This is a genomic window from Maribacter zhoushanensis, assembly GCF_029350975.1.
GTDB classification, from domain to species: domain Bacteria; phylum Bacteroidota; class Bacteroidia; order Flavobacteriales; family Flavobacteriaceae; genus Maribacter; species Maribacter zhoushanensis.
On record NZ_JARKMR010000003.1, the window covers coordinates 624,553 to 712,671 of the forward strand.

An 88,119-nucleotide genomic window follows, 5' to 3' on the forward strand; every position below is an offset into this window, starting at 1 on the left:
AAGAAAGCAACGAATAGGTACGATACAAAAACGAAATGAAAGCATCGTTTTGAGTGTTGAGAATATAGTTTTTGATAAGGAAGAACTCTACTTTGTTATCCAGATTGAGAATAAATCGAGTTTGGATTACGACTTAAATTTCTTAAATCTCTCGCTAGAAACAAGACAAAAAGGCAAAAGAAAATCGTTACAAAAGCTGCTTCAAGAACCCATTTTTAAGCACAACGTACCGTCCAGAATAGCTGAGGGCGAAGTTGTAAAATTAGTTTATGTAATGCCTAAATTTTCAATAATTAATGACCGTAGATTAGTGGTTGAGCTGAATGAGAAAAATGGGGAAAGGGATTTAAAATTGAAGGTATCGCATAAGTATATCAATAACCCAAATTAAAATTGTTATGAAAAAAATCGTCATTTGCTCGCTTGTACTGTTGTTCCTTTCTTGTTCAGAAAGCACAACAAAATCCCCTTCTGAAACTGCCAAGGCAGTTGCGGGAAGTTTTTTTTCAAAAGATGAATCAGCTTTAAAAAAACATACTACTACAGAAGGCTATGCCAGTTTGATTACTGTACAGAATATGATACCGGATTCTGATAAAAACATCGAAGTGGAAATTTTAGATGAAGCTGTTGATGGCGAAATTGCCTGGATAAAATACAGCAGCACCTACGATGGGAAAACTGGAATTTTCAAGTTGGTTAAAGAAAACGGTCAATGGAAAGTTACCAGTAAAAGACCGAGGGAAAAAGGGCCTTTTTAAGCTATGGATAATGAACAGGTCCATAACAATAATATCCCTGATACCGCGTTTATAGTGCTGGATATTTTCAAGAGTATTATAAAAGGTAAAATTGAAGCCTATACCGCTTTTGGTCATAACCAATCAGACTTAATTGAACTCAACGATATTTTGAAAATTAATATCAAAGATATGGTCATCTCATCTAAACAAATTTCGGATGAAATCAGCGATGAGGATGTTGTGGAATTTGTATCCTATTACAATCGGTTAGTCCATGAATGATGGTGTAAACTGAACTCTGTCTAAAATAGATTTTATCGTTAATTTTATCTAGAAGAGATTACTTCACTATTTGCACCTTTTATGTAATAGTCCTCTATGCAAAAACTTTTTATTAAAAGTGCTATTTGTAAATAGTTACTAAATAATGTTGAGAAAGGTCCATTTAAACGGTCGTTATAAGTAGACTAAATCTGCAATTTTGAAAGTCTAAATAAAGGTGGGTTTAAACGTACTAGTTAAATTCTGTGGAAATACCCTTATTTGAACTTTAGAAATTAAATGCAGTCCCGTACAACTTTCTTTTTTTAGGAACTCATAGCATAGTAAAGCTTTGCAACACAGTTGCATGAATTTCTTGTTATCTTTGGAAAGTGAAATCAATCGCAATCATATTATCGCTATATTTTTTGGCACTCAATTTCATTCCGTGTAATGATGGGAAGATGTCAAGTGATGATGCGGAAATCGAAAATGTAATCGCGATGGATGGAAATCATGACCATGGCGCAACCGACCTGTGTTCCCCATTTTGCAATTGCCATTGCTGCCATATCCATACCATCGAATCCAACATTATTTCGTTCGAACCCTTGATTCTTATGAATTTCAAGGAAAAATTTGCGCATTTCGATAGCTTCGGCAATGACATTTCACACTCTCTTTTCCAGCCTCCAAAGGCATAGTCAGTTTTACACTAGGATAACTATATCCGATTTTGACCGAGAAAGGTCACACTCCGCTGCGGACAATTGCAATTTTTTGGCATAATTCCGTGATGTTTAACTGTATTAAATTCTTTCTATGCTTAATAAAATTATTAGGTATTCCATAACCCATAAGCTGGTTATTGGTTTACTCACTCTAGCCTTGATTATCACGGGTGCTTATTCATTGCAACAGCTTCCTGTAGATGCCGTTCCGGATATTACCAATAATCAAGTACAGGTCATTACGACCTCGCCAACACTTGCAGCCCAAGAGGTTGAGCGATTAATCACTTTTCCCATTGAACTCACAATGGCAACCATTCCCCAAATCGATGAAATTCGTTCTTTTTCACGTTTTGGATTATCGGTTGTAACCATTGTTTTTGAGGAGAATGTAGATGTGTATTGGGCAAGACAACAGGTAAACGAACGTCTGGCGGATGCTCAATCCCAAATTCCAGAGGGCATCGGTAAGCCAGGAATCGCACCATTGACTACGGGACTTGGTGAAATTTATCAATATGTCATTGCTACAAAGCCTGGTTATGAGGACAAATACACAGCAACAGAGCTTAGGACGATACAAGATTGGGTCATTAAACGCCAGCTATTGGGAACTAAAGGCGTTGCAGACGTCAGTAGTTTTGGTGGCTATCTAAAACAATATGAAATTACAGTTCGTCCAGAACGCTTGAACGGTATGGGTGTTTCCATTTCCGACCTTTTCAGCGCACTCGAAAATAACAATCAAAATACTGGCGGTGCTTATATTGAAAAAAATGACAAAGCACTTTTTATTAGAAGCGAAGGCCTTGTTGGTTCGATAGAAGATATCAAGAATATTCTTGTAAAGCAGACAGAAAGTGGCATTCCTATTTTGATAAGTGATGTTGCAACAGTTCAAACAGGAAAGGCGATTCGTTATGGCGCAACAACCCGAAATGGCGAAGGCGAAGTGGTTAGTGCGATTGTTATGATGTTGAAAGGCGCTAACTCCGCCAAAGTAATAAAGGATGTAAAAGATAGAATTGAAACCATTAGCAAAACCTTGCCCGAAGGTGTGGTTATCGAACCCTTTCTGGATAGAACTAAATTGGTGGACAATGCCATTGGTACAGTTACCACCAATCTTGTGGAAGGTGCGCTTATCGTGATTTTCATTTTACTTTTATTGTTGGGCAATTGGCGTGCTGGTTTGATTACAGCATCCGTTATTCCTCTCGCTTTACTATTTGCGTTTAGTATGATGCATATTTTTGGTGTTTCGGCAAACCTGATGAGTTTGGGAGCAGTTGATTTTGGTTTAATTGTGGATGGTGCGGTCATTATTGTGGAAGCGACCCTATTCCATTTAGGGGCGTTAAAAATTTCCAGAAAATTGACGCAGGCTGAAATGGATGAAGAAGTGTATCAATCTGCAAGTAAAATTCGAAATTCAGCAGCTTTCGGAGAAATCATCATCCTAATTGTATATCTACCTATTTTAGCCTTGGTGGGAACGGAAGGCAAAATGTTCGGACCGATGGCGCAAACGGTAAGTTTCGCTATTTTGGGAGCATTCTTATTGTCGCTGACTTACATTCCAATGATGTCGGCATTGGTCTTGAGCAAAAAAACAGAACACAAGCGGAATATTTCCGATAAAATAATGGACTTCTTTTATTGCATTTACGAACCAATCATACATTGGGCAATGCGTACAAGAATTATTGTAGTTGGTAGTACCATTGCACTTTTCGTCACCGCTTTTTTAGTGTTCCAAGGCTTGGGTGGCGAATTTATTCCAACACTTGAAGAAGGCGATTTTGCGGTAGAAACACGAGTTATTACGGGAAGTTCCCTTTCAAATACAATAAAAGCGACTACCAAAGCTGAAAAAATCCTCTTGGATAATTTTCCAGAGGTGGAACAAGTCGTATCTAAAATTGGTTCGGGAGAAATCCCAACAGATCCGATGCCGATTGAGGCTGCCGATTTAATGATAATTCTTAAAGATAAATCAGAATGGGTTTCGGCATCCAACAGGGAAGATTTGGCAAATAAAATGGCTGAAGCACTTGAAGTTATTCCTGGTGTTACCTTTGGTTTTCAACAACCGATTCAAATGCGTTTTAATGAGTTGATGACAGGTGTGCGTCAAGATGTCGCCATCAAGATTTATGGCGAAGATTTAAATCAACTTTCTACCTATGCAAGCCAAATCGGAAAATTGGCAGGAACGGTGGAAGGTGCTGTGGATGTCTATACGGAGGAGGTCACGGGAGTGCCACAAATAGTCATCAACTACAATCGTGGACAACTTGCAAAATACGGATTGGATATAAAATCGGTAAACAATACGATTCAAGCTGCATTCGCTGGAGCTTCCACAGGCTTGGTGTATGAAGGCGAAAAGCAGTTTGACTTGGTAGTACGTTTGGAAAATAAAAACAGAACAGACCTTCACGATGTCCAGAATCTGTATCTCAATGGTGCCAATGGCCAACAGATTCCCTTGCAACAGGTAGCAAATGTTTCCATAAAAGATGGACCTTACCAAATTCAACGAGATGATACACGACGACGAATAATCGTAGCCTTCAATGTGCGTAATCGGGATGTGGAAAGCGTTGTTGATGAAATAAGTTCAAAAATCGATTCACAAATCAATCTGAAACCAGGCTATACTATTTCGTATGGAGGGCAGTTTGAAAATCTTGTGGAAGCACGAGAACGTTTGGCAATTGCAGTTCCACTCGCATTGTTGCTCATTTTTATTCTGTTATACTTTACGTTTGGGTCAATCAAACAAGGTGTGCTCATTTTTACGGCAATTCCATTATCAGCCATTGGGGGTGTGTTTGCACTTTGGCTTCGAGATATGCCATTTAGTATTTCTGCAGGAGTTGGATTTATTGCTTTGTTTGGTGTAGCGGTCCTAAATGGTATCGTTTTAATTGCGGAATTTAACCGACTTAAAAAAGACGGAATTTCAGATATTTTCCAACGCATCTATCAAGGCACAAAGACCCGTTTACGTCCTGTAATTTTGACCGCTTCCGTAGCCTCTCTAGGGTTTTTGCCAATGGCAATTTCCCAAACTTCTGGCGCAGAAGTACAGCGACCTTTGGCAACCGTAGTGATTGGTGGTTTGATTACAGCAACCTTTTTAACGCTCGTGGTATTGCCAATCCTCTATTATTATTCTGAAAAAAAATTAAAGATGAAACCTAATAAGACAGCTCTTGTTATGCTGATGGCATTATTCGGAAGTGCCTTTTCCATAAATGCGCAGACAACTTCTCAAGTAAAAGTCTATCAAAATATTGATAAAGTAATTGAAACAGCATTAAAAAACAATCCCAATATCAAGGTGTCACGTTTGCAGACAGAACAGCAGCAGGCATTGAAAGGCAGTAGTTTCGATTTACCTAAAACTGATTTTGGTTTGGAATATGGACAAATCAATAGCATTGCAGATAATGATACACGTTTTAGCGTTAGTCAAAAGTTTGCGTTCCCAACACTTTATGGAAGCCAAAATAAATTGGTAAAAACCAAAATTGAGGCAAGCGAACTGAATGAAGCGGTTCTAAAAAATGATTTGATTACCCAAGTTAAATCCACGTATTACGAATTGTGGTATATCAAGAGCAAACAAATGGTACTGCAAAAACAGGACAGCATTTATGAACGGTTTGCCTACGCCGCGAACTTGCGTTATAAAACAGGCGAAAGCAATGCATTGGAGCAGGCAACAGCCAATGTGGAACTGGCAGATATTCAGATTATGATTTTGGATAACGCTTCTGTCCTTAAAAACCATCAACTACAATTGCAAAATCTGATGAATACAGATAGTTTGGTTGATATCAATGTAGGAAATTTAGAAGTAAAAACTGAAATGTTACCCCAGTTGAAGGATTCCACAGCAATCTCAAATAATCCAACGCTAGCTTTTTACCAAAAGCAAATCGAACTTGCCGAAAATGAAAAATCCGTGGCTGTTTCAAAACTATTACCAGATATCACATTGGGTTATTTCAATCAATCCTTTATAGGCAATGGCGAAACCGCAAACGGAACACCAACAGTATTCGATTCTGGAGATAGATTTACAGGTGTGCAATTGGGTTTGAGTATCCCAATTTGGTTAAAACCACACACAGCGAAAATCAAAGCTGCCAAAATCCAAAAAATGGAGAACGAAGCACAATTGGAAGCTATAAAAAACAGAGCGCAGACCCAGTTTGATACCTTATGGGAAACGCTTCAAACGGAGCAAACAAATCTGGAATCGTACAAAAACAATGCTTTGCCGCAAGCAGAATTGCTGTTGAAAAATTCCCAACGTGGATTTCAGGAAGGGGAAGTTGGGTATATCGAATACATCCAAGGGCTTAACAGGGCAATGACTATTCAAGTGAAATATTTGGATTTTGTAAACCAGTACAATCAAACACTCATAAAAATCGAAGAACTCATCGCTAATAATCAATAAAATGAAGAATATATATATAACAATCTTTTTTATCGTCGCTTTAATGTCAACAGGTTGTAAGGATAATGCACAACCAATGGTTGAAGATGACCACAAAGGAGAAGAAAATCAAGTTGAACTCACCGATGCGCAAATGGAACAGACCAACATTGTCATTGGTAAGGTTGAAAAACGAAAAATAGGACACGAAATCTCGGTAAACGGAATGATTGATGTGCCACCACAAGGCAATATTTCAGTTACAGTACTGTACGGGGGATTTTTGAAATATACCGAAATGCTTCCTGGTAGCAGAATTAAAAAGGGTCAGGTAATAGCAAGTGTGGAAAATCCAGAATTTATCGAGTTCCAAAGGGAATATTTGGAAGCTCTGGCAAATAATGATTATCTCAAAGCAGATTTTGACCGTCAGCAAACCTTGAACGATGAAAATGTAACATCAACAAAAGTATTCCAAAAGGCGAAAAGCATGTATTTGACCAATCAGGCAAACATCAAGTCGCTTGAAAGTAAACTTCGATTGATAGGTATAAACCCAACAAGTGTAAATAATGGTAATCTATCAACTGTCGTGAATGTGTATTCGCCCATAAATGGTGTGGTTCGGGATGTTTATATCAACACAGGAAAATATTTCAATCCCCAAGATGTAATAATGGATATTACCGATGCAACAGATTTACATGTAGAACTTAAGGTATATGAAGATGATATTCCCTTGATTCGTAATGGGCAACGCATTCGCTTTAGACTGGCAAATGCACCGGAAGAATGGATGGAAGCCGAAGTATTTCTCATTGGAAACAACGTGCGTGACGATAGGTCTATTACGATTCACGGTCATTTAAAGGAAAAAAATGAAGACTTATTGCCAGGAATGTTCGTCAATGCAGCTATTGAAGTGGAAGCGCAGGAACGATATGCCGTTCCAGAAGAAGCCATAGTTCGATTTGAAGCAAAACAGTATATTTTTAAATCCCTCGGAAAACGGAGAGAAGATGAAAACCCGATGAATGATTTTGAAATGCTCGAAATCACAAAAGGTAACGAGGAAGAAGGTTTTGTTGCGTTCGAATTTGTCGATGAAACGCAGGACATTACTTCTATGGAAATTGTTTTAAAGGATTCTTTTACCCTTTTGGCAAAAGCAAAGAATAGCGAAGAAGAAGGCGGTCACGGCCATTAATAATAAAGCATGAAGGAAATAGAAAAAACATTGGAAAATAAAAATGTGCGTCCTACGGCAATGCGCATCTTGATCTATAAATATATGGCCGAAAAGGAAATTGCGGTCGCCCTTACGGATATTGAGAACGCTTTCGCGAAATCTGACAGGACTACGTTATACCGAACGCTGAAAACCTTTGAGGAAAAAGGAATCGTACACCAGATAGACGATGGCACTAGCACAACCAAGTATGCCTTATGTGAGCCCGGTTGTAACTGTGAGATTGAACAGGATTTACACCTTCATTTTCATTGCAGCAACTGCAATGAGACGGTCTGTCTGACTGAACATAAGATTCCACATATCAACCTCCCGGACGGTTACGTTGCCGAAGACGCAAATTTGGTTTTGAAGGGAATCTGTGACAAATGCAGCAGGCAATAAATGCACTTCTGTTGCATCAAAATAATTAGGAAATTGCACTCATGAAAAAGAAAAAAGTAAACTTACGGGATTTAGACCCAAAGGAACACCAAGGCGGGCACAATCACGATGACGGACACAATCACGGCAGTCCAGAAGAAGCCTCCAATTTCAGAACTTATTTACCAGCGATTTTTAGCTTTGTAATGTTGATAGCAGGAATCGCCATTGATTATTTCGATGCTTTTCCATTTTTTAAGGGTTGGATTCGTGTTGTCTGGTATACGGTAGCCTATATTCCAGTTGGATTTCCAGTCATAAAAGAAGGATGGAACAGTATCAAGAATGGCGATTTCTTTACAGAATTTTTTCTAATGTCCATTGCAACCTTGGGCGCATTTGCCATAGGCGAATATCCCGAGGGTGTTGCGGTAATGCTTTTCTATGCCGTTGGAGAACTGTTTCAGAATGCTGCCGTTAACCGTGCTAAAAGAAATATAAAAGCATTATTGGACGTGCGCCCTAATGAAGCCTTGGTAAACCGTGATGGCGATTTCATTTCGGTCAATCCCGAGACTGTTCAGATAGGCGAAAAGATTCAGGTGCGTGTGGGCGAAAAAGTACCACTCGATGGTATTCTGCTTTCTGATAAAGGTTCATTTAATACCGCAGCTTTAACAGGCGAAAGCAAACCCGATACTATCGCCAAAGGAGATAGTGTTTTTGCCGGAAGCATAAATCTCGATGGTGTAATCGAAATCGAGACCACAAAAGAGTTTAAAGATAGTTCCATTGCACGAATTCTTGATATGGTACAGAATGCGACTGCAAGAAAATCAAAGACGGAATTATTTATAAGGAAGTTCGCAAGGATTTATACGCCTATCGTTGTTTTTCTCGCTATCGGTCTGACATTCTTGCCTTACTTTTTCGTGGATGATTATGTGTTTCGTGATTGGCTGTACAGAGCTTTAATATTTCTCGTGATTTCGTGTCCTTGTGCATTGGTCATCTCGATTCCTCTCGGCTATTTCGGTGGTCTGGGTGCAGCCTCGCACAACGGTATACTATTTAAAGGAGCTTCATTTTTGGATGCAATGACCAAAGTGACTACTGTGGTAATGGACAAAACGGGAACCGTGACCAAAGGTGTTTTCAAGATTAAGGAAGTAATAAACAGTTCCAATTTCTCGGAAGCGGTATTTATGAAATACTTGATGGCAATGGAAGAACAATCTACCCATCCTATTGCAAAAGCAATTCTGGAATATAAAGCTGAAGGTGCAGATTTAGATGCCACGAATGTTTCTGAGGTTGCTGGAAAAGGCTTATTGGGAACGGTTAATGGTAAGACTGTTCTGGTAGGGAATAAGGCTTTGATGACCTCAAATAACATCGAAGCTCCATCTGCAACCAATGACATTGTGGAATCCATCGTCATGGTCGCCATTGATGGAAAATTTGCGGGCTATGTGACCATTGCCGATGAACTAAAGGAAGATGCGCACCAAGCCATAAAGCAAATTAGGGATTCTGGGATTTCCAAAATCATTATGCTTTCGGGCGATAAGGATTCCATAACTCAACAGGTCGCAAAAGAATTAGGCATAGATTGGGCTAAGGGCGGTCTATTACCGGAAGATAAATTGAACGAAGTCGAAAAGCTCAAAGCACAACCAGATACGAAGGTTGCCTTCATAGGCGACGGTATCAACGATGCACCGGTATTGGCAGCAAGTGATGTAGGTATCGCGATGGGCGGTTTGGGTAGCGATGTTGCCATTGAAACGGCGGATGTTATTATCCAGACGGACCAACCTTCAAAAATCGCAAGAGCAATTAAAATTGGGCGTTCTACCCGAAAAATTGTTTGGCAAAATATTGGTTTGGCATTTGGTGTAAAGATTATAGTTCTTATTCTTGGTGCTGGTGGACTTGCCACAATGTGGGAAGCCGTTTTTGCGGATGTGGGGGTGGCGTTGCTAGCTATATTGAATGCGGTGCGATTGCAGAAGATGAAGTGGAGTTAGTAAAGAAATAAAATACATAGATTTTAGTTCTTTAAAACGGCCGTTTTACGAAATGACATTGAAAATGTTGCTAACATATTCGCTTCCAGTTCAATTTGTCGTTCTTTTTAGTAGTTCCTGTAATTCACCTTTTACGGAACTAAAAAAGTATAATTAAATGATTGTTTAAATGTACTCTTAACATTATACTTGTTGTGCTTCGTTTCGTTATTGCAGTCAAACTCATTAAAGTATGCTTCAAAAATGCCACATTCTTTACAAAATCCGCTTTTTGCTAAGAGTACAAAGAACGTCGGAGCTTTAACTCACATACAGTCACTTTTCAAATATCGAACGCGCTTCATCATAAACCCGTTCAAAATTAGCTGCTAAATCAGCCTGTGCAAACTGTTTCGATTCCTTTGGTAATTCTCTTTGAATATCATCCAATTTAAATTGAATTTTCTTATCCTTTCCATCCGCGTAAGTAATAAATTCGCCTTGTTTCAACCTGAAGAAAACATCAGCTCTAATCTTTGGAATTTCCTTTTCGCCCGTAGTAATACGCGTATCAAAATCAAGGTTATGTCCTCGACTGATACTCTTGGTTGGGTCTTTAATAATTTCAAAAAAGCGTTCGTAATATTTGGCGGTGTCCGGGTCATTGACCTTACCGAAGAATTGATAGGATAAATTGCTCAAAATCGCTTTACTTGCTTTATCGCCATACATCATATCATTCTGAATTTTGTCTTGCATCACATAAATAGTTGAGATGTTATAACTACGTAATGTTGCCGGAATACGGTGCATATTCAACAGTCGTATGGTTGGCGCTTCTTCCATTAATAGAAATGATGGTTTTGAATTCCGAACGCTCATTTGCTTGGTAATAGTATGAATGATGGTAGCGATGACGGGCGAATAGGAGGTTTCAAATTTTGGGTTGTTCACTATTGAAATTACTGATGGATTTTCTTCGCTATTTATATCGAGTGGCACTTCATCTGCGGACAATGCCATAAAAATACGTTGGGTACTAATTCGTTTGAGCGCATTGGCCAAGGTGCTTTTTACACCAGCAGTCTGTCTTTCAGAATCCTTGCCACTAATAAAAGCATCTGCCATCGCCCTTGAGGTGGTGTTGGTTTCCAGAAACTGGATTAGGCTTTTTGTATCAAGAAACTGGTAAACTGCTATCAAATGTGGTAGCGTACAGTATTTAGGGTAGTCGGTTTTCAATTTCCAAATTAACCCACCAATCAAACCTTCCGCAGCATCATTGAAAAATTTTGTTGTTCCCGTAGTTCCGCTTTCCCTTTGCTCTAATAGGTTTTCGATTAAGACCCTTGAAACCTCATTAACGCTTTCCTCGTTCTCTAAATAACGTGGCGCAATAGGATTTACCATATGGATGATTTTATCAAAGGAAATGACCTTAAACGGGATATCACTATCCTTAAAAAGTGGATATGCCATTTCGGTCAATTCAAAATCTTTGTAATCGTGAATGATTCCGCAAAAGCCTTCTTTTTGGAAGTGTTTAAGAAATCCGTAAACGACACTTTCGGTTTTTCCGCTTCCAGCGGATCCGATGACGGATGCGCCACGTTTAATATTATCCAATTTAAAATTCCCTTTGCTCGTAGCAAAGTTGACTTGGTATTTACTATCGCCATTTTGCGAATTTTCAGTTTTATGCAGAAAAACGTATAGTCCTGTATTAATTAATAGTATCGGACAAACTAGATACAACAAAATGAATGTTAATTCATTTCCAGCAGCAACATAGAATACGAAAAATGACAGTATTGCGATATTCAAAAGAAACGCAAACTTACTTACCCGAAACATCGCATAGAAAACAGTACTGGTAAAACCAATAATTGAAAGTGTCGTTATGATATTATCTATCTGCATACTACTTATATTCCGATGGAACTTGATTTAATTGCTATTTCTGCACCACGTCTTAACCGTTTGAAAACCCGAAGCGCAATTTGTGCTTGGCTTAAAGGAATACTAGGTATTACTGGCAAGCCTGTTTTTGTAATCATTTTAAAAGCCAATGCCTTTTCGTTAGCTGGTAGTTTCATCAAGGCAGCAAAATAGAGGTTAGGGTTTTTAACAAAATCTTTTCTTGCTTTATAGGTCTCGGCAAAATTGCGTTTATATCCAAAAGTTTTGTCAAACGTCTTTTCCGCTTTAACGAAAAAGGCATCCCTATCAAAACCTCGCTTTACCTTTTTGCCGTGCATCTCTACTTCAGAAGCTTTGTGTTTACTACCAGGCGAAAGACTTACCGAATTGGAAGCATCCTTTCTGCTTACGATAATATGGATATGACTTTGGTTTCCATCTTTTGACATTCCTTGGACAATGCGTTTTCCATTTTGTTGATGCGGTGCTTGGCGTTCCAGTTTGGCAATTTCCCTGTTCATCTTTTTAATATTCCCTTTTGCTCGTCCATCTTGAATATTTCGGATTTCTGTTTTTAGCTGAAGTATTTCTGTCGCGAAAGGTTGGTTCTCTTTTACCTGAATATCTGTGCCTTTAAAGGTTCGTTGATGTTCAATTTTCGCATAGTATTTTATGTCATCAATAGTTATAGGTCGCCCATTAATTTCACGGTTGAAACTGGCAACATAATCCTTCATCAGCTCACGCGTGTAGGTTTTTAAATCTTGGCTATTGTTCTTTAGTTTTCGTAATTCATACTTTGAAGGACTGACCGTAATCGAATAAAACTTGGGTTCTTTCTTTTTTAATTTTGCGGTATTTCCATCAATTTCTTTGACCACTTCTTCAGCGGAAATTTCATCGCCATATAGGTTAAAAAAGTGTTCTACATCTTGTTGTTCCAAACCTTGATTTTCTTTCTCTAAATAGCCTACAAAATCCGCTGAACCCTGACTATAAGTGCCGCCTAATTTTTGAGGTGTTATTGTGATGTACATAGCTCAAAAATTTAAAGTTGATTACTTGGGTTTTTCTTTTGACGAAAGCGTACTTCCTTTTTCTCTTTGGCATATTTCTTTTCCACAATCAGAGGCTTTTCATTTGGTTCTTCTGTCTGAAAAAGAGATTGAATCATCGCTACCGTAGGTTTGGTTTGTGTCTTTTCCACATCCCTCATTATGGCAATTACAGCATTGATTCTTTTAAGCAATTTGGCTTCGATGGTTCGCCCTGTTGGTCCTAATTTTTCCTTTGGCGATATTTCGTTATAGAAGAAAAAATCGAGCATCGTGGACATTGCCTCGGTGTGCGATTTGAAGTAAGTGCGTGAGAAAGTTTGGAAACGTTTTGCAGTTTCCTTTTTGAATCTAATTCCAATAAATGAGTCCATATTTCGCCGATTTGTCGCAAAATCTTCCCTAAAAATGGGCGTTTACAGCCCGTTTGTCGCAAATCTCTGATTTTCAGGAAATTAAAATATCTTCAAATCGCTGGCAATCAGCTATTTGAAAACGAAAAGGAATCCGAAACATCGCGCAGCGTGTTACCCTCTTGCTATTCCTTTTCGTCACGCGCAAGCGTGACAAAAATCCATACAATCCGGCTAAAAAGCCGATTGCCATTTTCAGGGAAAATGATTTTCCGATATGTTATTTTTCGATGTGTACGGTTATCGGCGAAAGTCGAAAAGTGGATAACCCTACTTAAATTTGAATGCTGAATTTCAGCGAAATAAAGATACGTTTTTTTCTTGACTATATATTAATTGCATAGAAAAACACCTCTAAAATTTTAGAGGTGTTCGTTGCTCTATATAATAGTGCTAAATATTGAAAACGAAATTATAGGTGTATAAGTTTTTAATCATTTCCTCGTCAATCAAGTTTTCATAATCTGCACCAGTTTCTTCCACATATTTTTTTATGGATTCCCCATAAAGATGTGTTACGTGCTCTCTCGAAACCTGTAAAAGTTCCTCTTGTTTTTCCTCGCTCAAATCCTGAAATTTTATGTAAATCATAGCTTCAAAATTCTAATATTCGCTTGGTAACATCAGCGTATCATTTACAAAAAATAAACGCAGTTCATCGAGTGGAAAATCGGTTGCTTTGTACCCTTGCTTTTCCAAAACATTGTCATTGCCATCGCTGTAAATTATCTCGGCTTCATATCCCGAATAATCTTGTTTTTCTTCGGGCAATCTTTTAAAATCGATTGTGATAAATTCGCTTCGGTTCATCAGACTTTTTGCAATTACGGACGTGTCCGTAATGAGCCAAAAACAATCTGCCACGTTAGCAAGGTATTTTAGACCGTCTGTAAAACGTGTTTTTAATAATGGGATTTGATAGAACATTTCCGTTCCTTGAAAATGTTGCAATCCTTCTTTGATTTCGTTAACTTGTGCTTTCATTGTACATATTATTTAAAGTGTGAATAATGAAAAAGAGGGCGCATCTTTCGACGGTTACGCCCTCTTTCATTTTAAGATTTACTTGTCGTCTTTGCTTCCAAGTAATAGAATTTCATCGGCTACAACTTCCGTAACATAGCGTTGTTCGTTATCATCACTTGTATAACTTCGGGTTTTAAGTTTTCCCGATATTCCAACTTCTTTGCCTTTAACAACATACTTCTCTACAATTTCGGCAGTCTTGCCCCAAGCAACTACCGTATGCCAATTAGTGTCAGTTTGTTTTTCGCCTTTGGCATCTTTGTAATACTCATTTGTGGCGAGTGAAAAACGGGCTACTTTCTTTCCGCTTTCAAGGTTCGTAATAGTTGGTTCTTGTCCAACGTTTCCAATTAACTGTACGTGATTTTTAATAGTACTCATAATAAAAAGATTTGTGTCTGCTTTGTTACAGACTGGTTTATATTTCCCCTATTTGATTTAAACTGAATTAAGTTTTAAGGGGTGTTTGTTCTTTTCTTCTGTGCACCGCACAATGGATAGAGTGGGTTTTGTCCAGACTTTTCGGGAACAAATCAGGTGTGTTTGCGACGTAGTAAAATCCTTGGATTTTCAAGGAAGTAGAAACCTTATTTTTCACTAAAACTTGTATAGTCTTGACAAGTTCCATAAGGGCATTAGCAATTCTTTTAAGCGCAGTTGCGTTTGAGCGTACCGACAGTTAAGCGAGATAAGCAGCTGTGATTAAATTAGAATTGGTTATGTCGTGCCTGTTTTTCGACGCCCCGAAAAACAACAAAGGCTTTATCCATTATAAACCCCTTAAAATGTGTAAGGCAGCGGTTCGGTTTTTAAGGATTTTCGAGTGAAGGCTCAAGAAGACTTCGCCGAAAATCCTGTTAAGAAAATCGAGTCGATGGCTTTCCGATGTTTTGTTGGACTTACCTATTTTTTCTAACGAAATGAAGTGTCCCAAACCAGCGTAGCGGTTCGGGTTAACGTAATGAAGGAAGCAAAACAATAGGTGTGTCCAAGACATTTGTAGAGAAGCTCTTTTCACGGAATGAAGTTTTTTAAGGAATGTAGGGGAATGTGCTGAACGGATTGTGAAAACGAATTAACCTCTTTAGCAGAATTTAAAGCGGACTAAATTTCAAATATGTAGATTGGGAATGAAGCGTTTCCTGCTTTTGGGCGGGATTAGCGTAGTGGAAATCGGAATCTTTGGGATTGTGTCTAAGACCTTTAATGAAGCGCTTTTCCCGAAATAAAGCTCTTCGCGGAATGTTGGGGTATGTGCTGACGGATAATATTTAAGATTTTTTAAAGTAATTGATTAATAAGAAAGACTACAATTTCAATGAATTAGAATCTATCTTTGGTGGCATAAAATACATAAAGACCAACATTATTATAAAGTAAAGAACCGCAAATATAGTATAGGTATGGTCACCCGCATCTGGTGAAATCGGCAACAAAACAAGAGACATATTTAACATCGATTGTATTACCAGTACACATATTCCACTTCTGGTTTTTGAATATACAATAGCACACATACCAGCAGCTCCCATCATATTTAAAAACAACGGCCATACAGGAAGGTCTTCAATTACACCAACATTTATATAAACGGAAGGTAGCCACCATAAAGACCATACAAAGCCGATAACCTGAGTTGCGTAAAATGGTTTAGTAATTTTCGAAAGTTCACGAAATGCATAACCAATCCATACCACTTCACCTAGAAATGCCCAAGACAAAAGAAACAAAGTGAATTTTAAGGTAGGTATATAAATTTCGAAATCAAGAATGGACATATCTCCATTATAAAAAGCTACAATTACTAAAGTTATTAAACCTATGGTAAATGCGAACAGTAAGCTAAATACATACCACTTTGGGTGTACTTTCCAAACTAGCATAGGTCTAAATAAATTCTTTATGCCTTCATTACCTTTTGTAATTTTTACAATAAATAACAACAAAAACATTAAAGCGTAAAAGCGACCATTGGTGTACGGGAAAAATTCTATTACGCCTTTGCTTTTAGCAAAAGTTATTACAAAATTCAGCATTGGTGCAAGTGTTAAAAACACCCATATTTCGTACCTCTTTAAAAAGTCTATCATTTTTGTGGTCATCAGTAAATTTCTAGTTATGGTTTGGTGTTATTTTGATTTAATCTCTTTGTAAAAAAATCGTTTGCCAAGATAGTCTTGTCATTTTTTTATACAAGACCTTTTGGTTATTCGAAATGTTATGTTGGATTAAACGTCAATTTCTATGTAATTATTAATGAATAACATTCATTTATTTATTGCTCCAAAAACCCCAAAATAATCTTCATGCATCTTGCCTGGTGCCTTAGACTCGTGCCATAAATTAAAACCTGCATTTTTAAAAAGGCGTGCATAATCATGAGAAAATGATCGCTCAACACCATAAGGTTGAGAATTTGGATTCTTGCTAAAGTCAATATTTGCTCCAATGGGCTCAATTGCAATAAATATTGAAGTCCCTAATTTGTTTAGGTAAGAAAAGAACTCTTGCAATCGTTGTTCTGAAAAATATTCTAGGACACCACCTGAAGTAAAGATTATCATATTATTGGTTCCGTTTTCTTTAATCCAATCAAATCCATCTGCGGCTACAAATTCGATTTTAATATTCTCAACATACTGTTTTTTATTAAATTTAATTTGCTCAACACTTAAATCAATACCTATAAATCTTTCAATTTGTAAAAATTCAGCGCTCAAGTAATCTAAAACATCCCCATTGCCTGTTCCAATCTCGACAATGGTGTGAAATTCATGTGATGTATCTTTTAAAATATTCTGAAGCTTTTCAAATACTGGTAAACAATTAGGAAGAAAAAAATCTTTCAATACATTCTCTTTATCTGAAAAATATTTTCTACCTGTCTCTTTCCAAAAATTTTCATGATAATCTGCCAGCATATCGAAGTCTTGGTTTTTTTCGGCATTTTTTAAAAGTGCCGAACGCATGAATCGCTCACTTAAACTGAGTTCATTTTTGACATTAAAACTGATGCCTTTTTTTATTAATATTTCAACTTTTTGGGGTTGTAACTTAATCAAAATTGCTCCAATGAATTCTTTAATTATTTTTTTCATTTGCTAGTGTGCTATAACATTTATTTCTTTAATTCTATAGTTTGGTTCTTTTTATATCCTAGAAAAATTTATCTTTCCTAAGGTTTTAGCTTAAACTATTTTAATCTGGACTATTTGAAAAATTTGTGTTCTATTCTTTGACAGTTTACTTAGTTATGTTAATGATACTTCCACAAGTCAACATTTCATCTCCATAATATGGATTTCGAATATCCTTATCTTTACTTAGCCAAAAAGCACCTTTATTTTTATTTGCCATAGGACATTTTTGCAAATATAGTATGGGATCAACATTCTCAATATTCATAGCAATGGGCACTAAATTTTCATTCAGAATTACAAAATGGTCACGTTGATTTTCCAGATTATCATTTTCTACAATGGCGTCAAACATTTTAATAGTTTTATTTAAGTGTGCTTGCTCCATCTTTCCTAAACCACTAATATCTATAGATTTTAAGGCCTTGGATGTCTCTTTTGCAAAAGCTGCAACTTGGTTAGCATCGTTTGAGACAAATGCATCTTTCATTTGAAGATAGGATGTGAGCACTTTTTCAAAGTCCTTCTGAAAACTTGATGGTAAGTCTATTATCATTTGAGACAATGACATATCCGATGTTTCCTTTTTGCTCTTGTTCATCATCGATTTTTTCCCTTGTAATTGTGCGGCGGCATCTACTGAGAATGTTCCATTTGTCACGATTTCATCGCCATTTTCAAGCCCTTCTTTTACCCTAAAATTTTCTCCATTACGATTCGCAATCACAATTTCACGCATTTCAAAAATTGGTTCGTTAGGATTGGTCTTTATATACACCAATGAGCGTTCTCCTGTCCACATCACTGCACTTGCAGGAACGGTAATTAAATCGTCATTCATTTTGGATTCTCCTTTGAGTTTGCCCGTGACAAACATTCCTGGCTTAAATAGGGCATCTATATTTTTAAGTGTTGCTCTTACGGTAACAGTACGCGTTGCGTTGTTCAGCATAGGGTCAATAAAAGAAATCGTGGCGTCAAATTCTTTATTGGCATAGGCATTGGTTACTATCATCATTTTCTGACCTACTTTTAGATTAGAGATTTGACTTTCGTAGGCATCAAATTCTGCCCAAACTGAATTCAAATTACTCACTTTTAAAATTGGTTGACCTTGTTTTACATAGTCTCCTTCTCTTGCCGCAACTTCTGAGACAGTTCCTGAAACAGTAGCATAAATGGGGAAATTATCACGAACCTTCCCAGAAGTTTCAATAGCATTAATTTGACTTTCTGAAAGCTTCCAGAGTTTCAACTTGTTTCGCACAGCTTTATACAAAGCAGGTTGCGATTCTTTTAAAGCAGTCGTAGTTAAAAGCTCTTGTTGTGCCGCTACTAAATTAGGCGCATAAATAGTAGCCAGTAATTGACCACGATTTACTTTTTGACCTTCATAGCTTACATTCAATTTTTCCAGACGACCATCAAAATAGCTTGCTTGTACAGCGTTATTTTCTTCGTTTGTAGCAATCTTTCCTGAGAGTGAGATCATTCCGTCTTCATCAGAAGGTGCACCACTACCTACAACTGTAGTTTGAATATTGGCCAGCGCCATTGCGTTATCTGTCATTTTTATCTCATTCAAAGCGAGACCTTCAGCACCAGACTCAGCAGGTATCAAGTCCATCCCGCATATAGGACAGTCGCCTGCTTCTGGTTGCATAATCTGTGGGTGCATTGAGCAAGTCCACATTTGGTTTGCCGTATCGCTAGAGTGGTTGTGGGAATCTGACATATTAGACGAATCCTTGCTTGCGTCAACATCAATCTCAGAATTTCCGAAAATGAGCCAGCCTGCAAATAATCCCACTATTACTGCGACTGTTATATATAATATGTTTTTGTTCATAATAAAAATTGTTTAATGTGTAGCACGATGTGTGTTAGGGATTGTAGCGGCATCCTTTTTTTGCTATTTCTGCAAACAAAAGATATAGCGAAAAGACTGCTCGAACGCTCTATTTCTGATTTTGCAATCGGTCAATCATTTGTTTCATTTCTTCTATCTCCTTCTTTTGAGCTTTAATGATATCATTGGCTAATTTTTTCACTTCAGGGTCTTGAATATTTGCACGCTCACTGGTTAATATTGCTATCGAGTGGTGCGGTATCATAGCTTTCATCCAGAGTACATCGCCCACAGTTGATTTTTGGTCACGTACCAGTCCTAGCGCACCAACAAATAGAACAATACTTCCTAAAACTATGGCAACATTTTTCTTTTTATTTTGATACATATTTCGCATTGCCACAAACATTATTATGGCCATCGCTGCAATACCTAAACAGCTCATATAAAACCTTGTGAGGCTAAAATATACGTGTTCGATTGCATAGGTGTTTAGATACATCGTGATGTACATTGCTATAAAGGATGCCACGAGCATACCAACAAATTTTGAGTAATTTCCTTTTTTCATTTCTCCGTGATTGTTCTCTTTTGAATTCATTTCTAATGGCTTTTAGTTTTTAATTAATTGATTTTGTTTTAAGTCTGAGTGCATTTACAATGACCGAAACCGAACTGAAACTCATTGCCAACGCGGCAATCATTGGCGATAAGAGTATTCCAAAAAATGGGAATAAAACTCCCGCTGCAATGGGTACACCGAGGGTATTGTATATCAAGGCAAAAAATAAATTTTGCTGGATATTCCGCATTACTTTATGACTTAAATTCTTTGCTTTTACGATGCCGTGTAAATCGCCTTTTACTAATGTTATCATTGCACTTTCAATAGCGACATCCGTTCCTGTTCCCATTGCAATACCTACATCACTTTTGGCTAATGCTGGTGCATCGTTTATACCGTCGCCAGCCATCGCCACTACTTTGCCTTGTTCTTGTAACTTTTTAACCTCGTCCAGTTTGTTTTCTGGTAACATTCCCGCTTTGAAGTCGGCGAGATTAAGTTCGTTGGCTACTGCCTGGGCGGTGTCGTGATTATCTCCTGTGAGCATTATTACTTCGATGCCTTTGTCTTGCAATTCTTTGATTGCCTTGGCACTCGTTTCTTTTATTTTATCGCCTATGACCACATAGCCTGAAACTTCGCCATCAATGGATAAGTAAGAAACGGTCTTTCCCTGTTTCTGAAAGGATTGTGCTTCGGTTTCCATTTCAGATGATAGCGTAGCATTTGCGTACTCCATCATTTTGACATTGCCTAAATCGAGCTTCTTGCCATCAACTGTTCCTTCTACGCCTTTTCCTGTTACTGCGCTAAAGTTTTCGGTTTTGGATATTTCGGTTTTCTGTTCCTTTCCATATTTCACGGTAGCTTCGGCAAGTGGATGCTCGCTGGAACTGTTTAGGGATGCGATAAAATGTAGAATCTCGCTTTCGCGAAAGTAGTCTCCAAAAATACCTATTTTCTCAACCGTTGGTTTTCCTTCCGTTATGGTTCCTGTTTTATCCACGATGAGCGTGTCCACCTTATCCATTTTTTCAAGAGCTTCGGCATTTTTGATGAGTACTCCATTTTGAGCACCTTTACCCACGCCCACCATCACAGACATAGGTGTAGCCAATCCCAATGCACAGGGACAAGCGATAATCAATACCGCAATAGCATTGACTAAGGCATAAACATACGCTGGTTCTGGACCCCAAATCGCCCAAACTGCAAATGTGATTAGTGAAATTATGACCACTACAGGTACAAAATATCCTGAAACGGTATCCGCCAACTTCTGAATAGGTGCGCGACTGCGACTGGCATCGTTAACCATATGTATAATTTGGGAAAGCAGCGTTTCGCTTCCTACTTTTTCGGCTTCCATTAAGAAAGACTGATTACCGTTAATTGTACCACTACTTACTTTATCATCTGTAGTTTTATTTACTGGAATAGGTTCTCCCGAAATCATCGATTCATCTACAGTAGTTTCGCCTTCTGTAATCTTGCCATCTACTGGTATTTTATCTCCTGGTTTTACTCGAAGTATGTCGCCTTTTTCTATCTGGTCGATACTGACTTCTTCCTCACTACCATCTACAACACGTATGGCTTTGTTAGGAGCAAGCTTTAATAATTCTTTTACTGCGGAGTTTGTTTTACTATGCGCTCGCGCTTCTAATACCTGACCCATTAATACTAACGTAAGTATCACGGTTGCTGCCTCAAAATAAACGTGAACAGCTCCTGATTCGGTTTTAAACTGTTCAGGGAAAAAGTCTGGAAACAACATTCCAAACACACTAAATAGCCACGCCACACCAGCACCTATTCCTATTAACGTAAACATATTGAGATTCCAAGTTTTGATGCTTCGGTAGGCACGCTCAAAGAACATCCACGTGGCATAAAACACTACAGGAATTGACAGCCCAAACTGAATCCAGTTCCACCATTTTTGCTCCATTACATCGTACAATGGATTGCTGGGAATCATCTCGCTCATTGCGATTATAAAAATGGGCAACGTGAACCCAACAGCTATCCAGAATTTTTTCAATAGCTTTTTATAGGTCTTTTCTTCTGCTGAACTATCTGCTTCCATCGGTACTAAATCCATTCCGCAAATAGGGCAAGCTCCAGCTTCATCTTTTACGATTTCTGGATGCATAGGGCACGTCCATTGTTCTGTAGTGGTTGCGGAAAGGTTGACTTCTTCCACCAAATCCATACCGCAGACTGGGCAATCGCCAGGCTCGTCATAGGTTTTATCGCCCTCGCAATGCATCGGGCAGTAGAAAGTGCCAGTTCCATTCCTTTTTTGTTTCGGCTTTTTCTTTTCTGCTGAAACATCCTTATGATGATGCTCGCCAAGGTTGTGGATGGAATAACGCCCACCATCATCTTTCAAGCTTTTCTGAAAAGTTTCCAGAGAAATATGAGAACTCATTTCAATTGTTGCTTCCTGCTTTTCTAAATCAACCGATGCGTTTGTCACACTATCAACTTTAGATAAAGTTTGCTCTACGTGATTTCGACAACCGTTGCAGGTCATTCCTTGTATGTGATAGGTGTGTTTCATAGTATATTATTTTAATTGCAAGAAAAGCGCATCCAATAAGATGATGAGAAGTACTCCATATAGAATGTAGTTCAACCGTCTGCTAAGTGCGTTTGATGAATTATTATTTCCTGTTTTACAGCATTGTTTCATAATATTTCTTTTGCCTAAAAAAAGAGAATGGGTTTATTAAACCAACCAATGAAAAAAGTGTCCCTTTCTCTTATTAGGACTTTAATTTGTGCCTGAAAAGGAAAAGTTCCATAATCAATATTAAAAAAACATCCTTTCCTAATCAGGGCTTTATTTTAAACTATCCTTCAACTTTGTAATGAAAGCTATGACGACCTTTTTATCGTTTTCTGATAGTATAGCATCCTTGTGAATAAGTGTGTAACTATCCATAGGCATCTCGCCACTTTCTATCTGTTTAATGATAGACCGTAACTTACTTTTCTTTCTCCTATCAGAATAATCGCTCCACTCATTAAAATTCAATTCTTCTTTTCCTTCTTTAATATGGTCTTCTAAAAACCAAGCTGCTGGCTGAACTTTGCTATACCAAGGATATACAGTATTATTACTGTGACAATCATAGCAAGACACCTTAAGCTGATTCTCGATTTTAGACGGTACTTTGTTAACCAACATAAAATCAGTTGTAGGTGTGGTATAGCTTTCATTCCTATCCGTTGGAAAGAATTGTATCACTACGAATGAGATTAACGCTATCCAAGCTATTGCCTTAAAAACCTTCATTTAGTTGATTTCTCGCTGTACTTTACCACACTTCAACATTTGACTACCGTAATATGGATTTCTGACTTCTTCCTTAGTGCTCAACCAAGCTGTTCCACCATCGTACATTGGGCAAAATTGCTCGTACAACTTTGTCGCAGTTCCTGTTATGGAAACCATAACTGTAATGTCCTTGCTCAAAATTTTAAAATGTTCACGTTGGTGTTTGATATCGCTTTCAGAAATATGCTCTGCGTGTTCTGTTGCATCTTCAATAATGTCTGTTAATTCCTTTTGTTGACTTTCAGAATATGTTGACTTGTCAAGATTGCCAAGTGATTTAGCAAGTGTTCCACCGAGCATCTTAGCCTTGTCATTTTCATCTCCTACTAGCGCATCTTTAAGATTAAAATAATCTTTTAAAATAGCTTCTGCCATTGCGTTTTGAGAATTATTCATTGCCATATTTTTTGAGCTATCCATATTTTCTTGCATTACTTCATTGCTAGCAGACGAAGGTGCTTCATTCTTATTAGCATCTTTACAAGACACGGTTAAAATCATTGTAGCGACTAAGGCTACTGTTCTAATACTTCTTTTAATTGTTTTCATTTTTATTTGTTTTATTGTTAATATTATTTACTTAAAATCTTACTGATAATCCTCCACCGGCACCAAAACGGTTATCGTAACTCGCCATAAGAGAAAAGTTTCTTGATAGCATATATTCAGCTCCTGCACTCCATACTGTTTCTGAAGTAAAGTCTTTATTCATAGGTAGGTCATCTACGAAACCTAAATCTATTTGGTATTCATAATAACCGAATACAGACAGTTTTGGGAAAATCATTATACTGCGACCTACACCAATTCTTGGTCTTAATTTATTATCAACACGCACATCTAAATTGAATAAGTAGGGCGTTAAATAGCGAACACCAACAACTGCCGTTGTGCTAAACTCATTTAAGCTATCACGTGTTGAATTCTCAATGTTTACACCACCAAAAACTCGTAAATAATCGTGTAGATACCGTTCATACGTGAATTCTCCTTCCAGATTTTCATTCCATCCATATTCAAAAGAAGCATTAAATTGATTTCTAATATTAGAGGTCATCAAATTAAAACCAGTAGTATGCGACGCTGCATCTACCAGTCCCCAAGAATACCATTTGTTGGTTTCTTCAATAATTTTAGAAGCTGGAAATTCATCCATTCTTGGGTCTCGTGGCGTATCATAAGACACTACTCTTGCCATACCACCCATCATATGATATAAAATGTGGCAATGGAAAAACCAGTCTCCAGCCTCATCGCCATTATTTCCATAAAACTCGATAGTCATTTCTTCCATTGGGGGCACATTTACCGTGTGCTTTAATGGCGAGTACTCTCCATTTTCATTAAGTACTCTAAAGAAGTGACCGTGTAAGTGCATTGGGTGGTGCATCATCGTCAGGTTATTGAATGTAATGCGCGTTACCTCCTTATTATTTATTTTGATATTATCAGCCTCAGATAGTGGTACACCATTCATACTCCAGATGTAACGATTCATATTACCAGTAAGATTTAGTAATATTTCCTTAACGGGAACATCTTTGTCGTATGTTGTTTTGCTGGGCGACTTCAAATATTCATAATTGTATTCGGCAAATAGATCCATTCCCTCCATCTTCATTCCTGGCATAGAATTCTCTTTCTTCATATTCATTCCAGACATTGTTTTGTCTTTCTTCATATCCATTCCTGCCATATTAGAATGGTCCATCTTACCCATTTCTGTAGTATCTTTTGGCTTATTCATATCCATTCCAGACATTTTTGAATGATCCATCTTCATACCTTTCATTTTAGAATGATTCATTTTCATCTCTCCATCCATTTTCATTCCTTCCATTTTATCCATCTGCATCCCGTATTCCTCTTTCATCTCAAAACGCTCATCCTTACCTGGCTGAAATTTTAAGGCGTGTGCACCCATTTTCATATCCATTTTAGCCATTTTCTGCATCATCCCGATTTTATCTGGTCGAGCAACATCCATTGCAGGTAAAATTGTACCATTACCTATAAAAGCAGAGGCTGTACCAGAACCATCTTGTGCAGTAATTCTAAATTCCATCTTACCTTCTTTTGGTACCGTGACAATAAAATCATACGTTTCGGCTACTCCTATAAAAGTTTTATTTCTTTCGACAGGAACCACATCTAATCCATCTGAAGAAACCAGTACAGGTATCTCTCCTCCAAACGTCATCCAAAAAGAGGTAGAAGCTCCTCCATTAATCATTCGCAGTCTTATTTTCTCACCAGCTTTAAATTCTGGATAGTCAATGCTTTCTTCTCCATTAATTAAAAATGCAGGATAATATACATCTGCTATATCTGCACCTTCCATACGTTGCCTCCAAAAATTGAGTTGTGCTCCAAAAGCGCCACGCGCAATTACTTGATTTAAAGGTGTAGCTGTTCCTTTTTTAATACTGTACCATTCATTCCCACGCTTTAAATTACGCAGAACGTTCATCGGCTTTTCATTCGTCCAGTCAGATAAGACCAACACCAATTCTTTGTCATAATCCAACACTTTTTCTTTAGGCTGAATAACAATGGAACCGTATACGCCGCTTTGTTCTTGTAACATTGTATGGGAATGGTACCAATAGGTTCCAGATTGTTTGATAGGAAATTCGTATTTCTGTGTATGTCCTGGTTCTATAGGTGGTGTATTTAAGTACGGTACACCATCGTAAAAGTTAGGAAGTAAAAGTCCGTGCCAATGCACTGAGGTTTCTACACTCATTTCATTTTTTACATATATTATTGCATATTCACCTTCTGTAAACTTTAAAGTTGGACCGGGAATTGTCCCGTTAACGGTCATTCCTACAACATCTTTGCCTGCTTTATTCACAGTAGCCTCACGCAAGGTAATAGTGTGTTCTCTTACTGGAAGGTTATCTATATTTCCTTGTGTGTCTTGTGCATAAACACCTGTAGTTAACCCAATTAGAAACAACAAAATTATTTTAGTTTTCATTTTAGCTTTTATTTTGTAGACACGAAATTACTCTTGATTTAAAGCTTTTTGTATCACAATTATGGTTCTTATCTACCTAATTTGGTCTAAGGCGTTTCTTATGCTTTTTTGACTATTCTTATATTCCGTTAAACTCATACCAGTTTCATTCTTAAATAGCCTACTTAAATGATTGACATTGCTATAATCAAGTAGTTGTGAAATTTCTGTAAAGTTGTTTTCTTGTAATTGTATCAACTCTTTTACTTTTTCTATTTTTAACTTGATAAAGTATTTTTCTATAGTTATACTTTCATTAAATGAAAAAATCTTACTGATTTTTGAGTACTCGATACTCATCGTGCTTTCTAAATATTTAGAGAGAGTTTTTTCCAATTGTAAAGGCAGTTTTTGCAGTAACTTGATGAGTTCAATTTTAATTTGTTCTACTAGTTGCTGGTCTTGAGCAAGTAGAATTTCAAAACCATTATTTTCTAAAATCGTTTTTATATTATTAAAATCATCTTTAAATCTCTCTTCATAGATTATAGAGCCTAATTGAATATGCTTTAATTGAATACCTAATATTTCAACATCCCTCTGAATTGCTTTAATACAGCGATTACACACCATATTTTTTATGAATAATTTCTTTTCCATCGGTTAGTTAATTAGGTAATTAATCAATGCAGATTGTATGTAATACATTTGTATGGATTCCACCTGATTCAACTCAAATTTGAGTTGAAGCTCCTGTATATCCAGTACATCGTTAAAATCGATAGTGCCTGTTTCATAGTTTTTAATAAGAATTTGCTCAGCATCTTTAGCTTGCTTTAAATTTTTAGCTTGTGTATTGTATGCTATTCTGGATTGATTACGTTGCGATTGCGCTTTCGCGAAAGCGGATTCTAAAACATTCAATCGATTCTCTTTTTGAGCGTTGATTTCTAACTGTTTCAATTCGTTTTGCTTGCTTCTAGAATCGTACTGCTTATTGAAAATGGGGATAGAGACCGAAACCATCGGCATTAAAATATCCTTCCCATTATCACTAAAATTCATATCGGGACGCTCAGAAACTGGCAAATAATCCAATCCAAAACCAATCATAGGATTGCTTTCGGCTTGATTCAACAGTTCTGATTGTTTTATGGATTCATAGAGTTTGTCATATTTAAGCAACTCTGGATTAAGTGATAGGTTATTTTCATCGTAAAAGATGTCTTCGCTGGGCAACATCAATGCTTCGAGAATGGTTACACCTGTATTTCCATCTCGATTCAGCAACTTGTTGAAGGAAGTTTGCTCTCCCAAATAGGTTTCCTCTAGCACCTCTTTTTGTTGCTGCAATTCGTTTTGTCTAATCTGCAATCGCAACACATCTACCGCTGAAGCTTTGCCAACTTCTACGGAAGTAAGTGCCAATTTTTCATAGGTCTTAAGTAGCTCTATATTCTCGTCAAGCACTTTTTGTTTTGTCTTAATTGTGTATAAGCTGTAATATGACTGAGAGACGGAAAGTGCTAGTTTACGCTTTGCGATTACGATTTCTACATATTCGGCATTAGCTATTGAACTCGCGTAATTTTCTCTAGCTGTGATAGTACCAAACCAAGGCAGCATTTGTTTTGCTGAAAAACGTGCCCGTTGAGCTCCCGTTCTAGTTTCTGGCTCACTTACAAAATAGCCAGCGCTAAATTCCGTATTCGGAATCCAATTAGCTTCGTTCACTTTTTCTTCAGCTATGTTATGGCGAAGATTGTATGCTTGTATCTCTGGACTATTACTTTCAGCTTCCTGTATAAAAGACTGTAATTCTTGAGCATTAACAAATGCAGTAAGAAAGAATAAGCAAATAACTAGATTTAACTGTTTCATTTGTATACTTTTTTAAGTTCATACTCTTTTTTCCAGCTATACAGAACAGGAACCAAAAAATAGGAAGTTATATCTATGATCATTCCTCCAAATATGGGAATGGCCATCGGTATCATAATATCACTTCCCTTTCCTGTAGATGTTAATACAGGCAGTAGTGCCAATATGGTAGTTACAGTAGTCATTAAACAAGGTCTTATTCGCTTGCCTGCAGCTTCTAAAGTTGCTTGTCTAATCCCTTTTTTATCAGTAGGGTTTTCTCTATCAAATGTTTGGGTCAGGTAGGTGGCCATAACAACACCGTCGTCAGTAGCTATACCGAACAGTGCAATAAAACCAACCCAGACAGCTACACTTAGGTTAATGGTTTTCATATTAAAAAGTGTCCGTAGATTTTCTCCGAATAAACTAAAATTGAAAAACCAATCTTGACCATATAACCAGATCATAATAAAGCCACCAGCAAATGCAACCGAGATTCCTGTAAATACCATTAATGATGTGGCTACCGATTTAAACTGAAAATATAATATCAAGAAAATAATTAACAGCGCCATAGGCACTACGATTGAAAGTGTTTTCTCTGCCCTTAGCTGATTCTCATAGGTTCCGGTAAAGCGATAACTGACACCCTGCGGAACTATTAAACTACCATTTTCGATTTTTTGTTCAATTCGAGCTTGTGCACTTTCTACAACATTAACTTCAGCGAAACCATCTAATTTATCAAACAATACATAACCTATTAAAAAGGTGTCCTCACTTTTAATAACCTGTGGTCCTTGTTCATATTTTATATCTACAAGATCACCAAGTGGCACTTGTGTACCGTTTTTAATGGGAACATAGATATTTTTCAAATCTTCTGGGTTTGACCTTAATTCTCTTGGGTAACGAACTCTTACTCCATATCGTTCCCTTCCTTCTACCGTTTGCGTAAGAGACATACCGCCAACCGCTACTTGTAATACCTCTTGAACGTCCATTATGGTTAATCCGTAACGGGCTAATTGCTTCCTCTTAATGTCAATTAGTAAATAGGGCTTACCAACGATGCGATCTGCAAAAACAGCTTGTTTCTTTACACCATTCACCTCCTTTAAAATGGTTTCCAATTGCAAACCGAAATCTTCGATAGTTTTTAAATCGGGACCTTTTACCTTAATACCCATTGGAGCTCGCATACCGGTCTGTAACATTACAAGTCTAGTTTCAATAGGCTGTAATTTTGGGGCAGATGTTACACCTGGAAATTTGGTTACCTTAACTATCTCATTCCAAATATCATCTGGACTGTTTATTTCTGGTCGCCAATTTCGGTAATATTCTCCGTCATCATCAGCAATTAAATCTCTGTTAGTAGCTGTAGTTTTTAGTTTTGAAGCTTCATAAATTGCATCATCATTTATGTCATTGTTCGGGTTGATGATATACTTGTCATTATTAAGGACAAACAATCCGTCATCGTTAACCTTGTAACGTTGCCTTAATCCATTACTATTTCTCATATATTCAGACTTATACTGAATCATGTTTTCGTACATAGATAAAGGAGCTGGGTCAAGCGCAGATTCTGTTCTACCAGATTTGCCAACCACAGTCTCTATTTCTGGAATACTGGCAACAGCCATATCTAGTTGTTGCAAAACACGTTTATTTTCTTCAACACCAGCATGCGGTAAAGAAGTAGGCATCAAAAGAAAAGAGCCTTCATTAAGAGCAGGCATAAATTCTTTGCCAGTATTTCTCATAATGAGAACCCCCAGTATTAAAATCACTGTTGGTATCGTTAAGAAAAGAAGTCGATTCTCTAAAGCCCAGCGAAGAATTTGGTCATAATACTTTTTAAAAACGGTAAATACTCCCAATAGACCGAAACAAATAATAGAAACAAAAATCAAATTCATGATAATGCTACGATCAAACCCAAGTGGTCTCCAGTATTCTGCAAGTAAGATTACAATCGCTAACGTTGATAGTACGATGTTTGTCAAATTCTCTTGTTTCGATGATATAAAAGACCTGATCTTTAAAAAAGCCACAGCACCAAAAGCAATTAACAATAAGCCCAACCAATAGCCATAAAAAATGGCGATACAACCTAGAATTATTAACAACCCATTAATAACGAATTTTGTTGCTGTTTTTAAACTTCGCTTTCTAAAAAGAAATGCGGCGATTGGTGGTATCAAGAAAAGTGCAATTACCAAAGATGCCGTTAATGCCATTGTTTTGGTAAATGCTAGCGGACGAAAAAGTTTACCTTCTGCACCTATCATTGTAAATACGGGTAAAAAACTAATAATCGTTGTTAGAACAGCTGTTAATATTGCCCCTGATACTTCTGCCGTTGCGTTATATATAATTTCATTGGTTGTATACTCTACACCATTTGCTTGAAAGCGCAGTTTCTCATCTTCTAAATGCCGAATCATATTCTCAGCGAGTATTACCCCGACATCTACCATAGTACCTATAGCGATCGCAATTCCAGATAAAGCAACGATATTTGCGTCTACATTAAACAATTTCATGGCAATGAAGACCATCAATACTGCAACCGGTAATAAACCCGAAATAAGTATAGATGCACGTAGATTGAACACCATAACTATAATTACAAGCATAGTAATAAGAATTTCTAGCGTAAGTGCTTCGTTTAACGTATGTAAGGTTTCTTGAATAAGCTCTGTACGATCATAAAAGGGGACAATTGTTAACTGAGATGTTCTCCCATCTTTCAATACTTTTGAGGGTAAACCTGATGAAATTTCTACAATCTGTTCTTTTACATTGTTAATTACCTCTAATGGATTGGCACCATATCTAGCAACCACAACGCCACCTACAACTTCAGCTCCTTCTTTATCTAGAATACCTCTTCTCGTTTGGGGGCCTAAATGTACATTCGCAATATCCTTGATATGAATTGAGGTAAAGTTTTTTGAAGTAACCACAGCATCTTCTAGGTCAGAAATAGATTTCACATAACCTAAGCCACGAACTAAATATTCCGCTTGATTCATTTCTAAAGTCTGTACACCAATATCTTGATTAGACCTTTTAACCGCCTTAACGACATCACTTAATCCAATACCATATTGACGCATTTTTTCAGGCTCAATATCAATTTGGTATTCTTGCACATAACCACCAATTGATGCAACCTCAGAAACACCACCTGCAGAAGCCAAGCCATACTTAACATAATAATCTTGAATGCTTCGTAGTTCTTGTAAATCCCATCCACCTGTTACATTACCATCCTTATCTCGACCTTCTAAAGTGTACCAATAAATTTGTCCTAATCCTGTAGCATCAGGTCCTAATGTGGGGTTGACACCATCGGGAAGCAAACCATTTGGTAAAGAATTTATTTTCTCAAGAATTCGGCTTCTAGTCCAGTAAAATTCAACATCCTCCTCAAAAATGATGTAAATACTAGAAAAGCCGAACATAGATGAACTACGAATAGTTTTAACTCCAGGTATTCCCAAAAGAGTGGTTGTTAAAGGGTACGTAATTTGGTCTTCTATATCTTGAGGAGACCTACCAACCCATTTGCTAAATACTATTTGTTGATTTTCTCCTATATCTGGTATTGCATCTACGGCAACAGGATTTGATGGTAGAATTCCGGTATTCCAATTAAATGGAGTGCTTATAATTCCCCAGCTTACAAACAGGGATAACAATAGAGCTGCAACGAGCTTATTCTCGATAAGAAATTTGATAGCTTTATTAAGCATATACTTTGATTATTAAACATTTACGAATGATTTGAAATCCTGAAACACAGAAATACAAATACAACAAATTGAGCCCTAGTCGATAGTTATCGAAGGGCGAATCACGAATGTTTAATAAATCAAATTAAGAAGGTCTGGTGCAAGACTTGCACATCCCGTATGACAAATGGTGGTGGATAATCTTTATAAGGAACCTCCTCTGATGCCGTTCCTTCAAAAAGATTGATGTAAGAGTAAAGGAATGATGCAACAAAAATCTGTTGCTCAAATGTGAGTGTGCTGAAATTATTTTTTAAATCTTCTTGTCCCTCGATGATGATTTGTTCATCTGAGCAACAGGATTTATTTTTCATTTCTGGATTTTCACAAGTTGATACAACTTGCTCTTTTTTCATTCCACAAGTTTCCACATTATGCAAGAAAGAATAATCGACCATAGTATCTCCACAGTAATGCAAATCAATGGTAAATGACATCGTAGAGAATAACACTACGAACGCCATCAAGATTGACATTATTTTTTGAGATACTTTTTTCATTAGCACAAATATATAAAAATTTAAAATTTTTATTGAGTTTAACAATAATTTAATTTGTAATGGTTTGAACCAAGTAAGCTGAAAATCGGGGACTTACAATTTAAAATCTTTGGGAGTAGTACTCAAATAATTGCTATTGACTGTTTTTAATGTCAAATAATGATAATTTTTATTTTGATTAGCAAAACAAAGAAATGTTGTACCTATGTTGTACCCAAGCATAAAAAAAGCCTCTCAATTTCTTGAAAGGCTTGATTTTATTAGTAGCGGGGACTGGACTCGAACCAGCGACCTTCGGGTTATGAGCCCGACGAGCTACCTACTGCTCTACCCCGCGATATGGGTTTTTATCTCACTTGTTTTGCAACTTCAGGTCATTAAGCTGACGAGATAAAGGTGTGCTACTATTCGTAGCGGGGTGCAAATATACAATACATTTTCTCTATATTCCAAACTTATTTAAAGAATATTTTTTGAGAGCATTATCTTTTAAAAAACATTAAATCCATAACTTCGGTTTTTTACAAATTTATGGATACAATTAACGACTTTATAGCAAGTGCGCTACCGTATACAGAGTGGCCTATGTTTCTTTTATTAATTGGTGGCGGACTCTTTTTGGTTTTTTATTCCAAATTAATGCCTTATCGTTTCTTTGGTCATGCAATCGCAATTACTGCTGGTAAATATGATAATAAAGATTCCAAGGGTGATGTTAGTTCTTTTCAAGCCTTGTCAGCTGCGGTTGCTGCAACAGTTGGTTTAGGAAATATATCAGGAGTTGCTATTGCAATACATGACGGTGGTCCAGGGGTGGTTTTTTGGATCTGGATGACCGCATTGATTGGTATGTGCATTAAGTTTTACTCTTGTAGTTTGGCAATAATGTATCGTGGTACAGATTCTGATGGCAAGTTGCAAGGTGGTCCTATGTACTATATCACAAAAGGTTTGGGTGAAAAGGCTAAACCGCTAGCAATATTTTTTGCAGTATGTGGTCTATTCGGTTTTTTAGGGGTCTTTACTGCTAACCAGTTTACCGAGACTTTTATGAGCGTTGTTGATCCTGGAGCAACAATAATAGAGATGAGTGATGAGAATTGGAAATGGACCATAGGTCTTATACTGGCTGTGATTACTTCATTTGTGATTTTCGGTGGATTAACAAAAATTGCAAAAGTAGCTTCTGCCATAGTCCCGTTCATGGTAGCGGTATATCTAATAGCGGTTATTGCTGTAATGGCTATGAATTCCGGTCAAATATTGCCTGCTTTGAAAATGATATTCACTGAAGCTTGGAATTTTAAATCTTTAGCTACAGGCGGATTTTGGGGATTGGTAATTATTGGTGTTCGTAGGGCTATGTTTTCTAATGAAGCCGGCTTGGGTAGTGCACCTATGTATCATGGTCAGTCTAAAAATGACGAGCCAATTCGTGAAGGCTTGGTGGCTATGTTAGGTCCGTTTATAGATACTATTTTAGTGTGTACGTTTACCGCTATTGTTATTATTCTTAGCGGTGCATATTTAGAAGATTCTAGTGGTATAGTAATGACCTTGTCTGCATTTGAAAAAACCTTGTTCGGTTGGGGAGATGTTTTGTTGATGGTTATCGTGACTGCCTTTGCATTGTCTACTTTATTTACTTATTCATATTACGGAGTTAAGTCATTGTCTTTCCTAACCAATGCAAAAATCGGGAAGTTTTACAACTGGTATTTTGTAATTATGATTGTCTTTGCTGCAGTGGCATCACTAGAGCTGGTGAAGAATTTAATCGATTTGTCTTATGCTCTTATGGTGATACCCAATATGATTGCCGTACTTTTGTTGGCTCCAAAGGTAAATGTAGAATTGAAGAAATATATTTTAAAGTATAAAGATGGCAAATCATAAGGCAGGCTTCGTAAATATTATAGGTAATCCTAATGTTGGTAAATCAACGTTGATGAATGCTTTTGTGGGTGAAAAATTATCCATTATAACATCAAAAGCACAAACAACAAGGCACCGTATTTTAGGTATTGTAAATGGCGATGATTTTCAAGTGATCCTGTCAGATACCCCTGGTATAATTAAACCGGCATATCAACTACAGAGTAGTATGATGGATTTTGTAAAATCTGCTTTTGAAGATGCCGATGTACTTTTGTACATGGTAGAAATAGGGGAGAAGGCGTTAAAGGATGAAGCTTTCTTTGAGAAAATAAAGAATAGTAAAATTCCGGTACTTTTGTTATTGAATAAAGTAGACACGGCTACACAAGAATTATTAGAAGAGCAGGTTCAATACTGGCAAGAAATGTTACCAAGTGTAGAGTTGCATCCAATTTCTGCATTATCCAATTTTAATGTAAAAGGCGTATTTGAACGTATTATAGAGTTGTTGCCTAAATCGCCGGCGTATTATCCAAAAGACCAATTAACTGATAAACCAGAGCGTTTCTTTGTAAATGAGACTATTCGTGAGAAAATTCTTTTGAACTATAAAAAGGAGATTCCTTATGCGGTTGAAATAGAAACAGAAGAGTTTTTTGAAGATGAAGATATTATTAGAATGCGTGCTGTTATTATGGTAGAGCGCGATTCTCAAAAAGGTATTATCATTGGTCATAAAGGTTCGGCTTTGAAAAAAGTAGGAGTGGAGGCTAGAAAAGACTTGGAGAAATTCTTTGGTAAGCAAGTCCATATTGAGCTGTACGTTAAAGTGAATAAAAACTGGCGTAGTAATGCTCGTCAATTAAAGCGTTTTGGGTATAATAAGTAAACTCTTTTCAATTTTTATATATAGATAAGGTAATCAGGCAACTATTGTTTGGATTATACTACCTTTGCGGCAAATTTAAGCTATGGGTGCTATTGTTGCCATTGTAGGGAGACCTAATGTAGGAAAATCAACATTTTTTAATAGATTAATTCAAAGACGCGAGGCTATTGTTGATGCCGTTAGCGGTGTTACTCGTGATCGCCATTATGGTAAGAGTGATTGGAACGGAAAAGAGTTTTCAATTATTGATACGGGCGGATACGTTGTAGGTAGTGACGATGTTTTTGAAAAGGAAATTGATAGGCAGGTAGAACTAGCTATTGAAGAAGCTGATGCTATTATATTTATGGTAGATGTGGAGACCGGAGTAACCGGTATGGATGAAGATGTTGCCAAACTTCTAAGACGCGTTAAAAAACCTGTTTTTTTAGCGGTAAATAAAGTGGATAACGCCAAGAGGGCAGAAGACGCCGTTGAGTTTTATTCTTTGGGTCTAGGTGAGTATTTTACCTTATCGAGTATAAATGGTGGTGGATCAGGAGAGTTGCTAGATGCTTTGGTAGAAAAATTGCCAGATGTAGTAGAAGAAGAAAGTGATTTGCCAAGATTTGCTGTTGTCGGCAGACCTAATGCAGGTAAGTCTTCATTTATCAATGCGCTTATTGGAGAGGATAGGTATATAGTAACTGATATAGCAGGTACTACAAGAGATAGTATTGATACCAAATATAATAGATTCGGGTTTGAATTTAATCTAGTAGATACCGCTGGTATACGTCGTAAGGCGAAAGTGAAAGAAGATTTAGAATTTTATTCTGTAATGCGTTCTGTAAGGGCGATTGAACATTGCGATGTTTGTATTTTAATGTTAGACGCTACTAGAGGATTTGATGGTCAGGTAGAAAATATTTTCTGGCTAGCTCAACGTAATCATAAGGGCATAGTAATTCTTGTAAATAAGTGGGATTTAGTCGAGGATAAAGAGACCAATACAATAAAACACTATACAGATAAAATTAAAAAAGCTATTGAGCCATTTACAGATGTGCCTATTCTTTTTGTTTCTGTATTGACAAAGCAACGTATTTTTAAGGCAATAGAGACTGCAGTTGAGGTGTATAATAATCGTAACAAGAAGATTATTACACGTAAGTTCAATGAAACGATGTTGCCAATAATTGAGAACTATCCGCCACCGGCATATAAAGGTAAATTTGTTAAGATTAAATTCTGTACGCAATTACCTACTCCGTATCCGCAGTTTGCATTTTTCTGTAACCTTCCGCAATATGTTAGGGAACCTTACAAGCGTTATCTAGAAAATAAAATAAGAGAAGAGTATGATTTCTCTGGAGTGCCTATTACGGTATTTATGAGGAAGAAGTAAGATAATTTAGAGTTGAAGAATAGATTCTAAGTTTCACTGAGTAAAAAAAAAGATCTAATAATTCTGCGTAGCAGAATTATTAGATCTTTTTGATTAAACAACTAGAATATAATAAGCTTCTCTTGGTAAAGGATAGAAAGTGGTGAAATGGTGAAAGGACCAAGAGTAACAAGCAATAACCCGCCCCTAGCCCCTCCCTAGAGGGGAATAGTAACCATTTTAGATAAACCTAACTAAGTAGAATTGTTCTAACGAAACTCTCAGTTACTAACAAAATCCGGAATCAAAAACGTAGTTCTCCCCTCTTGGGAGGGGATAAAGGGGTGGGTAATATTATGTGTATGATTGCTGTATAATTACATACAATAGACTCAAGCCTAATTGATGCTAGAAAGCTAATAGAGGTAAACAGACTTTAATCTCCCTGGATATTGAAAGTGAAATAAGAAGTTTAAAATAAGCTACCAACCTCCAGAAGCGCCGCCGCCGCCAAAGCCGCCGCCGCCGAAACCTCCTCCGAATCCGCCACCGCCAAAGCTTCCGCCTCCACCGCTACCGAATCCGCCACTAGAACCGCTAGAGCGACCCATGTTGCTGAGAATAATCATATCCCACGGACTCAATCCTCCGCGTCTTCTGCCACCGTTGTTGTCGTTGTCATCATTTTTACGGCTCCAAAGGATAAAAAGAATTACCACAAATATGATAAATGGTAATAGGGATGAAAATGGAGTTCCTCCATTATCACCAAAAGTTCTGTCTTCTTGAAATTCTCCATTTAATACTTGAAAAATTACATCAGACCCTTTATTTAGTCCGCCATAATAATCACCTACTCTAAATTCAGGCAAAATTACATTTTCAATAATTCGTTTAGAAAGGGCGTCTGTTAGTGAGCCCTCAATACCGTAGCCTGTGCTAATGGCTACTTTTCTGTCATTCTCGGCAAGTATTATAAGTATACCATTATCTTTTCCTTCTTGTCCAATACCCCATTTCTGACCCCAGTTTGCACCAAGATAATTAATGTTCTCACCATTGGTACTTGCAATAATAGTAACTACGATCTGGGTAGAGGTGCTGTCTGAGTAACGAACTAATTTTTGGCTAAGAGCTACCTTTTGCTGATCGGTCAAAAGATTGGTGTAATCGTAAACACTAGTTTGTAAAGCCGGTTTTTCGGGTATCTCAAATTGGCTCCATGACGGAGTGCACCAAAGAAAAAGAATTACAAGGCTAACCTTTAGATATCTCATTGCTTAATTCATTGGTGTCATCTGATTGCCAAGGAAAATGACTTCTTAGTTCTTCACCAGCTTTTAAAACTCCGGCAACTAGTCCGTCTTTAAAAGCCCCCTTTTCAAAATGTGTTTGAATACTATTTTTAGTAGTTTGCCAAAAATCCTTTGGCACAACATTGTCTATACCTTTATCGCCACAAATAACAAACTTCTTGTCGGTTACGGCTACGTAGATCAATACTCCGTTTTCTTGCTTGGTGTTATCCATTTTTAATAGATGGAAAACCTCTTTAGCGCGCTCGTAATGATCTTTTCGGGTGTGCCCCTCAATATGTACCCTAATTTCGCCAGAAGTGTTCTTTTCAGCTTTAAGAATAGCTTCTACTACCTCTTGCTCTTCTGTAGCCGATAAGAAATTTTCTACTCTAGACATAGGATGTTATTCGAAATCAAAATCTACATCAGGTGCATTTTCAGAACCGGCATCTGCTTTGTAATAGGCTAGCTCACTAAAATTTAAAATACCTGCCAAAATAGAATTCGGGAATTTTTTAATGTGTAGGTTGTAAGGTTCAACAGTTGCGTTGAATCTATCCCTGGCTACGTTAATTCTATTTTCGGTACCTTCTAATTGTGATTGAAGTTCTAGAAAGTTTTGGTTTGCTTTTAGGTCAGGATAGCGTTCTACCGTTACCAATAATTTACTTAACGCACCACTTAGCCCGCTTTGTGCTTGGTTGAATTGCGCTAATTGCTCTGGTGTAATGTTGGTAGGGTCAATATTGACTGAAGTTGCTTTTGCTCTTGCTTCAATAACATCTGTCAAAGTACCTCTTTCAAAATCTGCGGCGCCTTGTACTGTTTTTACAAGATTACCGATTAAATCGTTTCTACGTTGATAGGCGCTTTCTACATTGGCCCATGTTTTGGTAGATGTCTCTTTTAATGCCACGGCAGTATTGTTGAAGCCTACGCCCCATTGATATAATCCAAATGCTATGACAGCGATAACGATTAATGCAATTAGTCCTTTTTTCATAATGGTTGTGTTATAATTGGTCTTTAATTTTATTTAATTCAGCTTTAACACGTTCTAGTTTTTGAATGATATCAAAGTTAGAAAGTGTTTTCTGCTTTTCTTCTTTAAGGTGAATTTTGGCGCCATCAAGAGTAAAGCCTCTTTCTTTTACCAAATGATATATTAATTGAAGATTTTTAATGTCTTGGGGAGTAAATTTTCTATTTCCCTTTGCATTTTTTTTAGGTTGGAGCACATCGAACTCTTTCTCCCAAAAACGAATTAGTGAAGCGTTTACGCCAAAAGCACGGGCAACTTCACCAATGCCATAATATCTTTTTTCAGGAAGGTCTATCTGCATTAATCTAATGATTGATTTTCTTGATTAGCGAATTTCAACATATTCTCGAATTCTTCTGGTGATAAACTACCATAATAGAAATTCATAGGGTTGATTCTGTCATTGTCTTTCCATACTTCATAATGTAAGTGTGGCGCTTCTGATCTACCTGTGCTTCCTACAAAACCAATAAGATCACCTCTTTTTACTTTTTGACCTTTTTTGACATTGTATCGACTTAGGTGGGCATAAAGACTTAAATACCCATATCCGTGATCAATACGAATATGTTTTCCGTATCCAGATGAATTGTTATCCGCTCTTATGATTTTACCATCACCTGCGGCATATATAGGCGTGCCCTTTGGAGCGGTAAAATCCATTCCATAATGCATTTTTCTAGCCTTGGTAAAAGGATCGGACCTCCACCCATAACCAGATGCCATACGTTTTAAATCCTCGTTATTTATAGGCTGTATTGCAGGTATCGACATTAGTAATTTTTCTTTTTCTTCTGCCAGTTTCGTAATCTCATCTAGTGATTTAGATTGAATGGCCATCTGTTTTTTAATGATGTCAAGTCTCTTTGTAGTAGAAACGATCATTTCAGAATTATTGAAACCTTCTAAAGATTTATATCGGTTTATACCACCAAAACCTGCTTTACGCTGTTCGTCTGGTATAGGGTTGGCTTCAAAATATAAACGGTATATGTTATTGTCTCGATCTTCAATATTCCCTAAAACTTCTTCGATTTGTTCCATCTTCTTGTTCAATAACTCATACTGAAGCTCGTAATTTTTTACTTCACGAGATAGGGAAAGTTCTCTTGGTGTATTGACTAAATTGGTGTTTAGAAGAAGAATTAACGCTAAAAAACCAAAAAGGCATGACCCCAAAATAAAGAAGGCTATATTTCTATAACGTTTAGATTTTTCGGGTTCTATTTTACGGTACGACAGCGTGTCTGGGTCGTAATAGTATTTTACCTTAGACATGAATGTTATTTATCCTATTTTTGTTTTTTCAATTATTAGGGAACAAACAAATATAAAGATAGTTTTATATAAACCGTTAAAATTTGTAAAAGCTTAGCATTTTAGATGAATTCCAAAGAGACAAGAACGCAATTTCTGAATTTTTTCAAAGGTAAAGAACACAAAATAGTGCCTTCTGCGCCAATGGTCATAAAAGATGACCCAACCCTGCTTTTTACAAATGCGGGTATGAACCAGTTTAAAGAATACTTTTTGGGCATCAGTCAGCCAAAGAGCTCTAGAGTGGTAGATACCCAAAAATGTTTACGTGTAAGCGGTAAGCATAATGATTTAGAGGAAGTAGGTAAAGATACCTACCACCATACCATGTTTGAGATGTTGGGTAATTGGAGTTTTGGTGATTATTTTAAAGAAGAAGCTATTACTTGGGCTTGGGAGTTATTGACAGAGGTGCTTAAAATTGACAAAGACAGTTTATATGTATCTGTTTTTGAGGGGAGTGATGATGCGGATCAATTAAAATTAGATACCGAAGCCTTCGATTTATGGAAGGGTATTGTGCCTGAAGATAGAATTATCATGGGCAATAAGAAGGATAATTTTTGGGAAATGGGCGATCAAGGTCCTTGCGGTCCATGTTCAGAAATTCATGTAGATATTCGTTCTAAAGAAGAAAAGGCAAAAGTTTCTGGAGCAAGTTTGGTAAACCAAGATCATCCGCAGGTAGTGGAGATTTGGAATCTTGTTTTTATGCAATATAACCGTAAGGCAGATGGTTCGTTAGAAAATTTACCGGCAAAGCACGTAGACACCGGTATGGGTTTTGAGCGCTTGTGTATGGTGTTGCAGGGAGTGCAAAGTAATTACGATACTGATATTTTTACACCTCTAATTAGAGAAATAGAAACGATTACAGATTCTGACTATGGTAAGAATGAAGAAATTGACATAGCCATTCGCGTAATCAGTGATCATATACGTGCCGTAGCATTTTCAATTGCAGATGGTCAATTGCCAAGTAACACAGGTGCAGGTTATGTTATAAGAAGAATTTTAAGAAGATCGGTACGTTACGGTTTCACCTTTTTAAATACCAAAGAACCTTTTATGTACCGTTTGGTAAATGTGTTGACGGATTCTTTAGGCGATGCATACCCAGAATTAAAGGAGCAGAAACAATTAATTGAAAATGTTATTAAAGAAGAGGAACATTCTTTTTTAAAGACATTAGATCAAGGGTTGTTGCTTTTAGATACGATTATAAAAAATACAAACGGCAAAACGGTCGATGGCGGAAAAGCTTTTGAATTGTATGATACCTTTGGCTTTCCAATAGATTTAACTGCTTTGATCCTTAGTGAAAAAGGATATGAATTAGATGAAGCAGGCTTTGATGCGGCTATGCAGCAGCAAAAAAACAGATCAAAATCTGCCTCATCTATATCTAAAGAAGATTGGGAAATTTTGCAGGATGATAACGAACAGGAGTTTGTTGGTTATGATATGTTAGATGTAGAGGTGAAAATTACCAAATACCGTAAAGTAGTTTCTAAAAAAGATGGAACCCAGTTTCAGTTGGTGTTCAATCTAACTCCGTTTTACGCAGAAGGTGGTGGTCAAGTAGGTGATAAAGGATATTTAGAAGATACTCATGGTGATGTAGTATATATTACAGATACCAAGAAAGAGAATAATGAAATCATACATTTTGCTAAAAATTTACCAAAGCATTTAGGGGAGAGTTTTAAAGCGGTAGTAGATAAAAAGCAACGTAGTAGAACAGAGGCAAACCACACGGCAACGCATTTGTTGCATCAGGCGCTGAGAGAAGTATTAGGTAAGCATGTAGAACAAAAAGGTTCTTCTGTACATTCTAAGTATTTGAGATTTGATTTTTCTCACTTCTCTAAAATGACTCCAGAAGAATTACAAGAAGTGGAGAATTTTGTAAACGCTCGTATAGACGGACATCTAAAACTTCAAGAAGAAAGAAATGTACCTATGAAAACGGCAATTGCTGATGGAGCAATGGCATTGTTTGGAGAAAAATATGGTGATGCTGTAAGGACAATTCGTTTTGGTCAATCCATAGAATTGTGTGGTGGTACCCATGTAAAGAATACAGGTGATATTTGGCAGTTTAAAATAAAGTCTGAAGGTGCTGTAGCTGCAGGAATTAGAAGAATAGAAGCAATTACAGGTGATGCAGTTAAAGATTTACATGTAGATAATGATAAATTATTATCGAAAATAAAAGGAGTATTGGGTAATACTCAAGATCCTGTAAAATCAGTTTCAAGTCTTCAAGAAGAAAATAGCAGTCTTAAAAAGCAAGTAGCCGAACTGTTGAAAGATAAAGCGAAAAACTTAAAAGGAGATTTGCTATCAGAGCTTAAAGAAGTAAACGGAGTACAGTTTTTAGCAAAGAAAATTGATTTAGACGCAGCCGGTATAAAGGACTTAAGTTTTGAAATGGGCAGTAATAAGGATAATTTGTTTTTGTTGTTCGGTACTGAGCAAAATGGTAAAGCATTGTTGTCATGTTATATTTCTAAGGAATTGGTTGCATCTAAAGAATTAAATGCAGGCACAATTGTTCGTGAGCTTGGTAAGTATATTCAAGGTGGCGGCGGTGGTCAGCCTTTCTTTGCAACTGCAGGAGGTAAAAATCCTGGTGGTATTGATGAGGCATTGGCAAAGGCTGAGGGTTATTTGGGATAAGGTTAGATCTGCTTAAAAGGTTATTGTGAAATAATAGTTTTATGAAAAGATATATCGTTTTATTATTTATTATTTCGTCTTGTAATTTTTCAAGTAAAAAGGAAGATGTTGTTAAGGATGATACGGAAGTAGAGGAAAAAGTCTTGTCAGGTATAGATTCTATGCATATTAGAGAGTATGTAGAAAAATCTTTTCAGAGTCCTATGCATTCGTTAGAGCATCAGCAGTATTTAGATTCAGCACTCACAATTGTACCAGAGAGCGCTTGGCTTTGGCAGCAAAAAGCTATGCCGTTATATAAAGCTAGAAAATACCAGTTAGGCAAACCATTTTTAGATAAAGCTGTTGAGTACGCGCCAGAAAAGTATTTGGATTATAGCGGATTTGTGAGATGTATTTTCTCAAAAGATTACATAAAATCCATATCTGAATTTATGAGAGCCAAAAAAGAATTTGGTGATGGTTATGTTATGGATCATACTTATAACTTTTACATTGGTCTAGATTATCTTCAATTGAACAAATTCTCTAAAGCAAAAGAGTTTTTGCTGTTAAGTAAAGAACAACAGTTTAGAGATTTCCCCAATGATCCTCCGCAAGAAGCTTGTCATTATTTAGACTGGTATTATTTGGGTATTGCAGATTTTGAATTGGGTAATTATGAAGAGGCAATTGCCTCTTTTGATATGTCTTTAAAAGTATATGATAATTTTGCGGATGCTCTTTATTTTAGAGGTAGAAGTATGACCAAATTAGGTGATGAAGAAGGTGCTGAATGGGAGAAAAAAGCATTTGAAAATGGAGATAATACTATAAATGAAGATAATGTCATTTATGAGATTTATCCTTATCAATTGTTTCATAAGTTAAATGCGAGTGAACGACCACAATGAATTTATTGACTCAAATACCTTTATATAAAGCTGAAAATACAATTGATTATTCAAGTCAGTTATTACTTATAGGCTCTTGCTTTTCCGAGAATATGGGAGCAAAATTAGCGTATTATAAATTTCAATCATTACAGAATCCTTTCGGTATTTTGTTTCATCCATTGGCTATAGAAAATTTAATTCAAAAGGCGGTCAATCAAGAGTTATTTACAGAAGAAGATGTTTTTAGCGCGAATGAGCAATGGCATAGTTTTAATGCACATTCCAGTTTAAGTAATCCATCCAAAGAGCAAATAATTACAGATTTAAATACGGCTGTAGCTACTACTTCGATTCAGCTACAAACGGCAACTCATATTGTAATTACTTTAGGCACGGCGTGGGTATACCGAAAGACTTCTAGCAATCAAGTAGTCGCAAATTGCCATAAAATTCCACAATCTAATTTTACAAAAGAGTTATTAAGGGTTGAAGAAGTTACAGAAAGTTTAAGAAGAATTACCGCTTTGGTACAATCAGTAAATCCTTCAGCTCAATTTATTTTAACTGTTTCTCCTGTTCGGCATTTAAAAGACGGGTTTGTAGAAAATCAATTAAGCAAATCGCACTTGATTTCTGCGATTCATAATGTGTTGGCAGAGCGTATCTCCTATTTTCCTAGTTATGAATTAATGATGGATGAGCTACGAGATTATCGCTTTTATGCTAAGGATATGATTCACCCAAATGAGGTGGCGATAGATTATATCTGGGAGAAGTTTGTTGAGGTGTGGATAGATGAAGCCACTTCTGTAACTATGAAAAAGGTTGGTGAGGTACAGAGAGGTCTGCGGCATAAGGCTTTTAATCCTGAAGGAGAAGCGCATCAAAAATTTTTAACATCGCTGGCACATAAAATTGCGTATATAAAGAAAGACTATCCGTTTATGGATTTTAATACTGTAAATACATGAAGAAATTTATAGCTGGCGTTTTAATCACTTTGGCAATTGTTTTCATTGTTCGTTCTTGTAATGAGGGTAAAGAAGATAAATCTATTCTAGAAGAAAATTCTATGCTCATTCAGCAAGAAATTACCAATGTTTCTAAGTTGGTGGTAACAGAGGGTCATTTTTCTGAGGTGTATAATTATAAAGATTCGAAGGAGCTTTTTGGTCCGTTATTACGTGCGGAGAAAAAGGCTTTGGTGGTGGTAAATGCAGATGTTACCGTTGCTTATGATTTAAGTAAGATTGATTTTGAGGTTGATGAAGCAGCCAAAACGGTAAAAATCAATAGCATACCAGAAGCAGAAATTAACCTGAATCCAGATTTTGAATATTACGACGTCACCGCAGATTATTTAAACCAGTTTGATGCGGCTGATTATAATAAAATCAAAAAAACGGTAAAAGCTTCTTTAATGAAAAAGGTAGAAGCTTCAGCTTTACGTACCAATTCAGAAAACAGACTTATTAGCGAATTACAAAAGTTCTATATTCTAACCAATTCTATGGGATGGCGATTAACATATAAAGAGCAAACCATAGAATCATTAGAAGGGTTGCAAGCCATTAAGCCAGAGATTTTGCCGTAGCTAATTCTAGTCCGTCATCAATTAATTGTCCTAATTCAGGTTGGTCTAGCTTAATGTTTTCAAGATGTATTTTAATATTTTTCGCTAATATTTTTTCATTACTTAAAATTGCCAGTTCATATATTTCAATAGGCAATAACCAGTCTTTTGGATATTTTTCTTGTATGGTCTCAAAAACCTTTGTTCTAGAGATAATGGTGTTGTTGCCCTCTCTAAAATCTCTAATAAGCTTGTAATATGATTCTAATTCTGAATATGAACTGTCATACTTGTTATGGTTTCCAGTACTCAGCGAATGATCTAACAGGTCAAAACTTTTCAAATCTGCAGGACCATGGTAGGCAGAAACAATTTCTTCGCCAATAGCCATGTTGTAGAGTTCATCATTAGACTCAAAAAGTATATTTCCTTTGTGCGTTACTTTACAATTCTCAAAAGTGATTAGAATAATGCGACCCTTAAGATTTCGTGTACCTGTTACTATTTTACCGGTTACATTAATGCCACCGGTAAAATCAAGCGAAACTATTTCACCTTCATAAATCTTATACGCTTTAAGATCACGAGGGCTCATATCTTCAATGGGGATATTGATTCCTTTTAGCCTGCCAATAGGAGAGCCAAAACCCGTTTCATGCTGATTGATGTCTTGCCCAACCAATTCTTTTTCTCTGTATGCCAAGGCAGATTTGCCTTTCGTTTGAAAGTAAATAGGTTTACCATCATGAGAAATCAATGATTCAAAATTACCGGACACTTGTAGTCCTGTACTTAGCTCTATGGTACCTAGCTCTTTAGAGTCTATAAGTTTTTGTAAACCTGATAATCCTCCTCTTCTCAATGCCATGGTATTGGCAAAATCTTCAAGTACCTGACTTAAGAAAGCAAAATCTGGGGTAACGAAGAGTTGGGGTTGTTTTTTGGTAATATCAAAAGATGTCTTAGCCGCTTCAATAGAATAAGGAAGTTTTTTAACATTGTCTGTCATGCACCACTGACTTTCACCTATAGAAGATAATAGTCCAGCCCCATAAATTTTAGGATCTTCAAGGGTGCCTATAAGTCCGTATTCAACCGTCCACCAATGCAAATTTCTTATAAGAGCCATCTCGCTAGGTTCGCCCATGTTGTCTTGAAGAAATTCTATATGCTTCTCGGCTTTTTCAATTTCATCTATTGGCGTTCCTTTAGCTTCTTTGATAATGGACAAATGCCGAACAGCTTCATAAAGCTCAAAATCTTTGGCACTAGATATCGCTTTACAGCCAATTTCTCCAAAACGTCTTAAATATGCAGCATATTCAGGGTTGGCAATAATAGGCGCATGACCGGCACCTTCATGTATAATGTCTGGGGCAGGGGTGTAGGCAATGTTTTCTAATTGGCGTATGTCTGAAGCAATTACAAGTACGTTGTACGCCTGAAATTCCATAAAAGCAGCAGGAGGAATAAATCCATCAACCGCAACAGCAGCCCATCCTAAATCCTTAAGAATACGGTTCATTCCGTACATGTTGGGAATGTTTTCAATAGAAATTCCGGTTTTACGTAATCCTTCTAAATATGATTTATGAGCCACTTTACTTAAATAGTCAACATTTTTGCGCATTACATAACGCCATACCGCTTGGTTAATAGGTGTGTAGTCCTCATAATTTTGAGGTTTAATGTACTGTCTTAAATGTTTTGGAAGCTTATCTAAAATAGGATTGCTTTCATATTCAGAAGTTTTCATACCATTGATTTTCTGTGACACACTCACATTATTTCTACTAAATATATAATTTACAGACCAATTAATTGTTAATTTTAATTAAATTAGGAAATAAGACTTTTAAGTAATTATATTTCGGGAATTAGTACTTTTTAAGTGCAGATGGGGATTGTAAAACAGGAAAAAGTTATGATGGAAAAATTAGATGATATAGATAGGGCGATATTAAGAATATTACAGAAAGATGCTAAAACGGTAGCCAAGTCTATTGCAGAACAATTGGGCTTGACCAAAACGCCCGTTTATGAACGTATTAAAAGATTGGAGCAAGAAGGGTTTATCAAGAACTATGTAGCCATCTTAAATAAAGATAAAATTGAAGAAAGTATAACCGTTTTCAGTTTTGTTTCATTAGAAGCGCAAAAAGGAGCAATGATGGATGATTTCTTTGAGCAGGTTATGAAATACCCAGAGGTGGTAGAATGTTTTGTAGTGGGTGGTGAATTTGATTTCCTATTAAAAGTAGTGGTCAAAAATTTAGACGCCTATTATAATTTTGCAAAATTTAAGATTGCATCATTGCCCAGTATAGGTGGTGTTAAAAGCGCTTTTGTTTTAAATGAAGTAAAGAATGATACTCACTTTCCGTTACTATAAATAAAAATGGGCTTGTAGATGATTACATCTGCAAGCCCATTTTTAAATTGTATAGCTATTATTTCATTGCAACGGCATTAGGAGGGTATTGCTCTAAAATTTGAGAAACAAATTCTCTAATGCGCTCTTCCTTTTTGGCGATGTTTTTGGTGTTGGAAAGTGTACCTACACCTTTACCTTGCCACACCAATTCGCTAGTTTTATTATCTATGAGGTCAATATATAAAGAACCTTGGGTGCTTGCACTAACACTTGTACCGCCCCAGCCAAAACCAGGTCCCCATGCCCATGGGTTATAACCCCATCCCCAGGCACCACCCCAGCCATAGTTGTTATTGTATACGTCAACCCTTTCTTGTTCTTTGGTGAAAATACTGACTAAGATGTCTGGTGCTTCAGACTTTACAAAGCCTCTTGAGCTCATTTCAGTTTCAATGGCTCGAAGAATACGCTTCTTGTCTAAATCTGATATTTGAGCTTTGTCTATGCCTGTTTTATAGAAAGCATAAGATTTATATCCGTTAAAATCTGCTTTTTGATCATAATCAGAAAGTACACTGACCGATGAACAAGAAGTAATAAAAACTAAAAGAAGCAGAGGTAAGCCAAGTAATTTGATGTTTTTCATAACGTTATATGTTTTAAGTACTTATTTTTTTTCTAAAAAGAATAATCACAAATACCATGCCGAGCTATGTTAAAATTTTACTGTGTATTTGTTTTAGGATCATACCCGTACGGGCAATGTCTACAACCACTTTCACAGCAATATCCCCGTTTTAAGTGGTATTGTTTGGTAAAAACTCTAAATCCGTTTTCAGACCAATAAAAATCACCTTCTTCAATAGGGATTATTTCTTTCATGTAATCAATACCTTTTAATAGTATAAAGTTACTTCTTTCTGTTGATAACCTAAAAGCAATATGTTTTGAAGTTAGCAATTAAAGCGCTTAAGCCATAATTTGACCATTAATCGGTTTTGTTGGCAACAAAAACCGGTAATTTTCTTACAGTCTATTTTTGGCTTTATATTTGTTGTAATAGTATCAAATTAAATCTATGATATTGGTTTTTAGACATTTCTTCTATAAAAATTATGTAGGTCTTTCACTATGGCCTTTCATATTTTTAAAAAATGGAAGTTTAAAAAATGATGATGTTCTTATAAACCATGAGAAAATTCACTTGCGTCAGCAACAAGAATTATTGATTCTACCTTTTTATATTTTATATCTAACAGAATGGGTAATTAGAGCCATTTGCTATTTAGATACCTACAAAGCTTATCAAAATCTCAGTTTTGAGCGCGAGGCTTATGTGAATGAAAATGATATGGATTATCTGTCCAATCGAAAAACATTTAGCTTTATTAAATATCTTTGGCGATAAATTCGCCCTACTTGCAAAGCACTAATCAATTTATTGAACATCCTTTATTAGCAGAAAAGCAGGTAACTCTTGTTATTAAGCGCGAAGATTTATTACATCCGTTTATTTCTGGAAACAAGTATAGAAAACTTAAGTACAATTTATTGGCTGCCCAGGCAGAAAACCAGCATACCATTTTAACTTTTGGCGGAGCATATTCTAACCACATAGCCGCAACTGCCTATGCGGCGAAAGAACAAGGGTTAAAATCAATAGGGGTTATACGTGGAGAAGAACTTGAATCTTCATGGAAAATTAATGCCACTTTAAAGAAGGCTTATGATGATGGTATGCGTTTTAAATTTATAAGCAGAAGCGATTATAGAGAAAAAGAATCTGACGTATTTATTGATGATTTACGAAATGAAATTGGACAATTTTATTTGGTGCCAGAGGGAGGAACAAATGATTTAGCCATAAAAGGGTGCGAAGAAATTATTACCCAGAAAGATGAAGAATTTGATTTCTTATGCAGCAGTGTGGGTACCGGAGGTACGGTATCAGGGTTAATAAATTCCTCTTTTTCACATCAAAAAGTACTAGGTTTTTCAGCGTTAAAAGGTGGGTTTTTAAATGATGAAATAGAAAAATTGGTAGACAACAAACGGTGGCAATTGATGACCGATTATCATTTTGGTGGCTATGCAAAAACATCAGAAGAGCTAATTCATTTTATTAATACATTCAAAGAAATTACGTCAATTCCATTAGATCCTATTTATACAGGAAAAATGATTTTTGGGTTGTTCAATATGATTAAGCATGATACTTTTGCGGTAGGAACCAAAATTATTGCAATACATACGGGTGGTTTACAAGGTATTGCTGGCATGAATAGTGTACTGAAAAAGAAAAATTTACCTTTGTTAAATATATGAAAAAGATAATTTTGTTGGTTTTATTGATTGGAATAGGGGTGTCATCTTGTAAATCCAAGAAAAGATACTCAGATCAATTACGTACCAAAAACGTACTTAACGAACGTAGAAAATCAACATCGGATATTTCTAAAAAGGAAGAAAATGCAAATCTACCTGCAGAGCCATCTAAATTTGTACGGTTTAACATAGATTCTCCATCTGAATACATAACTACATTTGCAGAGACCGCTCAACTAGAGATGATAGGCTACGGTATACCTGCGAGTATAACCTTGGCACAAGGTCTTTTAGAGAGTGGTAACGGAAAAGGTGAATTGGCTATGAAAACCAACAATCATTTTGGTATTAAATGCCATAAAGGTTGGGAGGGTGATTATGACTTTCATGACGATGATGAAAAGGGAGAGTGTTTTAGAAAATATAACCACCCCATGTATTCTTTTAGGGATCATAGTATTTTCTTGACCACTAGATCTAGATATGCTTTTCTTTTCAATTTAAAACATACCGATTATAAAGGGTGGGCAAGAGGCTTAAGAAAGGCGGGTTATGCTACTGATCCAAAATACCCGCAAAAATTAATCTATTTGATAGAGAAATATGATTTGCACAAGTATGACAAACAGTCTAAAAAAGTCAAATATAAAACTACAACTGTAGCTACGAATGATGCAAGCAATATACATACGGTGCAAAAAGGAGATACTTTGTATTCTTTATCTAGAAAGTACTACATGAGTGTCGATGAATTAATGGAGTTGAATAATTTACGCAGTGCAGACTTATCTATTGGACAGCCAATTAAAGTCAAATAATAAAAATTTATTAAGAGTATGATCTATCAAAGAAGTAGCGCCCTGTTCGCAGAGGCGAAAAAATATATACCTGGCGGAGTAAATTCACCTGTAAGAGCATTTAAAGCAGTTGGCGGCGATCCAATTTTTGTAAAGAAAGCTAAAGGTGCTTATCTGTATGATGAAGATGGGAATAAATTAATTGATTATATCGCATCTTGGGGGCCGTTAATATTAGGTCACGCACATGAGCCTGTAATTAATGCAGTGGTAGAGAAGGCACAGAACGGTACTTCGTTTGGTATGCCTACGGAAATTGAAACAGAGCTCGCGAAATTGGCTATTTCTATGGTGCCTAATATGGACAAAATTAGGTTTGTGAACAGCGGAACAGAAGCTTGTATGAGTGCCGTACGTTTGGCAAGGGGATTTACAGGTAAAGATAAAATCATAAAATTCGCGGGATGCTACCATGGTCATTCAGATTCGTTTTTGATTCAAGCAGGTAGTGGTGCAGTTACTTTTGGTAGCCCTAACAGCCCAGGTGTTACTCAGGGTACGGCAAAAGATACTTTGTTGGCAGATTACAATGATTTAGCCGGAGTAAAAGAATTGGTACAAGCCAATAAAGGGGAGTTGGCAGCGATTATTATTGAGCCAATTGCCGGTAATATGGGATGCATAGTGCCTACTGATGAATTTATGAAGGGTCTTCGTGAGCTGTGTACTCAAGAAGGAATTCTATTGATTTTCGATGAGGTAATGACCGGATTTCGTTTGGCAAAAGGCGGAGCCCAAGAAGTATTGAACATAAAGGCTGATATTGTTACTTATGGTAAAGTTATTGGTGGTGGTTTACCAGTAGGTGCTTTTGCTGCTAGAAATGAGATAATGGACTTTCTTGCTCCTGATGGTCCCGTTTATCAAGCAGGAACTTTAAGTGGAAATCCGTTAGCTATGAGTGCAGGTTTGGCTATGTTGACCGAATTGAACAATAACCCTGAAGTATTTAAAAGCTTAGCCGAAAAAGCGGAATATTTACATAAAGGTATAGCCGAAGTATTGACGAAGAAAAAAGTAGCACATCAAATCAACCGTTACGGCAGTATGATTTCAGTACATTTTACCGATGAGCCTGTAGTTGATTTTGCTTCTTCTGCAAAAGGTAACAATGAAACCTTCAAGAAATACTTTCATGGTATGCTAGAAAGAGGCGTTTATTTGCCACCTAGTGCTTTTGAAAGTTACTTCTTAAACGATGCCTTAAGTTATGATGATTTAGATGCGACTATAAATGCTTTGAAAGAAATAGAATTGTAGCGTTTAGATACTAACGCTATTTATATTACATAAAAAAGCCCTCAATTGAGGGCTTTTTTTATTTGAGTTAGTTAAAATACTATTTGAAATTATACTGAATACCTAGCTGAACAGCATTAGAGAAAAACTGATCAATTGTGTAATATGAGTAATTTAAATTAATTGTAGTGAAGTTTTTAATTCTATATGATAGTTCACCTTCATAGCGTTGAAAACTATCTTCATCTTGCTCTGCAAAAAGGGAGAAATCACTTTTTAGATTAAAAGCAGAATCTTCATTACCTAGTTGAAATTGTAAACCACCACCGGCAAAAAGTCTATCTTTTGTCAACCAATAAGGAAAACCGTTTCGTCTATCTTCGGAACCTACGCCATAAGCACCTTCAATTAAAGGACCTAATTTAAATTTATCTAGGTTTAATACATTGTATTCTACACGCGTACCACCAATAGCATAGTATTGGCTATCAGTGTAGTAATCTGCTTTTACATAAAATTCATGATTCAAGTTGGAAGAATATTCAAATTCTTGAGCAGCTTTTACCTGTATGTCATAAATATTTAAGTCATATCCAGGTCCTGTTGTAACAGGGTGAGCTTTTATGCCTAAAGAAGATTTACTATTATCGCCCATAAAATCTATACCAGATGTAAAATGGAAGAATACTTTATTGAAGTTGTCAAGTTCAACTCTTGCACCAACATAAAAGGGATTTTTTTGGTTAGATTCCTTTTTATAAAGATATTCTACACCTAATAAATCTCTACCAATATCATTAGGTACTATAGTATCCTTTAAAACCGAATATGCTGTACCTTGAACAATAGAGAACTGATGAAAATCTAGCTCTTTATTATAAAAACCAAAGTGAAAAGCATTGTTGAAAAGAGTAGGGTTGAATTCATCTGCAATGGCAGATGAAGTAAGCCCTATGGAATGTCCTTTCTCTTTTCGTGATTCAATTTCTGATTTTTTAACAATAGCGTCATCCATTAAAGTTTTAAACTTACTTATATACAAAGATTGTTTTTCTTCAGAAGTTGCCTTTACCTCGTTGTTAAAAGCAATTTTAAAATCTGGGTCAATTTTAGATGGAGGTATTTTCATGGCAATTTCACCAGCACCATTTACATCCCCTTTTAATAATAACTTTACCATGTGGTTCATGGTATTATAATCTCTAGGGTTATTGTCAATGTGGTTTGCGTACACTTTAGTTAAATACCTGCCATTGGCAAATTCTAAATTCCAATCTAATAATTTTGCTACAGGTACAGTATTTGTACAGGTGCTCCAATCTAAAGCTTTTTGGTATTGGGTGTAGTCTGCGAATAAAAATGCTATGTTTTTAGATAATCTGATTAGATCAGGTCTGCATGTTTCAATATCTCTTAATTCTTCAACTGCCTTGTCTTGATCATTGATTAATAGGTATCTTATATAGTACTCAAAATCTGTAAATTTTTTACTTTCTATAGTTCTAGTTTTTTCTTTCCATTCTTTAACTATTTCTGGAGAAATATTACCACATTTTTGCCATTGCTCCGCTCTTTCAAAGTTTAGTTTATCTGCATATACTTGGCTAATAGACGTAGCTAAATCTCTATTAAAGATACTGCAAGGCTCAATATCATCTAGCTTCTTTATTAGGTCTTCATTATTAGAATTCACTAAAAATTTATAATAGTTCAACTTATTTTCTGTAGTCGGTTCTATAGTTTGCAATACTTCTAAGACTTGTTCTACAATTTCTGTGTTATCTTCAGTATTAAAGTTCTCGTAGTATTCTTTTAAAATAGTTACATCATTTTGACCCCATTCCATTTGCCTTTCCATCCACATTTTTTTAATTGTGGGGGAAGGATAATTACTGACTGTGCTAATATCCCTAGAGAAATCTGCATAAGAACTAGATGGATTTTTTAAGTATAGACTGTTTAGTTGAGACCAAAGCTCATCGGTTTTACCTTGAGCTTCCATACCTTCTGCATAGCTAACTATCTGTTGGGTATTAATGAACTTATTATCCTTAAATAATTTCTCCATTAAGTTTGTAGCTTCTTCCGTTTTTTCCTCAACAATTAATCTGTCTATTTTTTGCTTTAACGGTACCATAGTTTGCTTACTCTGGTTATAGGATTTGTAATCACTTTTTGTGTTGGTAATCAATGATGAGGTAGTGCCTATTAAAGTATTAATTTCTGGTCGAATATCTGGTACGCTGATATTAGGAGACTTTGTTTGAATACTGTACAGAAAACCGTTCAATAATGGAACCGAAGAAAATTCTGCCTGATCAAAAGAAAGTGCTTCATGTACCTTTACATTATTACGTTCTTCAACATACATTAACCAATAAGATTCTTTTTTCTCATCAGAATTTAAAGAGCTAGAGACTTCATATTGCCCTTCATAACTTAAGTGACGAATACTTTGATAACGCCAATCCATAGCTGCCTCTGTAGATTGTTTGGCAGTCAAAAACTTCATGTAAGGGTGTCGTTTCTTATAATCGACAATATGCTTTTTTAATTCACCTATTGCATTTGTTGTGCTACCGATCTCTAAAATATCTTTAGTATTTAAAACATGAGACCAAATACCCGTATATAGATAGGTAGATTCTATTGCCCATTGTTCTTTTTCTGAAATGGAATATCCACTACTTAGACGTGGGTAATCAAAAAATCTATTGTTTAACGGATCTGGATCAAATTCTCTATTACCACCTTCATACACATCGCCTAAGAAAGAAGTATGTAAAAAACTTAAGCTGGGAAATCCTTTTTTAAGTGATATTAGACCTAGACTATCTATTTGATTATCTGGTGCAACATAAGAGCTAGGTAGTGTTTTTGAAACATTGTCTTCCCATTTTTCTCTAGATGCTTTGGCATTATCTAAAATAAGATCGGTGTCTTTCCATAATTTTTTAGAAAGAGGAAGATCGTTATAACCGCGAAAACCAAGCTCATGACCTCTATTGGTAAATTCGTTGGTAATCCACTTATTGGTGCCATTTTCATTTGTGCCATCTAATAAACCTGTTTGGTCCCAACTTTTAAAATTTGCATCGCCTGTATTTTTTTCATTGGCATTAAATGTTACATAAGCAGAGTACTTAATATCCTCTTCTTGGGCAAAAGCCTTCATTTTTGGCCACCAGTCTGCCTTTAGCATCTCAGATTTACTAATACCGTTTTGTATGTTGATTGCTTTTCCATTCTCATCATACATTGAACTTGGAAAATCATCAAGAAATAATGTTCCAATATTTGCAATAGGATAAGGAATACCTTCTAGACCTAATAAACTAGCGGAAAATAGAAGGCCTCTCATTTCTTTTTTAAGAATTTGAGATGAGTTGTATAGAATCACTTTTCCATTACCTATTCTATTTTCTATTAAAACAGGATAATCTTCGTTGTTATAGGCGGCTACTAAAACATTTACGCTACTTGAAAAATTTGCGCCGTTAAAACCCAAATGCACCGTTTCATTGTCAAAACCACGACCTTGCATACCTGGAAAAAGAGCTTTGTTGAAGAACAGACCAGATGCCTCTTTATTTGTGCTCCAATCGGCATCGGGTGTCATTCCAAAAAAATAGGACATGCGTTCGTCTTTATTAGCTTTGGTAACCAATAGCGTACCCCCTTTAGAAACAAATTTTAAAAGGCTGTCTACGGCTATGGTGCTTAAGCCTGCAGTTTCATGTACCGTTACAACCCTTGTTGTAGATGAGATATTGAGCTTCTCGTTAAATTGATTTACCCATAAAGTTTTGTGCGCTATTTTAGAATAATCAAAAGCCTTTGCTAGATTCTCGGTTTCAATAATAGCGCTATAATTGGTAGGCTCTATTAAAAACTGAACAAGAGGTTCTTCTGTGCTCTTTTCAGGAATATTAAATTTGTTGTTAGACTTATAAAGTTCTTGCTGACAACCGGTCATAAGACTTAAGGCTATTAGTAGCGATAGATAACCTAATTTTTTTACTGTCATGGCTTAGTATCTTGAAATTCAAAAGAGAGACCATTGGTTAAAATTAAGTTGATCTCTAATTTGAACTAACTAAGTACCTTAATTAAAGAACTATCATAAAATTTATTGGTTAAGTATTCAAATTCATCCATGAATGAATCATTTGTGGGCTTAATACTGTATTTTATTAGGGTTGGTGTAAAAAGAAGAACTCGATTAAATGCAAAAAAGACCTGCTAAAAGCAAGTCTTTTTTTTTGTTCATTGTAACGTAATAATTACTTTCTGGAAGAACGTTTTTCTTTTTTGTCGCCACGATTTTTTCCTTTACCACGCATCTTTTTTCTGCTATCCATCTTTACCCACTTCTCATATTGATCTGTATTAAGAATAGACTTCATTTCTGCTTTACGTGCAATTTGATGGTCTAATCGCTCATTTTGCATCGCATATTTTTCATCTGCGGTCAAAACCTTTTTACCATCTTCCTTATTGGCTTTTCTCTCTGCCATCTTTTCTTTTCTTGCAGTAGCGTCTTCTGTAAGAATGGTTTTTATTTTCGCTTGTTGAGATTCGTTTAAATCTAATACCAAAGTCATTTTCTTAGTTTGCAAAGTAGCAATTTGTTCAGGAGTTAAATCCTTCATATTACCTCTTTCACCTTTCATGCTATGATTCTGTGCCGTTGCCGATATTCCTGCCATAATTAAAATGGCCATTATTAATTTTTTCATGTTTACTGTTTTATGTATTTGTTTCTTTGACATGAATTTTTCTATTTGGTTTAATGCTGAACCTCATTTTAGTAAAAGTTTAACGGCTTGATAAAGTGTATTATACAAAAAAAGCGCGGCTGTAGGTAGCCGCGCTTTTAAGTAGGTAAATGTTCTTGATATTTTAATTCGCTGGTGCTCTTCCCTCCATTGTTTTGTAAGGGTTGATAACGATGTCAGCTTCTTGATCGTACGTGTTAGTTACAATTTCTTCTTGTACATTATCATTTGTATTTTGATGATAAACAACAGATGCACAAATGAAACAAGCTAGGTAAATAAGACTTTTAACTTTATTGGTCATGATTTGGGGGTTTTAAATTCATTGCTAATCTAAAAAAGAATAACGTACGAAAAAGCCCATTGTTGTGTAATGGGCTTTTTTTGATGTCTAGAATATTTAAAATGTGGTCAATACAATTCATTCATCGATGATATTGGTTGTTCATCGATATGGGTTCAGAATTGGTATTTCATCGACCTTTTATTTAGGGTCTAAAATGACGTTAATACGCTCAGAAACATCGTCGTAATGATATTTTGTCATCGTATCAGAGGTTCTATTACGTGCATTTCTAATATCTCGTTTTAAAATGTTCAGTTCAGCTCTTGCAATCGTTCTAATGTCAGATTGGCTAGTGTTGACAACTGTTGATTTTCTGTAGCCACCAAAATTAGAACCTTTAGCTTGATTTTCTGCTGTCAGTAAATATTCTAAACGGTCAATATGTGCTTTTTGTAAGTTTCTTCTGTAAGTATCAACAGACTTTCCGTTTTTAACTTCAGACCAAATACCTTTTCTCAATTCACTCATCATTTGTGCAAGAGAATAAGCTTCAGACTTATCTATAGTTTCGTTTTCTATTAATCGTGCCATTTTACCTAAGCTTAGTACATTGTTTAATGTACGTACTTGCATAGAGCGCATTTGTTCTAAAAAACCAGAGTATTCAGTTCGTTCTAAAATATCTTGGTCAAGCATCCACATTGGGGTATTGAATAGTTGCTCTTGAAGAAACGCCATTGCTCTTTGTTGTTTCTCTTTTGGTACAGCTGTATAAACGGCACCTTCTTGGTCGTATGTCTTATGGTTTTCATAGACTCCGCCAATGTTATTAGAAACATGTCCCATGTATCTATTGAATTGAGAGAATATTTGCCCGTATAGTTTGTCAAGGTCTTCATATGTTTTACCATCTTCTGCTGTCCACTCAATTAATTTTGGAACAATCCTTTTAAGATTGGCAATACCATAGGCACTAGCTTTCATGGCATCATCACCTAAATCTTCAGTTTGTGAGCTTGGATCAACGATATCACCTACCTGTTGGTGACCAAAACGATATAGCGGATCACCTGCATGTGCTAAGATCCATTTATCCAATGTAGATTTTTCTTCTTCTGCAGTAGTGTCTAAAATAGGCTTGTATCCCCATTTAATAGCATATTTATCATAAACACCGATATCTGGCATTAAAGCGACACCTTCATCGCCTGGCTGAGCAATGTAATTAAAACGCGCATAATCCATAATAGATGGTGCAGTGCCAAATTTTTTGGTAAACGTCTTAGAACGTAGGGAATCTACAGGATATGCAACACTACTACCCATGTTGTGAGGTAAACCTAAGGTGTGCCCAACTTCATGAGACGATACAAAACGAATTAAGCGACCCATTACATCATCATCAAAAGAAACGCCCCTGGCAGCAGGATTAATGGCTGCTGTTTGTACAAAGTACCAGTTTCTCAATAAGGTCATTACATTATGGTACCAGTTAATATCAGATTCTAATATTTCACCACTACGGGGGTCGCTAACATGAGGTCCGTTTGCATTTGGTATTGGTGATGCTAGGTAACGTACAACGGAATAACGAATATCTTCAGGAGACCATTCTGGATCTTCCTCCGCTGTTGGCGGCTCTTTGGCAATAATTGCATTTTTAAAACCTGCAGCTTCAAAAGCAACTTGCCAATCTTCTATACCTTGTTTAATGAATGGTATCCATTTTTTAGGAGTAGCTCTGTCAACATAATAGATAATTTGCTTTTTAGGTTCTACAAGCTCACCTTTCTTATATTTTTCAAGATCTTCATCTTTTACTTCTAAACGCCATCTGTCAAGAAATTTAACGGTCTTACTTTCTTGGGCTTCTAAACCATAATCTACCTGACCTCTAGAGAACCAGCCTACGCGCTCGTCAAAATATCTGCGTTTCATTTGTTCTTCAGGTAGTAATACCATTGAGTTATTTATCTCAACTGAAATAGAACCAAGGGTTTGGTTGCTAGGTGCAGCACTTGCTAAATAGGTCTTTACATGACGTACTTCAACATTTAACGGGTAGCTTTTAATAGATTCAATATAGCCTCTGCCTTCGTCTAAACGAGATACCTTATATCTTTTTCTAAACCTTTCTGGCATACCAAGAGCTTTGGTATCTTTTGTGAAAATATCGTTTACTTCTATTACGGTAGTGGGGTTAAGAGAATCTTTTTGAACGGCTTTAATGTCGAAGGAATATAAGACCGGTTCAAAGTTTGAGTTTACTACGGCCTCATGTACAGGTAAAGAATCAGCAGCAACAACATCATGCGATACTACTCTAAGCAGTACCTTCTTATCTTTTTTTTCCCATCGTAAAACCTGAGTATTTATTTTTCCGCCACCAAAACCAATGCCCAATGCAGTTTTAGAAATACGGCTTACCATTAGCATTTCTTTATTGAAAAGCGAATCTGGAATTTCAAAAAAGTGTTTTTGGTCTACTACGTGGGTAGTAAAGAGTCCGGCATCACTAACGGCATCTTTAGTAATCACCTTATTGTAAGGTTGAATTTTATCTTTAGAAGGTTTTTTAGCTTCTTGTTCAGTATTTTTCTTCTTCTTTTTAAAGATTTGTGCATCGGCATTTTGATAGCCAAACACACATAATAATAGCAATAATTTTAAAAGTAATTTTCTTTTCATTTGTGAGTTAGTTAGGTAATGTTTCAAAGATTGAAATAATATCTGGAACAAATAGTTAATAATTTCTTAAGCCTATTTGTAACAATGCAGAAAGAAAGGCGTCTATTAAGTAGGAATACATATTTTTTCATTTCTGAATTAGTCGATAATAAAGCCTTTGCAATTGCAAGGGCTTTATTTTTTAGAAGAATATTAAAATAATAACGGTAGCACAAATTGAAATAATCCAATTAGCAGGAGCACGGCAATTAGGTTTAAAATAACACCTGCACGTGCCATTTCATGAACTTTAATATAACCGCTGGCAAAGACTATTGCATTTGGTGGTGTAGCCATAGGTAACATAAAAGCACAGCTGCTGGCAATAGTGATCGGTATCAATAAATAGGTAATGGGTAAACCTAGACCTATGGCAATACCTGCCACTACAGGAGCAAGAACGGCGACTAAGGCCACGTTGCTCATTAGCTCTGTCATAAACAACATTAGTAGGATCAATAATGATGCTGTAAGTAAAATACTTAAATCACTCTGTCCAATAACTTCGGCTACCAAATCTACAATACCAGAAACGGACATGCCTTTTGCTAATGAGAGTCCGCCACCAAATAGTATAAGAATTCCCCAAGCTAGCTTTTGGGTATCTTTCCATTCTAAAATGAAATCACCTTTTTTAAGATTGTATGGAAGGGTAAATAACGCTATGGCTGCAAACATGCTTATAAGCGTGTCAGATAAACCTAAGCTTGGGAATATAGAATTGATCAATGTTCTAAAGACCCAAAGGAAAATGGTAACTCCGAATATGATGAGCACCATTTTTTCTTTCCCGGAAGTAGGACCTAATTTATCTAGCTCTTCATGAATAATAGTTTTTGATGCTTTAAATTTTAAACCCTGAGTTGGGAAAAATACTTTTACCAGAACAAAGTAACAAATAGAAATCATGATAAGGGAAAACGGAAGCCCGATTATCATCCATTTTAGAAATGATATTTCAATATTATATTCATTTTCCAATAATCCTATCAATACAGAATTTGGTGGTGTACCAATTACAGTTGCAATACCACCGGCATTGGCGGCAAAGGCAATGCCCAGCATAACACTTAAGGCAAAATTACGGTCTCGTTTTGTAAATCCGTCTTCATCTACAATAAGCAAATTGATAACAGACATGGCAATTGGCAGCATTACTACTGTACTTGCCGTATTGCTGATCCACATACTTAAAACTGCTGTAGCAATCATAAAACCCAATACTACTTTATTTGCCGTAGTACCCGTAAGTCTAATAATGTTCAAGGCAATGCGTTTATGAAGATTGACTTTCTCCAAAGCTAATGCCATTACAAAACCACCAAAGAATAGAAAAACTATGGGGCTACCATAATTAGCGCCAACATCGCCAATAGGCATAACTTTCAAAATAGGAAAAAGAAGTAGTGGTAGTAGTGCGGTTACAGAAATGGAAACCGCTTCTGTAACCCACCAGATAACCATCCAAAGTGCAACAGCTATTACGGCATCTGCATTTTCAGAAATTAACACATGGGATAAAGAAATAAGAATTAAAAATATGATAGGACCTGTAAACAAGCCTATTTTGCTACTTAAATTCATGCTGGTTGGTTTTGCCAGCTTCTAAGCTACTATTTTTTTAGTTATATTCTGAATTTCCTAAATGATACTATAGTTTGAAATAAACCATAGCCAATAGCTATTTTTCCAATTAAAAATGGAATATAAAAAAGACCGTTAGATAACCCTTTTTCAAAAGGAGATTGATAAGTAGGAATCAAATATTTAAAAAAACCTGTAACAAAATAATTGATTGATTGGTAATTGATTTCAAATTCTTTATTTGAATTTTCGAATGTAAAATATATAATATAAAATAATAAAGCTGTTATGAGAGTAAACTTAATAGACTTAATCCAATTCGTGCCGTGATTTGAAGAGATTGAGTTTAACCAAAGAATAAATTTATCTGACCAATCTTTTTTGCTTAATGCAGCCCTGTGCGCCTCAAGTTCGTAGACTTTAAATTTATTATAATCAATACGATTATCCGATTTTTGTAATTCTTGCTTAATTGTCCTCAGAGTTTCTTTACTACATAATTTCAAATCTATTATCTCAATATTGTCGAAAAATGCTACTTTTTCAAATAAAATTTGATTCAGGGTTATTTTGTTAAGTATACAATTAGCAAATGAAACATTTCTTTCAAAACTTACATTTTTAAAAGTTAAATCATTGAATTCAGAGTAATCAAAAAATAAATTTTTTCTAAAAGTACAACCAGAAAAATCACCAACCGTTTTGGATAAATTTGAGCATTTATTAAAAATGACAATGTCTTTAAATGTGCTTCCGTTGAATAACAAAGTCTTGCCAAAATCAACATTATTGAAAAAGGCTTTATTAAACTCAGAATTGTTGCTAAGAAAAGATCTTTCACCTCTGAAATTAGCATTATCAAAAATAGATACGTCACCAAAATTAGAATCTGATAAGTCGCAATTATTAAGCTCTGCATTTTTAAAGCTAATTTCAGATTTGCTTATAGGTGTTGATTTTAATGATTTATCTCCAATAGAGTTTTCTGTAAATTCAAACACTCCATCTTTATGTACTAAATTTTCAAAACTTACATGTTCAAGTATTGTATTATTTTCTATATGGAAAGAACCACTTAAATGCTTTTTATTTAGTTTGTATCTTGAAATTAAATCTAGTCTTTTGAGATTGCAAAATTTAATTTCGAAACATCTGTCAATTATCTCTGTATCAATAAAGTAAAGGCTATAAAGTGTGCATTTTTCAAAAATTGTTCTACAGTTTAACGAACAGTCAATGAATTTAATTTTGAGATTTGGTTTATTAATACCATATACAAGAAATTCTAATCCGCTAAAAATACAGTTTTTGAAAGTTATTGTGTTTACAGTCGGTGATATTGAATCTCCATCGATTAAAGTATCGGAGACATCAAACTCCTTATTTTCTATATTTTTAGTATTACTACCTCTTCCCTTCAAGATTTGATTTAATTGAATTAAATCCATAACAATTAAAATTAAAGGGGGAAGTTTATTTTTACACTAAATAATTATTATAAAATTTCAACAAAAAGAACATTATCTTCTTTGTAGATTTTAGCTAATTGCTGTTTTGTAATACCCTTGATACCTTTGTCCCAAGCTTTATTACTTAAGTCGGCTTTTGTTTTAAGGGCATCAAGTTCCATTTTCTTTTCGCCTTTTAGAATATCAAAAATCACCTTTTCGTTATCAGACAATTGAAGTGGTTTTTTCTCTGGTCTCATTTGAGGGAAAAACAATACTTCTTGTATAGATGCATTGTTGGTCATCAACATTACCAAACGGTCAATACCAATACCAATACCAGAAGTTGGGGGCATACCATATTCTAAAGCTCTTAAAAAATCTTGGTCAATGAACATTGCTTCGTCATCACCTTTTTCAGAAAGTTTCAACTGATCTTCAAAACGTTCTCTTTGGTCAATAGGGTCATTAAGCTCAGAGTAAGCATTTGCAAGTTCTTTACCATTGACCATAAGCTCAAAACGCTCTGTTAAAGCTGGGTTGTCTCTATGCTCTTTGGTCAAAGGGCTCATTTCTTTTGGGTAATCTGTAATAAATGTTGGTTGCACGTAAAAATGCTCGCATTTTTCACCGAATATTTCATCGATCAATTTACCTATGCCCATGGTTTCGTCAACTTCAAGACCTAATTTCTTTGCAGTTTCACGAAGCTCATCTTCTGGCATACCTGCAACATCGTAACCGGTATGTATTTTAATGGCTTCAAGAATTGGCACACGTGCATACGGGGCTTTAAATTCAATTTCATTTTCGCCAACGGTAACTTTCGTAGTACCGTTAGAATCCATCGCAATTTTTTCTAATAATTTTTCGGTGGTATCCATCATCCAGTTGTAATCTTTGTATGCTACATACAGTTCCATTACGGTAAATTCTGGGTTATGGGTACGATCCATTCCTTCGTTTCTAAAATCTTTAGAAAATTCATAGACACCGTCAAAACCACCTACAATTAACCTTTTAAGGTAAAGCTCATTGGCTATTCTTAAGTATAAAGGAATATTTAATGCATTATGGTGTGTTAAAAACGGACGTGCAGTTGCACCACCAGGAATAGGTTGTAGAATAGGAGTCTCTACTTCTAAATATCCGGCAGCGTTATAAAATTCACGAATACTATTGGTGATTTTAGTTCTTTTAATAAAGTTCTCTTTCACCTTTGGGTTTACTACTAAATCTACATAGCGTTGACGGTAACGTAATTCAGGGTCGTTGAATTCGTCATATACATTGCCTTCAGCATCTTTTTTAGGCAAGGGCAAAGGTCTTAGAGATTTGCTTAACATGGTAAATTTCTTTACCATAATAGTTTTTTCACCAACTTGAGTGGTGAAAAGTTCACCTTCTATACCAATGATATCACCAATGTCCAATAATTTCTTATAGACATCATTGTACAAGGTTTTGTCATCACCGGTGCAAATTTCGTCTCTATTGAAATATACCTGAATTCTACCGGTGCTATCTTGAAGCTCTGCAAACGAAGCCTTACCTTGAATACGACGAGACATAAGTCTACCGGCAACAATTACCTGTTTGCCTTCTTCATAGTCAGATTTTATACTTTCTGATGTGGAATTTACAGGATATAAAGCAGCAGGATAAGGATTAATACCTAGTGCTCTTAATTTGTCTAATTTCTCTCTTCTGATAAGCTCTTGCTCCGATAATTGCATGCCGTCGTTTATTTAGCTGGCAAATATAATCGATATGTCTTAATCTTTCAATCTTGTAGACACTAAAGGATAGAGTCTTTCAACAAATTTTTCATATGCTAGCCCAGAAGGGTGCAAACCGTCATTGGCAACCAATTCCGTTTCGTCCAATCCTCTTCGGGTAATATCTGTAATATCAAGAAAAGTAACTCCTTTAGTTTTCGCTGTAGATTTTGCAAAATTGTTGTATCTATCTAGTTCAGTTGAGATTTGTTTATCACCATTATTTTGACCATAAGGTGTATAGTAATAATCAGGGATTGAAAGAACGATTACTTTATTAGAATCATTGCCAGCTAGGCTGATGGCTTTATTCAATAGCTCAGTAAATTCGGTTTCATATTGAGAAAAAGGTCTAGATTGAAACTGGTTGTTCACGCCGATCAACAATGTTACTAAATTGTAATCTGCAGATTCACGATTGCCAATGGAGGCTATAAGTTGGTCGGTTCTCCATCCCGTTTGGGCAATAACGGTTGTGTTGACCAAACGATTTTGGTTTTCTTCTATTCTACTGCTCAATTGTGCAGGAAAACTATCTTCAAAAGCAACACTTTCACCAACGGTGTAACTATCGCCAAGTGCTAAATAGTTGATGATTTCTTGATTATTTGTGTCATCTATTACTTGTTCAGGTTCTTTTTCTTGGGTCTGACTGCAAGATGGTAGAAAGCTGAATAGAAAAGTAATAAGTGTTAATCTATAGAGAAGGTGAGAGTATTTCATGGTTACTTATCGTAATAATAGTTGTAAAGGTTTTAAAAGTTTCCATAAAATACTCAATTAAACACAGACTCTTAATTGATGCATACTATTAATCAAAATGCAATGAATTCGTATAATTGGGAATATATTCTTGTTGCGTTACAATTTTTAATAAGTCATCTTCTAATGATGTAATTGGCGTTTCTATGATTCTATTTATTTCTCGTCCATTTTTGTAAAAAATAAATGTGGGAACCCTGTGGATGTTCAATCCCCATTCCTCGCCTTGCGGACTTTTCTTGTACGATTCTTTTCGTTTGTCTAAAGCAACAATTTTTAAGTTCTTCATTGGGAAGTTTGCAGATTCTAAAACTTTTATAAATCTAGGTACTTCTCTTTTACTATCACCACACCAAGTACCCATGAATAATAAAACCTTGTAAGAAGCCAGTTGGTCTTTAAAAGCATCAATTTTGTTTTGGTCTGCTTCATAATTTTTGAAATTTTGTTCATACCATGATTGGTAAGAATTAGATGATAGTCCATCTACCGTAATTTCTCCTAATAAAAAAGGTTGTTGGTTTTGTAGGTTTATCTCTTGGTTTGTATGCTGTGAGAAGGTTGTTATAAAAATGCTTAAAAAAAAGATGGTTAATAGAAATGATAATTTCATGATTTTCAAATTTTAGATTAGACCTGAAAATTCTTGAAATTGTTAGAACAAAATTGATTTCACGGGGTGGAAATGGGTACTAGACCCTAGGTGGAAATTTAAATTAAAAATTAAAATCGTTGTTTTATTTCGTCTCTTGAAGTAACTGCTAATTTCTTGTAAATGTTGTTGATATGGGTCTTTACAGTGCTTACGCTTATGAACATGATGGCGGCAATTTCTTTGTTGGTTTTGTTTTCTAGAATTTGTTGAACAATATTGTTTTCTTGTTCGGTAAGCTTAGCCAAAGACTCGTTTTGTAAGTTGTGTGAATTTCTTCTTTGTCTCAAGACTAAATATATATTCAATATAATGGATAGTAGAAGTAATATGGGTAGCAACCATTTCCAGAAATTAGTATTGGGAGCGTTTTTGTTGACTAATTGTTGATCAATGGCTATTTCGTTTAGATATAGATCGGTAAACGATGCATCTGCGTATTTGGACTCTAGTCTTTCTCCAAGATCAGTGTAATATGTATTACTGCCAATATCTTTTAAGTAATAGTCATAAGTTTCGTTCCGCTTATCTGATAGGAAATTGAAAATATACAGTTCAGCTAATGGTTCGTTTAAGTCTTTACCATACTTCTGTAAAGTGTTGAACCATTTTTTAGAATTCAGTTTTTTGTTTGCATTACTTCTAAACTCATTAAAATCAAAAGCCATTTCCTCTTTTAAGACATCAATATTTAAAAATGCGGCAGATGTACTGTTGGTAGAAGTTATTTCACAAAGAACTTGGTTAGCAAATGATGTGGGAAAAGTAACTGTATCATTATTATTGGCAATAAATAGAATACTTCTGCTATACTCACAATTGCCAAAGAAGTGTTCAGAGTGTGTAGCGTTGTCAGCGCAATCATCTAAATGTATTCTATAAATTCTATTATCATCATTTAAATTGTCACCTTCAAATTTGAAATACCCTAATGAATCTGTAGTAGTTTTTTTTAGAATTTGCTCCATCGAAATTCTGCCAAATTTTCTGTAATCTTCAATAATAGAAAGGTAAATTGTTTTTTCGCTTTGCTGATCTGCAATTTGCCCTTCAAAATAATATTGAGAAGAACCTGTTAAACAGGTGAAGAGAGAAAATATTAAAAACACTGTTCTGCGCATTGGTAGGGTTCTGGTCAATAAAAATAGTAGATTATGTAACAAAGTGATTACAATTGCGACTTATAAGGTACATCAATCAATCAAAATAATAATCAAATGAGTTTAATTAGAGTATTACTAGCCATTTTTTTTCCGCCTTTAGCAGTTCTAGGTAAAGGTTGCGGTTCTTTTGTAATTGTTCTACTTTTGACTTTTTGCGGCTGGGTACCAGGGGTAATCGCTGCATTGGTCATATTGAACAATCCTAACTAGAACCAAAATACATGAGACTTTTTAAAATTGTAACTGTTGTTTTTATGACAGTATTAGTTGCTGCCTGTAATTTTACAGAAGAAATTTATTTCAATGAAGATGGATCAGGTAAAATGAGCATACTTTTTGACGGTAATGAAATGATGCAAATGATACCGGAAACAGATTCAACAGAGCTAGATAAAGCTATAGATTCTACTTTGGTTTTTAAAGACTTGTTACTAGAAAAAAAGGATAGTATAGCACAATTATCACCAGAAGAGCAAGCTAAACTAAAAAGGTTAGAACCTTTTAGTTTGCGTATGGTAGTTGATCCAGAAGGCGGAGTCATGAATTTTAATATGTTTACCGACTTCAAAAAAGTGTCAGAGGTGAATGATGCGTTCAACGCTTTTCAGAATGCAAGTTCAGTTGGTCCTGTTGCAGGTGGTAAGACAATGCCGGGCGGAGCTACAGAGGAAACTACGACAGTTAATTATACTTTTAAAAAGAATACATTTAAGCGTGAGACCGTAATCTTAAATCAAGAGTTGTTTGAGCAAAGTATAGATAGCTTGGCAAGTGCAGAGATGTTTTTATCGGGTTCTACTTATACTTTTAAGTATCATTTTCCAAGACGGGTAAAGTCTACCAATATAGAAGAGGCTACATTTTCTATGGACGGAAAAACCATGATTCATGAAGTAAACTTCTTGGAGATGATGAAAGATCCAGAATCTATGCTAATAGAGGTAGAGTTAGAAAAATAGGTTTTTGCTTTTCATATCTTTGAAAGATGAACAAGAAGGTGCACGTACAAGATTTAGGTCTTAAAGATTATAAAGAAACTTGGGATTATCAAGAACAGCTATTTCAAGAAACGCTTAATCTTAAAATTAGAAATAGAAGAGAGGAGTTGAATTTAGAAACTCCAAATCATTTTCTTTTTGTGGAACACCCACATGTGTATACCCTTGGTAAAAGCGGGGATATTTCAAATCTGCTGGTAGATGAAAAAGTTTTAGCAGATAAAGGAGCCACTTTTTATAAAATAAATAGAGGAGGGGATATTACCTATCATGGTCCTGGACAAATAGTAGGCTACCCTATTCTTGACTTAGATAATTTCTTCACTGATATACATAAATATCTTCGGTTTCTGGAGGAAATGGTTATTTTAACTTTAGCTGAATACGGAATAAAATCTGAACGTTCTCCAGGTGAAACAGGAGTGTGGTTAGATGTTGGCACTCCGTTTGCAAGAAAAATATGTGCCATGGGCGTAAGAGCGTCACGCTGGGTGACCATGCATGGTTTTGCATTAAATGTAAATGCCGATTTAGGATATTTTGATATGATGATCCCATGCGGGATAAAAGGAAAAGCGGTTACTTCTTTAAATGTAGAACTGGGTAAGAAAGAGGTTGATATAGATGAGGTTAAGCAGAAATTGTTAAAACATTTTCAGGTGCTTTTTGAAGCGGAAATAAATGAAAAAACCGAGGTGTAAACCTCGGTATAAATTAGATGGTAAGTTTGTTTTATTATTTGCTGAGAGCCGTAAGCAAAGTACTGCTCATGACATCTCCGTTTTTCTTGTATGTTTCTTGTTTTACCATACCTACACCTTCTGCAAGCCAAACTCTTGATGGGTAAACTTGATTTGCCATCATCATTTTAGAGCGATTTTCACTATATAATACAAAGCAATCAAAAGTACCAGCAGTGGTAGTAACACTTTCTTTTTTCTCAACCTTTCTGTTGGTCATATCAACTGACATATTCATATTAATACCGCTCATGCTTATTTTCATGGCAACATTGGCATCATTAAGATTTTGACCAACACTTAGGTTGTTAGGTATTTCAATATCATTACCAGAAATTTCAATATCCATATCGCCATATTGTTCCATCATTTCTGTTGGTAACAAAGATTCGTAGTCTAATGTAACAGTGTTGTTACTGCAGGTTAAACTGTAGTCAGTATTATAAACTTCTTTGCCTTTATTGTCTTTTAGGTTAATAGACATGTTGGCAGTAGTAGTATCTCCAGTATGGTTTGCTTCAACAACTTTATAGCTGCTGACTCCTTCTACTTTTCCTTTTTTATTGTAGTTGGTATACTCCATTGAAACGCCTTCGTTCATTGGATAAAATTTACTACAATTATCTTGAGCAGAAAGCGAAATTGTTCCGATTAAAAATAATAATGCGATGATTGATTTAATTTTCATTTTTAGTATAGTTAAGATTCTGATTAATAACTATTTAAAAATAAGTAATTCAAATTATTTTTTCAGACTATATGTGTGATCAGTAAATAAAGATTTATGAATTAAGCAATCTAACGTGTTATCGTATTTTAAAAACCTTAATACTATTATCTTGATCTTTATAAACGAACTCTACCTTTTTATTAGAATTAATATCTGCCATGTCAATAACAGAACTGCCGAATATTGGGAAATTTGATATTGGCTCAGCTTGGCTGTCGAACAAGTATATTTTCTGATTTTGGATATCGGTTACAGAAACGTAAATCTTATCATTTAAGTAGAAAATAGTAGGTTTGGAATATACACCTAATTCAAGTTCCACCTTCTTGTTGCGAATCTGTAAAGTATTGTCGTTCATGATAGCTAAAGTTTTTGAGGTAGCGTCCATGCCGTGATCTTTTGCAAGATGTAAGTTGCTTGATGATATTTTTCCTTCAGAATCAATTTGATATAAAATACCATCAACAGAGGTAAGTGTAAATTTATTTTGATAAAGCCTTATCTCATTGTCAGAAAACGAAAATTTATCTTTGACATTAACTCGTGTTTTACCAACTCTATTCGTAATTTTTAATTGACCGTTATCAAGTTTAAATACGATGTAATCTCTTTTTCCAATTCTAAAGTGCTGTGGTGCATCAAGAATAGGTGCTTCTGCAGTATCATAGGTAAAACCTTTAACAATATCACCTTCGCTATTATACATAAAAACCTTTTTGCCTTGGGTAACCACAAGTCTATAGTTTTTGCGTCCCTCGTAATCAAACACAGCTAAAGGGTTTAAATTGCCGCCAGAATATTGTTTTGTAAACGGTTCAACTTCCTTACCGTTTCTATCCAAAATCAAAAACTCGTTGTTCGTGGTAAATGCAAACTGTAACTTTCCGTTTTTGAAGAGGTCAACTTGCTGTATTTTACCTTGAACAGTTCCGTTAAGTTGTTTTTTCCAAAGAATTTTTCCACTACTAGATATTAAGTAGAGCTTATTTTCTATATCCTGGACTAAAATTTCTTTTCTTTTAGAACTATGATTGGTTACAAACTGGGGTAATGTTGCCAAGTCGGTATCAAACAGAACTTCAAATGCAGAAGAAACAGAATTCTGTTTCTCTTCTTTCATATTTTTCTTGATTAAAAAATTAATGTGAAAAAAGTTGGCGTCTGCTATTATTTGATGGCCAAAGATATAGTCATCTATTTTACTGCCGTTAAATGAATCTCCTAAAGTACTAGATACCGATTTATTTAAGAAATTAACAAAGCCTTTCAAATTAGAAATAGACAATATGCTAGAAGATGAGGTAAGTCTATTCTGGGCGTTCTTGTATAAAGTGGTCTCATTGAAAGTATCCCCAGTTTTTATTTTAGTGATGATAGATTCTAACGCACGTTCTGATTTAGAAAAGAGAAAGGTGTTTTCTATAATACTGGCATACTCAAATGATTGCTCTCCAATTAAAGGGGCTAAGGGATCAAAAATTTCTATGTTAGGTTTTAGACCCCATATTTCATTACTACTAAATTCTTCAGTAGATATTTTTTCTTCGTTAATATAGTCAAGTAGTGTTGCGGTACCGTATGTCCTTAGAAATAAAATAGATTCTTTGTCGTATTCGGTTACCCCAATTTCTTCTACGGTATTTAGTAAAGAATCTAAGTTTGTATTTGGGTAATTAAGTACTGTTTTCTTTTTAGTATAGTTTTTGAAATCATCTAACCCGTAAGAGGTATAGTTATTTGAATTGCTAGGTGTAAAATTCCATGTTTTGTTTTGAATAGGTTTGGTGTTGTTAAATAGATTCAGAAACTGATTTTTATCTTCATTAGATTCTGTTACTCCATTTAATAGAATTTCAGAATCATTTAAAGTGAGGTCAAGAGAAATCCAACTTGTGAAATTTGAAAGATTTTGGTTGTCAGAAAGTAATCCATCAAATAGTAAATCGCCGTTCTCGACATCTATCCAAATATTTGCAACTTTTTCATTGTCAGATACATCATAAAACCGTTTTAAAGATTCTTTATTGTTTGGGTTGTCAATAGAATTGATAATGTTTGTTAATAAGGGTTGAGAAGAACACAATACCCAACGTTGCTCCATAAACGTAGTATAAAAAGTATCTTTTTCAACTTGGTATTTTTTGATGTCAAAGTTTTTAAAACGTAATGTTTCAGTGCTTTTGTTGGTAATACTGTCCCAATTTGCAATCTTTAGGCTATCTGTTGAAATGTAAGTGAAATCTATTTGTACACTATCAGCAGAAAACGCGAGTAATCCATTTGTCTTGTTTGAAAAATATTTTAGAGGAGATATGCGGTTTTTAATAGCTGTAAAAGGGTTTTTTGATTCAACTGAGTTAATGATGTCATTGGTAGAAAGCTCATTGTCAAGTATTTCAAAATCATTTATTTTAAAAACCAAGATAGCATCACTGGGCACTAAATTTAAGATGGAATTCTTAGATTCATTTTTAGATGTACACGATATGCCTAAAATGATAATTACAGCATATAAAAAAGTAAGCCTCATGCGAATAGTTTATGCAAAGTTATACTATTTAGTAAATAAATTTTAGTTGTCCGGTAAAAGCTTAAAACTCATTCTATGGTATTTGGTAGGTCCATATTTTTTAATGGCAGCCCTATGCTCTTTGGTAGGGTAGCCTTTGTTTTTCTTCCAATTATACATTGGGTATTCTTCGTGTAATTTTAACATGTAGGCATCACGAGCTGTTTTTGCCAATACAGAAGCTGCGGCAATACTTAAGTATTTTGAATCACCTTTAACAATGCAAGAATGCGGTATATTTTTATACGTCTTAAATCTATTGCCATCTACGATAATATAAGATGGTGTTTTGAATAGTTGATCAATTGCTTTATGCATTCCTAAGATAGATGCGTTTAAAATGTTGATTTCATCTATAACTTTAGGTGAAATATGTACTATTCCAAAACAGGTGCATTCTTTTTTTAATAGTGGCTCTAGTAGTTCTCTCTTACGTTCAGATAAAAGTTTAGAATCTGTTAAAATAGAATTCTCAAAAGATTCTGGCAGTATTATTGCTGCTGCCGTCACAGGTCCGGCCAGGCAGCCTCTACCAGCCTCATCAGTACCGGTTTCGTTAATATTTTTGTAAAATTTAAGAAGCATTATGTTTTTTTTAACTTAAAATATTGAATTTTTAATATGATATAAATGTTAAATAATTGTTTTATTTTCAACGAAATCGCTTTTTTAGGCAGAAAAAAATAATAATAAGTGTTTTTTTAACAAATAACTTTTTTGGGTTAAGATAGCTTTTGGAATACTAAGCAAATTTTTGGACTTTTGGCGCAAGCTAATTCAAAAACAAATTTTATGAAACAGAAGTTGACGTGGATGTTGACACCTTTATTGGTGCTCTTCATGACATTTTCCTTTGCACAGGAAAAAACAGTGACCGGTGTTGTAACCGATCAGAGCGGTTTACCTTTACCGGGAGTGTCCGTTGTAGTTGTTGGTACAACTAACGGGTCTCAAACAGACTTTGATGGTAATTATGCCATTAATGTAAATTCAGGTGAAAAATTAAGATTTTCTTACCTAGGTCAAAAAACAGTGACAATGAGTGTTGGTGCATCCAATACCATTAATGTACAATTAGAAGAAGATGCTGAGGCATTAGAAGAGGTTGTTGTAGTAGGTTATGGTTCTAGGTCTAAAGAACTTTCTACTTCTGCAATTGCGACGGTTTCTACTGAGAAAATCGAAGCATTCGTTCCTTCTACTAGTATTGATAACATTTTACAGGGTCAAGCTGCGGGTGTTCAGGTTACTGCATCTAACGGTAGACCAGGTAACACTGCCTTTGTTCAAATTAGAGGTGTTGGTTCTATTAATGCACAGACAACTCCTTTATATGTGATTGATGGTGTTCCAATTCCTATCGATACTGAAAGAGATTTTAACCCAATTAGTAACTTGAACCCAAGTGATATTGAGACATTCTCTATATTAAAAGATGCGGCTACCGTTTCTAAATATGGTTCTCGTGGTGCTAACGGTGTAATTTTAATTACAACTAAAAAAGGTAAAGCTGGTGATGCAAGAATTAAATTTTCTTCATCTTACGGTTTCGGTGAAATGATCCCTAACAATTTTGACGTTATGAACGCTTCTCAAAAATTAGAGATAGAACGTCAGTATGCAGCTTTAGGTGTAAGTGCGGCTAGTAGTATGCCTGGTGCAAATGCTACTCCAGAAGAACTTGCAAGATTAACTTCTTTAGATACAGATTGGCAAGAAGCATTGCTTAAAAATTCTGTTATCCAGTCAAACAACCTTTCTGTTTCTGGTGGTGATGAGAAATTAACCTATTATATGTCATTAGGTTATGACAAGAATACGGGTATAATCAAAAATATAGATGGTTTTGAAAGAGTTTCTGCTCGTTTAAATACAAACTATCAAGCAAAAGATTGGTTGAATATTGGAGCTAATGTTTCTGTATCCCGTAGTACTACGGATTTACCTAGAGATAGAAACAATGTTCAGAACCCGTTTAGAGCAATGTATGATTATAATCCTTATGATCCTTTATTCTCAACGAATGATGATGGTTCCATCGTTACGGATTCTCAAGGAGATAATGTTTACAATCCTACAAGAACAGGTTTTCCAATTGCTTTGGCGTTACAAACTGAGCTAGAAGATACAAGAAACTTATTGTTGATTGGTAACATAAGTGCAGGTATGACTTTTAGTGAGAAATTTTCGAACAATTTTAGTGTAGGTTTAATTAGTAATAGGTACAATAGAACTAACCGTTCTCTTGCTGGTGGTGTATTGCAAGGTTTTGTTGGTGATGCTAATTTTCCTGGAACACAGACAGATAATTTAAATATTGATTTTGAATACAACGTAAATAATGTATTTACATATGCAGATACTTTTAACGGTGTTCATAATCTTTCAGCTAGTTTCTTGTTAGAATATAACGAGAATATTGCTACAGATTTGTTAGTAGCTGGTAGAGGGTTTCCTTCTTCAAGTATTCCTTACTTAGATGTAGCTGCAGAGGCAACGACCGCAGGTTCTACAGAATCTAGAAGAATTTTGTTCTCACAAGGTTTGTTCGCTGATTATGATTATGATGGTAAATATATACTTTCTGGATCTTTAAGAAGAGATGGTTCTTCAAGATTTGGTCCTGATAATAAGTATGGTTATTTCTATAGTGGTAGTGCGGCATGGAACATTGCTAACGAAAGCTTTATGGAAAATTCTATATTCAATACATTGAAGTTAAGAGCCTCTTATGGTACATCTGGTAACCAAAATATTGGTGACTTCCAATATTTGAATTTATTAGATTTTGCTAATACGTATAATGGTCAAACAACAGCTTTGCCTGTAGGTGTAGGTAACCCTCAGATTCAATGGGAGTCTCAAGCTATATTTGATGTTGGTGTTGAATTTGGTTTATTCAACAATAGAATAAATGGTGTTGTGGATTATTTTAAGAAAAATTCAAATGAATTACTTTTAGATCGTCCTATTTCTTACACTGTTGGTGATGAGAACAACTCTATATTCTCTAATATTGGTGAAATTCAAAACTCAGGTGTTGAAATTTCTTTAAGTGGAGATGTTATTAGATCTCAAAACTTTAAGTGGACACTTGGTGGTAACATTACGTTCATTGATAATGAGGTTATTGAATTGGTAGATGGCGAAGATATCGTTACTGGTACATTCGGCGATAATATTTTACGTGTTGGAGAGGAAATTAATTCTTACTATATGGTTGAATATGCTGGAGTAAATCCTGCAAATGGTGAGCCGTTGTATTATGATTTAGATGGCAATGTTACTAATGAGTACAGTGATAGCTTTCAGCAGTTACAAGAAGGGAAATCTCCTATAGCTGATTTTGAAGGTGGTTTTTACACTGCGTTTTCTTATAAAGGTTTTGGCTTAAGAACTGATTTTGTTTATAAAGGAGGAAATTACATTATCAACAATCAGCTTCAGCAAGGTGTTGCAATCGGTAATATTGATAGCAACTTAAGAACAGATGCTTTCAACTATTGGAAACAACCAGGTGATACAGATGTTTTACCAAGTCCTTTATTTCAAGGTACAGCTGATCAAACTTCAACAAGATTCTTGGAGAAAGGTGATTACTTAAGGTTACGTACTATGACTCTAGATTATAATATGCCTAGAGATTTGATTGACGGTTTTGGTTTAAATTCATTAAGGTTCTTCGTAGCTGGGCAGAATTTATTTACAATTACTGATTTTAGCGGTGATCCTGAAGTAGGTTTAGGTTCTGCAGAATCAGGTGAGCCAGGAGACGTAGGTTTCGTAGCTGGATCATTTAACCTATTTAGCTATCCAAACACAAGGTCTTACACTTTTGGTGTTGAAGTAGGATTTTAAAAAATAAAAAAAGTTAGAAATGAAAAATAACATAAAAATATTAGTTCTATTATTTTCGTTCGGGTTCTTTATGTCCTGCGATGATGAATTGAATGATCTACAGCCTTTTGTTGAAGGTAATCCTGAAACATTTTTTACTAGCGTTTCTGCATTCCAGAACGGAGTAGATGGTGCTTACAGACAATTATGGAATTACTACTCAAGTACAGGTTCAGGTTTACAGGGTATTCCTGATATCTTATCTGATAACGTAATTATTGCGCAAACAGGTAGACGTTCAAATCAAGATTATTATAACTACAGATATGTAGCTGGTACTGGTGGTGCAATTGATTTGTACTGGAGTGAAGCTTACGAAGCTGTGAACGTTGCCAATTTAGTGATTGCTCAAATAGACAACTTGGCTGATGGTCCTGAAAAGGATAATATTTTAGGTCAGGCATTGGCAATTAGAGCTTGGGCTCATTTTGATTTAGTTAGAGTTTACGGTAAAATACCAACTCAATCTGCAGATGCTAACGCTTCTTTAGGTGTTGTTTATATTAAAGTTGAAGACGGTGATACAGCAGATCCTTTTGCTGAACCAGTAAGAGAAACTGTTGCTAGTAATTATACTGAAATTATTGGCGATTTAGAAAGAGCCAGTCAATTGATAGGTGCTGATAACGGTCAAGGAAAATTAAATACTGATGGTGTTTATGCGCTTTTGTCTAGAGTATATCTTTATAACGGTGAATATCAAAAAGTAATTGATGCTGCTGATGAAGTAAGTGTTCCTGTTGCAACAGCTGAAGACTTAGAAGGAGTATATACTGATGCAAATGAAGCTGGTATTGTTGTTAAATTGGCAATTAATACTTCTTCTGAAAGTGGTGGTAATAATGTTGGTGTTTTATACAGTCAATCAAATGCTACTTCTACTATTTCTGAATATGTTTTCGATTTTGATTTTTTCAATAGTATTGATGAGGATGATTTAAGAAAAAACATTATTTCATTTGAAGGTGAAAACGCAGGTAATACTTATAATGCTATTTCTAAATTTTTAGGAGAAACGGGTCAAGTAAACGGCCGTGTTGATGTTAAAGTAATTCGTGCTGCGGAGGTTTTATTGAACAAAGCAGAAGCACAGTATGAATTAGGTCAAGATGCTTTATCTACACTTAATGAGCTTAGAGATTTAAGATATGTAGCTTATGACGGTGGAGAAGCTGGTCAAGATCTTGAAGATGCTATTCAGTTCGAAAGAAGAGTTGAATTGTCATTTGAAGGTCATAGATTCTTTGATTTAAAACGTAGAGCAGAGTCTGTTATGCGTTCAACTAGTGGCGATTTATTTGATGGTTCTGGTACATCTCCAGATTTCCCAACATTAGATGCTGATAATTTCAGATTTCAGTTGCCAATTCCTATTGCTGAAATTAATGCTAACCAAAACATAGTTCAGAATCCTGGCTACTAAAAACAATAGAATTATGAAAAAGTATATTTTGATAATAGCGGTACTATTTGCTTTTGCTTCTTGTGAAGAAGAGAACATAGTATTTGATAATGAGAACGGACAAACGGGCGTTTCTTTTGCTACAACATCGTATAACGTATCAGTACCTACGGAAGGTTTAGGTATAGATGTACCTGTTAATGTAACTACCGTTTCAACTACGGATAGAACATTTAGCGTTTCAGTTGACGATACAACCGTTGGTGATGCTGCCAATTATGCTCTTGGGTCTGTTACTATTCCTGCAGGCGAGTATAGTGGAGTACTTAATGTTGCTTTAAATTTTGATCCTTTAACAGAGGGTGAAGTTTATACGTTGGTTGTGAACTTAGATGATCCAGCTGATGGGGTTGCTTATAGCGAGCAGGTTGCAATTGAATATTTTAAGGAGATTATCTGTAATGATATTATAGTAACTGTAGTTACTGATACTTATGGTGGTGAAACAACATGGGAAATTACAGATGCAGATGGAACAGTTGTTGCTTCTGATGGTCCTTTTGCTAATGTAACAGGTGGTGATACTTATACACAAGAAGTTTTCTTGGAAGATGGTTGTTATACATTCACTATTTTTGATTCTTATGGCGATGGTCAAGTTGACGGTACTGTAACAGGTAATTATACAATTACTTGTTCTATATTAAACGTTCTTGATGGTGGTGGAGCCTTTGGTTCTTCTGAAGCTAAAGAATTTTGTATAAATCAATAGTGATTTAAATACATCATTATAATTTTTATTTAAAATCAGGCTGAAGCAATTTAGTCTGATTTTTTTTTAATTAAGTTTTAGGTAAAACTTACGACGTATAAAATTCATTAAAATCTGTATATCATGAAATTTTCATCATTAATCAATTTTTTAAGTTTATTGTTCTTGTCTTTGTTTTTATCATGCTCATCAGATGATGATAGCATAGTGAATGAAAAATTGCCTGAAGAAGAAGTTGTTGAAGAGGAAATTCAAGAGCCAGAGACGCCAGTTGAAGTTGTTTATCCAATTCAAGGTGATACCGGGACGATATTATCGAATAATAAATCCTTATCTCAAGAAGGTTATGTGTTGGTGAATGAGTCTACTGATGACCGGGTGTATTTAATGGAAAAAGATTCAGCACTTATTGTTCATGAATGGCAATTGGAATTTGGACTTGGTAATGATGTAGAATTATTATCTGACGGTAGATTGTTAGCCTCATTAGGTGTAGAAACACCAGATTTTAGTTTTGGTGGATTTGGAGGGATTATACAATTAATAAACCCAGATAGTTCGGTAGATTGGCAATTTACATATGCAAACGAAGAACATATAATTCACCATGATGTTGAAATGCTGCCAAACGGTAATGTATTGGCAATTGTTTGGGATTTAAGAACTATAGAAGAATTAAATGCTATTGGTTATTTAGGTGAAGAAGATAAAGTGTATACCGAAACCATTATTGAAGTAAATCCTAATACGGATGAAATAGTTTGGAAATGGGAATCGTGGGATCATATAGTGCAAGATGTAGATGATTCCAAACCACGTTTTGGAATTATTAACGAGCATCCAGAATTAATTAATATTAACTACATAGATATTCTGAGAGAATCTGTGGAGCCAGATGGAGATATTATGCATGCTAATGGTTTTGATTATGATGAAGAGAATGATGTAATTTATATGACTATTAATAATTTTAGTGAGATATGGGTTATTGATCATAGCACAACTATTGAAGAGGCTAAGTTAAGTACAGGTGGTAATTATGGAAAAGGTGGTGATTTGTTATATAGATTTGGCAATCCCACTGCATATGAAAATTCCTTGGGTGAGCGTATGTTCTATAATAACCATTTTCCTAACCTTTTAGAGAATGATGTGCCTGGTAATGGTAATATATTAGTTTATGTCAATGGTAATGGCGAATCAAAACAATCGGTTGTCTACGAATTAGAGATACCATCTGAATTTGATTTACAGCCCAATGCAAATAATGATTTGAATGAGGTTTGGAGCTATACCAGAGAAGGATTGTATGCGCCACGTGTATCAGGTGCCGTTAGGTTAGATAATGGTAATACTTTAATAACATCTGGTACTTCTGGAATTTTAGAGGTTACTAATCAAAAAGAAGTGGTTTGGGAGTTTCGAGGTACAGGTTTTTACTGGAGATCATATCATTATAATTTTGATAGTGATGCTACTTCTTTTTTAAGTAATAATACACCATAAACTCATATAATGGTATACATGATAATTAAGCAAACTAGTATTTTATTTTTAAGTTTTATATAACATTTTTTAGGCACATCAATTGATAATAAACAATTAAATTGAAAAAAATTAATAAAAAAAATGATTAAAAAGTTCACATACTTTACAGTTGCTGTCCTAGCTTTAAATAGTGTAAATGGGCAAAATGCTTACTCACCGGTACCAGAAGAGGGTATTATAAATTTTGTAACTAGTAGTACTGAAATTGAACCTACTAAAGCGAAAGGAACCCCTTATTTAAATGAAGAGTTTGTACATGGGGAAGTGATTGTAAATGATAAAGTAGAAGAAATAGGCAAGATGCGCTATAACGCATATAGAAATGAAGTTGAGATTTTAGATAATATTTCTAAAGATTCTTTTTATTCTTTATTAAAGCGAGCTTATATTAAAGTAGAAATTGGAGGTAAGATGTATAGCATTTATACATATGTAGATACTGACAAATCTATTAAGACAAGTTATTTTACAAACTTAAATGAAGGTAATTTAAAATTGTTGTTTAAACCGGAAGCCCTGTTGAAGCAAGCGCGTAGTCCTAGTACATCGTATGAAAAGTATTCTCCACCAACTTATGTTTGGAATAGTTCTTATTATATATTGGATGAAACTAACCCTGATGCCGAAAATCATGCAGTGAAAGTTAGACTGACTAAGAACCAAATTTTAGATTTTACAGGTTCAAAAAAAGAAGAAATGAAAACTTACGTAAAAGAAAACAATCTTAATTTAAGACAAGAGGAAGATGTAGTTGCCTTTTTAAATTATTACAATTCATTATAACAACAATAAATTATTAAAGAAAAAAGCCAAAACTGCAATTGCAGTTTTGGCTTTTTTAATTTCAATTACTCTACTCGAAATTCAAACAGTTCTGAGGTTGAAGTGTTATCAAAGGAATCTGTGGTAATTACTTTCCAGTAGTAAGTAGTGCCTGCGCCTACCGTCACATCTATATTTGATTCAGTAGTTGAGCCTAGAGATGTTATAGGTGTTTCTGTAGTATCGAACAACACTTCATAAGACACAATATCGTCATCAACATCTGAAGTTGACCATTCTAAAGTAATGGTCAAATTAGTACTGGAAATAGTAGAACCTCTCTGCGGACTTATGGCAATCGCAGGAAATGGTGCATAATTTTCTATACCTTGCCCTTGATTATAAAAAGACCATGTTTCGCTGGTTGCCGTTGAAGACGTTCCATTGGCTTTAGAAATAACATACCATTCATAAGGTGTACCTCTATTAATACTTACCTCTTTTTGATTTGTAGTGGAAGTCGCCGTAGTAATACTGCCGGTTTCAAGATTTTTCACTTTTACTTCGTATGAATCTGTATTCTCAGATGCTGACCACTCAAAAGTAACGGTACTTTTGGTTTCATCATTTACATTTATTATACCTTCATTACATTCGGTATTATCTTCTGGAAAAACCAAGGTAGCTGCACCTGGGTCTATAACTAAAGGGGCAACAGGTTCTACTGGGGTTTCGTTGTCAGAGCTACCACCGCAAGAAGCTAGTAGTAAGCTAGAGAAAAGTGAGACGGTTATATATTTTAATGTTTTCATTTTCTTATAATTTTGTAATTAGATAGAGTTTTACCAGATTTTATGTTTAAAATATATACTCCAGTTGATAATCCATCTACGCTTAATTTAATTTCGTTGTTTGTAGACTTCATTTGTTTAGATAGAATACTTGTGCCATTTACATTAAATAACGACATGGTTACTTCTGGTGCGGCATTAGTACCTAAGTAAATAGTTAAGTCGCCACCTTCAATAGGGTTTGGATATATGAATAGTTCATCACTCAAAACTATTTTTTCTGTATAAACCCCTTGACAATCTAGTCCTGTTTTAACGGTAATCAAAGTTGTAACATCTTCTAATGGTAAAGTAATTTCTTTTGCCGATGTAGAATACATCTTCTCGTTCAAGAATATGGTATATAATTCTCCGCCAGAGAAGTTTAATGTAACTTCATTATTAAGTGAACTTATTTTAGCGGAAACAGATAAAGCTTCTGGTTCAGAAATTGTCAAATCGAAACAACTTTCATAATCTGCTTGCCCTTCAACTGTTATGCACAATTGATAATCTCCTGCAGCTAAATCGGAAAATAAAGATTCTTCTGTGAAGCTTGCATTGGTAGTACCGTCAGAATTTGATAAAACTGCATTGTAGGTATAAGAGGTATTTGCAGCAGTTATAAAAATACTTCCATTGTCACTTGAATTACAAGCACCGCCAGTGGTCTGAATTTGAAAGTTGGTATTTGGTAAAGAGAAAATTTCACAACCCTCCACATTGACTATAGTGCCGTTAGGTGTATCGTCGCAAAGGTCAATGTCATTTGGCACACCATCATTATCGCTGTCGTTATCACAAAGGTCTCCAATACCATCTAAATCATCATCTTCTTGATTTGGGTTGGCTATTAAGGGACAATTATCATCAACGTCTAAAATTCCGTCATTATCATCATCAGTGTCGCAAACATCTCCTTCTCCATCGTTATCCGTATCTAACTGATCGGCATTTGCTGTTAATGGGCAATTATCGTCAACATCTAAAATACCATCGTTATCGTCATCTTCATCATCAGCAGAACCATCCACAACTAAGTCGTCAATAATGACACCTTCTTGAGTAACTGAAGGGTCTGATTGAAATACAATTCTAAATATAACATTCGTTTCGCCAGTAAGATCTTGCTCTCCATTGGCAGCATTTAAATTAAAATTATAAGCATATTCCGTCATTTCTGTTCCATCTCCTGTCCATTGTGCTCCCGGGCAATTTTGACAGTCGTCAGCTTCTTCTGAAAGAGCGTTGGTTCTATCGCTGTTATACCAATTTGGTTCGCTATTGATATTTCCTAGAATATCCCAATTGGTTCCACCGTCAATAGAATATTCTGCATAAGCGATATCGAAGTTTAGTTCAAGATCGAAAGCCATATTGAATTTTAGAACCGGAGCTATAATTGTTGTCATGTCATAGCAATTACTAAGAAGAATAGCTTTAGTACTATTTGGGTGGTTACCACTTAAGTTGGTTCCGTAAACATTACTGCCAGATGAGGCTGTGTTCAGATTTGTACCTGTAGGAATACCTCTCTGCCAAACATCTTCAGAACTACCATCGTTATATGTAATCAAAGATTCTTTCTCGGTTTCAAAAGTATTTATTTCACCTCCTGAACTTGGGGTGTTTAGAAAGAATCTATTTTCTAAAGAATTATTGTCGTCATAGCTATCGTTCTCTATTGTAGCGGTCAGTTCTATGTTAGACTCACCAAAAGCAACTGTAGTTTCTAAAGGTAGTTCTATGGTTACAGTTTCATTACTCAATAGATTCCCTGTCCAGGTAAAGCTTTGTACGCTATTGCTATTTATAGAATATTCAATGTCAACAGTTGTAATTGGGTTGATTCCCTGGTTCTCAACAGTAGCGGTAGGTGTAAAGTCGCTACATAAAACTTCATTTGGATTTGGGGTTATAGACACTAATCTAATTTCATTATCTGGTATTTGAACAGGTATGCTAGATTCCCAAACTCCTCTACCATATGTAGAAGCTATTATTTTTTCATCGTCTAAATTAATTTCAATATCACTTATGGCTACATTGGGTAAGTTTGTGTAATATTCTTCCCATTCAGTTAGTGAGTCATCTAGTCTATAAACACCTAAACTAGTACCAACATAAATAGGATTATCAGTATGTCTACCTTGATGTGCAATTGAGAAAAATGCTTGATCTGTTGGTATGTCAAATGTAATGTTCTCAGAAGTCGTCTCTGTTTCGCCAATAGTAATTTTAAATACACCACGTTCAGATGGTTGGTCGCTAAGAGCGATACCTACCCTATTAGAAGTTGTTACATAAATAATATTGCTGTCATTAGAATTAATGGCAATATCTGAAATCTCAGAATCCATTACTTCAATTAAGCTAAAAGTGATGCCTCCATTTCTGCTTCGGTATAGGATATTACTTTCGGCAGCAAATATGGTTTCAGGATTCTTAGGGTCTATTTCAATATCATCAATATTACCCGAGCCGATAGAAGATGAGATTTTATTCCATTGATTGTTTTCTAATCTATATAAAGCATCGAAACCTGCGTAAACTGATCCATCAGAACTTATTGCTAGCGGGGTAACCCAGTTTCCTTCAATTGTATTGCCATTAGCATCTGTGGGTGCACCGACTACGCCAATAGATTGCCCTGAATCTGATGATATAAATAAGCTTCCTCCAAATTGAACAAATCCGTAGACAAGACTACTATTGTTAGGGTCAATTTCGTAGTCCATTCCGTCACCTCCTGTAAAAACATTCCATTGCCCTTGGTCACGAATAAAACCGGCATTATCCTGTAGTCCACCAGTTATTTTCTCTGAATCGTTTTTAGCAACGGATATTCTGTAGAATTGACTAATGGAAATGCCAGCAGTGTAATCTGTAAAAGTGCTGCCACCATTTTCAGACATATAAATACCGCCATCGCTACCAACATATACCTTGTTGTTAAAAACCTTAATGGTGTGAATGTCTGCGTGCGTATACCCTTGGTCAGTAATATTCCACCTGTTTATTCTTATAAAGGTGTCGCCGCCATTGGTGCTTTTCCAAACATTTAAACAACCTGTATATATTTCGTTGAAATTTGTTGGAGAGACTTCAATTGCAAGGTCAAACCAAGCTTGGTTTGATTCGAATATATCTTGATCACTTGCTGTTTTTGCAAAAGATTCTCCACTATCTAAAGATTTATAAAGTCCGCCAAAGGCAAAACTATTACCTCCTGTTTGAGCTCTTAATACATATACACCAGAAGGGTTTGCTGCACTTGTGCCAATTACCAATCTCCCGGAACTTGCTGGTAATCCATCTGTAATTTCTGTAAAGGAGTCGCCGCCGTCAGTAGATTTTACAAAAGTATTTGAAGTTACAGCGTATATAGTGTTTGGGCTATTGGGTTTAAGTTTAAAATCTTGAATATTTCCAGCTCTTTTGACCTCCCAAGTTGCACCTGCATCTATTGATTTTTGAAGACCAACACTTGTCCCAACCCAAATTATATTGGAATTTGTAGGGTCAATAGTGATTTCAAACATTAATAAATTAATGTTTGAGGTGCTAGGGTTCAATCCTGTTTCGCTCCAGCTATTTCCTCCATCAACAGACTTAAAAACACCTACACTATATGAATCAGCAGCATCGTCATCACCCGTGGCTATATAAATTATTTGTGAGTTGTTCGGGTCAACGGCTATTCCAGAAACCCCAATTTGCGGAAAGTCATCAAATAAGTTTACCCAAGATGAGCCTCCATCAATAGATTTCCAAATGCCACCAGCTGGCGCACCTACGTACCAAATATTTTCATTATTTGGGTCTACTGCTATGGCATTTACTCTACCCTGTCCAGAAAGTGCACCTGAGTAAGTGTCATGCGTAAAAGGACCTATGGAATTCCAGTTTGCTGTAGGGTTTGTTTCTTTGCCTATACTTTCCTGTTTACTCTTCCAGGAATCCCATAATTGGGAAGAAGTTGGTATTTTTCCGTTTTCATCAATATAATAAGACCAATAATTCTCCCATCTTTTATATGGTTTAAAACCACTACCTTTTTTAGAATAGTCTTTATTGCTCCAATATTGGTTGAATGCATTCGATATATCGTATAAAGAATGTGAGTTTGTTGAAGATTTTGAAGATTGTTGATTTTCATTCAAGTCTTTCATCCAAGGAGCGTTCTCGTTGAACTGGGCAGATGCCGATATAATCGCTAAAAAAGCGAAAACATTAAAAAACAGTACTTTCATTAACATTTTTTTATAAAAATCAGAAAAATATTCCTTTATATAATAAAGTTCACAGTTAAATTTTAATATTAGTTTGGCAAACCTTTATATACAGGTTGTTAAAGTAGCTTAAACTTTCACATTTACTTAGCAACAAAAAAATTAACTTTGCAAGGGTAACAAAGCTTCATGAAATATATAATTCTAGTTTTATTGTGTTTAACTGCTTCGGTTGGTGTAAGTCAAGATGTAATTAAAAAGCCAGAGAAAAAGAGAGATTCACTTTCGCTTTCTAAAAAGACAAAGCCTATTGATCCAAAAGATAAATTACAAAATGACTCTATTGTTTTAACTATAGAGGATTATAAAATTATTTCATTTGAACGGGATACTACTTTTTTAGACACCACATTAACAATTCAAAAAGAGTACAAGTATAATTATCTGCGACAAGATGATTTTGAATTAATGTCCTTCTCTAATATAGGGCAAGCCTATAATGAATTAGGCGTTGATTTTGAAAGAGTGGTTAGTTACCCTAGTTTAGGTGCAAAGGCAAAAGACCACAAGTATTTAGAGAAAGAGCAGATAAACTATTACAATGTTGCAACCCCAATGACCGAGTTGTTCTTTAAAACAACATTGGAAGAAGGTCAATTGTTAGATGCAAATTTAGCTTTTAACACCTCACGTAGATTGAATTTTTCAATAGGTTATACCGGTTTTCGTTCGTTTGGTAAGTATAATGATACGCAAATAGAATCTGGTAACTTTATAACGACCACAAACTACTTATCTAAAAACGGAAGATATGCATTAAGAGCTCATATTGCGGCTCAGAATATTACATCTGAGGAAAATGGAGGTTTGTCGGAAAAGGAAGAACAGTTTGAGTCTGGAGATGATGACTTTATCAATAGACCAAGAGTTGATGTGTATTTAGATGATGCAAATAATAAAATTTTAGGGAAAAGATATTATCTGGACCATACTTATAAACTAGTAAGAACTCAGTTAGATTCAACTCGGTTTGAAAAAACATCCTTATCTCTAGGTCATACGTTTGATTATGAAACTAAATATTATCAATTTATAGAAACAGCTAGTGATACCTTGTTCGGTGATGCTATATTAAGTGCTATTGATGACAAGGCTATATTAAAAACATTTTATAATGAAGTAAATGCAGAATTTTATAATAGAACGCTAGGTAAGTTAACGGGTGGCGTCAACATATATAATTATGATTATTATTTCAATAGCCGGCTTACAGAAGAAGATGGTACTATAATACCGAGTAGATTAAATGGAACAGAGTTTGGTATAGTGGGTAAATATGAGAAACGTATTGGGCAATTTGATTTCGATGCAGATTTAAAATATAATATTTCAGGCGATTTAGCGGGTAACCTTTTTAATGCAGCTGCATCATATGTTATTAATAAGAACAATAAGCTTAGATTCTCTTTGCATACATCTAGTAGAATGCCAAATTTTAATTATTTGTTGTATCAAAGTGAGTACCTTAATTATAATTGGAACAATAGTGAGGTGTTCAGTAAAGAGAGGGCAAGTAGTTTAAAAGGCGAATTGTTTTCCAAAACATGGGGTAACCTTATGGTCAAGTATAGTAATCTAGATAACTATACTTATTTCGCGCCGGTTTCGGATGTTACCATTGGGGATGATATGGAAAATGCATTTATTAAGCCATTACAAGAAGCTAATAGTGTTTCTCATTTAAAGGTAAAATATGAAAAAGAGTTCAAGGTGGGTATGTTTGCTTTGAATAATACTGTAATGTATCAGAATGTTACTCAAGATACCCAGGTGTTGAATGTTCCTCAATTGGTAACAAGAAATACGTTATACTTTTCATCAGATGTGTTTGAAAAAGCAATGTACCTACAAACAGGTATCACCTTTAAATATTTCACCAGTTATAACATGAATGGGTATAATCCTATACTTGGGGAGTTCTATGTGCAGAATAAAGAAGAGTTGGGTGGTTATCCTTTATTAGATTTTTTCATCAATGCTCGAATTAAACAAACTAGAATTTACTTGAAAGCAGAACACTTTAATGCTGCTTTTTCTGGGTATGATTATTATGCTGCGCCAAATTATCCGTACCGTGATTTCGTAATACGCTTTGGTTTAGTGTGGAATTTCTTTTCTTAGCCTTTTTTCGGTTTTTGTAATGCACTGAAAATGGGGTGGTTGTAAGAGTGTTTATGATCAACTAATTGGTTTTCATGATATTAACTTTTCGCCTGATTTTATGCTTATGCAATCTGGTCAAAATCATGCAGTTATGATTGGTTAAAAAAACTTTCTATATTTTCTTTGAAAAAGTCTTGCGGTATTGGGAATAGTGTGTACATTTGCACCCCGCAAACGAGGAAGATAAGTTCTGAATCGGGAATAGGGAAAAAGGTTCTTAGGTAAGTTGTTTTGGATTGGCGAAAAAAAGAAAAATAATTTTTTTCGAT

At 35.5% G+C, this 88,119-nt stretch carries 70 protein-coding genes and 1 tRNA gene (1 of these 71 only partly in view); 28 read left to right on the forward strand and 43 right to left on the reverse strand.

Going from position 1 to position 88,119, the window contains the following annotated elements; genetic code table 11:
* From PXD56_RS13160 to PXD56_RS13195, 8 genes are all read left to right on the forward strand, one after another.
* Nucleotides 1-391: the 3' portion of a DUF4138 domain-containing protein gene (locus tag PXD56_RS13160; protein ID WP_276493803.1), read on the forward strand. It extends 443 nt beyond the left edge of the window; 391 of the gene's 834 nt are visible here — the last part of the coding sequence; its start codon lies beyond the left edge, outside the window; it ends in the stop codon at nt 389-391.
* A gap of 7 nt (nt 392-398) precedes the next feature.
* Nucleotides 399-761 carry a hypothetical protein gene (locus tag PXD56_RS13165; protein WP_276493804.1) on the forward strand — a complete coding sequence of 121 codons (363 nt, stop codon included), beginning with the start codon at nt 399-401 and terminating at the stop codon, nt 759-761.
* 3 nt (nt 762-764) lie between these two features.
* On the forward strand, nt 765-1,025 hold the full coding sequence (locus PXD56_RS13170) for a hypothetical protein (protein WP_276493805.1): 261 nt from the start codon (nt 765-767) through the stop codon (nt 1,023-1,025).
* Nucleotides 1,026-1,396: 371 nt separating this feature from the next.
* Nucleotides 1,397-1,708 carry a DUF6660 family protein gene (locus PXD56_RS18595; protein WP_073240394.1) on the forward strand — a complete coding sequence of 104 codons (312 nt, stop codon included), beginning with the start codon at nt 1,397-1,399 and terminating at the stop codon, nt 1,706-1,708.
* A 118-nt stretch (nt 1,709-1,826) separates the two neighbouring features.
* Entirely contained in the window at nt 1,827-6,212 is a 4,386-nt protein-coding gene (locus PXD56_RS13180; protein WP_276493806.1) for a CusA/CzcA family heavy metal efflux RND transporter, read from the forward strand.
* Nucleotide 6,213: 1 nt separating this feature from the next.
* On the forward strand, nt 6,214-7,398 hold the full coding sequence (locus PXD56_RS13185; protein WP_276493807.1) for an efflux RND transporter periplasmic adaptor subunit: 1,185 nt from the start codon (nt 6,214-6,216) through the stop codon (nt 7,396-7,398).
* Nucleotides 7,399-7,407: 9 nt separating this feature from the next.
* The gene (locus PXD56_RS13190) at nt 7,408-7,824 is read left to right on the forward strand and encodes a Fur family transcriptional regulator (RefSeq protein WP_073240391.1); all 417 of its coding nucleotides are present in this window, start codon (nt 7,408-7,410) and stop codon (nt 7,822-7,824) included.
* A gap of 41 nt (nt 7,825-7,865) precedes the next feature.
* A complete protein-coding gene (locus PXD56_RS13195; protein WP_276493808.1) occupies nt 7,866-9,833 on the forward strand; it encodes a heavy metal translocating P-type ATPase in 1,968 nt (655 codons plus the stop codon).
* 315 nt (nt 9,834-10,148) lie between these two features.
* On the opposite strand, the gene PXD56_RS13200 is transcribed toward PXD56_RS13195, so the two are convergent.
* The 19 genes from PXD56_RS13200 to PXD56_RS13290 form a co-directional block, all read right to left on the reverse strand.
* Entirely contained in the window at nt 10,149-11,732 is a 1,584-nt protein-coding gene (locus PXD56_RS13200; protein ID WP_276493809.1) for a type IV secretory system conjugative DNA transfer family protein, read from the reverse strand.
* 5 nt (nt 11,733-11,737) lie between these two features.
* A complete protein-coding gene (gene mobB / locus PXD56_RS13205; RefSeq protein WP_276493810.1) occupies nt 11,738-12,769 on the reverse strand; it encodes a MobB family relaxase in 1,032 nt (343 codons plus the stop codon).
* A gap of 11 nt (nt 12,770-12,780) precedes the next feature.
* Nucleotides 12,781-13,161 carry a BfmA/BtgA family mobilization protein gene (locus PXD56_RS13210; RefSeq protein ID WP_276493811.1) on the reverse strand — a complete coding sequence of 127 codons (381 nt, stop codon included), beginning with the start codon at nt 13,159-13,161 and terminating at the stop codon, nt 12,781-12,783.
* A gap of 432 nt (nt 13,162-13,593) precedes the next feature.
* Nucleotides 13,594-13,791, reverse strand: coding sequence for a hypothetical protein (locus PXD56_RS13215; RefSeq protein WP_276493812.1), 198 nt, complete (start codon nt 13,789-13,791; stop codon nt 13,594-13,596).
* Nucleotides 13,792-13,803: 12 nt separating this feature from the next.
* Entirely contained in the window at nt 13,804-14,184 is a 381-nt protein-coding gene (locus PXD56_RS13220; RefSeq protein WP_276493813.1) for a DUF6876 family protein, read from the reverse strand.
* A gap of 78 nt (nt 14,185-14,262) precedes the next feature.
* Nucleotides 14,263-14,607, reverse strand: coding sequence for a single-stranded DNA-binding protein (locus PXD56_RS13225; protein ID WP_073240384.1), 345 nt, complete (start codon nt 14,605-14,607; stop codon nt 14,263-14,265).
* Nucleotides 14,608-15,533: 926 nt separating this feature from the next.
* Nucleotides 15,534-16,328 (reverse strand): CPBP family glutamic-type intramembrane protease, encoded by a 795-nt coding sequence (locus PXD56_RS13230; RefSeq protein ID WP_073240383.1) that lies wholly within the window; start codon nt 16,326-16,328, stop codon nt 15,534-15,536.
* A gap of 165 nt (nt 16,329-16,493) precedes the next feature.
* Nucleotides 16,494-17,324: a class I SAM-dependent methyltransferase gene (locus PXD56_RS13235; RefSeq protein ID WP_276493814.1), complete on the reverse strand. Its 831-nt coding sequence runs from the start codon at nt 17,322-17,324 to the stop codon at nt 16,494-16,496.
* Nucleotides 17,325-17,469: 145 nt separating this feature from the next.
* Entirely contained in the window at nt 17,470-19,212 is a 1,743-nt protein-coding gene (locus tag PXD56_RS13240; RefSeq protein WP_276493815.1) for an efflux RND transporter periplasmic adaptor subunit, read from the reverse strand.
* Nucleotides 19,213-19,321: 109 nt separating this feature from the next.
* Entirely contained in the window at nt 19,322-19,813 is a 492-nt protein-coding gene (locus PXD56_RS13245) for a DUF305 domain-containing protein (protein WP_276493816.1), read from the reverse strand.
* Nucleotides 19,814-19,832: 19 nt separating this feature from the next.
* Nucleotides 19,833-22,343, reverse strand: coding sequence for a heavy metal translocating P-type ATPase (locus PXD56_RS13250; RefSeq protein ID WP_276493817.1), 2,511 nt, complete (start codon nt 22,341-22,343; stop codon nt 19,833-19,835).
* Nucleotides 22,344-22,625: 282 nt separating this feature from the next.
* On the reverse strand, nt 22,626-23,081 hold the full coding sequence (locus tag PXD56_RS13255) for a heme-binding domain-containing protein (RefSeq protein ID WP_276493818.1): 456 nt from the start codon (nt 23,079-23,081) through the stop codon (nt 22,626-22,628).
* Nucleotides 23,082-23,672 (reverse strand): DUF3347 domain-containing protein, encoded by a 591-nt coding sequence (locus PXD56_RS13260; RefSeq protein ID WP_276493819.1) that lies wholly within the window; start codon nt 23,670-23,672, stop codon nt 23,082-23,084.
* Nucleotides 23,673-23,703: 31 nt separating this feature from the next.
* Nucleotides 23,704-26,106, reverse strand: a complete 2,403-nt coding sequence (locus PXD56_RS13265) for a multicopper oxidase domain-containing protein (protein WP_276493820.1) — start codon at nt 26,104-26,106, stop codon at nt 23,704-23,706.
* A gap of 72 nt (nt 26,107-26,178) precedes the next feature.
* Complete coding sequence (locus tag PXD56_RS13270; RefSeq protein WP_276493821.1) at nt 26,179-26,745, reverse strand: helix-turn-helix domain-containing protein; 567 nt, start codon at nt 26,743-26,745, stop codon at nt 26,179-26,181.
* Nucleotides 26,746-26,748: 3 nt separating this feature from the next.
* Nucleotides 26,749-27,966, reverse strand: coding sequence for a TolC family protein (locus tag PXD56_RS13275; protein WP_276493822.1), 1,218 nt, complete (start codon nt 27,964-27,966; stop codon nt 26,749-26,751).
* On the reverse strand, nt 27,963-31,715 hold the full coding sequence (locus PXD56_RS13280; RefSeq protein ID WP_276493823.1) for an efflux RND transporter permease subunit: 3,753 nt from the start codon (nt 31,713-31,715) through the stop codon (nt 27,963-27,965). The genes PXD56_RS13275 and PXD56_RS13280 overlap by 4 nt, the downstream gene beginning before the upstream one ends.
* A 119-nt stretch (nt 31,716-31,834) precedes the next feature.
* The gene (locus PXD56_RS13285; protein ID WP_276493824.1) at nt 31,835-32,254 is read right to left on the reverse strand and encodes an HYC_CC_PP family protein; all 420 of its coding nucleotides are present in this window, start codon (nt 32,252-32,254) and stop codon (nt 31,835-31,837) included.
* A 264-nt stretch (nt 32,255-32,518) separates the two neighbouring features.
* Nucleotides 32,519-32,591, reverse strand: a tRNA-Met gene (locus tag PXD56_RS13290).
* A gap of 194 nt (nt 32,592-32,785) precedes the next feature.
* Here PXD56_RS13290 and PXD56_RS13295 point away from each other — a divergent pair.
* The 3 genes from PXD56_RS13295 (at nt 32,786) to der (ending at nt 36,408) form a co-directional block, all read left to right on the forward strand.
* On the forward strand, nt 32,786-34,150 hold the full coding sequence (locus PXD56_RS13295) for an alanine/glycine:cation symporter family protein (protein ID WP_276493825.1): 1,365 nt from the start codon (nt 32,786-32,788) through the stop codon (nt 34,148-34,150).
* Entirely contained in the window at nt 34,137-35,021 is an 885-nt protein-coding gene (gene era, locus PXD56_RS13300) for a GTPase Era (protein WP_276493826.1), read from the forward strand. Before PXD56_RS13295 ends, era begins: the two co-directional genes overlap by 14 nt.
* 82 nt (nt 35,022-35,103) lie before the next feature.
* Entirely contained in the window at nt 35,104-36,408 is a 1,305-nt protein-coding gene (der, locus tag PXD56_RS13305; RefSeq protein WP_036156478.1) for a ribosome biogenesis GTPase Der, read from the forward strand.
* 461 nt (nt 36,409-36,869) lie between these two features.
* On the opposite strand, the gene PXD56_RS13310 is transcribed toward der, so the two are convergent.
* The 5 genes from PXD56_RS13310 to PXD56_RS13330 are packed head-to-tail and all read right to left on the reverse strand — an operon-like array spanning nt 36,870 to nt 40,005.
* The gene (locus tag PXD56_RS13310) at nt 36,870-37,664 is read right to left on the reverse strand and encodes a TPM domain-containing protein (protein ID WP_276493827.1); all 795 of its coding nucleotides are present in this window, start codon (nt 37,662-37,664) and stop codon (nt 36,870-36,872) included.
* Nucleotides 37,645-38,082 carry a TPM domain-containing protein gene (locus PXD56_RS13315; RefSeq protein WP_276493828.1) on the reverse strand — a complete coding sequence of 146 codons (438 nt, stop codon included), beginning with the start codon at nt 38,080-38,082 and terminating at the stop codon, nt 37,645-37,647. Before PXD56_RS13315 ends, PXD56_RS13310 begins: the two co-directional genes overlap by 20 nt.
* 6 nt (nt 38,083-38,088) lie before the next feature.
* Complete coding sequence (locus tag PXD56_RS13320) at nt 38,089-38,688, reverse strand: LemA family protein (RefSeq protein WP_276493829.1); 600 nt, start codon at nt 38,686-38,688, stop codon at nt 38,089-38,091.
* Nucleotides 38,689-38,698: 10 nt separating this feature from the next.
* Complete coding sequence (locus PXD56_RS13325) at nt 38,699-39,028, reverse strand: MerR family transcriptional regulator (RefSeq protein ID WP_058105223.1); 330 nt, start codon at nt 39,026-39,028, stop codon at nt 38,699-38,701.
* Entirely contained in the window at nt 39,028-40,005 is a 978-nt protein-coding gene (locus PXD56_RS13330) for a M23 family metallopeptidase (protein WP_276493830.1), read from the reverse strand. The genes PXD56_RS13325 and PXD56_RS13330 overlap by 1 nt, the downstream gene beginning before the upstream one ends.
* Before the next feature lie 105 nt (nt 40,006-40,110).
* Between PXD56_RS13330 and alaS the strand changes: the two genes are divergently transcribed.
* The 4 genes from alaS to PXD56_RS13350 are packed head-to-tail and all read left to right on the forward strand — an operon-like array spanning nt 40,111 to nt 45,195.
* Complete coding sequence (alaS, locus tag PXD56_RS13335) at nt 40,111-42,726, forward strand: alanine--tRNA ligase (protein WP_276493831.1); 2,616 nt, start codon at nt 40,111-40,113, stop codon at nt 42,724-42,726.
* Nucleotides 42,727-42,767: 41 nt separating this feature from the next.
* Entirely contained in the window at nt 42,768-43,619 is an 852-nt protein-coding gene (locus PXD56_RS13340; RefSeq protein ID WP_276493832.1) for a tetratricopeptide repeat protein, read from the forward strand.
* A complete protein-coding gene (locus PXD56_RS13345) occupies nt 43,616-44,572 on the forward strand; it encodes a GSCFA domain-containing protein (RefSeq protein WP_276493833.1) in 957 nt (318 codons plus the stop codon). Before PXD56_RS13340 ends, PXD56_RS13345 begins: the two co-directional genes overlap by 4 nt.
* Nucleotides 44,569-45,195, forward strand: a complete 627-nt coding sequence (locus PXD56_RS13350) for a DUF4230 domain-containing protein (RefSeq protein ID WP_276493834.1) — start codon at nt 44,569-44,571, stop codon at nt 45,193-45,195. The genes PXD56_RS13345 and PXD56_RS13350 overlap by 4 nt, the downstream gene beginning before the upstream one ends.
* On the opposite strand, the gene PXD56_RS13355 is transcribed toward PXD56_RS13350, so the two are convergent.
* A complete protein-coding gene (locus PXD56_RS13355; protein WP_276493835.1) occupies nt 45,173-46,930 on the reverse strand; it encodes an aromatic amino acid hydroxylase in 1,758 nt (585 codons plus the stop codon). The genes PXD56_RS13350 and PXD56_RS13355 overlap by 23 nt on opposite strands.
* 168 nt (nt 46,931-47,098) lie before the next feature.
* Between PXD56_RS13355 and PXD56_RS13360 the strand changes: the two genes are divergently transcribed.
* Nucleotides 47,099-47,566, forward strand: coding sequence for an Lrp/AsnC family transcriptional regulator (locus tag PXD56_RS13360; RefSeq protein ID WP_276493836.1), 468 nt, complete (start codon nt 47,099-47,101; stop codon nt 47,564-47,566).
* Nucleotides 47,567-47,624: 58 nt separating this feature from the next.
* Here the strand turns inward: PXD56_RS13360 and PXD56_RS13365 are convergent, their stop codons facing one another.
* Nucleotides 47,625-48,194, reverse strand: a complete 570-nt coding sequence (locus PXD56_RS13365) for a DUF4136 domain-containing protein (protein WP_276493837.1) — start codon at nt 48,192-48,194, stop codon at nt 47,625-47,627.
* A 77-nt stretch (nt 48,195-48,271) separates the two neighbouring features.
* Entirely contained in the window at nt 48,272-48,430 is a 159-nt protein-coding gene (locus PXD56_RS13370; RefSeq protein ID WP_166637489.1) for a C1orf53 family protein, read from the reverse strand.
* Nucleotides 48,431-48,967: 537 nt separating this feature from the next.
* On the opposite strand from PXD56_RS13370, the gene PXD56_RS13380 reads away from it, so the two are divergent.
* From PXD56_RS13380 to hemL, 3 genes are read left to right on the forward strand one after another with little or no spacing between them, the layout of a single operon-like run.
* Nucleotides 48,968-49,873: a 1-aminocyclopropane-1-carboxylate deaminase/D-cysteine desulfhydrase gene (locus PXD56_RS13380; RefSeq protein ID WP_276493839.1), complete on the forward strand. Its 906-nt coding sequence runs from the start codon at nt 48,968-48,970 to the stop codon at nt 49,871-49,873.
* Nucleotides 49,870-50,691, forward strand: a complete 822-nt coding sequence (locus tag PXD56_RS13385; RefSeq protein WP_276493840.1) for a glucosaminidase domain-containing protein — start codon at nt 49,870-49,872, stop codon at nt 50,689-50,691. Before PXD56_RS13380 ends, PXD56_RS13385 begins: the two co-directional genes overlap by 4 nt.
* 18 nt (nt 50,692-50,709) lie before the next feature.
* Nucleotides 50,710-51,990, forward strand: a complete 1,281-nt coding sequence (hemL, locus tag PXD56_RS13390; RefSeq protein ID WP_276493841.1) for a glutamate-1-semialdehyde 2,1-aminomutase — start codon at nt 50,710-50,712, stop codon at nt 51,988-51,990.
* A 79-nt stretch (nt 51,991-52,069) separates the two neighbouring features.
* Here hemL and PXD56_RS13395 read toward each other — a convergent pair whose 3' ends face one another.
* From PXD56_RS13395 to PXD56_RS13440, 10 genes are all read right to left on the reverse strand, one after another.
* Nucleotides 52,070-55,996, reverse strand: a complete 3,927-nt coding sequence (locus PXD56_RS13395) for a DUF2194 domain-containing protein (RefSeq protein ID WP_276493842.1) — start codon at nt 55,994-55,996, stop codon at nt 52,070-52,072.
* A 256-nt stretch (nt 55,997-56,252) separates the two neighbouring features.
* On the reverse strand, nt 56,253-56,708 hold the full coding sequence (locus PXD56_RS13400; RefSeq protein WP_276493843.1) for a hypothetical protein: 456 nt from the start codon (nt 56,706-56,708) through the stop codon (nt 56,253-56,255).
* Between the two features lie 163 nt (nt 56,709-56,871).
* A complete protein-coding gene (locus PXD56_RS13405; protein WP_276493844.1) occupies nt 56,872-57,051 on the reverse strand; it encodes a hypothetical protein in 180 nt (59 codons plus the stop codon).
* 180 nt (nt 57,052-57,231) lie between these two features.
* Nucleotides 57,232-59,721: a zinc-dependent metalloprotease gene (locus PXD56_RS13410; protein ID WP_276493845.1), complete on the reverse strand. Its 2,490-nt coding sequence runs from the start codon at nt 59,719-59,721 to the stop codon at nt 57,232-57,234.
* A gap of 192 nt (nt 59,722-59,913) precedes the next feature.
* Complete coding sequence (locus PXD56_RS13415) at nt 59,914-61,344, reverse strand: SLC13 family permease (RefSeq protein ID WP_276493846.1); 1,431 nt, start codon at nt 61,342-61,344, stop codon at nt 59,914-59,916.
* 41 nt (nt 61,345-61,385) lie between these two features.
* Nucleotides 61,386-62,792, reverse strand: a complete 1,407-nt coding sequence (locus PXD56_RS13420; protein WP_276493847.1) for a pentapeptide repeat-containing protein — start codon at nt 62,790-62,792, stop codon at nt 61,386-61,388.
* Nucleotides 62,793-62,839: 47 nt separating this feature from the next.
* Nucleotides 62,840-64,528 carry a lysine--tRNA ligase gene (gene lysS, locus PXD56_RS13425; RefSeq protein WP_276493848.1) on the reverse strand — a complete coding sequence of 563 codons (1,689 nt, stop codon included), beginning with the start codon at nt 64,526-64,528 and terminating at the stop codon, nt 62,840-62,842.
* A 39-nt stretch (nt 64,529-64,567) separates the two neighbouring features.
* Nucleotides 64,568-65,293, reverse strand: coding sequence for an SGNH/GDSL hydrolase family protein (locus tag PXD56_RS13430; RefSeq protein ID WP_276493849.1), 726 nt, complete (start codon nt 65,291-65,293; stop codon nt 64,568-64,570).
* Nucleotides 65,294-65,381: 88 nt separating this feature from the next.
* Nucleotides 65,382-65,945 carry a thioredoxin family protein gene (locus tag PXD56_RS13435; protein WP_276493850.1) on the reverse strand — a complete coding sequence of 188 codons (564 nt, stop codon included), beginning with the start codon at nt 65,943-65,945 and terminating at the stop codon, nt 65,382-65,384.
* A 110-nt stretch (nt 65,946-66,055) separates the two neighbouring features.
* On the reverse strand, nt 66,056-67,105 hold the full coding sequence (locus tag PXD56_RS13440) for a helix-turn-helix domain-containing protein (protein WP_276493851.1): 1,050 nt from the start codon (nt 67,103-67,105) through the stop codon (nt 66,056-66,058).
* A gap of 96 nt (nt 67,106-67,201) precedes the next feature.
* On the opposite strand from PXD56_RS13440, the gene PXD56_RS13445 reads away from it, so the two are divergent.
* The 3 genes from PXD56_RS13445 to lipB are packed head-to-tail and all read left to right on the forward strand — an operon-like array spanning nt 67,202 to nt 68,846.
* On the forward strand, nt 67,202-67,357 hold the full coding sequence (locus PXD56_RS13445; protein ID WP_073240341.1) for a YqaE/Pmp3 family membrane protein: 156 nt from the start codon (nt 67,202-67,204) through the stop codon (nt 67,355-67,357).
* An 11-nt stretch (nt 67,358-67,368) separates the two neighbouring features.
* The gene (locus tag PXD56_RS13450; protein ID WP_276493852.1) at nt 67,369-68,106 is read left to right on the forward strand and encodes a hypothetical protein; all 738 of its coding nucleotides are present in this window, start codon (nt 67,369-67,371) and stop codon (nt 68,104-68,106) included.
* Between the two features lie 26 nt (nt 68,107-68,132).
* On the forward strand, nt 68,133-68,846 hold the full coding sequence (lipB, locus tag PXD56_RS13455) for a lipoyl(octanoyl) transferase LipB (RefSeq protein WP_276493853.1): 714 nt from the start codon (nt 68,133-68,135) through the stop codon (nt 68,844-68,846).
* Nucleotides 68,847-68,880: 34 nt separating this feature from the next.
* Here lipB and PXD56_RS13460 read toward each other — a convergent pair whose 3' ends face one another.
* The 3 genes from PXD56_RS13460 to PXD56_RS13470 all read right to left on the reverse strand — a co-directional run bounded on the left by PXD56_RS13460 (nt 68,881) and on the right by PXD56_RS13470 (nt 72,769).
* Entirely contained in the window at nt 68,881-69,573 is a 693-nt protein-coding gene (locus PXD56_RS13460; protein ID WP_276493854.1) for a TapB family protein, read from the reverse strand.
* Between the two features lie 118 nt (nt 69,574-69,691).
* Nucleotides 69,692-72,145 carry a ribonuclease HII gene (locus PXD56_RS13465; RefSeq protein ID WP_276493855.1) on the reverse strand — a complete coding sequence of 818 codons (2,454 nt, stop codon included), beginning with the start codon at nt 72,143-72,145 and terminating at the stop codon, nt 69,692-69,694.
* A gap of 42 nt (nt 72,146-72,187) precedes the next feature.
* Nucleotides 72,188-72,769, reverse strand: coding sequence for a ribonuclease HII (locus PXD56_RS13470; protein WP_276493856.1), 582 nt, complete (start codon nt 72,767-72,769; stop codon nt 72,188-72,190).
* Between the two features lie 207 nt (nt 72,770-72,976).
* Here PXD56_RS13470 and PXD56_RS13475 point away from each other — a divergent pair, with 207 nt between their 5' ends.
* The 5 genes from PXD56_RS13475 to PXD56_RS13495 all read left to right on the forward strand — a co-directional run bounded on the left by PXD56_RS13475 (nt 72,977) and on the right by PXD56_RS13495 (nt 80,586).
* Complete coding sequence (locus PXD56_RS13475; protein WP_276493857.1) at nt 72,977-76,042, forward strand: SusC/RagA family TonB-linked outer membrane protein; 3,066 nt, start codon at nt 72,977-72,979, stop codon at nt 76,040-76,042.
* Nucleotides 76,043-76,061: 19 nt separating this feature from the next.
* Nucleotides 76,062-77,504, forward strand: a complete 1,443-nt coding sequence (locus tag PXD56_RS13480) for a RagB/SusD family nutrient uptake outer membrane protein (RefSeq protein WP_276493858.1) — start codon at nt 76,062-76,064, stop codon at nt 77,502-77,504.
* Between the two features lie 13 nt (nt 77,505-77,517).
* Nucleotides 77,518-78,255: a hypothetical protein gene (locus PXD56_RS13485; protein ID WP_276493859.1), complete on the forward strand. Its 738-nt coding sequence runs from the start codon at nt 77,518-77,520 to the stop codon at nt 78,253-78,255.
* Nucleotides 78,256-78,378: 123 nt separating this feature from the next.
* Nucleotides 78,379-79,761 carry an aryl-sulfate sulfotransferase gene (locus tag PXD56_RS13490; RefSeq protein WP_276493860.1) on the forward strand — a complete coding sequence of 461 codons (1,383 nt, stop codon included), beginning with the start codon at nt 78,379-78,381 and terminating at the stop codon, nt 79,759-79,761.
* A 123-nt stretch (nt 79,762-79,884) separates the two neighbouring features.
* Nucleotides 79,885-80,586, forward strand: coding sequence for a hypothetical protein (locus PXD56_RS13495; protein ID WP_276493861.1), 702 nt, complete (start codon nt 79,885-79,887; stop codon nt 80,584-80,586).
* Between the two features lie 65 nt (nt 80,587-80,651).
* On the opposite strand, the gene PXD56_RS13500 is transcribed toward PXD56_RS13495, so the two are convergent.
* Nucleotides 80,652-81,377 carry a hypothetical protein gene (locus tag PXD56_RS13500; RefSeq protein WP_276493862.1) on the reverse strand — a complete coding sequence of 242 codons (726 nt, stop codon included), beginning with the start codon at nt 81,375-81,377 and terminating at the stop codon, nt 80,652-80,654.
* Complete coding sequence (locus PXD56_RS13505; protein ID WP_276493863.1) at nt 81,374-85,648, reverse strand: thrombospondin type 3 repeat-containing protein; 4,275 nt, start codon at nt 85,646-85,648, stop codon at nt 81,374-81,376. Before PXD56_RS13505 ends, PXD56_RS13500 begins: the two co-directional genes overlap by 4 nt.
* Before the next feature lie 168 nt (nt 85,649-85,816).
* Here PXD56_RS13505 and PXD56_RS13510 point away from each other — a divergent pair, with 168 nt between their 5' ends.
* On the forward strand, nt 85,817-87,808 hold the full coding sequence (locus PXD56_RS13510) for a putative porin (protein WP_276493864.1): 1,992 nt from the start codon (nt 85,817-85,819) through the stop codon (nt 87,806-87,808).
* Between the two features lie 131 nt (nt 87,809-87,939).
* On the opposite strand, the gene PXD56_RS13515 is transcribed toward PXD56_RS13510, so the two are convergent.
* Nucleotides 87,940-88,119 (reverse strand): hypothetical protein (locus PXD56_RS13515; protein WP_276493865.1); only part of this gene is annotated, 180 nt, incomplete at its 5' end.

Coding starts and splice junctions, on each gene's coding strand:
- PXD56_RS13165 (WP_276493804.1), top strand. CDS start 399: ATGAAAAAAATCGTCATTTGCTCGCTTGTACTGTTGTTCCTTTCTTGT.
- PXD56_RS13230 (WP_073240383.1), bottom strand. CDS start 16,328: ATGACCACAAAAATGATAGACTTTTTAAAGAGGTACGAAATATGGGTG.
- PXD56_RS13285 (WP_276493824.1), bottom strand. CDS start 32,254: ATGAAAAAAGTATCTCAAAAAATAATGTCAATCTTGATGGCGTTCGTA.
- PXD56_RS13350 (WP_276493834.1), top strand. CDS start 44,569: ATGAAGAAATTTATAGCTGGCGTTTTAATCACTTTGGCAATTGTTTTC.
- PXD56_RS13340 (WP_276493832.1), top strand. CDS start 42,768: ATGAAAAGATATATCGTTTTATTATTTATTATTTCGTCTTGTAATTTT.
- PXD56_RS13395 (WP_276493842.1), bottom strand. CDS start 55,996: ATGACAGTAAAAAAATTAGGTTATCTATCGCTACTAATAGCCTTAAGT.
- PXD56_RS13255 (WP_276493818.1), bottom strand. CDS start 23,081: ATGAAGGTTTTTAAGGCAATAGCTTGGATAGCGTTAATCTCATTCGTA.
- PXD56_RS13415 (WP_276493846.1), bottom strand. CDS start 61,344: ATGAATTTAAGTAGCAAAATAGGCTTGTTTACAGGTCCTATCATATTT.
- mobB (WP_276493810.1), bottom strand. CDS start 12,769: ATGTACATCACAATAACACCTCAAAAATTAGGCGGCACTTATAGTCAG.
- PXD56_RS13355 (WP_276493835.1), bottom strand. CDS start 46,930: ATGAAAACTTCTGAATATGAAAGCAATCCTATTTTAGATAAGCTTCCA.
- PXD56_RS13185 (WP_276493807.1), top strand. CDS start 6,214: ATGAAGAATATATATATAACAATCTTTTTTATCGTCGCTTTAATGTCA.
- PXD56_RS13280 (WP_276493823.1), bottom strand. CDS start 31,715: ATGCTTAATAAAGCTATCAAATTTCTTATCGAGAATAAGCTCGTTGCA.
- PXD56_RS13195 (WP_276493808.1), top strand. CDS start 7,866: ATGAAAAAGAAAAAAGTAAACTTACGGGATTTAGACCCAAAGGAACAC.
- PXD56_RS13470 (WP_276493856.1), bottom strand. CDS start 72,769: ATGCTTCTTAAATTTTACAAAAATATTAACGAAACCGGTACTGATGAG.
- PXD56_RS13500 (WP_276493862.1), bottom strand. CDS start 81,377: ATGAAAACATTAAAATATATAACCGTCTCACTTTTCTCTAGCTTACTA.
- PXD56_RS13475 (WP_276493857.1), top strand. CDS start 72,977: ATGAAACAGAAGTTGACGTGGATGTTGACACCTTTATTGGTGCTCTTC.
- PXD56_RS13265 (WP_276493820.1), bottom strand. CDS start 26,106: ATGAAAACTAAAATAATTTTGTTGTTTCTAATTGGGTTAACTACAGGT.
- PXD56_RS13250 (WP_276493817.1), bottom strand. CDS start 22,343: ATGAAACACACCTATCACATACAAGGAATGACCTGCAACGGTTGTCGA.
- PXD56_RS13360 (WP_276493836.1), top strand. CDS start 47,099: ATGATGGAAAAATTAGATGATATAGATAGGGCGATATTAAGAATATTA.
- PXD56_RS13310 (WP_276493827.1), bottom strand. CDS start 37,664: ATGAGATATCTAAAGGTTAGCCTTGTAATTCTTTTTCTTTGGTGCACT.
- PXD56_RS13365 (WP_276493837.1), bottom strand. CDS start 48,194: ATGAAAAACATCAAATTACTTGGCTTACCTCTGCTTCTTTTAGTTTTT.
- PXD56_RS13180 (WP_276493806.1), top strand. CDS start 1,827: ATGCTTAATAAAATTATTAGGTATTCCATAACCCATAAGCTGGTTATT.
- PXD56_RS13385 (WP_276493840.1), top strand. CDS start 49,870: ATGAAAAAGATAATTTTGTTGGTTTTATTGATTGGAATAGGGGTGTCA.
- PXD56_RS13235 (WP_276493814.1), bottom strand. CDS start 17,324: ATGAAAAAAATAATTAAAGAATTCATTGGAGCAATTTTGATTAAGTTA.
- PXD56_RS13270 (WP_276493821.1), bottom strand. CDS start 26,745: ATGGAAAAGAAATTATTCATAAAAAATATGGTGTGTAATCGCTGTATT.
- PXD56_RS13410 (WP_276493845.1), bottom strand. CDS start 59,721: ATGAAAAGAAAATTACTTTTAAAATTATTGCTATTATTATGTGTGTTT.
- PXD56_RS13510 (WP_276493864.1), top strand. CDS start 85,817: ATGAAATATATAATTCTAGTTTTATTGTGTTTAACTGCTTCGGTTGGT.
- PXD56_RS13315 (WP_276493828.1), bottom strand. CDS start 38,082: ATGTCTAGAGTAGAAAATTTCTTATCGGCTACAGAAGAGCAAGAGGTA.
- PXD56_RS13240 (WP_276493815.1), bottom strand. CDS start 19,212: ATGAACAAAAACATATTATATATAACAGTCGCAGTAATAGTGGGATTA.
- PXD56_RS13295 (WP_276493825.1), top strand. CDS start 32,786: ATGGATACAATTAACGACTTTATAGCAAGTGCGCTACCGTATACAGAG.
- PXD56_RS13320 (WP_276493829.1), bottom strand. CDS start 38,688: ATGAAAAAAGGACTAATTGCATTAATCGTTATCGCTGTCATAGCATTT.
- era (WP_276493826.1), top strand. CDS start 34,137: ATGGCAAATCATAAGGCAGGCTTCGTAAATATTATAGGTAATCCTAAT.
- PXD56_RS13430 (WP_276493849.1), bottom strand. CDS start 65,293: ATGAAATACTCTCACCTTCTCTATAGATTAACACTTATTACTTTTCTA.
- PXD56_RS13485 (WP_276493859.1), top strand. CDS start 77,518: ATGAAAAAGTATATTTTGATAATAGCGGTACTATTTGCTTTTGCTTCT.
- PXD56_RS13200 (WP_276493809.1), bottom strand. CDS start 11,732: ATGCAGATAGATAATATCATAACGACACTTTCAATTATTGGTTTTACC.
- PXD56_RS13445 (WP_073240341.1), top strand. CDS start 67,202: ATGAGTTTAATTAGAGTATTACTAGCCATTTTTTTTCCGCCTTTAGCA.
- PXD56_RS13505 (WP_276493863.1), bottom strand. CDS start 85,648: ATGAAAGTACTGTTTTTTAATGTTTTCGCTTTTTTAGCGATTATATCG.
- hemL (WP_276493841.1), top strand. CDS start 50,710: ATGATCTATCAAAGAAGTAGCGCCCTGTTCGCAGAGGCGAAAAAATAT.
- PXD56_RS13330 (WP_276493830.1), bottom strand. CDS start 40,005: ATGTCTAAGGTAAAATACTATTACGACCCAGACACGCTGTCGTACCGT.
- PXD56_RS13460 (WP_276493854.1), bottom strand. CDS start 69,573: ATGAAAATTAAATCAATCATCGCATTATTATTTTTAATCGGAACAATT.
- PXD56_RS13370 (WP_166637489.1), bottom strand. CDS start 48,430: ATGAAAGAAATAATCCCTATTGAAGAAGGTGATTTTTATTGGTCTGAA.
- PXD56_RS13400 (WP_276493843.1), bottom strand. CDS start 56,708: ATGAAAAAATTAATAATGGCCATTTTAATTATGGCAGGAATATCGGCA.
- PXD56_RS13220 (WP_276493813.1), bottom strand. CDS start 14,184: ATGAAAGCACAAGTTAACGAAATCAAAGAAGGATTGCAACATTTTCAA.
- PXD56_RS13210 (WP_276493811.1), bottom strand. CDS start 13,161: ATGGACTCATTTATTGGAATTAGATTCAAAAAGGAAACTGCAAAACGT.
- PXD56_RS13275 (WP_276493822.1), bottom strand. CDS start 27,966: ATGAAACAGTTAAATCTAGTTATTTGCTTATTCTTTCTTACTGCATTT.
- PXD56_RS13435 (WP_276493850.1), bottom strand. CDS start 65,945: ATGAAATTATCATTTCTATTAACCATCTTTTTTTTAAGCATTTTTATA.
- alaS (WP_276493831.1), top strand. CDS start 40,111: ATGAATTCCAAAGAGACAAGAACGCAATTTCTGAATTTTTTCAAAGGT.
- PXD56_RS13405 (WP_276493844.1), bottom strand. CDS start 57,051: ATGACCAATAAAGTTAAAAGTCTTATTTACCTAGCTTGTTTCATTTGT.
- PXD56_RS13215 (WP_276493812.1), bottom strand. CDS start 13,791: ATGATTTACATAAAATTTCAGGATTTGAGCGAGGAAAAACAAGAGGAA.
- PXD56_RS13345 (WP_276493833.1), top strand. CDS start 43,616: ATGAATTTATTGACTCAAATACCTTTATATAAAGCTGAAAATACAATT.
- PXD56_RS13245 (WP_276493816.1), bottom strand. CDS start 19,813: ATGAATTCAAAAGAGAACAATCACGGAGAAATGAAAAAAGGAAATTAC.
- lipB (WP_276493853.1), top strand. CDS start 68,133: ATGAACAAGAAGGTGCACGTACAAGATTTAGGTCTTAAAGATTATAAA.
- PXD56_RS13465 (WP_276493855.1), bottom strand. CDS start 72,145: ATGAGGCTTACTTTTTTATATGCTGTAATTATCATTTTAGGCATATCG.
- PXD56_RS13480 (WP_276493858.1), top strand. CDS start 76,062: ATGAAAAATAACATAAAAATATTAGTTCTATTATTTTCGTTCGGGTTC.
- PXD56_RS13190 (WP_073240391.1), top strand. CDS start 7,408: ATGAAGGAAATAGAAAAAACATTGGAAAATAAAAATGTGCGTCCTACG.
- PXD56_RS13260 (WP_276493819.1), bottom strand. CDS start 23,672: ATGAAAACAATTAAAAGAAGTATTAGAACAGTAGCCTTAGTCGCTACA.
- PXD56_RS13170 (WP_276493805.1), top strand. CDS start 765: ATGGATAATGAACAGGTCCATAACAATAATATCCCTGATACCGCGTTT.
- PXD56_RS13495 (WP_276493861.1), top strand. CDS start 79,885: ATGATTAAAAAGTTCACATACTTTACAGTTGCTGTCCTAGCTTTAAAT.
- PXD56_RS13450 (WP_276493852.1), top strand. CDS start 67,369: ATGAGACTTTTTAAAATTGTAACTGTTGTTTTTATGACAGTATTAGTT.
- PXD56_RS13440 (WP_276493851.1), bottom strand. CDS start 67,105: ATGCGCAGAACAGTGTTTTTAATATTTTCTCTCTTCACCTGTTTAACA.
- PXD56_RS13325 (WP_058105223.1), bottom strand. CDS start 39,028: ATGCAGATAGACCTTCCTGAAAAAAGATATTATGGCATTGGTGAAGTT.
- PXD56_RS13490 (WP_276493860.1), top strand. CDS start 78,379: ATGAAATTTTCATCATTAATCAATTTTTTAAGTTTATTGTTCTTGTCT.
- PXD56_RS13225 (WP_073240384.1), bottom strand. CDS start 14,607: ATGAGTACTATTAAAAATCACGTACAGTTAATTGGAAACGTTGGACAA.
- PXD56_RS13420 (WP_276493847.1), bottom strand. CDS start 62,792: ATGGATTTAATTCAATTAAATCAAATCTTGAAGGGAAGAGGTAGTAAT.
- der (WP_036156478.1), top strand. CDS start 35,104: ATGGGTGCTATTGTTGCCATTGTAGGGAGACCTAATGTAGGAAAATCA.
- lysS (WP_276493848.1), bottom strand. CDS start 64,528: ATGCAATTATCGGAGCAAGAGCTTATCAGAAGAGAGAAATTAGACAAA.